Raw genomic sequence first — 87593 nt, 5'->3', positions numbered from 1 at the left:
GCGCATCCGGGCGCCGGCCTCGTCGATCAGGTCGATCGCCTTGTCCGGCAGGAAGCGGTCGGAGATGTACCGGTCGGCCAGCGTGGCCGCCGCGACCAGGGCCGCGTCGGTGATGCTGATCCGGTGGTGCGCCTCGTAGCGGTCACGCAGACCCTTGAGGATCTCGATGGTGTGCGCCAGCGACGGCTCGCCGACCTGGATGGGCTGGAAGCGGCGCTCGAGAGCGGCATCCTTCTCCAGGTGCTTGCGGTATTCATCCAGGGTGGTCGCGCCGATGGTCTGCAGCTCGCCGCGGGCCAGCATCGGCTTGAGGATGCTTGCCGCGTCGATCGCGCCCTCGGCGGCACCCGCACCCACCAGGGTGTGGATCTCGTCGATGAACAGGATGATGTCGCCGCGCGTGCGGATCTCCTTGAGCACCTTCTTCAGGCGCTCCTCGAAGTCACCGCGGTAGCGGGAACCGGCGACCAGCGCGCCCAGGTCGAGCGTGTAGAGCTGCTTGTCCTTGAGGGTCTCGGGCACCTCGCCCTTGACGATCGACTGGGACAGGCCCTCGACGACGGCGGTCTTGCCGACGCCGGGCTCGCCGATGAGCACCGGGTTGTTCTTGGTGCGGCGGGAGAGCACCTGCATGACCCGCTCGATTTCCTTTTCCCGGCCGATGACCGGGTCGAGCTTGCCCTCGCGGGCGGCCTGGGTCAGGTTGCGTCCGAACTGGTCGAGCACCAGGCTCGTCGACGGCGCAGCCTCGCCCGCCGCCGCGCCGGCCGCGGCCGGCTCCTTGCCCTGGTAGCCCGAGAGCAGCTGGATGACCTGCTGGCGGACCCGGTTGAGGTCGGCGCCGAGCTTGACCAGCACCTGGGCGGCGACGCCCTCGCCCTCACGGATCAGCCCGAGCAGGATGTGCTCCGTGCCGATGTAGTTGTGCCCGAGCTGCAGCGCCTCGCGCAGCGACAGCTCCAGCACCTTCTTGGCCCGCGGCGTGAACGGGATGTGCCCGCTCGGCGCCTGCTGACCCTGGCCGATGATCTCCTCGACCTGCTGCCGGACCCCTTCGAGCGAGATGCCCAGGCTCTCCAGAGCCTTGGCGGCAACACCCTCGCCCTCGTGGATCAGGCCGAGCAGAATGTGCTCGGTCCCGATGTAGTTGTGGTTGAGCATCCGGGCCTCTTCTTGGGCCAGGACGACAACCCGTCGCGCTCGGTCGGTGAACCGCTCGAACATGCCCTCGTGCTCCTCACGTGCCGTGCGCCAATAACTGGCGGGGCCAGCGCACCGGCATCGGTGATGCCGGTGCTGTCACTACTCTATCGCCGCCGGGTGGTCTTGCTGAGCCCTCGTGGCTCCTCGAAACCGTCTGCAACGTTGATTTAGCCAACTTCGCACGCCCAACCGCTGTTCCCCCACCCGAACGAGTACGCGGACAGCGAAATCGCGCCCGAACACACGTCCACAGCCTGTGGACAACCCGCTCCAACCCTGTGGATAACTCTACGTCCCGAATGTGAAGATCAAGTCAAAAGCAAGAGGGCCCGTCGCGCATCAAGCGCGACGGGCCCTGCACGGTACGCGTACCTCAGGCCCGACCCGGGCCCTTCGAGTGGAACTCGTCCACGATCTCCTGCGGGATGCGACCCCGGTCGGAGATGTCCTTGCCGGCCTTCTTGGCCCACTCCCGGATCGCCTTGTTCTGCTCCCGGTCGGCGGTCGCGCCACCGCGACCACGCGCGGCCCGGCCGCCGACGACCACACCGCCGCGGGCCACCTTGGAACCGGAGCCGACGTACGGAGCGAAGACGTCCCGCAATTTAGCCGCGTTCTTCTCCGAGAGGTCGATCTCGTACTGAATGCCGTCGAGCGCAAACTTGACGGTCTCCTCGGCGTCACCGCCGTCGAGGTCATCGACCAGCTTGTGAATGATCTGCTTGGCCACGCGCCGCTATCCTCCCGAACACAGGTTCTCCCGCAACGCACAAGACAATAACGCCAGAGCGGCGGTATACGTCAATGGCGGGTCGAATATTACTCGGGCCGGACGAGCGGGAACAGGATGGTTTCGCGAATGCCGAGCCCGGTGAGGGCCATCAACAGCCGGTCGATTCCCATTCCCATCCCACCGGTCGGCGGCATTCCGTACTCCATCGCGCGGAGGAAATCTTCGTCCAGCTGCATCGCCTCGGGATCGCCGCCGGCGGCCAGCAACGACTGCGACACGAGCCGTTCGCGCTGCACCACCGGGTCGACCAACTCGGAATAGGCGGTGGCCAGCTCAAAACCGGATACGTACAGATCCCACTTCTCGGTCAGACCGGGAGTTTCCCGGTGAGCCCGGGTAAGCGGGGCGGTCTCTTCGGGATAATCCCGTACAAATGTCGGCCCCTGCAGAGACGGCACGACCAGGTGCTCGAACAGCTCCTCGGCCAGCTTGCCGTTGCTCCACTTCGGGTCGACGGATAGGTCGTGCTTTTCCGCATAGCCTGCAAGTTGCGCGCGATCGGTGGTGACCGTGACTTCTTCACCGAGGGCGTCGGAGAGCGAACCGAACAGCGTGACAGCCGGCCACTGGCCGCCCAGATCCAACTCGGAGCCGTCGAAGTGGGTCACTACGTGTGAGCCGGCGACCGCGAAGGCGGCTTCCTGAATCCACTCCTGAACCTGCTGCTGCATCACGTTGTAGTCGGCGTACGCCTGGTACGCCTCCAGCATCGCGAACTCGGGCGAGTGACTCGAGTCCATGCCCTCATTGCGGAAGTTCCGGTTGATCTCGAAGACGCGCTCGATGCCGCCGACGACGGCGCGCTTCAAAAACAGTTCCGGCGCGATCCGGAGATAGAGATCAGTGTCGAGTGCGTTGCTGTGCGTCACAAACGGACGGGCCGCCGCACCGCCGTGCAGCAACTGCAACATTGGTGTTTCGACCTCGAGGAAATTGCGACGGAACAGCGACTCGCGCAGGCTTCGCACGACGGTGGCCCGGGCCCGCACGGTCTCCCGCGCCTGCGGCCGCACGATCAGGTCGACGTAGCGCTGCCGGATCCGGGTCTCCTCGGACAGTGGCTTGTGGGCCACCGGCAGCGGGCGCAGCGCCTTGGCGCTCATCGCCCACGAGTCGGCCAGCACGGACAGCTCGCCGCGCCGGCTGGTGATCACCTCGCCCGCGATGCCGACCAGGTCACCGAGGTCGACCAGGTGCTTCCAGTCGGCCAGCGCCTGCTCGCCGACCTTGTCGAGGGAGAGCATGACCTGCAGCTCGGTGCCGTCGCCGTCGCGCAGGGTCGCGAAACACAGCTTGCCGCCGTTCCGGATGAAGATCAGCCGGCCGGTGACCGCGACCTGGTCGCCGGTCGCGTGGTCGATCGGCAGTTCCGGGTACTTCTCCCGCAGTTCCTTGAGCGAGTCGGTGCGGGCCAGGTTTACCGGGTAGGGCGGGACGCCCTCGGCCAGCAGCCGCTCCCGCTTCGACCGGCGGACCCGCATCTGCTCGGGAAGGTCCTCGGAGGGGTCAGTTGCGGGCACAATCTGCTCGGTCACGGCACTGCTCTCTGTGGGAACTCGTTCAACGACGCAGAAAGCCTACTAAGCGGCCCTCAGACGTTCCGCTCATATACCATCCGCAGCCCGATCAGCGTGATCATCGGCTCGTGCGCGGTGATGGTGCGGCACTCGTCCTTGACCAGCCAGGCCAGCCCGCCGGTGGCGATCACCGCCGACACACTGCCGCCCAGTTCCTCGGTCATCTGCTCGACGATCCGGTCGACCTGGCCGGCGAAGCCGTAATACATGCCGGACTGCAGGCACTCGACGGTGTTCTTGCCGATCACCGAGCGCGGCTTGGCCGGCTCGACCTTGCGCAGCTGGGCCGCGCGGGCGGCGAGCGCGTCGAAGGAGATCTCGATGCCCGGCGCGAACGCACCACCGAGGAACTCGCCCTTCGCGCTGATCACGTCGAAGTTGGTGGTGGTGCCGAAGTCGACGACGATCGACGGTCCGCCGTAGAGGGCGTGCGCGGCCAGGGTGTTGACCACCCGGTCGGCGCCGACCTCCTTGGGGTTGTCGATGGCCAGCTGTACGCCGGTCTTCACGCCCGGCTCGACGATCACGTTGGGCAGCTCGCCGTAGTACCGGCTCAGCATCGTGCGCAGGGTGCGCAGCGCGGCCGGCACGGTGGAGCAGGCGGCCACCCCGGTGATCTCCACGGCGTCCCCGGCGAGCAGCCCGCGGAACATCAGGCCCAGCTCGTCGGCGGTGGACCGGGAATCGGTCTTGATCCGCCAGTTGTGCACCAGCTTGTCGCCGTCGAAGGTGGCGAGAACGGTGTTGGTGTTACCGATGTCGATACAGAGCAGCATCAGGGCCTCAGGTCCAGAGCGATGTCCAGGATCGGCGACGAGTGTGTCAATCCGCCCACCGACAGATAGTCCACACCGGTCGCGGCGTAGGCCTCAACCGTCTCCAGTGTGAGATTTCCGGTGGCCTCCAGCTCGACCCGGTCACCGACCGCCTCGACGACGGTGCGCAACAGCGTCGGTGTCATGTTGTCGCAGAGCAGGAAATCGGCGCCGGCCTCGACCGCTTCCTGAGCCTCCGCCAGCGTGGTCACCTCGACCTGCACCGGGACCTCGGGGAACTTTTCGCGAACCAGAAGATAAGCCGCGGTGATGCTGCCCGCCGCCAGCTTGTGGTTGTCCTTGATCATGGCGACGTCGTACAGGCCCATCCGCTTGTTCGTGCCGCCGCCGGCCCGCACCGCGTACTTCTCCAGCGCGCGCAGCCCCGGGGTGGTCTTGCGAGTGTCCAGCACGGTCGCCTTGGTGCCGGCCAGGATGTCGGCCCACCGACGGGTGTGGGTGGCCACCCCGGACATCCGGCAGAGCAGGTTCAACGCCGTACGCTCCGCGGTCAGCAGTGCCCGGGTCGGCCCGGTGATCACCGCGAGCACGTCGCCACGGCGTACCCGATCGCCGTCCTTGATCTTTGCTTCGAAGGTGGCTGTGCCACCGGAGGTGGCGGCGAAGACCTCGGCCGCCACGCCCAGCCCGGCCACCACGCCGTCCGCCCGGGCGACCAGTTCGGCGGTGTCGACCTGCCCGGCCGGAATGGTCGCCTCGCTCGTCACGTCGCGTGGCGGGTCGCCCAGGTCCTCACCGAGGGCGGTGAAAACGATCCGCTGCACCTCGAAAGGATCGAGAGTCACGCCATCTCCTCGAAGGTCTGGGTGAGCTTGCCCTTGGGGCTCAGTCCGTTCAGCAGGTGGCCGCGCCACTCGTCCTCGGCCACCGGGAAGTCCTCCCGCCAGTGGCAGCCGCGCGTCTCGCGCCGGGTCTGCGCCGACGCCACCAGCGCGGACGCCACGGTCAGCAGGTTGGTCGCCTCCCAGGCCGCGTTGTGCGGGGTGGTGCGCTGCTCGGCCAGCCGGCTCAGTTCCTTGGCGGTGCCGGCCAGCGAGTCGGCCGACCGCAGCACGCCGGCGCCGCGGGTCATCGCCCGCTGCACCTCGGCCCGGACCGCCGGGTCGGCCACCCAGGCCGGGCCCTGCTTGGCGAACGAGGGCTCGGCCTGCGGGGGCAGATCGCGGGCGATGTCGTCGGCGATCCGCCGGGCGAAGACCAGGCCCTCCAGCAGGGAGTTGCTGGCCAGCCGGTTGGCACCGTGCACGCCGGTGCAGGCCACCTCGCCGCAGGCGTAGAGCCCCGGGATGCTGGTGCGGCCGTGCAGGTCGGTGCGCACGCCGCCGGAGGCGTAGTGCGCGGCCGGCGCGACCGGGATCAGCTCGGTGGCCGGGTCGACGCCGGCTGCCCGGGTGGACGCCACGATGGTCGGGAACCGGTGCTCGAGGAACTCCCGGCCGAGGTGCCGGGCGTCCAGGTAGACGTGGTCGGCGCCGGTGGCCCGCAGCACCCGGTGGATGCCCTTGGCCACCACGTCGCGCGGCGCCAGCTCGGCCAGCTCGTGCTGACCCACCATGAACCGCTTGCCGCTCTCGTCGACCAGGTGGGCGCCCTCGCCGCGGAGTGCCTCGGAGATCAGCGGCCGCTGCACCGAGGTGACCGCCGCGCTGACGAACGAGGTCGGGTGGAACTGCACGAACTCCACATCGGTGACGACCGCGCCGGCCCGCAGCGCGAGGGCCACCCCGTCGCCGGTGGAGACCGACGGGTTGGTGGTGGACGAGTAGATCTGCCCCATCCCGCCGGTGGCCAGCACCACGGCCCGGGCCAGGATCGCGCCCACGCCGTCGGCCGAGCCCTCGCCCAGCACGTGCAGGGTGAGCCCGCAGGCCCGGCCGTCGGCCCCGCGCAGCAGGTCGAGGACCAGGGCGTGCTCGACCAGCCGGATCCACGGGTCGCGGCGCACCGCCTCGTGCAGCGCCCGCTGCACCTCGGCCCCGGTGGCGTCGCCGCCGGCGTGCACGATCCGGTCGGCCCGGTGCCCGCCCTCGCGGGTGAGCATCAGCGAGCCGTCCTCGTGCCGGTCGAACTCGGCGCCGATCCGCATCAACTCGCGGACCCGGGCCGGGCCCTCCTCGACGAGCACCCGCACCGCGGCCGGGTCGCACAGGCCGACGCCGGCGATCTCGGTGTCGTTGGCGTGCGCGGCCGGAGTGTCCAGCGGATCGAGCACCGCGGCGATCCCGCCCTGGGCCCATCGGGTGGAACCGTCGTCGATGTTCACCTTGGTGACCACCGTGACGTGCAGGCCCTGTTCGCGCAGGTGCAGGGCGGCGGTCAGGCCGGCCACGCCGGAGCCGACGACGAGCACGTCGGTGGTCTCGGTCCAACCCGGTTCGGCGGCGGCGAGCCGGCGCGGCAGCTCCGGAAGGTCGGCGAGAAGTGACATCTGCTCAGTACACCCCGCCGGTGCCTGGAGCCCGCCGCGGGGGCGGGCTCAGTGGTGGGCATTACTTGTACTGGATGGGGAGGCTCTTGGCCCCTTTGCCCTTGAGAGTCGAGGTCAGCTCGGTGCCGTCCAGCCAGAGATAGCAGCGTACGCCGAAATCACCGAGCGCCCACACGTCCGCGTTGCCCGGCAACGACACCACGCCGGTGCGGAACTGAAGGTCGGTGTCGTTGGGCACGCCCACATAGGTGGCGATCAGCCCGCGGCAGCCGTCGTGGAACTTGGCCCAGGTGGCATCGTCCTTGGGGAAGGACAGATCCTTCGCGTACCAGACGCCGACGTACTCGGCGTTGTGCTTGGCGTCGCAGGCGACACCGGGCATGCCGGCGATCGCCCCGGAGCTGTCCTGGGCCACCGCGTAGCAGGTGAGCATCAGCTCGGAGGTGCCGTCGGCGAGCACGCTGCGCAGGCTGCCGATCCGCTGCACCAGCCCGCCGTCGTCCTCCACCGTGCTGAGTTCGACCGCCTCGCACCGGAACCAGCGCGATCCGCCGGTCCAGGCGGCGGCGGTCGGGTGGGTGACCCCGATCCAGAGGCGAGCGTTGCGCCAGGGCCCACCGACGTAGGTGGTGGTCTTCTCGTCGCAGACCTTGTAGGCGGTCGCCGCCCCGGCCGAGCCCTCGGCGGGCGGCGACTCGGCATCGGCGGCTGGCGACTCGTAGGTGCCGACGTAGACCGTCTCGGTGCGGTGCCGCAGCTGGCAGTCGAGCTCGTCGTAGGTGGACCGGGCCCCGATCGCGTTGAAGGTGGCTCCATGGCAGGTTCCCGCCGACGGCTCGAACGCGGTGGCCGCCGCCATCACGGCCCACCCGTTGGTGAGATCGCCGTCGACTCCGCCCGGCGCGGCACATCCAGCGACCACCATCATCAGGGCAGCCGACAAACCCAGCCGGATACCCAGGTATCGCATAGTCCGTGAACCCCCGTCGTTTTCGCCCGGAATTCCGATGATAAGGCGATTTCAACGACGAAAGGCGAAAACCCCGTTTGCCGTACGGGATGAGCCCCTACCGCCGCTCCAGGTTCACCGCGACGTTGTCGATCAGACGGGTGGTACCGACCTTCGCCGCCACCAGCAGGCGGGCCGGCCCCTCGGCCGGTGCCGGGCCCAGGAGCAGGTCGGTCAGCGCGAGATAGTCGACCCGGACCGACGGCTCCTCGTCGAGGATCTTGGTAGCCGTCGCCAGGGCCGCCTCGGCGTCGGTCTGCTCGGCGCCCAGTTGCAGCGCCCGGGACAGGGTCAGGGCGGCCCGGCGCTGGTCGGGGGTCAGGAAGCGGTTGCGGCTCGACATGGCCAGACCGTCCGGCTCGCGGACCGTGGGCACGCCGACGATCTCGACGCCCAGCTCCAGGTCGTGCACCATCCGCCGGATCAGGGCCAGCTGCTGGAAGTCCTTCTCACCGAAGTACGCCACGTCGGCCCGGGTCAGCATCAGCAGCTTCTCGACCACGGTGAGCATGCCGGCGAAGTGGCCCGGCCGGCTCGCGCCCTCGAGGAGCTCGCCGATCGAACCGGCGTTCATCGTGATCTGCGGGGCGCCACCCGGGTAGACCTCGTCCCGGCTCGGCGCGAACACCACCGACACGCCCTCGGCCCGGCACGCCTCGACGTCCGCCTCGAGCGTGCGCGGGTACTTCGCGAAGTCCTCATTCGGGCCGAACTGCAGCGGGTTCACGAAGATGGTGACCAGCACGAACGCCGACCGCTCGCGCGCGGTCCGGATCAGCGTGCGGTGTCCCTCGTGCAGGGCGCCCATGGTCATCACCACGGCGACCTCGGGCGCTCCGGCCACCGCGGCGGCCAGCTCGGCCCGGGTGTGGATGACGGCGGTCATCGGGTGCTCCCGACCGTGGCCCGGGACAGGACGTCCATCAGCCGGGCCGCGTCCTGCGGGCGCAACCGGCCGGAGGCGATCGCCCGGCCCGCGGTGCGGCGGGCCAGCGCCAGGTAGGTGCCGACCGCGTCGGCCGGCATCCGGTCGAGGTGTTTGGCCACGGTGCCGGCGTCGCCCCGGGAGACCGGGCCGGTCAGGGCCGCGTCGCCGAGATGCAGCGCGTTGTCGAGGGCGGCCCGCAGCAGCGGCCCGAGCACCCGTTCGGTGTCCTCGACGCCGGCCGCGCGCAACAGGTCGGCGGCCTCGTTGACCAGCGTGACCAGGTGGTTCGCGCCGTGCGCGAGGGCCGCGTGGTAGAGCGGGCGGCTCTCTTCGGCGATCCACTCGGGGATGCCGCCTAGGTCGGCCACCAGTCGGGTGGCGAACGCGCGGTCCGCAGCGGTGACGCCCCAGGCGATGCCGGGCAGCCGGTCGAGGTCGGCGTCGGCGCCCGTGAAGGTCATCGCGGGATGCAGGGCCATGCCTTGTACATCGCCCAGAACGGCGAGTCCATGAGCACCCGAGGTGTGCGCCACGATCTGACCGGGCCGCAGCGCGCCGGTGACGGCCAGGCCGGCGACCACGCCACCCAGGGCGTCGTCCGGCACCGCCAGCAACAGGAGATCGTCGGCGGCCCGGGCCACCTCGTCGGCGGGCAGGATCGCCGCCTCCGGCAGGAGCCGGGCGGCGCGATCACGGGAGGCCGCCGAAACGGCCGCCGCGGCCACGACCCGGTGGCCGGCCGCGTTGAGGGCGGCGCCCACCACGGCGCCTACCCGTCCGGCGCCGACGACACCGACGGTGAGGGTGCGTGTCATATGCGGATCCAGTCCTCGAGAGGGGTACCGGTCGGAGGCAATTGTGCGCACCCGTAACACGCTCGTGACAACAACGTGTGGTCAACTGCACGGCCCGTTTGAGGCCTAGGGTGACGGTGTGACGGGATGGCGTGCGGCGATGGCCGCCGGGCTGTATGGGCCGGCGGGCTTCTTCACGCGCGGCACGACCGGTCCGGCCCAGCATTTCCGGACCAGTGTGCACGCGTCGCCGCTGTTCGCCGGGGCTCTGCTGCGGCTGGTCGAGCGGGTCGACGCGGCCCTCGGGCACCCGAAGGTGTTCGACCTGGTCGATGTCGGCGCCGGTCGGGGCGAGCTGCTCGCCACGCTGCGGCAACTGCTGCCGGACCGGGTCCGGCTGACCGCCGTCGAGGTGGCGCCCCGGCCGGACGGGCTCGATCCGGCGATCGCCTGGCGGCCGGACATTCCCGGCGACATCACCGGACTGCTGCTGGCCACCGAGTGGCTGGACAACGTGCCGCTCGACGTGAACGACGTCGATGACCACGGGCGGCGGCGGAAGGTGCTTGTCGACCCGGCCACCGGCACCGAGTCGCTGGGCGGTCCGATCGACGCGGCCGATCTGTTCTGGCTCAGCCGGTGGTGGCCGCACCCCGGGCGGGCCGAGATCGGCTGGACCCGCGACGCGGCCTGGGCGGACGCGGTCGGGCAGGTGCGGCGGGGGTGCGCGCTCGCGGTCGACTACGGGCACCTGCGGGCGCACCGGCCGGTCGACGGCACGCTGACCGGATTCCGGAGCGGACGACAGGTGGTGCCGGTGCCGGACGGGACCTGCGACGTCACCGCACACGTAGCGATGGACGCGGTGGCCATCGCTACGGGATGCCCGTACGAAATGATCACCCAGCGGGAAGCGCTGAAAGCGCTGGGGATCGACGGCGCCCGGCCACCGATTGATCTTGCACGCAGTGATCCGGCCGGATATGTGCGGGCCTTGGCCGCGGCCGGCGCCGCCGCCGAGCTGATCGAACCGGCCGGGCTCGGCAGCCATTGGTGGCTGCTGCACACGGTTGGCCTCGATGCACATGGGAGCATGCTTCCGTGACGGATGCGCTGCGGGAACTGACCGTCGGGACCGGTGCCGGGCTCGACACGGCCGACATGGTGTTGAACATCGGGCCGCAGCACCCGTCCACTCACGGCGTGCTGCGGCTCAAGCTCACCCTCGACGGGGAGCGGGTGGTGACCTGCGAGCCGATCGTCGGCTACATGCACCGCGGCGCCGAGAAGCTGTTCGAGGTGCGCGACTACCGGCAGATCATCATGCTGGCCAACCGGCACGACTGGCTGTCCGCGTTCGCCAACGAGCTCGGCGTCGCCCTCGCCGTCGAACGGCTGATGGGCATCGAGGTGCCGGACCGGGCGATCTGGCTGCGCACCGCCATGGCCGAGCTGAACCGGGTGCTCAACCACCTGATGTTCCTCGGGTCCTACCCGCTGGAGATCGGCGCAATCACGCCGATGTTCTACGCGTTCCGCGAGCGGGAAACCCTGCAGGCGGTGATGGAAGAGGCCACCGGCGGCCGGATGCACTACATGTTCAACCGGGTCGGCGGCCTCAAGGAAGAGGTGCCGGCCGGCTGGACCACCCGGGCCCGGCAGGCGATCAAGACCGTCCGCAAGCGACTGCCCGACCTCGACCACGTCATTCGCAAGAACGACATCTTCCTGGCCCGCACCGTCGGGGTCGGCGTGCTCACCGAGGCCCAGGCCGCCGCCTTCGGCGCGTCCGGACCGGTCGCGCGGGCCTCCGGGCTCGACTTCGACCTGCGCCGGGATGAGCCCTATTTGGCGTACGACCAGCTCAGCGTGCCCGTGGTGACGAAGAAGAGCGGTGACTGTCACGCCCGGTTCGAGGTGTTGCTCGACCAGGCCTACGTGTCGCTCGACCTCGCCGAGGAGTGCCTGGACCGGGTCGACAAGATCTCCGGGCCGGTGAACGTACGCCTGCCGAAGGTGGTCAAGGCACCGGAGGGCCACACCTACGCCTGGACCGAGAACCCGCTCGGCATCAACGGGTATTACCTGGTGTCCCGGGGCGAGAAGACGCCGTGGCGGCTGAAGATGCGCACCGCGTCCTACGCGAACGTGCAGGCGCTGGCCACGCTGATCCCCGGCTGCCTGGTCCCCGACCTGATCGCCATCCTCGGCTCGATGTTCTTCGTGGTCGGCGACATCGACAAGTAGGTCCTACCGGCGGCCGTAATCCTGCACGTAGCGCTCGTCGGGCTGCCAGCCGTCGTACTCGGCGAAGTCGGCGAGGGAGCCGATGTTGGTGTCGTTGGCCGACGGCCGGTGCCGGCGGGCCCGGTAGTTGGGGTCCCCGGTGGTGTGCGGCCCGTCGTAGCCGCCGTCCATGCCGTAGCCGTCCGAGTCGAGCTCCCCCTGGGACGGCCCGTAGCCGCCGTCCCCCGGCCCGTAGCCGTAGTCGGGTTGGCCGTAGCCGTCCCCGGCCGGTTCATAGGCGTTGTTGGGCGGTTCATAGCCGTTGTTGGTCGGTTCGTAGGCGGTGTTCGCCGGCCCGAAGCCGGTGGCGCCCGACCCGTAGCCGGTGGCGCCCGGAGCCTGCCCGTTGACGCCCGGAGCGTGCCCGTTGACACCTGGGCCGTATCCGTTGGCGCCCGCGGCCGGGGCCTGCCCGTCGGCGTTCTGGGCGTAGCCGTTCGGTCCGTAGCCGTTCTGGGCGTAGCCGTTGGCCGGCGGGCCGAAACCGTTGCCGGCCGGGCCGTAGGCGTAGTCCTCGCCGGCCGGGCCGAAGCCATTCGCACCGGCGTAGCCGTAGTCGGTGCCGTAGGCGTCGTAGCTTTCCCCGGCCTGGCCGCCGTAGCTGTCGTCAGTGGCCTGGTAGCCGTAGCCGTTGGCCTGGGGCGGGCCGTAGGGACCGCTCGGCGGGGCCGGGTAGCCGGTGGGCCCGGCGGCCACATCGGCGTAGCCGTTGCTGGCGCCGAAGTCGCCGTCGAGGGACTCCGCGCGGCCGTACTGGACGCCGCCGGGCCGGACCGCGGCCCCGGCGGCGCTGCTGGGCCGGACCGCGGCCGCGGCGCGCGGCGGGGCCGGCGAGGAGGGCGGCACCGGCACCGAGGCGGCACCCCGCTGGCGCGGAATGTCGGCGGCCGGGTGGCTGCCGCTCGTCGTGCCGGGCTCGCGGCGGTCGCCGGTGGACATGCCCGGCTGAGCGCGGTCGCCCGCCGACATACCCGGCTGAGCGCGGTCGCCGGTGGACATGCCCGGCGCGCGGCGCCCGTTCGGCCCGGGCCCCGAAGCGCCGGGGCCAGAGCTGCCCGGGCCGTTGGGACCAGGACCGCCGGGGCCGTTGGGACCGGGACGGCCAGGGGCGAAACCGGCGGGGCCGGGCCGGCCGGGACCAAAGCCATTGGCGGCGGGACCGCCAGGGCCAAAGCCGTTCGGGCCTGGACCGCCGGCGTCGGGTCCGAAGCCGTTCTGGCCGGGACCGGCGGCGCCGGGATTGCCGGAAACATAACCGTTTGAGCCGGGGCCGCCAGGGCCGAAACCATTCGGGCCTGGGCCGCCAGGAACGCCATGGCCGAAGCCGTTCGGACCCGGGCCGGTGACGCCGGAGCCGGGGCCGGGGCCGGGGCCGTTCGGGCCGGGGCCGGCGGGGCCGTTGGGGCCGGGCGGGGTGGGGCGGGCTGTGGCTACGGCGGCGGCGGGGGCCGGGACGCTGGCTCGGCCGCCGCTGGCGAAGCCGGGGTCCGGCTGGGGGCGGCGGGCGGGTGGGCCGGCCGGGAACGGGTCGGCTTCCGGCGCCATCGGGGCGTCCTGGAAGAAGCCGGAGCGTTCGGGGGCCGGGGCGGCGACGGACGGGGCGGCGGCCGGAGCGCGGCCGAACTCGGCTCGCAGCTGGGCGCGCAGGACCTTGACCTCTTCGGCCACACGTTCCTCGACGTGGCCCTCGTGCAGCACCGGGTCGCTGCGGATCAGCACCGACGAACCGACAAGAACGACGCTTACCGCGATCAGCAGCACGGCGAAGCGCACCGAGTTCGAGCTTTGACCGAGCAGCACGACGACCGCGGCCAGTGGCGCGAGCAGTACGCCCGCCCAGATGAGGCCGCGGAGCAGTCGTGAGCTGTGCCCAGCCCCAGGGTCCCTCTCCGGCATGGGCGCCCATGCTACCGAGAGTGCGCCCGGGACGAAATGGGCGAACGCCGGGTTTCAATGCCTCGAAACCCGGCGTTCTCCTGACAAATGTCAGCCGGCTGCCAGCGCGCCATCCGAGCTGAACACCAGGCCGACGCTGATCGTGCCCTGCTTCAGCGCGGTCTTGGTGAGCGGACCGCCCGCGTCCAGAGTGGAGAACTTTCCAGCCTGGAAGCTGTAGACGTCGACGAGGCCCTGCTGGCACTTCGGCCGCTGTGGGCACTCGGCCGGGCCGCCGAGCACGGTCGCCGCGCCGGAGCACTTGGCGGCCAGGTCGGAGAGCGTCTTCACCGAATATTTATCGGAGAAGGCGGTGGTGGTGGCGAAGGCGTTCTGGTCCTGCGCCTGCGAGGCGGCCCCGAAGACCAGGCCGACCTTGGCGCCGAGCGCCGTGAGGTTGGTGACCGTGGTGGTGAGGTCGGTCGAGGACGGGTCCTTCGCGTTCTTGTCGATCTTGCCGGACAGGAACGTGGCCAGGGTAGCGGCGTACTCCGGGACGACGTCGATGTCGCCCTTCTCCAGCGCCGGCTCGTACAGCTCGCGGTTGCCGATCTGCTGGACCTTGACCTTGTAGCCGGCCGCGGTCAGCGCCAGGCCGTAGATCTCGCCGAGGGTGGCGTTCTCACTGAAGTTGGCCGCGCCGACCGTGATGTCGCCGCCAGGGCCCTTGGCCAGGCCGGTGGTGATGTCGTTGGTCGTCACGAATTCCTGGGCGGCCGCCTTGGAGGACTTGCGGTCGATGTCGACCGCCTTGTTGAGCGCGATGAGCTTGGTCGTGTCGAGGGCTGCGGACACCTTGTCGAGGGCCGCGATCAGCTGCGGCGAGGACGCCTTCTGGTTGATCGCGGGGATGACGTTGTCGGTGTTCTGCAGCTTCTTGTCGTCGGTCAGCACGACCAGCGAGTCGCCGGCGACCGGAGCGCAACCAGCGCCGGCGGCCGACGAGGCGGGCGCTTCGGTGCCGGAGGAGCCGGCGTCGCCGCAGCCGGTGAGGGTGACGACGGCCGCCGTCGCCGTGGCGGCCATCAGGAGCAGGTGTCGACGCATACCGCCGCCTTCTGTGTCCCGGCGTGGCCAGGGTGGCCGCGCCGCGTGTCCGACGGGCAGCCGGAGTGCGTGCCCGTACACCCTGCTAGGTCTACCCGCTGGGTATGACATCTTTTCCGAAAGATGCTGGTCCGTTACGTGGAGGTAACCGGACGAGCGACCCGGCGGCGCCGCACCGTCCGCAACGGACGGGGCGTGACCAGGCGTTCTACGCCAGCGAAGACCGCCTCGACGAGAAGTGCGAGGAGCACCACAGCGATGCCACCGGCCACGATCTGGTCGCCGCCGACGTTGATGCCGAGCCCGAATCCGGCCGTGATGATCTGCCCGAGCCCGCCGCCGTTGACGAAGGTCGCGAGTGTCGCGGTGGCCACCACCTGCACGGCGGCGGTCCGCAGGCCGCCCGCGAGGTAGGGCACGGCCAGCGGCAGCTCGACCCGGCGCAGCAGCTGCCCGCCGGACAGGCCCATGCCGATCGCCGCGTCCTTGGTCTCCGGGTCGACCGAGCGCAGCCCGGTGTACGCGTTCGCGAGCAGTGGCGGCACCGCGAAGACGGCCAGCGCCAGGATCACCGGGAGCTTGCCGAAGCCGATCGGGGTGAGCGGCAGGATGGTGAGCAGCGCGAGGGTGGGCACGGCCCGAGTGAGATTGGCGACCGTGATCACCGCGCCGCCGCCCCGGCCCCGGTGCCCGAGCCAGATGCCGAGCGGCAGGCCGATCGCGCAGCCGAGCAGCACCGCCCAGAAAGTGATCACCAGGTGCTCCTGGAGCCGGTCGAACAAGCCGCCCGGGTTGGTCCAGTTGAGCGGGTCGTTGAGCCAGATCAGCCCATCTTTGAAGTAGTTCACGCGACCCTCCTGCGGCTCCACGGGGTGAGCAGCCGGCCCAGGCCGACCAGGGCCAGGTCGAGGATCAGGGCCAGGCCCACGCAGAGCACGGTGCCGGTGGTGATCTCGGCACGGTAGAAGTTGTTCCAGAAGCCGCCCATGATCAGGTCACCGAGGCCACCCTGTCCGATGATCGCGCCGATCGTGACCAGCGCCACCGTGGAGACCGTGGCCAGCCGCAGGCCGGTGATGATGCCGGGCAGCGCGAGCGGCAGCTCGACGTGCCAGAGTCGCCCGAACCGGCCGTAACCCATCCCGGCGGCCGCGTCCCGCACCTCGCTGGGCACCTGGGTGAGGCCGGTCAGGGCGTTACGAATCAGGAGCAGTAGGGCGTAAAGCACCAGAGCGATCAACACCGTCGCCCGGTTCGTCGCGCCGAGCAGCGGGGCCAGCAACGCGAGCAGCGCCAGCGACGGAATCGTGTAGAGAACGCCGGAGAGTGCGAGAATCGGCCCGGTCAGCGGTCTGATCCAGTAGGCGACGACGGCGAGCGGCACGGCCACCAGCAGCGCGATGACCACGGTTTCCAGGGTGATCCCGACGTGGAAACCGAGCTTGGTCAGGATGGTGCCGGCGTTGTCGGTGACGTACTGCCAGGAGAACCACGGGTTTCCCGGCCCGTCATCGGCGGGTGCGGCGAGCGGCGTGGAGGCCGCCGGCACCCACGACAGGAAGGACATACGTGGACGCTACCGCGATCAACGAGCCCGGGCCCGCCCGGAGCGCGGCCTCGATCACGCTGGAGAACATCGGCAAGACCTACCCGGACGGTACGGTCGCGGTCGGCGACTTCAGCCTCGAGGTGGGCGCCGGTGACCTGGCCGTACTGATCGGCCCGTCCGGCTGCGGCAAGTCCACCATCCTTCGCATGATCAACCGGCTGATCGAACCGACCAGCGGCCGCATCCTGATCGACGGCCAGAACATCCTCGACCGGAATCCGGTCGAGCTGCGCCGGCACATCGGGTACGTGATCCAGAACGTCGGGCTGTTCCCGCACCAGAACATCCGCACCAACATCGGCACCGTCCCGCGCCTGCTCGGCTGGGACAAGAAAAAGATCAACGAACGCGCCGACGAACTGTTGGAGCTGGTCGGACTCGACCCCTCGCGGTACGCGAAGCGCTACCCGCACGAGCTCTCCGGCGGCCAGCGGCAGCGGGTCGGGGTGGCCCGGGCGCTCGCCGCCGACCCGCTGGTGCTGCTGATGGACGAGCCGTTCTCGGCGGTCGACCCGATCGCCCGCGGCCGGCTGCAGGAGGAATTCCTCAAGCTGCAGGCCACCGTGCGTAAGACGATCGTGCTGGTCACCCACGACATCGACGAGGCGGTCCGGCTCGGCGACCGGATCGCGGTGCTGGCCGAGGGCGGCCGGCTGCTGCAGTACGCGCCGCCGGCCGAGTTGCTCAGCCGGCCGGACTCGGTGGCGGTGGGCGACTTCGTCGGCGCCGACCGGGGCATCCGGCGGCTGGCGGTGACCCCGCTACGGCCGGCTCTGCGCCCGGTCGAGGAGGGCGCGGCGACCGACGGCCGGCCGGTCGTGGAGGCCGACGGCACGCTCTACGACGCGCTCGCGGCGATGCTCGCGGCCGACGCGACCGAGGTGCTGGCGGTCGAGGACGGTAGGCCCGTCGGCCTGGTGTCCCGGGCGGCACTCTTCGACGTACCGAAGGCTTTCGACGTACCCACGAATGAAGCGGAAGCGGCGGTCTGAGCGTTGGGGCCGGGGTTTTGATCGCCCCGGCCCGCACCGCTACTTCGTGCCGCGGTAACCGCCGAGCGTGGCCAGGCCGATGATCCAGCCGACGAACAGGCCGTAGGCGGCGCCGTTGCCGGCCGCGTTGAACGCGCCCAGCAGCGACGGGTTGGCCAGGAACAGCGTGGTGAGCAGGGCGGCAAAGCCGCCGGCGAAGATGTACGACGCCCAGCCCGCGAAGAACTGGCTGATCGTGCCGCGGGCCCGGGCCAGCTGCGAGCCGGGCAGCAGGTAGAGGAAGAGCGCGGTCAGGATGACCAGCAGGATCGCCTTGAGGTCGCCGACGATGATCTCGCGCAGCGAGTCGTTGGAGTTGAAGGTCCAGTGCGGCCAGGCGAGCAGGCGCAGCCACCAGCCGCCGGCCGTGTTGGCGTTGGTGTTGTCGACGACCCAGTCCGAGTACCACGGGCTGCCGAAGACGAGGACCAGTATGAGTGCGGCAAGCGTGCCCGCACCAGGCGCAGACTTGTATCGGTTACCGAGAGCCATGGCCGGATATTTCCCAGCGGGCAGGCTCTTTCAAACGACCGTGGTAAATGTCCTTGATCAGTGGTTTTGCAGATAATCGATGAAGGCCGCGCGCAGCAGCGGCTCCTGCTCGCCGTAGCCGTGCTCCTCGTAACCGCCCTTGCCGGTCAGTTCCCGCCAGAGCGCTACATATTCGTCGATGGTCGGGCCGATCGAGTTCGGCGCACCGTCCAGCTCGGCGGCGTCGTCGGCGTCGGGCAGGTGCTTGATGACCGACCAGATGAACTTGACGTCGTGGTGCTTACGGGCCAGGCCGAAGGCGCGCTCCCGCAGCTCCTCGGTGGTCAGGGCGTCCAGTTCGGCGAAGCTCGGAGAGGTCATGTCGGCAAGCATAGGGCCGGCGTCGGAGTCACCGACTTGATCCCCATGGTCCGTCGTCCCAGCGGTCGGTGCGGCCGGTCGCGGTGGCCGGCGTCCAGTTCTCCAGGTCGGGTGTCCAGTTGGTCGCGGCGGTGGTCGGTGCCGCGTTCCAGTCGGCGGCGGCCGGGGCCAGCGGCCGCCCGAACGACTCAACCAGCCGGGTCACGATCAGGCCGCCGCCGAGCACGCACGCCGCGGTCGCGAACAGGGCGATGTCCAGGCTCTTCCGGTTGGACCAGTCGAGGTAGAGGGTGAACGCGGCGACCGCGAAGAGGGTGCCGAACACCCCGCCGCGCCGCCCGTAGGCGCTGGTGCCGGCCAGCATAGCCAGGCCGAGCGCGATGCCGGTCCACTCGAGGCCGGTGCCGGGCACGATCGGGGCGGCCGACTGGGCGGCGAAGAGGAAGCCGGCGGCAACCGCGAAGACCGAGGACAGCAGCAGCGAACCGATCACCGGCAGCGCCACCGCGACGCCACGCCGGCGGGCCGGGTCGTCGGTCGGGCGCAGGCCGCCCAACCACCGGCGCACCGGGGTCACCGTGCCCAGCGCCCCGCCCAGCACGGCCAGCAGCGCGAACCCGCCGAACAGGAAGAACGCCTGGTCGGTCGGGTCGTACCGGCCCTGCACGACCTCGGGCGCGACCCGCAGCTGGTCGTAGACGATCACGCCGAGCGAGGCGGCCAGGGTGGCCGCCCAGCCGGGCACGTGCAGCACCACGATCAGCAGGCCGACGACGATCGCACCGGCCGCCGCGATGATCAGCGCCGGGACCGCGGCCTTCACCAGGCCGAGGTCGCCCTGCTCGGCGTAGTGCAGGGAGGCGGCGAGCGCGATCGGGCCGATCGCCAGGTTGGGCACGCCGGCCCGCAGGGTCAGCCCGGCGCCGAGGGTGAGCAGCCCGATGGTGGCGCCGGTGATGAGCAGGGCGTCCAGCGCGGGGCGCTGGAACGCGTTCTTGTCGAGCTGCCAGAGCAGGAAACCGAAGGCGCCCGCCGCGAGCAGCAGGACCACCTCCCAGCCGAGGTGGATGCCGAGCCGGTCCCGGCCGTCGTCGCGGCGCAGGGCGTCCGTCGTGTCGGCGGCGTCCAGCTCCTCCGTCCGGCGCCGTTGCTCGGTCGCGGCCAGGGTATTCGCGCGGTACGCGGCCGGATCAGTCGCCTGGTCGTCAGTGCGACGGAACGTCGTCTCGTCGTACGCCATCGCGCGCCTCCTCGTGTGCGTCTAACCGTGCGGCCCAGACGCACGCCGAAAACCGCCGGGCACTTGCCCCGCGTGCAGAGCATACGGATACGAGTCGGTCTCAGTTCAAGGCCGAATTTGTGCCGGATCCGCTGCGGTCAGCGACGCGGTTCGAGGTCGTCCTCGTCCTCGGTGTCCGGCTGCTCCGGGATGCGGCAGGAACGCTCCAGCCAGAGCGCCGTGCCGATCAGGGCGGCCGCGGCCACCAGGCCGGCGCCGGCGGCCGGTAGATCGTTGTGCGCGGCCTCGGTGGGCTCCATCGCGAGCCAGGCCAGCAGGCCCGCCGAGAAGCCGGCCGAGAGCGAGCCGACCAGCGAGGACGCCTTGGCCAGTGCGACGTAGCGGGCCACCGCGAGCGGGTCGACCGGGAGCGTGCCGGGCTTGCGCTGGATGCGGACGCTGGTGTTCTGAGCGAGCAGGCCCTCGGCGATGGACAGCACGAACAGCACGATCACCGGCGACCAGGGCAGCTCCGGCAGCGACTGGTAGGTGAAGCTGAGCAGCAGCCAGCCGAGCGCGGCCGCGCCGAGGCACGCGACGATCAGCACCGAGATGCTCGTCGGCCGCAGCGACGGGTCCGACTTGGGCGCCTGTGGGTTGCTGCTCACACCGACGACTCTAACGGGAGATCGGCACGCGGGGTCATCGCGGCAAGGTCATCGGCGAGTGCCGTGTCGTTCAGCAGGTCGGTGAGCCAGCCGTGCCCGGGGAGCTGCCCGTACGGCTGGATGTCGATCCACGGGCGCAGCACGAACGCCCGCTGATGGGCCCGCGGATGCGGCAGGGTCAGCTCCTCGTCGTCGCTGAGCACCGGCTGGTCATCATCGTCCCAGACCGCGATCACGTCGACGTCGAGCGTGCGCGGGCCGAACCGGCGCTCCGGGTCACGGACCCGGTTCGCTGCGGCCTCGCAGGCCCGGGCCCGATCCAGCCAGTCGCGCGGCGTGGCGTCCGGGTCGACCGCGACCAGTACGGCGTTCAGATAAGCCGGCTGGTCGGCGTCGCCCCAGGGTGGGGTCTCGTAGATCCCGGAGACCACCGCCACGCTGCGGCCGAGCGCCCGGACCGCCTCCTGGAGGTGCCGGTGACGGTCACCGAGGTTGCTGCCGAGAGAAAGCACCGCCCGGGTCATCAACGGCTCCTTCGCAGCGTGACTGCCACGTCGGTGAAGTCGTGCGGGATCGGTGCCTGCGGCTTGTGGACGGTGACCTCGGCCGCGTCCACCCGCGGGTCGGCCAGGCAGACGTCGAGCAGGCGACCGGCCAGGGTCTCGATCAGGTTGACCGGCTCGCCGGTGAGCACGGCGACCAGCGCGGTGGCCAGCTCGCCGTAGTGGACGGTGTCGGCGACGTCGTCGGTCTTGGTGGCCTTCTCCAGGTCGAGCTCGAGCACGACGTCGACCACGAAGTCCTGGCCCTCGGCGCGCTCGAAGTCGTAGACGCCGTGGTGGCCCTTGGCGCGCAGGCCACTGAGCTTGATCATCTCTGCTGCTCCAGTCTCGGACTGCCGGAGGCCCGCCAGACGGCGAGCGCGTCGGCCGTGTCGCGTACGTCGTGGACGCGTACGCCCCAGGCCCCGGCGGCGACCGCGAGCACCGAGGTGGCCAGCGTGGCCGCCTCGCGCTGGTCAACCGCGCGCGGCGTGCCGTCCGCGGCCGCCAGCAGGCGGCCCAGATAGGTCTTACGGCTGGCCGCGAAGAGAACCGGGAAGCCCAGCTCGACGATCGCGCCCAGATGACGGGTCAGCTGCCAGTTGTGTTCGGCGGTCTTGGCGAAGCCGAGGCCAGGGTCGAGAATGAGCTGGCCGGGGTCGACGCCGGCGGCGGTCGCCGCGTCCACCCGCTCCCGCAGCTCGGCCCGCACCTCGGCGACCACATCGTCATAGACGGCCAGCTTGGTCATCTCGCGGGAGTGGCCGCGCCAGTGCATGAGGATCCACGGGCAGCCGGCGTCCCGGGCCACGGCGGCCATGCCGGGGTCGGCCAGGCCCCCCGAGACGTCGTTGATGACGGTGGCACCGGCCTCGAGCGCGGCGGCGGCGACCGCGGCCCGGGTGGTGTCGATGCTCAGTGGCACACCGGCCGCGACAAGTCCTGTGATTACCGGAACTACGCGCTTGATTTCTGTCGCGGCGTCCACTCGCTCGGCGCCGGGACGAGTCGACTCGCCCCCGATGTCCACGATGTCCGCGCCATCGTTCATCAATGCCGTGCCATGTTCGACGGCCGCCTCGACGCCGTTGTACCGGCCGCCGTCCGAGAAGGAGTCCGGCGTGACGTTGAGGATCCCCATCACGACCGGGTGATCTCTGCGGATTCCGTGCACGCCCGTGAGCAGCGCATCCCTCGGCTCAGTCGACACAGAGCAAGGGTAGGCCGGGCGGTTTGTCGCACGTGTGTACGATGCCTGGTGACTCATTTTCACGCACGCGCTCACCTTGAGTAACGTTTCAGGCGCTTGTAGACAAGAAGTACGGGCCGTACGCTTCGGGTCTGGGCATCATGAACGAACCGAAGAGAGCAGACGAGCATGGCAGTGCCCGAATGGCTCACTCGACTCGGTGAGCTGGAAGTAGCACGATATGGGCGTCGCCGTGCGGCTTCACAACTGCAGCGTGTCCGGATCCCCCAAACCGGACGCGGGGAGGTTTATCAATGATCGCCACAGAGCTCGCCAGGCACGTCGCGACGCTGGCCGCTGAACCCAAGGGCATCAACACCCAAGGGATCGTCACTTTCTTCGCCAGCAACATCGCACCCATCCTGCTGGCGGTCCTCGGTGTGATCTTCATCGGACGGGCCAGCCGCGGCGAGATATCCAAGGTGCTCACGAGTTCGGCCATCGCCATCGTCGGCCTGGCCTTCATCGCGGGTGCGGCCACATTGTTCTTCGTCGGCGACGCGCTGATCAAGCTGATCTTCAACTGAGATGCGGCTCCGTACCGACGACGACATCTACCGGGCGCGCTTGGTCTATCTGGGTCCGCCCGGATACACGCTGCCCATCCACCTGCCATACGCGCAGTACGGCATGTTCGTACTGCTCGTTCCGGTCTTCATGTTCTTCCACTACCTGCTCACGTTCGACTTCGACCCGTTCCCGGCGTGGGAGATCGCCCTCGCCATGGTCAGTACGTCCTACGTGTTCCGGCATGTAGACCCGGACCGGCCGGCTCGGCTGGTCATCAAAACCGCGCTCACCGACTGGCGCCGCACCCGCGAACCGGCCGTCGAGCAGCGCGATCCGAGACTTGTCGCCACTCGCATCCGGGTTCGGGAGGAGCTGGTATGACCAGTTTTGCCGTACGCCTCGTCGAGGTTGGCGCATGAACGGATCCCCACCGCACGGGCAGCCCCGCGCGGATGCCAACACGCCGAGCAGGCAGAGTAACGGTATGCGTTCGGATCGCTACGCAGCGCCCGATTCGGCGGACGCGGACCCGGAAGAGTTCGCCTCGCCGGGCCACGGCGCGGTCGGCGTCTTCCAGGCGCCCCAGCCGGTCCGGCCGCGCGGCGGCGCCGTCGACAGCACCCTGGACATCGATTCGCCGTTCCTGGATCTCTTCGGCGGGACGGCACCGCCGATCTCCGCCGCCCCGGCGCAGGCCGCTCCCCCGGAAGCCGCCGATCCCGACTTCGACTTCGATTTCGACTCCCCGACGCCACCGGTCTCGCAGGCGATGCCGACCGTGCCGGCGCCCGCGCCGGTGCCGCCGATCTCCGCGCCCCCGATCCCGGTGCCCCCGGTCCCGGTGCCGCCCGTCGACAACGGGCCCTACAACCGGGCGCCGGCCGGGCCGAAGGCCGATTTCTATCAGGGCAGCGAAGGCGCCTGGCCCGACCTCGACGAGTGGCCGGCACCCTCCCTGGAGCCCGCGCCGCCGACACCCCTGTGGCAGACCGTCGGCACTCGCGGAGCGGACGTCCAGCCGTACGCCCTGCAGGCCGAACCGGAGACGGCATTGCCCGTACCGGCCGAAGCAGCGCCAGCACCCGCCAAGCGCAAGGAAAAGGCGGCTTCGCCGGCGAAGCCGAAGAAGCAGAAGGAAGTCAAGGCCGCGCCGCTGCGGCCCAACAAGATCAAGTTCGGCGACCGCGATCCGGCGATGGAGCTCGCGATCAGCGAGATCGCCGGGCATCTGACCTTCACCCAGAGCACGGTGACGGCCTGGTATTCGCTGCCCGAGGTGCGCTGGGCCTTCCGGCCCGACGCCGAGCGCGAGGCGTTGCTGTCGGCGATCTCCGAGCAGTACGCCGGTCTGGCCGGCTTCCGGCTGCACCTGCGCCGCACCAACCGGCCTTTCCCGGCCGACGAGTGGGCCCGCACGGTCGACTCGTTCACCGCGAAACCGCTGCCCGACGTGCGCGGCGGCACCTCGTGGTCCGACCACCTCGTCGCCGCCCAGCGACACCTGCTCTCGGTCAACCACGCCGAAGGCCAGACCTACCTCGGGGTGACGTTCGCGCGGCGGTCCCTCGGCGACACGTTCGCCGAGCGGATCATGCGGGTCTTCGGACGCGGCACCACCGACGGGGAACGCCGCAAGCTCGGGCGCACCGTCGAGCAGTTCGACGAGGTGCTCAGCGCGTTCGGCATGCGCGGGCGCCGGATCACGCCGGCCGAGCTGGAATGGCTGCTCTACCGCTCGGTGGCGCTCGGCATGGCGCCGCCCACGATGCTCTCGCCGATCACCAACGGGCAGTGGGAGACCGGCGACCTGCTCGCCCTCACCGAACAGATCGAGCGCTACCGGACGCCGTACGGCTCCACGGTCAAGCTGGTCAACCGGATGACCGGCGAGGAACGGCACGTCGCCGTCCTGTCCGTCGGCCGGATGGAACCCCTGGAGATCCCCGAGAAGCACGAGCCCTGGCTGCACTTCCACGAGCGACTGCCCTGGCCGATGGAGATCTCCTCGCGGATCGACATCCTCGGCTCCGGCAGCTCGTTCAAGAACCTCGAGCACCGGCTCCGGATGATCCGTTCGCAGCAGCTCGACTACGCCGAGCACGGCATCGACGCGCCGCCCGAACTGGAACGCCTGGCCAAGCGCGCCCTGGTCATCGGCGACGAGATGACCACCGGCCTACCGGTCGAGTCGGCCCGCGCACACGGCTGGCACCGCATCGCGGTCAGCGGCGCCAACCGCGAGGAATGCCTCGAACGTGCCCGCCGACTCATCCAGCTCTACTCCCGGGAACTGCGGATCTCGCTGCAGCACCCGAAGAACCAGGACCAGCTGGCCCGCGAATTCATCCCCGGCGAACCCATCGCCAACACCGGCTACGTGCGCCGGATGCCGGTCAAACTGCTGGCCGCGGCGGTGCCCCAGGCCGCATCGACGGTCGGCGACCGCCGGGGAGACCTCATCGGGCGTACGTCCGGGACCTGCCGTCGTCCGGTCTTCCTCGACCTGCACTTCCCGATGGAGGTACGCGAACGCTCCGGTCTCGGGGTTTTCGTGGCCGAGCCCGGCGGTGGCAAGTCGACACTGATGGGTGCGCTCGGCTACCTGAACGCCCGGCGTGGTGTCCAGGTCACCCTGCTCGACCCGTCCGGGCCGCTCGCCCGGCTGTGCTCCATGCCGGAGTTGAAGCCGTACTCGCGGGTGCTCAACCTGACCGGTTCGGAACAGGGCACGCTGGCGCCGTACGCGTTGATCCCCACGCCCGTCCGCTCCGAGTTCCCGACCGGCCCCGGCGGCGACCGCGAGTTCGAGATCGCGGTCTCCAACGCCCGCGCCGAACGCCGCATGCTGGTCCAGGACATCTGCTCGATGCTGGTGCCACCGCAGGTCGCCAAGGAAGCCTCCACCGCGACCCTGCTGCGGCACGCCGTCCGGCAGGTGCCGGCCGAGGAGACGTCCACCCTCGACGACGTGGTTCGCACCCTCCAGGGCCTCGACGACGACGGCAAGGAACTGGCCAACCTGCTCCTCGACACCGCCGAGATGCCGCTGGCGCTGCTCTTCTTCGGCTCGCCACCCCCGCACCTGCTCGGCGCCGACGCGGCCCTCACGGTCATCACCATGGCCGGCCTCCGGCTGCCCGACCTGAAGATCGAACGCGAGTACTGGTCGGCCGAGGAATCGCTGGCGCTGCCGATGCTGCACACCGCACACCGGCTGGCGGTGCGGCGCTGCTACGGCGGCTCGATGGGCTCCCGCAAGATGGTCGGCCTCGACGAGGCGCACTTCATGGAGGGCTGGCGCTCCGGCCGGTCCTTCCTGGTGCGCCTCGCCCGGGACTCCCGGAAGTGGAACCTGGCGGCGCTGGTCGCCTCCCAGAACCCGCGCGACATCCTCGGCCTGGACGTGCAGAACCTGGTCTCCACCGTCTTCGTCGGCCGGATCGCCGAAGACCAGGAAATCGCCTCGGAAGCCCTACGGCTCCTACGGGTGCCGGTCCACGACGGGTACGAGGCGACGCTGGCTTCCCTCTCCCAGGTAGACACCTCGTCGTCGAGCCGCCTCGGTTTCCGCGAGTTCGTGATGCGAGACGTCGATGGACGCGTCCAGAAAGTACGTGTCGACGTGTCGTACGTTGAAGGTCTGCTGGAGCACCTGGATACGACGCCCGTGGCGGCCAAGGCGGCGCCCTCGGCGATTCCGATGTTGCCGTCCGACCTGGAGGCTTGAGATGGTGCGGCGGGTGTTGGCGCTGGCCATGACGATGTTCGTCACGGTGGTGGCGTCGATCGTTTGGGCCGTGGCGGCACCCGCGCCAGCGGGGGCAGCCGTCGGCGGGATCGAAAGAGCTCCGGGTGGGCTCTGCAGCACGGAGGAGTGGCAAGCTGACTTCAAGGCTTGCGTGAGCAGACTGGCCGACGTAAGCGCCGATCGCGCCCAATGCGTCATGCCGCCAACGCCCAGCACACCCGACTCAGGACTAGCCGGCTGGTTCGCGGAACGTCCAGCCTCGGCTGACGGGCTCGGATACGACGGCCTCTACAGCAAATATGGATATGCCGGATATAGCTACACTACCTATGACCTCGATAGCGGATGCGCATCAACGTTAGTTGATCCTGACTACAAGTTCGAAACCACAGTCGCCAACGGCGAATTTATGATTGGCACTGCGGTGATTGGCGCATCAAACGCCCTACGCGAACGCGCGTGGGACCCCCAGACGCTGTGGGGTTGGGCTGACCCCCTTGTCGACGAGGCAACGAAGGCTGTATACGAGAAGGTTTTCAGTGTTTTCGGCGTCATAACCCTTGCCGTCGTTGGCCTTTATCTTCTTTGGCGTTCGCGACAAGCAGACATGGGTGCAGCAACAACCACCGCGGGCTGGGCGATTCTTGTAATGGTTGCCGTTACAGCAATCGCCGCCTGGCCGGTGCGATCGGCAAATCTGGCAGATCAGACGTTGATCACCAGTCTAGGCGTCGTTCACGACGCGGTTGGACCTCGCGCCCACAACACTCCTGCCGCACAGTGCGATGATCCCACCCCCGGCGCCTGCGATGACGATCGCCCTCCTGCTGTTCGCGCAAGTGACACCGCGACAGAGACGATCCTCTACCGCAATTACCTGCGGGGCCTTCTCGGTTCGGCCGACAGCGAGACGGCAAAGAAGTATGGCCTAGCTCTTTATGATGCACGCTCCATCTCTTGGCAGGAGGCCGAAAAGCTTCGCGCAAATCCGGAGACTCGAGATGCACTGATCAAACAGAAGAACACCCAGTGGGAAAAAGTTGCCGATCAGATCAAAAAAGAAGATCCTGAGGCTTACGAATACCTACAGGGAATCAATGGAATGGACCGGATAGGCGCCGGCTTCATTTCGATGTTGGCGGCCTTCATGTTCGCCATGTTCGACCTCACAGCCTCCATTCTGGTCCTGCTCGGATTCCTAATATTTCGCTGGGCCGTCATCGCGGCACCGATTCTCGGCACTGTCGGTCTACTGCGGCCAGCCAGCGCTGGCATTCGACGACTTGGTAACGCAGTAGTGGCCGCAATATTCAATATTGCGATCTTTGGCACTGGGGCTGCAATTTACTTGTTCGCAGTTGATCTGATCATGAATACCGCAAGCCTCCCTGGCTGGCTGCAGGTGGTCCTGGTCTGGCTTTGCGGAATTGTCGGGTGGCTTCTACTTCGTCCATATCGACGGATCACTCAACTGGGCGGTAAAGACGGCACCCGAGCCATCGTGTCTGCCGGGTCCTGGCACCGCCGGTTCTTCCGGGACATGCGGGAGGCCGCAAAGCTCGATATCGCCGACGCCGGGGGCACCCGCGAACCGACTATGGGTAGAAACGGCCGGACCGTCTACGCCGACCAGAGCAATCTGCGTCCTGAGGCACGCCTCGAAGATCCTGCGCATGCGGCCAATCGCAGGGAACTAGAACCGTCGCGCACCGGTGGTCGAGAAGCGCTTCCAGCACATATCCGACCGGACGGCATCGAGTCAGTACGCGAAGAAATCCCGACAGCAACCGGCGACGTGCCGCGCCAAAAGCCAACCGGACCCGCCGGCCCTCGACGCGCAGCCTCCTGGAGCGAGCCCGACGTGACCGAGCAGCCCGCGTCGTACGCGATCTATCGGCCTGAGACCGGGAACACCACCCGAGAACCGGCTACTCCCCGGGTGCGCACCGAGGCTAAGTGATCGGCATGCCCCGGACACTCGAACTAGGCCTTAACCGCATATTCCGTTCTCGCTGGGGCGTCGCTCTGGTGATCGTCGCGATCATTGCGGCTGTAATCGGCATCGGCCGATTGTTCGCCGACGGCGTACCGACCAGACCGTCATTGGGCAACTCCTCGCCAGCCCCGGCTATCAGTGCCGATCCAAGCGAGGACGACAGCGTCATCGACTCGGACCCACCACCGAGTCCGTCCACAAGTCCAGGTCGCGCCCAGCCGGAGACGGTGGCCTACGCATTCGCCTCGGCATGGTCCAACCATAAGGGCGTTACACCGAAGGCCTGGCGTGACCGGCTGTTGCCCAACTCAACCAAGAACCTCGCGAACGAATTGGACGGAGTAGATCCCGCTGGCGTACCTGCCGACCGAGTGGTCGGCAAGCCCAGCCTCGTGCCGATCGGCGCAACAGTCGTGAACGCGGTCGTCACAATGGACTCCGGCGAGCTGAACCTACGCCTAGTCGCGCCCGACGGTCATTGGCTCGTCGACGGTATCGACTGGAATGGATCATGAGTCTCCCGCGACCGCGGAAGGTGGTCCTGCTCGTCGCACTGGTCGCGACGTTGACCCTGCTGTGCTGCGGTGGCGGCGTGACCGCCGTCCTGCTCGGCGGGCTCACTGACGAGGGTTCCAACAAGGTCAACGCTTCCCTCGGCTGCGGCAAAGGCGGGCCCGTGGATCCGGACTCCAAGCTGCCACGAATACGCTCTTACGGCGCTGCGCAGATACGCAACGCGGCCATCATTATTAATGTTGGAACTGACCTAAAGATGCCGCCGCGGGCGTGGGTAATCGCGGTGGCGACCGCAATGCAGGAGTCCCGGCTCACTAATCTCGGCGATCTGGGTTCGCGTAACGATCATGACTCGCTTGGCCTCTTCCAACAACGGCCCAGCGCTGGCTGGGGCACGCCCGCACAGGTTATGGATCCGGTCTATGCGAGCACGAAGTTTTACGACAAGCTTCAGACGGTCAAGGGATGGGAGACCATGTCGCTGACCGAGGCCGCCCAGCGCGTTCAAATCAGCGCCTATCCCGACGCCTACGCCAAGCACGAGCCGGTGGCAACCCAAATCGTGAACATGCTGGCGGACGGTGCGGCAGCCGCGGTCGGCAGTTCGGTCAGCATGGTGTGCGCCGCCGCCGGAGAGATCGCCGCGTCTGGTTGGACTCTTCCGGTTAAGGCGGGGGTCGGCTCCGGCTTCCGCACGGCCAGCCGACCCAACCACCAAGGCGTCGACCTCATTGCAGGGCGATACACGCCGATCCACGCCGCCGCGAGTGGCATTGTCTCGAAGGTGAAGTGCGACGAGGACCACAGCGGCCGACAGACCTGCAACGTAGATGGCTATCCGGGTAAGGGTGGCTGCGGATGGATGGTTGAAATCCAGCACGCCGGTAACATCATGACGCGGTATTGCCACATGGTGCAGCGGCCATTCGTGAAGGAAGGCCAGAAGGTTACAGCTGGTGAAGTTCTCGGCCGGGTCGGGACGAGCGGAAACTCCTCCGGGCCACACCTGCACTTCGAGGTACATCTCAACAACGACCGGTCCAGCGCCGGCGCCATCGACCCGGTGCCGTTCATGCGGGAACAGGGCGCACCACTAGGAGGTCAGGGATGACGGGCGAATCTATGCCCGACCCCTTTTCCGGCCACCCCGACTGGGCGTTGGATCCGCCGAGGCCAGTTGTCCCCACCCCGGCCACCATGGTCGGCCAGCTGCGCGGCAGGCGTGCGATCATTGGTATGCCCGGTCTGGGCTGGCGGTCAGACATGCGCACCGATGAGAAAGTCGTTCAGGGTAGTCGGACTTACGTGCCGGTCATGCCTGAGAGTGAGTGGTATCGAGCTGAGGCCGAACAGACTGAAGTCTTTGCGCCGCTTGTGCCAGTCGAGCGCGTTTGGATCGAGGAACTAGGTGTAACTGGAGCATCCGCTCCAGCCTCCGATCTGATGTCGCGTCTGGTGTCGCTCGACGAACCGCCACGTCGCATTCCTGTTGCCGCGCTCGACGCGGGCGCATTGACCGGGCGGAGATTTATCCGTCTACTCGAAGACGGCGGCGAGCAACGCGATCTCCGCGCAGTGACGGAGCTTCATACGAACAATGAAGGCGAAGTTTGTGCTCGGGTTTCAAGGGAACTCGATTGGTACCGCTGGGGCTGGAGCGGGCACGCACCTAAGACGCTTGAAGTCTCCGTTCATCTTTTGTGGGTCGAGTAAAATCTAACTTTCTTTGTTGGCACCGCAAACGCGCCAACTTCCATTCTCCTCGACGACACTAAAGAGCCAATCCTCGTTGCGACTACTGCTTACCTGCCCATTCGACGATCCAGAAATCGTAAGTCGAGTGGTAACGTCTTCCTTGCCTTCGGCAACCGCAACGCGGCTGAGCGCACCCCAGCTAACTGAGACCGCGACGCTGAACTGATTTTCGCGGGCGATGAGCTGATCTCGAAGGGCCTTTATATTCGCAAGGTCCGGCGAATCGCACGTGAATAATCGGGCAGCCTTGTCGTCCCGGTTGACAAGATAGGCAATTAGAAAGCTGTCGGCGACCGTGTCTGGCTGACTGCGATCGATCTTGGTTGCATCGTCGTAGAGCGAAACGGCCACGCCTACCCCGCCCAGGCACAGCAGCCCGATCATCCCGGCGACCATTGCCAGGATCAGGCGGCCGCGCCGGCTTGGCTTCTTCACCGGCGCCGGGGCGGCCGGGGGCAAGCCCGCTCCGGCCCCCGAGACCGGCATCGGCCCCCGCGCCTGTGGCGGCTGCGGCGGCTGCGATGCGGGTCCGGTTACGGGCTCCTGCGGCTGCACACATACGACAGTAGTGCCTCCCGTCACCCGAACCGTCGCACACCACCCAAGACCGTGAATGACCGCGCCGCGCAACCTGCTACGCGATACCAGCCCCACTCTGGGATAGGTTTTATCCGCACACAGGAGGTGAGGGCGGTGGCGGATTCGAGTTTGCGGGTCCAGCAGGCTGCTGCCCTGCACCGGCAGGCGGTTGCCACCACAGAGGCGGCAGCGGCCGCGCTGGAGTCGGAGGCAGCCCCGGCGGCTGACCCGCTGGAGCAGCATTCGCTGGCCGAGCAGTTGCGGGCGGCCGCGGCCGTGCTGGCGCCGGGCTGGTTGGGGTCGCCGCTGGATGCCCAGTCGGCCAACACGCCGCTGGGTGGGGTCTACCCGCCGCAGTTTGTCCGGCTGGGGGTGGCGCAGCCGCTTGACGATGCGCGTTTCCCGGCGATCATCCCGTTGCTGGGCACGGGGCATCTGACGATCGATGCGAGTGCGACCGACTCGCGGGTGTTCGGGTTGCTGCGTTGTCTGCTGCTGCGGCTGCTGGCGGCCGCGCCGCCGGGGTCGTTGCTGGTCCGGGCCGTGGACGGGGTGGGTGGCGGGGCGGTGTTCGCGCCGTTCGCCGATCTGGCCGACGCGGGTCTGATCGAGCCGCCGGCCACCGACCGGCAGGGGCTGCGGGACGTGCTGGCCGAGGCCGACAAGTGGCTGCGGCCGGGGCGCGGTGCGCAGCCGCGGCGCAGCCGGCGGGACCGGATGATGCTTGTCGTCATCGCGAGTCTGCCGGAGATGACCGAGGGTGAGGAGTTGCGCCGGATCGCGGCGTTGGCTCAGCAGGGGCCCGATTCGGGTCTGCACCTGATTGTGGCGGGCTGGCCGCCGCCGCCGTTGACGGCCGAGACGACGCAGCCGCCGCTGCCGCGCACCACGATGGTGTCGGTCCGTAATCCGTACGCGGTGATCGGTGACCCCCCGGGCGCGACGTTCGGTTCGGCGCCGGCGGCGCAGTGGCTCAACGCTCGGGTGTTCCTCGACGACGACCCGCCGGCGCATCTGGTCGACGCGGTCTGCCGGGAGTTGGCCGCGCATTCGGCCGCGGCCACCCAGGTGAGCCTGTCCGATCTGCTGCCGGAGGCCGACGAGATCGCGACCGGCGACGCGGCCGACGGTTTGGGCACGGTGGTGGGCCACGACGGGGACACGCCGCTGGTGCTGCGCTTCAACGACTTGACCCCGCACTGGCTGGTGGGCGGCCGGTCGGGTGCCGGTAAGACGGCGTTCCTGATCAACGTGCTCTACGGGCTGGGTGCCCGCTACAGCCCGGCCGAGATGGCGCTCTATCTCCTGGACTTCAAGGAAGGCGTCTCGTTCGCCGAGTTCGTGCCGACCCGCCGGGACCGCACCTGGCTGCCGCATGCCCGCGCGGTGGGCGTCGAGTCCGACCGGGAGTACGGCTTGGCCGTGCTCCGCGAACTGGACTCGGAGATGACCCGCCGCTCGGTGGCCTACAAGAGGGCGGGGGTGACCCGGTTCGCCGACCTGCGGCAGGTGGCGGCCGACGAGGGGCAGCAGCGCCCGATGCCGCGGATCCTCTGTGTCATCGACGAGTTCCAGGTGCTGCTGACCGGCAACGATCCGATCGCCACCGAGGCGGTGGGTCTGCTGGAGTCACTGGCACGCAAGGGTCGGTCGTACGGCATTCATTTGATTTTGGCCAGTCAGACCGTGCTGGGCGTCGAGGCCCTCTACGCGAAGCGTGATTCGATCTTCGGTCAGTTCCCGGTGCGCATCGCGTTGCCGGGCGGTGGCGACGTGCTGGAGCCGACAAACGATGCCGCGGCGGGGCTGCCGTTGGGCACCGCGGTGGTCAATACGGCGGGCGGCCTGGGCGGCCCGCGTGGCGCGACCCGGGGCCACGAGCGGGTGGTTCGTTTCCCCGATCCGCACGCCGACCGCGAGGTGCTCAGCAAGCTGCGGCACAAGCTGTGGGGTGCCCGCGACCCGGAAGCGGTGCCGCCGCGCATCTTCGCCGGTTACGCGCATCAGCATCTGGCCGACGACCCCACCTACCGCGCGGCGCTGGCCGGCCGGGCGGCTCGCCCGGCGGCGCTGGTCGGCCGGGTGATCGACGTGAACCTGTCGACGGCCGCGTTCCCGCTGGATTCCTCGCCGGGCCGGCACCTGGCGATCTTCGGTTCGCAGGCGTCGGGTTCCGAGGTGCTCGACGCGGCGGCGCGCAGTGTGGCCGCGTTCCATCCGCCCCGGACGACCCGGTTCGTGATCGCGTCGCTGGTGGCCGAGGGTGATCAGTTGGCCGAGCGGCTGGCTGCCGAGATCGGGCCCCGGCAGGACGTGACGCTTGTCGACGCGGCCGGCCTGGCCGCCGAGCTCGACCTGGAGCGCCCCGGCTACCGGGTGGTCTTCGGCATGGACGCGGCGAGCCCGGGCAGCCTGCCGGGTCTGCGGCAACTGCTGCGCGAGGGTCCGGGCCGCGGGGTGCACCTGTTGTCCTGGTGGCGGGGCCTGCGCCGGTTCACCGAGGAGACCGGCGGCAGCGCCGGTCGGGAGGACGTGGCGGGTCTGCTGTTCCTGAACGTGCCGCAGTCCGATGTGGCTCTGATGCTGGGCCGCCCGATCGACTGGCATCCGCGGCCGAACCGCGCGCTGCTGCACGACCGCCACGCCGACCGCACCGTCACGGTGGTGCCGTTCTTGCAGCCAGAGAGCGACGAGCTATGACGAAGCAGCCGGAGAGCGACGAGCTATGACGGACCAGCAGCAGGCCACCGACGGGATCCCCCTGCAGAGCACTCAAGCGCCAGGCCCCTGGGACGACTACCTGGCCGCGGCCCAACGCCTGGATGCGGTCCGCCGGGCCGCGAGCGCGGCCGCGGGCGAGCAGCAGGCAGCGGCCACGGCCGCAAGACAGGAGCTTTCCACCGTACGGGCACGGCTAGCCCCCCAGCACGCGCGGATGATCCGCGATTTCGGCGTGCCGGAGAGTGAGCTGATTCCACGGCCGGCCGAGCTGGAGGCGGCGACCCAGTCCCTGGCCGGGGGCCCGACCGCGGTGCTCGCGGCGCTGCAGCAGGCCCGGCTGACGGCCGACGCCGCGGACGCCACCATCATCGGTCCGGGTCCGGCGGGCCCGCTCCGCCCGTGGGTTCGCAATCTGCTGATCTACGGCCCGTTCGCGGCCGCCGTGCTGATCGTGCAGATCGTTCTTTACCTGGTGGCGCCGCAGGGTTCGGTGCCGACCTACGCCCTGCTGTGCGGGCTGAGCATGCCGGTGCTGGCGTTCGGCCTGGGCTGGGTGACGATCGGCTTCGTCTACGGCGGCGGCCAGCAGCCGGTCGACCGCACCCCGATCCTGGGCGCGGTCACCTGCCTCACGCCGGTCCTGCTGACCTGCATGGGCGTGGGCCTGCTGGCCTTCTTCCGATAAGGGAGCACCCGATGGCGAATGTCGAAGAGGTCAAGGCGCACGTGGCCGCGTCGGTCGATGGCGCGGGCCGGGCCGCGAACAGCATTCAGCAGGTGAACGACCAGCTGGAGGACGCACTGTCGCTGCTGCGGATGACCGCGGTGGGTTCGTTCCACCCGTCGGTGGCGTCGGCGATCGCCCAGCTGGAGCAGGCCCGCCTGCGCCTGGACGAGGCGACCCAGCTGACCCGAGCCGCGATGCACGACGCAGACACCTTCCGCACGATCATTTAGAGCCGAGCCGAGCCGGACCGAGCCGGACCGAGCCGCACCGCGCCGGGCACGCGAGAGCTAGTCCGGCAGTGCAGCGGTCAGGTCGATCTCGACGAGCTGCCCACCGTAACCGAGCGCAGTCACCCCGAGCAGCGTGCTGGCGCTGGTAAAGGCAGGCGCAAGCGCCGATGCGTTGATCCGATCCCAGACCGCGGCGAGCACCCCACTGTCCGAGCTGACCACGTAGATGATCGAGCGAACCACATCGCCAGGTGCTGCGCCGGCGGCGGCGAGGACGGCCAGGCAGTTGGCGACGACCTGGTCGGTCTGCGCGTCGTAATCGCCGGACGCACCGACGACGGCACCGTCGAGGTCGAGCGGGCACTGCCCGGCAAGGTGAGCGAGCCGGCCCGCAGCCGAGATCGTCACGTGGCTGTAGCCGGCCGGGTCATGCACCCCGGGCGGGTTGAATTTGTGCAGCACCGCCGCAGTATCACCCGAACCACCCGGGCACATCGACCGGATATCCGGCGGCCGGGATGACGGTTCGCAGGGACGACTCCAACGACCGCACCCGCTCGGCGCCGAGCTGCACGACCCAGTCGGCCCGCAGAGCCTCGAAAATCTCCGCCGCCAGCCGCAGCGAGTCAAGCCCGCGCGGGGTGAGCCGAACCAGCTTGCTGCGAGCGTCCCGCGGATCGTCGACCCGTTCCACATAGCCGAGCGCGGCCAGCCGGTCGACGGTCTTCCCAGCGGCCTGCTTGGAGACGCCGAGCCGCCGACCGACCTCGCTGATGCTGGCCCCGTGCACCCCGATCGCCTGCATGGCGAACCCGTGCACCGGCCGCACGTCCGGGTGCCCGTGCGCGGCCAGCGACTCGTGCAGTTGGTCGATGAGGGTCCGGAAGCCGGCGAACAGCAGCAGCGGCAGTTCCCACCCCGGCGGGTCGACGTCAGGCATTGGCAAACTCGACAACCTGGTTTACGGTTTGGACAACCACGTTGTCGATCCTAACGGAGTGAACCATGGAGCGCGTCATCGCCCTGCTGTCCGAGTCACCCGAGATGCTCAACGGTTTCCTGCAGGCCAGCAAGCTCTTCGAGAGCAGCACGCTGGACCCGCTCAGCCGAGAGGTGGTGGTCATGACGATCGCCGTCCGCAACGACTGCCGGGTCTGCATCGCCATGCACACCGGCCGCCTCCGCGAGATCCCCGATGGCACCGAGATGATCCTGCCGCTGCGAAACAAGGAAGCCCTACCGGACGAAAGGCGGGAGGCCCTGCGGCAATTCACGCTACGAGTCATCGCCACCGCCGGCGAGGTCCCCGAGGAGGAGATCGAGGAGTTCAAGACGGCCGGCTACACCGACCGTAACGCCCTGGAGGTCGTGCTCGGCATCGGCACTTACACGATGTCGACCCTGGCCAACCGCCTGGTTCGCGCGTAAAGAAGATCAGCGGGCGTTTATCAAAGCCATCGCCTCGGCGCGCACCTTGCCGTCGGTCTGGAAGGCGCCGCGGACCGCGCTGGTCACCGTGCGCGCCCCGACCTTGCGGATGCCGCGCATCTCCATGCAGAGATGCTCGCACTCCAGCACGGCGATCACCCCACGCGCTTCCAATCGATCAAGCAACAAATCGGCTATCTGCGAGGTGAGCCGCTCCTGCACCTGCGGGCGGCGGGCATAGACCTCGACGAGCCGGGCCAGCTTCGACAGCCCGGTGATCCGGCCGTGCGTGCCGGGGATGTAGCCGACGTGCGCGACACCCTTGAACGGCAACAGGTGGTGTTCGCACATGCTCATCACCTCGATGTCGCGGACCAGCACGAATTCCTCGTGGTCGGCCTCGAACGTGGTGGTGAGGACCTTCGCCGGGTCGACCCGCAGGCCGGCGAAGAGCTCGGCGTAGGCGCGGGCGACCCGGGCCGGGGTGCGCTGGAGACCGTCACGGTCCGGGTCCTCACCGATCGCGATGAGGATTTCCCGGACCGCTTTCTCGATCCGAGCCAGGTCGACGGCCTGCTCCACCGGGGATCCGGTGAGCTTGCCGTCGACCAGGCGTGCGGCGAGATAGTCGAGCTCGTCGTCGTCGGAAATCAGTTGCTGCCTTCCACCGTGCCGTTCGGGTTCGGGCCGACCGCGATCTGCCCGTCCGCCTCGGCCTGCGCCTTCAGCTTCTCCCGTTCGGCCGGGGTGACGACCGGCGGTGCCTCGGAGGGCAGCCGCTTGCCGAACCCACTGAACGGCGACATCGGCGGGCGCTTGACCACGCGCTCGCAGATCCGGTCCATGTCCTCGCGGGTGATGGTTTCCTTCTCCATCAGCTCGAGGACCATGCTGTCGAGCACGTCGCGGTACTCGACCAGGATCTCCCACGCCTCGTCGTGCGCCAGCTCGATGAGCGCGCGCACCTCGGCGTCGATGTCGGCGGCCACCGAGTCGGAGTAGTCCCGCTCGTGACCCATGTTGCGGCCCATGAACGGCTCGTCACCGCTGGTGCCGTACTTGACGGCACCGAGCTTGGAGCTCATGCCGTACTGCGTGACCATGGCCCGGGCCAGGCCGGACGCCTTCTCGATGTCGTTGCCGGCGCCGGTGGTGGGCTCGTGGAAGACGAGTTCCTCGGCGGCCCGGCCACCCAGGGCGTACGCCAGGGTGTCGATCATCTCGGCCCGGGTCTGGGTGTACTTGTCCTCGGTCGGCAGCACCAGCGTGTGCCCGAGCGAGCGGCCCCGCGGAAGGATGGTCACCTTGTGCACCGGTGCCGAGTGCGGCAGCGCGTACGCCACCAGGGCGTGGCCGCCCTCGTGGTAAGCGGTGATCTTCTTCTCGTTGTCGCTCATCGCCCGGGTGCGCCGCTCGGGGCCGGCGATGACCCGGTCGATCGACTCCTCGAGGAAGTAGTTCGAGATGGCCCGCTTCTCGTTACGCGCGGTCAGCAGCGCCGCCTCGTTGATCACGTTGGCCAGGTCGGCACCGGAGAAGCCCGGCGTCCGGCGAGCGACCGCGTCGAGGTCGACATCCGGCGTGAACGGCTTGCCCTTGGCGTGCACCCGCAGGATGGCCTTGCGACCCTCCATGTCCGGGTTGTCCACCGGGATCTGCCGGTCGAAGCGGCCCGGGCGCAGCAGCGCCGGGTCGAGGATGTCGGGCCGGTTGGTGGCCGCGATCAGGATCACGCCACCCTTGGTGTCGAAGCCGTCCATCTCGACGAGCAGCTGGTTGAGCGTCTGCTCGCGCTCGTCGTGACCGCCACCCATGCCGGCACCGCGGTGCCGGCCGACCGCGTCGATCTCGTCGACGAAGACGATCGCCGGAGCGTTCGACTTGGCCTGCTCGAAGAGGTCGCGAACCCGGCTCGCACCGACACCGACGAACATCTCGACGAAGTCGGAACCGGAGATCGAATAGAACGGCACCCCGGCCTCACCGGCGACGGCCCGAGCCAGCAGCGTCTTACCCGTACCGGGCGAGCCGAACAGCAGCACACCCTTCGGGATCTTGGCGCCGAGAGCCTGGTACTTCGCGGGGTTCTGCAGGAAGTCCTTGATCTCGTAGAGCTCCTGGACCGCCTCGTCGGCGCCGGCCACGTCGGCGAACGTCGTCTTCGGGGTGTCCTTGGTGATCATCTTCGCTTTGGACTTGCCGAAGTTGAGCACCCGCGAGCCGCCACCCTGCATCTGCGACATGAACAGCAGCAGCAGGATCACCAGAATGGCGATCGGAAGCAGGTTGATCAGCAGGCTGAAGAGGATGTTGTCGCCGGACACGGTGGCGTTGTACTTGCCCGTGATGCGACCGGCCGCTCCCGCCTGCTCGACGGCCTCCCAGACCTGGTCAGTGACCTGGTAGGGGTACTGAGTATCGATCTTGTCGGTGGACTTGCCGTCGAACTTCTCGGGACTGGCGAGATCGATCTGGAGCGTCTGCTCCTTGTCCTTCAGGACGACCTTCTCGATACCCGGTTGGTTCAGGCGCGCGAGCGCCACCGAGGTCTCAACACGCGTGTAGCTCGGACCACTGGTGAAGAACGAGCTCAGCGCAATAACGCCGATGATCACCAGAATGATCCAGACCACCGGGCGGCGGAAGAAACGCGTACGCTCCATGCTGTTGTCGGGCGGCGAGCGCCCGGACCCTCCTGATCGGCGTCTGGTCACCTCAACGTCGCCGCCCTGCGGCGGCCCCTCCGACGCCTAGTGACACTGCGCCATCGGTCACTCGACCGTACACCGTGGGTGCCGCCTACGAACCCGTGAGCCCGGTGGCCGGACACCCGGAAGCACCCGTCCGTTCAGCGTGCTTTCCTGCCAAATCCACCCATAAAGACGAATTCTGAGAAGACGCTGAGAAAGTGGTTCAGCTACGGGCGTAGACCTCAGGCTTCAAGACCCCGACGTACGGCAGCTCACGGTAGCGCTCGGCGAAATCCAGACCGTAGCCGACCACGAACTCGTTCGGGATGTCGAAGCCCACGTACTTCACCGGGACCTGCACCTTTACCGCGTCCGGCTTGCGGAACAGCGCCACCACCTCGACGCTCGCCGGCTGGCGCGACTGCAGGTACTTCATCAGCCAGGACAGGGTCAGACCGGAATCGACGATGTCCTCGACGATCACCACGTGCCGGCCGGTGATGTCGCGATCCAGGTCCTTGAGGATGCGCACCACGCCGGACGAGGTCGTCCCCTGCCCGTAGGAGGAGACCGCCATGAACTCCATCTCGATGGACGGTCCGTGGTTGCCGAGCGCCCGGGCGAAATCGGCCATGAACATGACCGCGCCCTTCAGCACGCAGACCAGAAGGATGCCCCCATCGACGTCGGCATGGTCGGCGGAGACCTGCTTCGCCAGCTCGGCGGTCTTTTCCCGGATCTGCTCCTCGGAAATGATCACGTGATCGATGTCGGCGTCGTACCAGGAGCCGTCAGCCATGGGGCTAAGACTGCCGCATCAAGGTTGCCGACCGTCGAACGGGGCGGTGGTCGGATGGGGGAAATCCCGAGGAAAAGTGCCCGTTCCACCCCTCTTGACCGGTGAATCGGACACCGTGAGTGACAGTTCTCACAAGTCAGTCGGGCACTCGAACGAGTTGTCCGCGCACCCGAGCCACCCGAATCCCCCCGGGAAGGTGTACTTCGCCCTGCCCATGCCATCCGGTGACGAGCGCGTCGAGCGCCGCGACGTGCCGATGCGACAGGGCCGCCCCCGACGCACCGAGCGCTTTGGCCCAGGCGTGCAGAACCCGGGTGCGGATCGCCGCCACCATTCCGGACAAATCCGAAACATCCAACCCAGACCCAGGACCCGAGGCGTACGCCTGAAGCAGTGCCGCCGCGGCCAGGGCATCAAGCGCCGAACTGTCCGAAGCGATCTGTTCCGCCGACCGGGCCAGGTTGGCCACCACGGCCGGCCCGAGCGCCTCCACCAGCGCCGGCAGTGCCGCTCCCCGCACCCGGGACCGGGCAAAGGCCGGATCGGTGTTGTGCGGGTCGTCCCAGGGCACCAGCCCGAGCGCCGCGCAGGCCTTGCGAGTGTCGGCCCGCCCCACGTCCAGCAGCGGCCGCAGAAAGATCCCCTTCTGCCGTGGCATCCCGGACAGCCCGCGCGGCCCGGCTCCGCGCGCGAGCGCCAGCAGGACTGTCTCGGCCTGGTCGTCCCGGGTGTGCCCGAGCAACACCGCGGACGCCCCGACCCGCGCCGCAACAGAAGACAGCGCCGCATAGCGAGCCGACCGCGCCGCCGCTTCCGGCCCGCCGCCCAGCCCGGCCACCGACACGGTCGCGACCTCGACCGGCGCAAAACCAAAATCCCGGGCCCACCCGGAGACGTCCAGAGCCCGCCGATCCGACCCCTCCTGCAGCCCGTGATCAACGGTCACCAGCCCGACCGCTGAGCCGACGAATCGCGCCGCCGCGGCCAGGGCCAGCGAATCCGCCCCGCCCGAGCAGGCAACGAGCACCAGGCCCGGCGGAAGAGCCCGCCGGACGGCCTGCCGCACCGCCGCCACCGACGGCGGGATGCGGGCCACCTACCCGCCGATCGCCGGCTGGGGGCCGTGCACCCGGGCCACCCAGGCGTCCGGGTCACCGAGCTCGTCGAGGCGCGGCAGGGTCAGCGGCGAGTCGAAGACCTTGTTGAAGCCCTCCATCCCGACCCGCTCGACGACCCCGTGCACGAACTTGCGGCCCTCGGCGTACTGCCGCATCTTGACCTCGATGCCGAGCAGGCGCCGGATGGCCTTCTCCAGCGGGTTTCCGCTCTCGCGGCGGCGGTTGAACTTGGACCGGATCGACTCGACCGAGGGGATCACCTCGGGCCCGACGCCGTCCATCACGAACTCGGCGTGCCCTTCGAGCAGCGTCATCAGCGCGGTGAGGCGGTCGAGCACCGCTTTCTGCGCGGGGGTCTGCACGATGTCGATGACCGAGGCCCGGCTCTCCGGGTCGCGCAGCGCGTCGGACATGGTGGCCACGCCGCGGCGCAGCCGCTCGAGGATGTGCTCGCCACCGCTCTGCGACGCGTCGACGAAGGCCTGCACCTCGCCGAGGAAGTAGCCCCGCATCCACGGCACCGCGGTGAACTGGACCCGGTGGGTGACCTCGTGCAGGCAGACCCACAGCCGGAAGTCGCGCGGGTCGGCGCCGAGCTTGCGCTCCACCTCGACGATGTTGGGCGCGTTGAGCAGCAGCTGGCCGGGGTTGCCGGAGAACACCTCGTATTGCCCGAGGACCCGGCCGGACAGGTAGGCCAGGATCGTGCCGGCCTGCACCCCGGTCACCCGGGAACCGATCGCGTCGGCCAGCCCACCCGGCTGCTTGTCGCCGGAGAGGCGGCTGACCAGCGGAATGATCACCTGTTTGAGCCCGCCGATGTTGACGGCGGCCCAGTCCTTACGGTCCACCACGCGCACCGGCGGCACCTCGACCTGCGGCGCGAGACCGGTGTAGGCGGTCACGTGACCGGCCGCCTCATCGGTGAGCGCGCGCAGCTCGGACACCACCTGCATCGCGTCGTCGTAGGAGACCGCGGGGCCGGATTTAGACAGCGCGCCTGCGGTAGCAGCGGCCAGATCCCAATCAACGAACTGCGCCATGCACCCACCGTACCCGCGGAAATCCACCTCGAACTCCGACGTCCTCCGCCCCGCCCACCACCCTTGATCGGACTAAAGGCTTGCCACGTTGACTCAGCAACCGCAGGTCACAAGCCTCGCGGGCACCTTGTCCAGGGCCGCCTTGGCGCTGGTAGCGCCGCTCGCCATGATCGCGAAGACCAGCAGTCGCCCGTCCGCGGTGGTCAACAGTCCGGCCATGGTGTTGACCCCGCTGAGCGTGCCGGTCTTGGCCCGGACGACCCCGCGCGCAACCCGGTTGGCCTCGGGCGTGGCGAACCGGTTGTCCAGCGTCCCCGACCAGCCCGCCACCGGCAGCCCGCTGAAGATCCCGCCGAGGGCCGGCTGACTCCCGCTCGCGGCCAGCGTCAGCAGCCCGGTGAGCAGGGCCGGACTGATCCCGTTGTGCCGGGACAACCCACTCCCGTCGTACAGGTCGGCCTCGTCGCCCGGCAGCCCCCACTCCTTGAGCTTCGCGATGATCGCGTCGGTGGCCCCCGCGAAGCTGCCCGGCCGGCCGGCGGCCAGGGCGACCTGCCGCGCCACGACCTCGGCCAGGGTGTTGTCGCTCTCCGACAGCATCCAGTCGGTGATCTGCTGCAGCGGCGGCGACTGCACCTCGCCCAGCGCGGCGGCGCCGGCCGGCGCCTTCCCCCGCTTGACGGTGGCGGTCGGGACGCCGAGCAGCTTCGCGAACGACTGACCGGTAGCGATCGCCGGATCCGGATAGCGCGGGTCGCCCCCGTGCTCGTTGTCCACCGGCTTGATCCGCCCGCCGTTGGTCATCAGCGGCTGAATCCGGGACACCTGCCCGAGCGAGATGTCGTCGGACGCCCATCCGGTCGCCGTCTCCGGCCCGCTGAACAGCGATGTATCCACCGTGACCTTGGTCGGCTTCACCCCACCGAGCGCCTTCTTCACCTGCGTCGCCAGCTCGTCGAGCCGAGCCGCCCCCGGGAACAACGCCTTGGCGTTCACCGACAGCGTCGGATCCCCGCCGCCCACCAGCACCACCTCACCCGAGGCACTCCCGGCCACCGCGGTGGTGCTGATCCGATAGGCCGGCCCGCGGGCCGCCAGCGCGGTAGCCGCGGTCAGCAGCTTGGTGGTGGAGGCCGGCGTGGCCGGAACGTCAGCCAGCTGCGCATAGAGCGCGGTCGAAGTGGCCGCATCAACCACCGACACATGCACCTCAGTACCCAGCGCCGCCGACCTGACCAGCGGATCCAGCGCCGCCTTGACCTTGGCCGCATCCGGCGCCGTGCCAATCGCGGTAGCCGCCGCCAGCACCGCCGTCGGCGTCGGATCGGCCGTGACGGTCGAGGTAACCGTGGCCGTCCCACCCAGCACCTTCGCGACCGGCCCCGGCTTGACCACCACCAAAAACACCAGACCGAAGAGCAAAACCAGGCCGGCCGAGACCAGCGAGATCAGCTTCCGCCCTTTTTTGGTACGGGCATCGACAGCGCCCGCCTGCTCAGGGCGGCCTTCGTCGCCGGTTACGGCCGTTGCGCCCGCACGGCCCGGCCCGGCATCCCGAACCGCCGGCTCCGCCGGAGCGGAGCCAACCACATCATCCGGCGCCACCGGCGGCTTCGGCTCGACCGGCGGTGGCGTCCAGTCAGGTACCGGCCCGCCGTCGGGGCGCTGCAATCCCCACGGCGTCTGCACACCATCGGCCGCAGGCACGTTCGGCACGTTCGCTACGCCGGGCGCGCTACCCGCATCCAGCGCGGTCTCGCCGCCGGGCTTCCGCAGCCCCCAGGGCGTCTGCACCCCCTGAGGCACCGGCCCACCCCCGCGCACCTGACCGCTACCGGCGATCCGAGCCAGCCCGGCCGCCTGGCCACCCTCGGCCCGATTCCCACCGGCTGGACCACCCGGCCCCGACGGCTGTCCGGTTTCCGACCCGCCTCGCTCCGGCGCTCGATCATCGCCCGACGGCCCTCGGCCGCCCTGCCCCGGACGCTGTGCCTGCGGGTCCGGCCGGTCGCCGTCGCCGTCATTCTGGGGATGCACCTGTCGATCTTCCGCCCGTTTCGCACCATCGCGTGGTTCTTGCGAGGAATCCATCCAGCTCACCGCCGCCGATGCCCTCGCGTCCACCGGATAGGCCGGGCGTCCAAAGATCCGGAAGCATCGCTCCGGCGGCAAGCGACTGGGTTACCGTTGCCGGAGGCATGATGCGGCTCGGGAGCGCCGAAGCGAGCGGGCCCGTTGTGTGAATCTTGCCTCCCCACGCGCCCCTCCTCTACCGCTGCGCAAGACTTAGGGGAGACTAGCGACATCCGGCACATCGTTGCGCGCGGATCCGGTGGGATTGATATTTCCGCCATGGTTCCCGCGATCGTGACCGGCATTTTTCGGTGGGCGAGTCAAGGGAGCTAACTATGGATTTCGACGTTCTGGTTGAGATCCCCAAGGGCCAGCGAAACAAGTACGAGGTCGACCACAAGACCGGCCGGATCCGGCTCGACCGGACCCTCTTCACGGCGACTCAATACCCGGCGGACTACGGCTTCATCGAGGGCACCCTCGGTCAGGACGGTGACCCGCTGGACGCCCTGGTCCTGGTGCAGGAGCCGACGTTCCCGGGCTGCCTGATCCGGGCCCGGGCGATCGGCATGTTCCGGATGAGTGACGAGAAGGGCCGGGACGACAAGGTCCTCTGCGTGCCTTACGAGGACCCCCGTCAGGAGCACCTGCGGGACATCCACCACCTGGGTGAGTTCGACCGGATGGAGATCCAGCACTTCTTCACGGTCTACAAGGACCTGGAGCCGGGCAAGTCGGTCGAGGGCGCGACCTGGACCGGCCGGGTCGAGGCCGAGGAAGAGATCCGGGCGTCGTTCAAGCGTGCCGAGGACGCCGAAGAGCACGGCGAGCACTGATTCGATCGGTCCGCTCCCGGACCCGCCGATCCAACCTAATACGAAACGCGGGCGGCCACGGCCGCCCGCGTTTCTTTGCGCTCTTGATCGGAAACGCACACAACCGCGCGAGATCGAAAAGCACCGAAAGGATCTCGTCGGCAAATCGGCGCGAAATTCCGACTGAAATGAGGATCATTCAGGACGGTGGCGGCCAAGCCGCTGACCTGCAGCCCGCTGCACTCGAGGTAGGTCCTGAATAACCCTCATTGGCCGATGTAGACGATCGCGGTCAGAGGCTGATGTTGCTGACCGCGTCGTAGAGGCCGACAACCGCGCACGCCACCGGGATCACCGACACCACGACAATGGTGTCCAACAGGTCGGCGGCCCGCCCGAGGTAGGGCGACGGCGGCTTGCGGGAGTAGGTAGCGCCGGCCGCGACGGTGACCATCGCCAGCACCAGGGCGCCGCCGACGACCGCGAGCAGGACCGTGCCGTCCGCGCGCAGCAGCAGGTCGACGCCGAGGCAGAACATCCCGATCAGGCCGCCGACCACCAGCGGCACCCGCTGTCGCAGCGTGACGAAGAGCCGGGACCGCAGCAGCAGCGACGCGGCCGAGACCGCGGCCAGGATGCGCGCCGACAGCGAGCCGGACGTGGCCAGCACCAGGAACGCGGCGGCGGCCAGCACGGTGTGCCCGAGCAGCATGCCGGCCAGCAGTTCCTCGGTGCGGGTGACGGCCGCGAAGACGGTGGCCCGGTCCGGGCGTTCGCGGGCGGCGTCCAGCGAGTTGCCGGCCCCGGTGAAACCGGCCGACGCGTCGGTGCCGGTGGGCAGGGTGACCGGCGGGGTGGGCATCTTGCCGAACCGGATGGCCAGCAGCGGCAGCGCGCCGATCCCGCAGACCAGCGCGGCCAGCAGCACCGCCGCCGCCCCGGCCGCCGTGGTCAGCATGCTGACCAGGGCGGTCACCGCGCCGAGTAGGCCGACCACCGCCCCGGCCGTGAACAACCGCAGCGACGCCGCCACGCCGACCCCGCCGAGCGCGGCCACCACCAGCAACGCCACCGAGCCGGCCAGCACCTCGGAGTCGCCGAGCCAGGGCAGCAGCGCGACCACGCCGACCCGGTCGGTGGTGCCGACCAGGACGGATGCGCCGGCGAACGCGTAGGGCATGGCGTACGCCCCGAGGGCCGCACCGGCGCGGGAATCCCCGTACGCCCGGGACGCGGTCACGCCGGCCAGCGCGAGGATCACCGCGACGCCGAGCCCGGTGAAGGCCCCGGCGTTCCACGCCGGACCGGCGAGCAGCACCGCGATCAGGCCGAGCAGGAGCAGCACCCCGGCACCGGCCAGAGTGGCCGTGCGGGTGGACGCGGGAGTCCACACGCTGCCGCGGCGACGGGCGCCCTCGGCGATGGCCTCGACGACATCGTCGTACTCCAGCTCGGGCCACTCGTTGTGAGCCGGGACGAGATGAAGGACCTCCCCATCCCGTACGCCCTGGGGGAAAAGACCTTGGGAAGTGGCCAGCGCGACGCCGTCCATCCGCCGCAGCACCCACCCGCCGTGTTTCTCGCCGTCGTCGGCGAGTCCTTCGCCGGCATGGCGAAGCACTTCGGGCAGCAGCTCGGCCAGCGGGACATGTTCGGGAAGCGCGACGTCGACCCGGCGGTGCGGCGCACTGATCGTGACCCGCGCGAGGCCGACTGTCATGACTCTTCTTCCCATCGATGGTGACGAGGCTGCGGAACAAGCCGCACTTTACCTACGATGGGCCCTACGCGATGGCCCGCGTACGGGGAGGCTAACTCCCCATTGTGGACAAGGGGGACATTTCCGGCATGAGCACGGTGGTGATCAAACGGTCGGCGCGGCGTCCGTCGCCGGAAATTCCGACCGGCGAGATCGCCGTCGAGCCGCCGCCGGAGATTCCGCAGGCCGCGGGCGGTCGCTGGCAGCAGGCGATGATGGCGCTGCCGATGCTGGGCGGCTCGGTCGCGATGGCGATGATGATGGGCCGGGGCAGCAGCGGACCGTTCTCCTATGTGATCGGTGGCCTGTTCGGCGTCTCCTCGATCGCCATGCTCACCACCAGCTTCGGCTCCGGTGCCCCGAAGAAGGCCGAGATGATGGCGGCCCGCCGGGAATACCTCCGGCACCTGTCCGGCCTGCGCCGCCGGGTCCGGGAGACCGCCGACAAGCAGCGGTTCGGCCTGCTCTACCGGCATCCCGAGCCCACCCAGCTGTGGTCGACGGCCGGCAGCCACCGGGTGTGGGAACGGCGTCCGGCCGACCCCGACTTCGGCGTGGTGCGGCTCGCGGTCGGGCCGCAGACCCTGGCCACCCCGCTGATCCCGCCGGTGACCCGGCCGCTCGACGAGCTCGAGCCGATGACCGCGGGCGCCCTGCGCCGCTTCCTGGACGCCTACTCGGTGGTGCCCGACCTGCCGGTCGCGGCCTCGCTGCGCGGCTTCGCGCGGGTCTTCCTGCGCGGCTCCGGCCCCGGCGGTGAGGCCGACGCGCGGGCTCTGACCCGGGCCGTGATCTGCCAGATCGCCACCTTCCACGCGCCCGACGACATGATCGTCGCGATCTGCGCCGGGCCGGACCGCCGGGCCGAGTGGGAGTGGGTGAAATGGCTTCCGCACAACCTGCACCCCTCTCGCACCGACGCCCTCGGGCACGTGCGGCTGGTCGCCAGCACCGGCGCCGACCTGGAAAAACTCCTGGAAGACGTGATCGGCAACCGGCCGCGGTTCAACCCGGCCGGGGTCAGCTCCGGCTCACCGCACGTGGTGATCGTGCTGGACGGCATCAACCTCAAGGGCGCCACCCAGCTCGACGACGGCATCGACGGCGTGACCGTGCTCGACCTCGACGAACAGCCGCCGCGCCTGCTGGACCGGTCGCTGCTGGTGCTCGAGGTGCAGCACGCCGGCGGCCGGCGGGCGCTGAACACCTACGCGATGGACCACGAGGCCGAGGTCGGCATCCCCGACCGGCTCAGCGTCGAGCAGGCCGAGGCGGTCGCCCGCCGGCTGTCCCCGCTGCGGCTGGGCGCGATGTCCAAGTCGTCGGACACCCCGCTGGCCACCGCGACCGGCCTGGCCGACCTGCTCGGGCTGGGTGACCCGGAGACGTTCAGCGTCACCCAGAGCTGGATGCCCCGGCCCAACCGCGACAAGCTGCGGGTGCCGATCGGGGTCGGCGCCGACGGCAGCCCGATCGAGCTCGACCTCAAGGAGTCCGCCCAGGACGGCATGGGCCCGCACGGCCTGCTCATCGGCGCCACCGGTTCCGGCAAGTCGGAACTGCTGCGCACGCTGGTGATGGCGCTGGCCGCGACGCACTCCTCCGAGACACTCAACTTCGTCCTGATCGACTTCAAGGGTGGCGCCACCTTCTCCTCGCTCGACCGGTTGCCGCACACCGCCGCCGTGATCACCAACCTGGCCGACGAGCTGGTGCTCGTCGACCGGATGGTGGACGCGATCGACGGCGAGCTGATCCGCCGGCAGGAGGCGCTGCGCAAGGCCGGCAACTACGCCTCGCTGCGCGACTACGAGAAGGCCCGGGCCGGTGGCGCGGCCCTGCCGCCGCTGCCGTCGCTGCTGGTGATCTGTGACGAGTTCTCCGAGCTGCTGTCGGCCAAGCCCGACTTCATCGACCTGTTCGTCCAGATCGGACGGCTCGGCCGGTCGCTCGGCGTGCACCTGTTGCTGGCCAGCCAGCGGCTCGAGGAGGGCCGGCTGCGCGGCCTCGACACCCACCTGTCCTACCGGGTCGGCCTGCGGACCTTCTCGGCGCTGGAGTCGCGGGCCGTGCTCGGCGTGCCGGACGCCTACGAACTGCCGCGCTCGCCCGGCCACGGTTACCTGAAGTTCGGCACCGAGCCGCTGCTGCGGTTCAAGGCGGCCTACGTGTCCGGCCCGATGCCCAAGGCCGGTGCCCGGGCCGCGGCGGGCGGGGCCGGCGCGGTGCCGCAGGTCCTGGAATATTCGACCCGCTATGTCCCGGCGCCGAAACCGGTCAAGCCGGTGCAGCCCAAGCCCGAGGAGCTGGCGGCCGGCGAGAGCGTGCTCGACGTGATGGTCGACCGGCTCAACGGCCAGGGCCCGCCCGCACACCAGGTGTGGTTGCCGCCGCTGAACCAGTCGCCGGCCCTCGACGAGCTGCTCGGCCCGGTGCTCGTCGACCCGGTCCGCGGCCTGGCCTTCGCCAACCCGGAACTGCACGGTGCCCTGCAGGTGCCGATCGCCATGGTCGACCGGCCGCGCGAGCAGCTGCGCGACGTGATGTGGCTGCAGCTGGGCGGTCCGGCCGGGCACGTGGCCGTGGTCGGGTCCACCCTGTCCGGTAAGTCGACCGCACTGCGCTCGATGGTCGCCGGGCTGGCGCTCACCCACACCCCGGCCGAGGTGCAGGTCTACTGCCTCGACTTCGGTGGCGGCTCGCTCGGCACGCTGCGCGACCTCCCGCACGTCGGCGGCGTCTCCGGCCGGCTCGACACGGTGGGCGTACGCCGTACGGTCGGCGAGATCTCGACCCTGCTCACCGAGCGCGAGTCGCGCTTCGGAGCGATGGGCATCGACTCGATGGCGTCCTACCGGCGGCGCCGGGCCAACGCGGTCGACAAGGGCGGCAACGCGGCCGACGGCGACCCGTTCGGCGACGTGTTCCTGGTGATCGACGGCTGGTCGACGCTGCGCAAGGAATACGAGGAGCTCGAACCGGTCATCACCGACATCGCCACCCGCGGCCTGTCCTACGGCATCCACGTGGTCGCCGCGACCTCGCGCTGGATGGACTTCCGCCCGGCGATCCGCGACCTGTTCGGCTCCAAACTGGAGCTGCGACTGGGCGACCCGAGCGACTCGACGGTCAACCGGCGGGCCGCGATGACGGTGCCGGAAAAGGCCGGCCGCGGCATCATCGAACACCCGACGGACAAGAACAAATTCCTGCACATCCTGACCGTACGACCCGAGCTGAGCACGATGGCCGACACGAACGCGCTGGTCAAGGCGGTGGCCACCAACTGGCATGGCCCGCTCGCGCCGCGGGTGCGGATGCTGCCCTCCTCGGTCCCGTACTCCGACATGGACCTGGACCGCTCCACCGGCCTGCGGCTGCCGATCGGCATCTCCGAGGCCGACCTCCAGCCGGTCGAGATCGACTTCGCGACCGACCCGCACTTCCTGCTCTTCGGCGACTCCGAATGCGGCAAGAGCTCGTTCCTGCGGGCCCTCGCCACCTCGGTGATCCGGCGGTTCTCGCCGGAGGAGGCCCGGCTCATCCTGGTCGACTACCGCCGCAGCCTGATGGACCTGCCCGAATCGGAACACCGCATCGGGTACGGCATCCAGGCCCAGAAGACGCTCGAGCTGATGCAGTCGGTGGCCGGCTACATGGAACGCCGCCTGCCCGGTCCCGACGTCACCGCCCAGCAACTGCGCGACCGCTCGTGGTGGACCGGACCGGAGTTGTTCGTCCTGGTCGACGACTACGACCTGGTGGTGGCCGGCCCGACCAACCCGCTCACCCCGATCCTGGAATACCTCCCGCAGGCCCGGGACGTCGGCCTGCACCTGGTGCTCACCCGGCGGGCCGGCGGGGCCAGCCGGGCCCTCTACGAGCCGGTGATCCAGCGGCTGCGCGAGTTGTCGGCGCCGGGCATGGTGATGTCCGGTCCGTCCGATGAGGGCGCTCTGATCGGTGCGGTGCGACCGACCCTGATGCCACCCGGCCGTGGCCGCTTGCTCACCCGGCGTGAGGGAGTTCGGCTCGTGCAGTTGGCCCATCTACCGCCGTACGCGTAAAAGCGACCGATTTAACAGACAGCCGGTGCGATATGCATCGACCGACCCCACCAATAAACCGCGGTTTCGGAGTAATCTGCATCGACCGTCCGGGATTGGATGACGATGCGACTTGGTTCTGCGAGCGTGAGTCCCCGCATGTTCCGCGGTGGTGCCCGTTGGTGAGTCCACGTCGCCTGGTCGCGGCCGCTCTGGCCGGTTTCATCGGCCTGGCCGCCCCGGCCGCACCGGCCCTCGCTACGCCCGCCCCGGTCGCCGAACCGACCAACCCGCTCGTCGGCGACCAGGTCCGCGACGACCAGTGGTATTTGAAGAAGCTGGATGTGCCCGACGCCTGGACGTACGCGAACGGCACCGGCGTCACCGTCGCGGTCATCGACTCCGGGGTCGACGCCACCCACGCCGACCTGGTCGGCCAGGTGCTGCCCGGCCTCGACCTGGTGGACAACAAGGGCGACGGCGACACCGACCTGGTCGGGCACGGCACCACGGTCTCGGCGATCATCGCGGGCCGCGGCGACGACACCACCGGCGTGATCGGCATCGCGCCCAAGGCCAAGATCCTCCCGGTCCGGGTGCTGGACGAGGAAAACCGCTACAGCGACGCGATCATCGTGGCCAAGGGCGTCCGCTGGGCGGTCGACCACGGCGCCAAGGTGATCAACCTGTCGCTCGGCGGCAACGGCAGCAGCGCCACCCTGGCCGCGGCCATCGACTACGCCTTCGCCAAGGACGTCGTGGTGGTCGCCTGCACCGGCAACACGAGCGCGTCCTCGGACACCGACGTGTGGTACCCGGCTCGCGAGCCCGGCGTGCTCGCGGTGGCCGGCATGGAGAAAGACAGCAACGCCCTCTGGTCCGGTTCGATCACCGGTAAGGAAACCGTGGTGACCGCACCGGCCACCCAGCTGGTCGGCGCCCGCACCGGCGGGGAGTACTGGAAGGTGCAGGGAACCAGCTTCGCCTCGCCGATGGTGGCCGGCACCGCCGCGCTGATCCGTTCCCGCTGGCCGGACATGCCGGCCGGCGAGGTGATCAACCGGATCATCCGCACCGCCACCGACCTCGGCGCCCCCGGCCGGGACGCCACGTTCGGGTTCGGCATGGTCAACCCGACCGGTGCGCTGACCGCCGAGGTGCCGGCCGTCTTCGAGAACCCGCTGGACACCTCGCCGTCGCCGGGCATCGCCCGGTTCGGCAGCGCCCCGGTGGGCGGCCAGGCCCAGTCGGCACCGGACGGCTGGTCCGATCCGGCCCCGCGCGCCGCCGACGCCGGTCAGGCCGCGTCGCCGGCCACCACCGCGCCGCCGTCGCAGCACCGGGCCTGGTGGCTGGCGGGCGTGCTGTTCCTGATGTCGGCGATCGCGGCGACGCTGACCGTCCGCCGCTTCGCCCACACCACCTAAGCGCAGTCGTCGGTCGAGACGGCTCGGGTGCGGTTGAGACCGGCCTGGGCGACCGGGGCCGCCTCGTCGGCGGTCAGGGCGAAGCCGGTGTACTTGTCGTCGGCCGCCGCCGCGAAGATCACGCCGAGCACCTGACCGGTCGGGGTGATCAGCGGGCCACCCGAGTTGCCGCTGCGCACCAGCGCGTAGATCGTGTAGATCTCCCGGGTCACGTCGCCGGAGTCGTAGATGTCCGGGCCGGTGATGTTGCCGACGTCCCGGACCCGGGCGGACTGCGCGTCGTACGGCCCGTCCTGGGGATAGCCCAGGACGATCGCGCCGGCGCCGGTCGCGGCCTCCTTGGCGACGAACGGCATGACCGGGGCGCGCAGGCCGGCCACGTAGATCACCGCGAGGTCGCGCTCCGGGTCGTACACCACGACCTTGCCCTCGAGGGTGTCGCCGTTGGCCTCGACCTTCACCGTGCTGGTGCCGGCCACCACGTGCGCGTTGGTCATCACCCGCTCGTTGGCGTAGACGAAGCCGGACCCCTCGATGCGCCGCGAGCAGCTCGGCGCGGTGCCCAGCACCTTGATCACCGAGCTCTTCGACTTCTGCACGATCTGCGAGCCCTTGAGCTTGGGGTCGGGCGCCGCGACCTCCTTGACGTTGGTCGGCGCGAGACCGCCGAACACGTCCGGGAAGCCGCTGGTGTCGAGGGTGTTGCGCAGCGCCTTGGACAGCGCCTGCGCTTCCTGCGGCATGACGCCGTTGATGCCGGAGAGGATCGAGCTGTTGCGCACCGCCGAGTTGAGCCCCTGGAACGGGGTGGAGCCGAGCGGCACCGCGATCAACCAGGCCACCAGCAGCACGGCCACCAGCGAGATGACGGCCCCGCCGGCATCGTCGAGCCGCTGCACCGGCTTGCTGGAGATCGCCCGGCGCAGGTGGGTGCCGAGCCAGCCGGCCAGCGTCTGGCCGAGCACGGCCAGCGCGAAGATGCACCCGAGCGACACCACGAGGCGGGCGGTCGGGTCGGTGAACTGGTTGGCGATCAGGGGCCCGATCTGCAAGCCGATGAGCACACCGCTGAAGAAGCCACCGAACGACAGCGCGCCGATGACGAAACCTTGGCGGTAACCGCTGATCGCGAAGACCAGCATGAGCAGGATCAGGATGCCATCGACCACGGACACTCACTCAGCGTAGAGGCGGCGGGCCAGTGCACGATCATGGCAGAACCTCGTCGGGTGCGCCGCCCCTGGCGGCCGACACCGGAGCGGACGCGTCCGGCAACTCCACTATGCGACCCGGTTGCCACGTCCGCGACCAGCCACCCATGTCGAGCAATGCCGAGATCACCCCTGCCGTGAAGCCCCAGACCAGCAAACCGCGAACCTGGAACGCCGGTCCGATCCAGCCGCTGGGATGTCGCACCCGGATACGGTTCTCCGGGTCGACCAGTTCACTGATGGGGAGCCGCGCCACATGCGCGACCTCGGCCGGCTGCCGCGGGCTCACCGGGTGCGGGTGACGCCACCAGGCCAGCACCGGGGTCACCACGAACGAGCTGACCGGGATGTAAAGGTCGGGCAGCAGGGCCAGCACCTCGGCGCTGGCCGGGTCGAGACCGACCTCCTCCTGGGCCTCACGCAGCGCGGTGGCGACCGCGTCGGCGTCCTCCGGGTCGGTGCCGCCGCCCGGGAAGGCGGGCTGACCGGCGTGGTTGCGCATGGTGGCGGCCCGCTGGAGCACCAGCAGGTCGGGCCCGTCCGCGCCCTCGCCCAGCAGGACCAGGACCGCGCTGGGCCGGCCCCCGCCGACCGGCGTGCGCAGCGGCGTGAAGTCTTCGGTGCGGCAGGTGCTCACCCGGTCGAGCAGAGGGTCGAGCCAGGACGGCAGGTCGTCGGGGCTGTTCAACACGCGTCCGGTGCTCACAGGGTCACCGCCACGCCGGTGTGTTCCTTGATCATCGCGGTGAGTTTGGCGGCGTCGAGCGGGAGCAGGTTCACATATGTCTTTCCGGTCGCGTCCAGGAAAACGGTGACCGGCAGGTTGATGCCGCCGACCGCGTTGACCAGCTTGCGATCCTCGTCGAACAGCGTGGGGAAGGTGACGCTCTTGTCGGCGGCGAATGACGCGCCCGCCTCGCGGCTGTCGCCGGTGTCGACACCGAGCACGGTGAGCCGGTCGCCGGCCGTGTCGGCCAGCTGCTGCATGATCGGCAGTTCCTTGCGGCACGGCTGGCACCAGGACGCCCAGATGTTGACGACCGCGGGCCCGCGCAGCGAGCGCAGCGAGACCTGCTCCTGGCCGGTGAAGCAGGGCAGTTTCAGATCGGGCAGCGAGTTGGCCGTGGGCGTGGAGGGCAGCGCGGTGCAGGCGGCGAACGGTGAATCGGCGGCTTCGGCATCGGCAGCGCAGGCCCCCAGAAAGAGGGGCAGGCAGGCCAGCAGACCGGTAACCGCTCTCACTGAGCCACCTTTGCTCGCAAAAGCGGCTCACTCGCGCTCACGGGGCCTCCGGCGCGATCACCGCGGCCGCCGGGACGAGATCGGGGTCGATGCCGGCCGCGATCGCCAGCTCGCGGGCGCGCGGGCCCTTGAGCAGCTTGGCCGCGGCGGCCGCCTCGGTCGGGCCGGTGCCGTAGGACGGGCACATGGCGGCGAGCGTGCAGGCACCACAGGCCGGCTTGCGGGCGTGGCAGACCCGCCGGCCGTGGAAGATCACCCGGTGCGACAGCATGGTCCAGTCGCGCTTCTCGATCAGCTCGGCGACCTGGAACTCGATCTTTACCGGGTCTTCCTCCTGCACCCAGCCGAAGCGGTTGGTCAGCCGGCGGAAGTGGGTGTCGACGGTGATGCCGGGAACGTCGAACGCGTTGCCGAGGATGACGTTGGCCGTCTTGCGCCCGATGCCCGGCAGGGCGACCAGTTGGTCGAGCGTGGCCGGCAGCACGCCGTCGTATTTCTCGACCAGAACCTGACCCAGCTTCATCAGCGAGTCGGTCTTGGCCCGGAAGAAGCCGGTCGGCCGGAGCAGCTCTTCCATCTCGGCCCGGTCGGCCCCGGCGTAGTCGGCCGCCGACAGGTAGCGCTTGAACAGCGTCGGGGTCACCAGGTTGACCCGCACGTCGGTGGTCTGCGCCGACAGGATGGTGGCGACCGCCAGCTCCAGCGGGGTGGTGAAGTCAAGCTCGCAGTGCGCGTCGGGATGCGTCTCGGCGAGGACCTTGGCCATCTTGCGGGCCCGTCGCTTGCGGCCGATCGGTGTCTCGCCCGCGAACCGCTTGGCCGACCGCCCCACCAGAGTCACCGGTAAAGAGTACGTCGCGGGTACGACAGGTTTTCGTTACGCCGACGCCCGGATCGACCCGTCCTTGCCGATCACCGCCGCGGTGTCGCCGAAGTCCTCCGTGCTGAGCTGCGACACCAGCTTGCGGCCCTGCTCCTGGGCGGTGTCCCGGGTCGGGAGGCCGACAGAGTTCATGTACGTCGAAAGGAACTGCCCACCGCTGTACGTCCCGTCGGCCGCGAGCGAGACCCGCAGGATGCCGCCGTACTTCAGCACGCCCGAGCTGGAGAGCGTCTTCCCGCCGCCGGCGAAGTTACCGAGGCTGTAGGCGATCAGCTTGCCCCGGTAGAACTCCATGCCGCGCAGCACGTGCGGGCTGTGCCCGACGACCAGGTCGGCCCCGGCGTCGATGACCGCGTGGCTGAACTTGATCGGGTCACCCCGGTTCTCGCCGTGGAACAGCTCGCTGCCCGGTTTCACGTGCTGCATGCCGGCCCCCTCGGCCCCCATGTGCACCTGCACGACGACCAGGTCGGCCTGCTCCTTGGCCTGCTTGATCACGGCACGCGAGTGGTCGAGGTCGTTGAGGTTGTTGGCTCCCGCGTACCCGGAGAAGCCGACCACCGCGACCTTGATCCCCTTGACCTCCACGACGGTGATCTCGTCCTGGTTGCCGGTGTATTTGATGCCGGCCTCGTCGAGCGCGGCGCGGGTGTTGCGCGCGCCGGCCGGGCCGAAGTCCTTGGTGTGGTTGTTGGCCAGGTTCATCAGCTGGAACCCGGCCTCCTTCAGGTGCGCGGAGTAGGACGGCGGCGACCGGAAGGCGAAGCAGTTCGGGGTGGGCGGCGAGCCGCACTTGGAGGAGCCGGTCTCCACGGTGAGCGGCTGTTCGAGATTGCCCATCACGAGGTCGGACTTCAGGCCCTCTTTCACCGAGTCGAAGAAACCGTCACCGTCGTCGGGCGGCATCTTGCTCGGCGCGTTACTCATCATGATGTCGCCGGTGGCGGACAACGTGATCGTTTCGACCGCGGCCGATTCCGTTTTAGCCGGTTTAGCGGAAGTCGCGGCTTTTGTCGGAGCAGCGGCCGCGGACTGCCATTGCGACTTCGGAGTCGCCCCTCTATTCGCAAAAGCGACACTTCCGGCACCAATCCCCGCCAGCGCGGCCAGGACAATGGTGACAGTAAGGACAGGGCGTCCAAAAAGGCCGGGGCGGGGCGGGGAAGGCTGGGAATTCATCGACGGCGACGATACCTTCAGGTGGCAACGCGGACGACCCGACAAAAGGCCTGTCGTCGCTCACCGAGAGCGTCGAAAAATACGGCCCGTCACGGTCGGATTAGTTACCCTGCGGTATCTGGATCAAGGGGTGCCTGCCCGATTCCCGCCCGCGTGCGCCTAGACTGATCGAGCGCAGGCGTTGCGCGTGTTCGGAGGTGCGGCAGATGGATGAGGTGCTGGCGCGGAGCGGGATCTTCCAGGGCGTGGACCCGGAAGCCGCCGAGGCGCTCGCCAAGGAGATGGACACGGTCGAGGTCCGCAAGGGCGACGTCCTGTTCAACGAGGGCGAGGCCGGTGACAGCCTGTACATCGTGCTGTCCGGCAAGATCAAGCTCGGCCGCCGGGCCGCGGACGGCCGGCAGAACCTGGTTTCGATCATGGGCCCGTCCGACATGGTCGGCGAGCTCTCGCTGTTCGACCCGGGCCCGCGCACGGCCACCGCGACCGCGGTGACCGATGCCCGGCTGGCCCGGCTGAAGAAGACGTCGCTGCGCCCGTGGCTGAACAACCGGCCGGAGATCGCCGAGCAGCTTCTTCGCGTGCTCGCGCGCCGGCTGCGTCGCACCAACGACGCGCTGGCCGACCTGATCTTCACCGACGTGCCCGGCCGGGTCGCGAAAAACCTGCTGCAGATGGCCGGTCGCTTCGGCACCCGCGACGGCGGCGTGCTGCGCGTCACCCACGACCTCACCCAGGAAGAGCTGGCCCAGTTGGTCGGCGCCTCGCGTGAGACGGTCAACAAGGCGCTCGCCGACTTCGCCTCCCGCGCATGGCTGCGGCTGGACGGCAAGAGCGTGATCATCCTCGACCCCGAGCGACTCGCTCGCCGCGCTCGAGTCTGATCTTCTAAGGGCGCTTGCTGGGACAACCCGGCAAGCGCCCTTATTTCGCCCGAAAAGGGTATAAAGCCGCCGCATTCAGATCCGTGTCGCACCCGCTTGGCCGCTCGTTACGGAGGTGGTCGAGAGGCACCGGCGAACACGAGAGGGCGCGGCTTTGAACACAGGGGGCGTACAGCGCTGCGGGGTCCCGTCGTGACCGTGCTCGACACGGCGATCGACCCGCGCACCCCCGCCTACCTGGAGAGCCGCGGCGTCGCCCTGGAACGACTCGGCAAGCTCGAGGCGGCGCTCGACGAGGTGCGGGCCGGTGGCGGCGAGAAGGCCGTGACCCGGCACCACGCCCGCGGCAAGCTGCTGCCCCGGGAGCGCGTCGAGATGCTGCTCGACCGGGACAGCCCCTTCCTCGAGCTGTCCCCGGTGGCAGCCTGGGGCACCGAGTTCGCGGTCGGCGCCGGCGTGGTCACCGGGATCGGCGTGGTCGAGGGCGTCGAATGCCTGATCATCGCGACCGACCCCACCCTGGTGCGCAACGTCGTCGACCCGTACCCGGTCGAGAAGATCCGCCGGGCCGCCCGGATCGCCGCGGCCAACCGCCTGCCCCTGATCAACCTGGTCGAGTCGGCCGCCGAGGCCGCCCCGGGCGGGCCGCCGCCCGGCGGTGGCCTGGCCCGCGACCTGGGCCGACTTGCCGCCGACCGGGTGCCCACCTTCTGCGTGGTCTTCGGGCCGATCAACGGCGAGGCCGCCTACCTGCCCGAACTCTCCGACTACACGATCATGGTGCGTGGGCACGCCAAGACGCTCACCATCCAGCCACCGCCGGTGGTCAACGGCAGCGGGCCGACCCCGGCCCCGATCGACCAGTTGGCCGACGACGAGCGGGACGGCCTGCGCCTCGCCCGCCAGTGCGTTCGCCGGCTCAACTGGCGCAAGCGCGGCCCACTGCCGCGCACCTTTCCCCCGGCACCGCCCAAGTACGACCCCGAGGACCTGCTCGCCATCGCCGGTGCGGAGAAGAAGGCCGACCAGGACCCCCGCGAGATCCTCGCCCGGGTGCTGGACGGCAGCGACTTCGACGAGTTCAAGCCGGCCCTGGGCACCGCCCTGATCGCCGGCTGGGGTGAGCTGCACGGTTACCCCATCGGCGTGCTGGCCGGGACCGGTGCGCCGCACTCCCCGGCCGAGACCCAGAAGGCCGTGCACTTCATTCAACTCGCCAACGCCACCGACACCGCCCTGGTGTTCCTCACCGCCCAGTTCGGCCCGGCCGAGATCGAGGCGCTGGCCTACTCAACAGTGCCGCACCTCGCGCTCGACACCGGCCGGGCCGGCGACCCCCGATTCGTATTCAGCTGGCCGGCCGATGAGCCGGCCGGGGGCGATGACGACGGTGTCATCGACCCCCGCGACACCCGTACCGTCCTCGGTCTTTGCCTGTCCGCCGTGCACAGCGCGGTCGTCGAAGGCGCCGGGCACGTCGGTGTGTTCCGATCCGGAAAGGTTGACCAGTGATCCGACGTCTCTTGGTGGCAGACCGTGGGGAGATCGCCCGCCGGGTATTCGCCACGTGCCGCCTGGTCGGCATCGAGACGGTCGCCGTCTACTCCGACGCCGATTCCGACGCGCCGCACGTCAGCGAGGCGGACTACGCGGTCCGGCTGGACGGCGGCACCCCCGCCGCCGCGTACCTGCGCGGCGACCTGATCATCACGGCCGCGCAGCGGACCGGTGCGAACGCCATCCATCCGGGTAACGGCCTGCTGGCCGAGGATCCCGACTTCGCGGCCGCGGTCGTCGAGGCCGGGATGATCTGGGTGGGCGCGCCGGCCAAGACGCTCGGCGTGCTGCGCAGCAAGAGCGAGACCAAGTCGATTGTCGCCGCGGCCCGGGTGCCGGTGCTGCCGACCTTCACCGACCCGGCCAAGGTGTCCGACTTCCCGGTCCTGATCAAGCCGGACGCCGGGATCGGCGGGGCCGGCATGCGGGTGGTCCGGGATGCCAGCACGCTGGCCGAGGCGGTCGCCTCGACCCGGCGCGAGGTCGGCTGCGACGTCTACTGCGAGCCGTACCTCGAGAACGTGCGGCACATCGAGATCCCGATCCTGGCCGACGAGCACGGCTCGATCGTGCCGTTCGGCGAGCGGGAATGCTCGGTGCAGCGGCACTACCAGCAGATCATCGAGGAGACCCCGTCCCCCGCGGTCGACCCGGGGCTGCGCGAGGAGCTGTGCCGGGCGGCGATCGTCGCGGTCCGGGCGATCGAGTACGTCGGCGCCGGCGCGGTCGAGTTCCTGCTCGACTCCGAGGGCGACTTCTGGTTCCTCGAGCTCACCCCGACCCTGCAGGCCGAGCACGCGGTCACCGAGTGCGTCTCCGGGTACGACCTGGTCCGGCTGCAACTGCTGGTGGCCGAGGGCGGGGTGCTGCCGATGCCGGGGCCGCCGCCGATCCGGGGCCACGCCATAGAGGTACGCATCTGCGCCGAGGACCCGGCGTACGCCTGGCTACCTGCCTCCGGCACCCTGCACCGGTTCGCCGTGCCCGACGTGGCCGGGGTGTTCCGTCCGCTCCCCCAGCCCGGCCTGCGGCTGGACGCCGGGGTCGTGGACGGCTCGATGGTCGGCGTACACCCCGATCCGACCCTGGCCAAGCTGATCGCCTGGGCCCCGACCCGGCAGGAGGCGGCCCGGATGCTGGCCTCCGCGCTGACCCGCACCCAGTTGCACGGCGTGGCCACCAACCGGGACCTGCTGGTGCGGGTGCTGCGGCACCACTCGTTCCGGGCCGGCGAACTGGACACCAACTTCCTCGACCGGCGACCCGAGGTGTTCGCGCCGCTGTTGTCGGCGGTCGACGCCGTACGCATCTCGTGCCTGGCCGCCGCCCTGGCCGGCGCCGCCGGACGGCGTGCCGCGGCCGCCGTGCTCGGGTCTCTTCCGTCCGGCTGGCGCAACGTGCCGTCCGGCTCGCAGACCTCGGTGTACGACGGCCCGGCCGGCCCGGTCGAGGTCGGCTACCGGATGAACCGGCACGGCGAGCTGGCCGCCTGGTGGGTGCGCGCGGTCGACCCCGAGGAGCTGGACCTGGCCGGGCTGGGCCAGGCCCCGGTGTCCGACGACCATCCGCGGACCAGGGTGGTGCAGGCCGACAACGAGCGGGTGGTGCTGGACGTCAACGGCATCCGGCTGACCTTCAACGTGCACCGGGTCGGGGTGGTGTCGTACGTGGACAGCCCGGAGGGCTCGGTCGCGCTGCGTGAGCTGTCCCGCTTCCCGCTGCCGGCCCCGGAGGCGGCCGAGGGCTCGCTGATCGCCCCGCTGCCGGGTGCGGTCCGCCGGGTGCTTGTGGTGCCCGGCCAGCGGGTGCGAGCCGGCGAGCTGCTGCTCACCCTGGAGGCGATGAAGCTCGAGCACCCGGTGCACGCGCCGAGTGCGGGCGTGGTGGCCTCGCTGCCGGTGCATCCGGGCGCCGAGGTCGACACCGGGGAGCTGTTAGCGGTTCTGGATCCCGAGTAGGCCGAGGAACCACCGCTTCTTCGACTGCTTGAGCTGGTGGCGGACGGTAGGGGTGTCGTCGCTCGCCCCGTAGCGGGGCGGCGGCACCTGTGGCCGGGACGGGCCGCCGTCCAGGTCGACCTTGGTGAGCAGGTCGCACAGCTGCTCGGCGGTGGGCCGGGAGGCCGGGTCGTTGTCCATGCCGTAACGCAGCACCTGGGTCAGTTCCGGCGGCACCCCCGGCAGCTCGGGGATCGGCCGGTGGAAGAGCTCCATCAGGGTGATCAGGCTGGGGCTGCGGTCGGCGTCCCAGCGCGGCGGCGCGCCGCGCATCACCGCGTAGAGCGTGGCGCACAGCGCGTAGACGTCGACCGCGCCGGACGGGCTGTCGTGCCGGAACGACTCGGGCGGCGCGTAGGCCGGGGTGAGCACCTCGAGGTTGACCGAGGAGTCGCGCATCTCGCCCAGCACGGCCAGGCCGAAGTCGGCCAGGACCGCCGAGTTGAAGTGCGAGTAGAGGATGTTGGCCGGTTTCACGTCGCGGTGCAGCACGCCGTTGGCGTGCGAGTGCACCAGCGCGTCGGCGATCTTCATGCCCAGGTCGCGGGCCTCGGCCGGGCCCAGCGGGGAGATGCGCATGCGATCCAGGTACGACCCGTCGCACAGCTCCATGATCAAGTAAGGGTGCTGGTCGACGGTGACCCCGACGTCGAACAGGTCGACCACGTGCGGATGCGACGACATCTTGCCGGCCGCCCGGGCCTCGCGCAGAAAGCGAGCCTGGTCACGATTGCTCTCCAGGCGCCGGTTTTCCATCTTGATGGCGACCTCGCGGCCGACCGAATCCTGGGTGGCGCGGTAGACCGTGGCGTGTCCACCCCGCGCCATGACCGACAAACCAGACATCCCTGGCACGTAGGGGGTCGGCACCGGTCCTGGCGGGGTTCCCGTCATGTCACAGAACTTACGCGCTCATCATCCGGGCACGTCGGACGCGTAGGCGACAGTTTCCGGTTCGATCCCGGCGGACGCCAAAGTCGCCCGCAACTCCTCGGCCGCGACCCGTTCGCTGGCCTGCTCGGTCGAGTAGGCCAGCAGCACGGCCTCCTCGGCCGCCTCGGCCGCTTCCTCGCACCGGTCGGCGGCGGCCAGCACCCGGGCGCGCACCATCGCGGCCAGCACCCCGCTGCGGACGTCTTCCGACTCGGCCGCGCGGGCCCGCTCGATCCAGTTCAGCGCCTCGTCGACGCGACCGTCGGCGAGCAGGGCCGACGCGTACGCGGTGAGGGCGTGCCGCCGGGAGAAGAGCAGCGACGGCGCACCGGTGTCGCTGGCGATCGGCGCGAGCAGCCCGATCGCGGTGGCCGCGTCGCCCGACCGGGTGCGCGCCTCGGCCAGCAGCACCCGCGGCCCGACCTGGGCCGGCGCGAGCGGGTTGTGCGGTTCGACCGCGGCGATCACCCGGCGCGCGTCTTCCTCGGCCAGCGCCAGGTCGCCACGGTGCATCGAGACGAAGCCGCGCAGCGTGCCGGCCATCCCGAGCAGCAGCGGGTGCCCGGTCCGGTCGGCGTACCCCACCGCGTCGGTGAGCAGGTCGAAGGCGTGGTCGAACTCGCCCAGCCCGCGGGCTATCGCGCCGCGCACCACAAGCGCGAGCCCGCGGCCCCAGTCGTCGCTGACCGCGTTGAAGTCGCGGTAGGCCCGCCGAGCCTCGCCGTCCGCCTCGCCCAGCTCGCCGAGCTCACTGGACGCGTACGCCTCGACGGCGCGCAGCGTGCCCACCGCCCAGGCCTCGCCGACCCGGTCGCCGAAGGGCAGGAAGACCCGGGCCAGCCGGCGGGATTCCTCCAGGCGCCCGGCCAGCAGCCGGGCGAACGCCGTGGTGCCGCGCAGCCAGGACCGGCCGACCGGGTCGCCGAGCTCGGCGAAGAGCCGGGCCGCCCGGCCGAGCACCGCGTCGGTGCCGGCGAAGTCCCCGCGGGTGGTGGTCACCCAGGCCAGATTTTGCAGCGCCCAGGCCTGGCCGTGCCGGTCACCGGCGGCCAGGGTCACCTGGTAGGCCGCCGCGAACCGGCTGCTGGCCTGGCTGAGCCGGCCGGCCAGGAAGTCGGCCATGCCGAGCCGGCGCATCGCGTTGGCCCGCTCCGGCAGCAACTCGGCCTCGGTGGCCACGTCGAGCGCTTCCTGCCAGGCCGTCACGGCCTGACCGGTGTCACCCAGCGCCTCCTGCGCGCGGCCCACCACCAGCAGCGCCTCGGCCCGGCAGACCGGTTCCTCGCTGGAGTTCTCGGCGATCTTCTCGCCGTACGCCAGGGCTTCCTCGGCGCGGCCCAGGCGCAGCAGCGCCCGGGCGTGCACCAGTTGGTCGGCCAGCGGCAGGTCTTCCTTGGCCAGGACCGCGGCGCGTTCCGCGTATTCGATCGAGGCGGCCGGTTCGATGTTGGCCAGCGCCCGCCGGGCCAGCCGGCCGAGCGCCGCGACGCCGAGCGGGGCCACGTCGCGCACCGCGGCCTCGGGCCGCAGCCGCACCTGGTCGGCCAGCTCGACCGCGCACTCGGCGTGGGTGGCGACGAACGCGTCCCGTTCGTTCTCGGTGAGGCTCAGGCGGCTCGCGCCGTCGTAACCGAGCCGCTCGATGGTCTCGGGGGCGGCCCAGTTGGCCAGGTATGCATGCCGGTCGGCGAGGTCGGCCTTGCCGATGCCGGAATAGGCGGCCTCCCGCATCAGCGGGGTGGTGAACGCGTAGCCGCCGCGGGCCCGGTGCAGCATGCGGCGCTGCAGCAACTCGTCGATCGAGCGTTCCAGCTCGACCGCGGCCACCGCGCCGGGCCGCGCGTCGCTGGCCGCCCGCCGCTCGCGCAGCGCCTCGATCACGCCGGTCGGCACGGTGTCGCCGACCACGGCCGCGTCGCGCAGCACCGCGCGCGGCTCGGCCGGCAGCGCGTCGATCCGGGCCGCCAGCACCGCGGCCAGGTCGCGGGAGAGCAACTGGCTGCCGAGCGAACCGGCCGCCAGCTGCCACTTGCCGGCCGCGTTGGCCCCGATCGCCGGGGTGAGCGCGCCGCGCTCCATCAGCAGCGTGACCATCTCGGCCAGGTAGAACGGGTTGCCCTGGGCGGTGGCCAGCAGCCGGTCGTTGTCCGGCTGGGGCAGCTTGCCGCCGTTGAGATAGGAGGTGAGCAGCCGGGACGCGTCGGCACCGCGCAGCGGCGGCAGCGAGTGCACCTCGGCGTCGGCGAGCCGGGTCAGCGCGCCGGCCGTGCGCACCAGCTCGGGCCGGCCCAGCAGGAGCACCACCACCGGGCCCTCGAGCAGCGAGAGGGTGCGGCCGAGAGCGTCCACCGTCGACGCGGTCGCGTCGTGCAGGTCGTCCACGATGACCACCAGCGGCGTTTCGGCGGCCAGCGCGGTGAGCAGCTCGGCCACCGCCCCGGAGACCGCGTCGGCGTCGAGCCGCTTGGCCGAGGGCTGCCAGTCGGCCGGAGCGGCCGGCCCGACCGGGTTGGCCGGTGCCTCGCCGTAACCGAGCAGGGCCAGCAGCCGGTCGATGTCGAGCGTGACCGGCCCCAGCCGGTTGGCCAGCTTGCGCAGCCGCTCCTCGACCACCACCCGGCCGACCGTGGACACCACGTCCTTGGGCAGGCCGACGGACTTGCGGACCAGGTCGGCCAGCGGTGCGTAGCGGCGGCGCTCGCCGAACGCGCGGCACCGCACCCGCAGCACCCGGGCACCGGTGTGCGCCGCGTACCGTCCGCCGGCGCCCACGTCGTAGCCGGCGGCGAGCCGCTTGACCTCGCCCGCGAACCGGGATTTGCCGATGCCGGCCTCGGCCGTCATCACCATGACCCGCGACGTGCCGGAGTCGATCGCCTCGGCGAGCCGGCCGGACACCCGGCCCAGCTCGGTCTCCCGGCCCACGAACGGTGCCTCGTCGCCGAGACCCGACCGGGTGCCGGGGGCGTCGTGCAGGCCGAGCAGCTCGAACGCCGGCACCGGCTCCCGCTTGCCCTTGAGCCGCAGCGGGCGCAGCTGCCGCCAGGAGGCGACGTGCCGGGTGCCACCGCTGGTGCGCGAGCCGGCGTAGACCGCGCCGACCGCGGCCGCGTCGGCGAACCGGGCGGCGGTGTTCACGGTGTCGCCGATGACCGTGTATTCGATGCCGGCCTGGATGCCGGCCACCACGTCGCCGGTGTTCACGCCGATCCGCAGACCGAGCGGGGCGCCGCCGCCCCGCTCGTCGTCCAGCACGCGGCGGACCGCACGCTGCATGCTCAAGGCCGCGCGCACCGCCCGCTCGGCGTCGTCCTCATGGGCCACCGGGGCGCCGAAGACCGCCATGATCCCGTCGCCGGTCAGCTTGTCGACATGCCCGCCGAAGGTCTTCACCGCACCGGCCAGGGCGGCCAGCACCCGGTCGGTCACCGCGCCGACCCGTTCCGGGTCGAGGTCTTCGGACCACGAGGTGAAGTCGGACAGGTCACCGAAGAGCACGGTGACGATGCGCCGCTCGGCGGCGGGCAGGCTGGCCGCGGCCGGAAGGGCGGCGCCGCAGTTGTGGCAGAAGCGGGCGCCGGGCACGGCGACGGTTCCACACACTGGGCAGGTCACAGCCCATCCAACCCGTCGGCCCTTGTTCCTGATTCCCGATTTCTGTGACGGAGGTAATCGAGCTGCGCTTTGGCCGAGAAGATCGCCGCAAACCGGATGGCTGGCTCGATGTCCGGATAAACGAGATCAACAACCTGTTCCGGGGTCTCCGCGCCGGCCGCAATGGCCGCCTCGACCTGGGCAAGCCGCTCTCGCCGATGATCGAGATAACCCCGCGCAAGAACGGCCACGTCGTCCTGCGCCGGGCCATGACCAGGCAACATCAAAACATGTGGGTACGCCGTGAGCGTCTCGAGACTCGACAGGTACGAGCCCAGATCGCCGTCCGGGGCCGCCACTACGGTCGAGCCACGGCCGAGAATCGTATCTCCGGTGAACATCGCCCGGGTATTCCCGTGTTCGATCAGAAAACACACGGAATCAGCAGTGTGTCCGGGAGTGTCGATTTTCTGCAGATGGAGGCCATCGCTGACGTCGAGGTGCCCATCGAAGGGCTCGCCATGCTCGGCATCGGCCGCCAGCACCGGGGTTCCACCGAGCAGGCCGGACAGCCGGGCCGCGCCCTCGACATGGTCATAGTGACCGTGCGTAATCAGAATGGAGCGAAAGGGGCCGTATTCGGCGATCCTGGCCAGGTGCGACTCGTCCAGCGGACCGGGGTCGATCACCACGCCGAAGGTCTCGCCGGGCGCGCGCAGCACCCACGTGTTGGTGCCGTCAAGCGTCATCGGTCCGGGGTTCGGGGCGCGCAGCAGCGTCACCCAGCCCGGCAGGCCGTCGTCCGCAGCACCCCCCATGCACGAAATCGTACGTCGTGCATGGGGGTTGAGCCGAGGACCGGATGTGCGATCTCAGCCGCCGCTCAGGTCACGCTGAGCAACCTTTCTACTGAACCTCGGCGATGACCTCGACCTCGACCGGCGCATTCAGCGGAAGTTCAGCCACGCCGACCGCGCTGCGCGCGTGCGTGCCCTGCTCACCGAGAACGTCGCCGAACAGGTTGGAGGCCCCGTTGATCACGACCGGCTGACCGGTGAAACCGGGAGCCGACGCCACGAACCCGGTCACCTTGACGATCTTCACGAGCCGGCCGAGGCCGACCAGCGACTCGATCGCGGCCAGCGCGTTCAGGGCACAGATCCGAGCCAGGTCGGCACCCTGCTCGGCGGTCACCTCGGCGCCCACCTTGCCGGTCGCGGCGAGCTTGCCCTCGACCATCGGGAGCTGCCCCGAGACGTACACGTAATTGCCGGATTGAACCGCCGGCAGATAGGCCGCCACCGGCGGAACCACCGGCGGCAGCGTCAGGCCGAGCTCGGCCAGCCGCTCGTACGCGTCGACGCCGCCCTCGCCCGCAAGCGGCGTGGTCACGACTTCGGCCGCTTCATATATGCGATCAGTTGCTCCGGGTTCGGTCCGGGAACGACCTGGACCAGCTCCCAGCCGTCCTCGCCCCAGTTGTCGAGGATCTGCTTGGTCGCGTGGACCAGCAGGGGCACGGTCACGTACTCCCACTTCTGCATCGCCTGCATACTCCCTAATCGTCGGGTACCGGGCCAGCTTAGGGCCCGCGCGAGGGTCCGCTTGGTTAGGCTGATACCTACCGAAAGAGATCACGGAGGGCGACATGACGCACGCGCAGGGCGGCTACCCGGGTAACCCGGAGCCCGCACCCGTGCCGTCGCCCGGCGCCGACTTCATCGACGCCCCGCCGGAGGCGTCCCCCGGCGCGTGGCCGCCCCCGGGCGCATACCCCGACGAGGCGCCCACCGCGAGCATGCCGGTGGTCCCGGCCGAGCACACCCCGGACGAGTACACCCAGGTGATCGCGCCGGCCGCGCCGTGGCACGCCCAGCACGAGGCGCCCGGCCAGTGGCAGACCCAGCCGCCGGAAAATGCGGGCTGGCATCAGCCGCAGCCCGAGCCGATCTGGCACACGCCGCCCACCCCGCTCCCGGCCGAGGAGAAGAAAGGCCGCCGAGGCGCGGTCTGGGTGTCCCTGGCGCTCGCCGCCACCCTGCTGCTCTGCGCCGGCGGTGCGGTGTCCGCCTATTTCCTGCTGCGCGACGCCGACAACCCGGGATCGCCCGACCCGGCCACCGCGGTCAACCGCTTCCTGACCGCCGTCTACACCCAGCAGGACGCGTCCGCCGCCGACGATCTGGTCTGCCGGGAGGCCCGCGACCAGACGAAACTCGCCGACCGGGTGGCCGAGATCAAAAGCTATTCGGACGGCTACACCGACCCGGTCTACCGGTGGGAGGAGCCGACCGTGTCCAGCTCCGGGGAAGACCGCGCCCTGGTGTCGGTGCAGCTCACCCTGTCTACCGCCGACGAGAAGACCGCCAAACAAGACCTCGAGTTCACGGTGATCCGCAAGACCGGCTGGCTGGTCTGCGAAGTGGCCGGCTGACCCCTGGTCGTACCGTGGATGTCATGGGCGAGCACGTCAACAACAAATGGCCGGCACGGCTGCACGTCGTCACCGGCAAGGGTGGCACCGGCAAGACCACGGTGGCCGCCGCGCTCGCGCTCGGCCTGGCCGCGGGCGGGCGCCGCACGCTGCTCGTCGAGGTCGAGGGCCGGCAGGGCATCGCCCAGCTCTTCGAGGTCGAGCCGTTGCCCTACAAGGAGTTGCGGATCGCCCAGGTGGCCGGCGGTGGTGACGTGCGTGCGCTGGCCGTGGACCCGGAGGAAGCCCTCCTCGAATATCTGGACATGTTCTACCACCTGGGCGCGGCCGGCCGGGCGCTGCGCAAGGTGGGCGCCATCGACTTCGCCACCACCATCGCGCCGGGCCTGCGCGACGTGCTGCTCACCGGCAAGGTCAAGGAGGCGACCACCCGCTCCCAGGACGGCAGGCGCATCTACGACGCCGTGGTGCTGGACGCGCCGCCCACCGGCCGGATCGGCCGCTTCCTGAACGTCACGGCCGAGACCGCGAAGCTCGCCAAGATGGGCCCGATCAAGACGCAGAGCGACGGCGTGGCCTCCCTGTTGCGCTCGCCGATCACCTCGGTGCACGTGGTCACCCTGCTCGAGGAGATGCCGGTGCAGGAGACCTTGGACGCCATCGCCGAGCTGCAGGCGCTGAACATCTCGGTCGGCCGGATCATCGTGAACAACGCCCGCCCGGCGCTGCTCGCCACCGGCAAGGTGACCAAGGCCGAGCTCAAACGGGGTCTGGCCGAGGCCGGGCTGCCGACCGACGCGACCACCGTCAACGGGCTGGCGGCCGAGGCGAAGGCCTATCTCACCCGGCGTGAGCTGGAGGAGTCGCTGCGCGCCGAGCTGGCCGAGGCCGGCCGGCCGGTGATCGAATTGCCGCTGCTCCCGGGTGGCATCGACCGTGACGCACTGGACGAGCTTGCTTCGTCACTCATGCAGGCGTGACCGGTTACGCCTCAGTACGCTCGAATGGTGCCCCTACCGCAAGACACCCCTCGCCTCGACGTGGACGGTCTGCTCGCTGACCCGTCCACCCGGATCATCGTGTGCTGCGGCGCGGGTGGGGTCGGCAAGACGACCACCGCGGCCGCTCTCGGCGTGCGGGCGGCCGAGGTGCACGGGCGCCGCACGGTGGTGCTGACCATCGACCCGGCCCGCCGGCTGGCCCAGTCGATGGGGCTCAGCGAGCTCGACAACACTCCCCGCCAGGTCAAGGGCATCGACGCCGAGAACGGCGGCGAGCTGCACGCGATGATGCTCGACATGAAGCGCACCTTCGACGAGGTGGTGCAGCAGCACACCACGCCGCAGCGCGCCGCCGAGATCTTCGCGAACCCGTTCTACCAGGCCATGAGCTCGACCTTCGCCGGCACCCAGGAATACATGGCGATGGAGAAACTGGGTCAGCTGCGGGCCACCGACGAGTGGGACCTGATCGTGGTGGACACCCCGCCGTCCCGGTCGGCGCTCGACTTCCTGGACGCGCCGGCCCGCCTGTCCCGCTTCCTGGACGGCCGGATGCTGCGCCTGCTGCTGGCCCCGGCGCGCTCCGGCAAGAGCATGTTCAGCCTGGTCACCGCCTCGTTCGGGCTGTTCTCCCGGGCCGTGCAAAAGGTCCTGGGCGCCCAGCTGCTGACCGACCTGTCGGGCTTCGTGGCGGCGCTCGACTCGATGTTCGGCGGCTTCCGGCATCGCGCCGACGAGACGTACCGCATCCTGCAGGACCCGCAGACCTCGTTCCTGCTGGTCGCGGCCCCGGAACGGGACGCGGTCCGGGAGGTGGCCTACTTCGCGGAACGCCTGGTGGCGGAGAAGATGCCGCTCGGCGGGCTGGTGCTCAACCGGATGCACGATTCGGCCGCCTCGTCACTGTCCGTGCAACGCAGCGAGGAGGCCGCGGACGTTCTCGCGGCGATCGGCGACCAGCAGATGACCTCGGACGCGCTCCGGGTGCATGCCGCGCTGATGCGGCAGACCGAACGGGAAGTGCGAGTGGCCGCCAATTTCACCGACGAGTTCCCGTCGGTCCCGTCGGTGGCGGTCACTGCGCAGCCCGCCGACGTTCATGACGTCGACGGGCTGCGGACGATCGGCGCATTGCTCGCCGGCCATACCGGCTGAGTTCAGCGGGTCGGAACGAGCACCTTGTCGGCGTTCTTCTCGCGCAGCGCGGCCTCGAACATCTTCCGCCAGCTCGCCACGTGCGGGTGGCGGCGCAGCAGGGCTCGCCGCTCCCGTTCCGTCATACCGCCCCAGACGCCGAACTCGATCCGGTTGTCCAGGGCATCGGCGAGGCACTCGTAGCGGACCGGGCAGCTGCGGCAGATCCTCTTCGCCACGTTCTGCTCGGCGCCCTGCACGAACAGCGCGTCAGGGTCGCCACTCTGACATGCCGCCATGCTCGGCCAGTCGCTGATCATCCCCATCTGTACACGTCCCCCCTTGCGTTCACCCCCTGACGCCTGCTGGCTTATGTCCCCCCAAGCACTGCAGACGTCCCGCGATAGCTCGCCGCACCATCATGCTCTGTAGTCGGGCGATTACGCAACGTTGTCCCTCAAATACTCACAGGCCGGGACTATCGGATCTACCTGGGCAAAGGCCTCGACTCAGTTGTCGCAAACATCGGCCGAAGCGGTCTTTAACGGGGCACAATGATTCGGGGTTCTCCACGGGTGACCTCGCACGCTCTTCGCGTACCCTGCTCAGGTGACCTCCTGGATGCGCAGACGCGATCACAACATCTTCGCCAATGCGACGTCGTTGCTGATCTGCGGATTACTCGCCGGCGTCGTCGTCGCGGCCGCCGCTTTCCCCGCCGCCGCGATGTCCGGGCTGGCCGCGAAAGCCGGCGGCCAGACGTTCGCCGACCTGCCCAGTGAGCTCAAGGACTTCAGCTCCCCGCAGATCACGCGCATCTATGCGTCCGACAACAAGACCCAGGTGGCGCAGTTCTACGACGAGTTCCGCAGCGACGTACCGCTGAAGGACATGTCGAAGTACATGCCGGCGGCGATCATCGCGGCCGAGGACCGAGAGTTTTACCACCACAACGGCGTCGACCTCAAGGGCGTCGCCCGCGCGATGGTCAGCAACAACAACGGCAAGTCCAAGCAGGGCGCCTCGACCATCACCATGCAGTGGGTGCGCATGTCGCTGGCCTACTCCGCGACCAACCCGCAAGAGGTGGTCGACGCGACCAAGGACACGCCGAAGCGCAAGATCACCGAGATGAAGTACGCGCTTCAGGTCGAGAAGGAACTCTCCAAGGACCAGATCGTCGAGCGCTACCTGAACATCGCGCCGTTCGGCAACCAGGCGTACGGCGTTTTCGCCGCCAGCCAGATCTACTTCAACAAGAAGCCGAAGGACCTGACGATCGGCCAGGCCGCGATGCTGGCCGGCATGGTCAAGGCGCCGACCAGCTTCAACCCCACCAGCCAGGAGGGGTACGACCAGATCCTCCAGCGCCGCAACAACTACGTCATCCCCGGCATGGTCGAGATGGGCGTCATCACCCAGGCCGAGGCCGACAAGGCGATGAAGGAAGCCATCCCGCGCCAGGTCAAGCCGGTGGGCAACGGCTGTGTCTCGGTCGCCAAGAACGCCTGGGGCTTCTTCTGCGACTACTTCTACCGCTGGTGGATGGGCCGCGAGGAGTTCGGCGAGACGGTGTACGACCGGGAGCGTCGCCTAAAGAGCGGCGGCTACCGCATCACCACGACGATGGACATCAAGGCGCAGGACGCGGCCCGCAAGAACATCAACGACAAGATCTCCGACAAGGACAAGGACGCCCTACTGGTGGCCGCGGTCGAGCCCGGCGACGGCAAGGTGCGCGCGCTGGCGGCCAACCGCCGCTACAAGCTGGACGACCCGTCCAACCCGCAGAACAAGCTGTCGTCCGACCCGAAGAAAGCAGCCAAGGGCGTCCGGGGCACCTACCCCAACACGACGAACCCGCTGCTGAGCGGCGGCGGCGACATCACCGGTTACCAGGCCGGCTCGGTGTTCAAGATGTTCACCATGGTCGCCGCCCTGGAAAAGGGCTATCCCCTCGGCTACACGATCAACGCTCCGAAGCAGTACAAGTCGGGCTACATCATCGACTCGAGCAACCCATCGGCCTGCAACGGCACCCACTTCTGGTGCCCCGGCAACGCGGGCGAGGGCGAAGCCGGCGTCTACAACATGTGGACCGGCTTCGGTAACTCGGTGAACACGTTCTTCGTGCCCCTGGAGGAGCGGGTAGGAGCCGAGAACGTGGTCGCGGTGGCCAAACGCTTCGGCGTCCAGTTCCGCGTCTCCTACCCCGACGCCCAGTTCGCGAACGACCCGGTGTCGGCCAACCAGTGGGGCGCCTTCACCCTGGGCGTCTCGGCCTCAACCCCGCTGGACATGGCCAACGCGTACGCCACCCTGGCCGGTGACGGCATGTATTGCGAGCCCACCCCCATCGAGCAGATCGCCAGCCAGAACGGCGAAAAGCTGGACGTAGGCAAGTCCCACTGCATCCGAGCCACCAGCAAGGACGTCGCGCGTGCGGCCCTGGACGCGGCCCGCTGCCCCGTAGGCGACTCGGCCCAGCTGGGCCAGTGCCACGGCACCACGGCCGGCCAGACCCGAGGCGAGGTAAAGCACCCAGTCTTCGGCAAGACCGGCACCACCGACCACGACAAGACGGCCGCCCTGATCGCCGGCACCACGTCCCTGGTGGTGGCGGGCTACTTGGTAAACCCGGATTACCAGGACCACCCCGACCGCATGTCCCACGGCATCGTGAACCCGGCGGTCTGGAACACCCTTGGCGACTTCATGGAAGGCAAGCCCAAGGTCCAGTTCAAGACCCCAGAAAACAAGAAGATCGCGGTAGGCGACCAGCGCTCGATCCCGGATGTCACTTGCGACTCGATCGACAGCGCCAGAAGCCGCCTGGAGGGCGCAGGCTTCGACGTAACGGTAGGCGGCGAAACGGACTCTTCCTGCCCCGCCGGAACCGCAGCCGGCACGAACCCGAGCGGCCGCACCATCAAGGGCGGCGTCGTGGTGATCGAGAAGAGCAACGGCAAGACCAACAAGCCGGAGGAGCCCGCAACCCCCGGCTTGCCCACCGTCACTCCAACCAGACCAAGACGCTAACCAGCGAAAATTAGGAAAGGGCGAGGCCGTTGGCCTCGCCCTTTTGCTGTGCCGTCGTGGTCAGTTCGACTTGAGCGCGTTGAGACGCATCCAGCCGACGCCATCGGCGGCCAAGTCGGTGCCCACCTTGACGTAGGTTTCATCCTCGGCCGCGTTGTAGTGGGTCTCGCAGTACGGGCCCACGACCGTCCCGTTTCGTTCGGACCTCAGGGCGTCCTCGGTCCGGGTCGGGTTGTCGTAGATGCCGGCACTGGGCCACTTCACCTTCCATCGGCAGGTCGCGGTTGAGGCTGTGCCCGTCGCATCCGCTTTCTCGACGGTTCTGAGGTTCCATGTGATGCCGGCCGCGCTGCCGATGAGCGTCACCGCCGCGGCCGCCAACCACCAACGTCGGCGCGGCGCCACCTGGACCGGTTCGGGGCCTGGCTGGCCAGCAAGGTCCGCGCTCGGCCGCGCCGATTTGCGCGCCTGGGCAGCGGCCAGCCGGGCGGCGGCCAACATTTCGTGCCATTCATGATCCGGATGCTTGCCCAGAGCCCGAAGTATCTGTCCGCCGACTTCGTTGGACGGAACCTTGTGACCCTTCAATATTTCAGAAACGTACGACTTCCCACATCCGGCAGATCGCGCAATCGTGTCCAGAGTCGGATTTCCCGCCTCAACACGAATGGAATTCAGGTATTTGGCCGGCCGTAATGCCGTGTCGTCGTCGACCGGCTGATTGTCTGATCGCATGGCTGCTGAGCTGCCCTTTCGTTGTTCGCTATTGAATCCGGACGGGTCCTCGCGAACCGTGCGAACGGTCGCGCGAACAATAGCGAACTCGCGCCACCGCCGTCGCATTGTGGATCATGCATCGGGTCGACCACGGTGTAACTGCCATTGCGAGTTCCGAAAAGGAGATCAGCTACATGCGTAACCGGACCTTACAATTTCCCGCCTTAGCCGGACCTGTCCGAGTCGGGGCGGTTCTGGCGCTTTTCATCGGCTTGTTGTGGGTCATCGCTCCGTCGGCGGAAGCGTCGACCGTCGGCGACAACACGGTGCGTCCGATCAGCCCGGCCCGCTACGACCGGCTCAAGCCGAGCAAGAAGAGGGAGCCGGCCGGCTTCGGCATCAACTGGATCGGAATCAGCTACAAGGCCAACGGCCCGCATGTCGGTTACCTGTTCCCCGGTGATCACTTCGACGTCGAGGTGTTCCGGCCCAACACCGGTAAGAATGCCGCGGTCGACCGCTGGCCGTACGGGTACGCCGGTGGAGGCTTCGGCGGTTGCGCCTTCGCCTACGGCACGCGCCACCTCGCCGCCAAGAAGACGACACGCGCGAAAGGCCGGTGCCCCAAACTGCCGATCAAGACATCGAGCGGCGGCAAGCGGTTCACGTCGAACAAATACGCCGAAGACCGTGACCTGTTCTGCACCGACCACGCCCGCGATCCCCTGTGCACTCCGGCCGGCACCTGGTTCAAGGACCGAAAGGACTCGAAGGCCTGTGAGTCGAGCCCGAAAAGTGCCAGTTGCCGTGCGAGTCAGATCAGAAGAGGGGACCGGGAGGTCCACGCAACGGTCAGTACCAAATGCACCGCATTCGCGAACATCGGCGCCGAAGCTATCTACCGCGCCGGCCGGGCCCGGCCGACCCCCGCGACCGGAGTCGGCACCGTCGGAGCAGGGACGAAGGTCAACGTCCGCTACGTGACCAAGAGCCGCATCGATGCGTACGTCCTGGTAAACCCGCCCGACAAAGTCGTCATCACGCTGGGCCGGCCGGTCATCCGGTGGGTCTTCGTCAAGCGCGACTGCCTCAACCCGGCACCGACCACCCGGACCGCGCCGACCACCGCAGCGGTCCCGACGCAAACGGCCGAAGCCAAGCCCGCGTCCCCCTGCCACTGGAAGGTCGTCTGGCCCAGCGCCGGAGTGTACGAACTCCCCACCCGAGGCAAGCCGCCGCTGAAGACGAAGCACAGCGGCGACGTGGTCGGCCCGTACTGCAACACCCAGCACAACGCCACCGAGAACGAGGCCTACGTCATGGTGAGCACGAAGGCCGCCACCGACGGCATCGGCTGGATGCGCCGAGCCGCCCTGACCCCGGCCGAATCCCACCGATAGCGACAAAGAGGCCCGACCAGCAAAACTGCTGGTCGGGCCCCTTTACTTGGTCGGGGTAGCCGGATTTGAACCGACGGCCTCTTCGTCCCGAACGAAGCGCGCTACCAAGCTGCGCCATACCCCGAGCTGCCAGGAAATACTATCCGACGCCTTCGCGATCCCGAAATCGGTATCCCCCTTCGCAGCAAAACCGCAGGTCAGCGCGGTATCAACGTCAGCACCGAGGCCTCGGGGCGGCAGGCGAAGCGGATGGGGGCGGTGGGGTGGGTGCCCAGGCCGGCTGAGACGTGCAGCCAGGCGTCCGAGCCGGGCCAGCGGTGTAGGCCCTTGGCCATCGACTGCGGGAGGTCGCAGTTGGTGGTCAGGGCGCCGTAGAACGGCACGCAGACCTGGCCGCCGTGGGTGTGGCCGGCCAGCAGCAGGGCGAAGCCGTCTGCGGCCATGGCGTTCAACACCCGCGAGGCCGGGGTGTGCGTCACCCCGATGTGCAGGTCGGCTCCGCCGGAGATCGGGCCCGCCACCGAGTCGTAGTCGTCGAGCTCCACGTGCGGGTCGTCGACGCCGACCAGCTCGATCGAACGGCCGCCGGCCTTCAGGACCGTGCGCGCGTTGTTCAGGTCGGCCCAACCCGCGTCCACGAAGCCGGCGCGCAGGTCCTCGGTGGGCAGGTCTACGCCCTGCACATATTCGCGTTCGCCGGGCAGAACGTAGCGCAGCGGGTTCTTCAACACCGGGCCGCGATAGTCGTTCGAGCCGAAGACGAAAGCGCCGGGAACCGACAGGAACGGGTCCAGCGCGCGCAGTACGCCGGGCACCGCATCAGGGTCGGAAAGGTTGTCGCCGGTCACCACTACCAAGTCTGGATCGGTGCCGCCCAGGGACGCCACCCAATCCTGTTTGCGTTGCTGGCCGGGCATCATGTGCAGGTCGGAGATGTGCAGGATGCGCAGCGGTTCGGCGTCCGGTTCCAGCACCGGCACATCGAAGCGGCGCAGCGTGAACATGTTCCGCTCGATCAGCGAGGAATAGGCGAAGGTGGCGGCTCCGGCGGCGATTACACCGGCGGCCAGGCCGATAAAGGGGCGCTTACGCATGACGGCAAGAGTAGTTTCTCCGTCCATGGGAACGCTGAAAGACCGCCTGAACGATGACCTGCACACCGCGATGAAGGCTCGCGACGAGTTGACCACGGCGACGCTGCGGATGACGCTGGCCGCGGTTCGGAACGCCGAGGTGGCCGGCAGCTCGGCCCGCGCGCTCACCGATGACGAGGTGCTGGCGGTGCTCGGCAAGGAGGCCAAGAAGCGGCGCGAGGCGGCGACCGCCTTCGCTGACGCGGGGCGCGGCGAGCAGGCGGCCAAGGAGCGGTCCGAGGGCGAGATCATCGACCGCTACCTGCCGAAACAGCTCAGCGACGAAGAGATCACGGAGCTGGTCGCGGGGGCGCTCTCGGCGGGCGGTTTCAGCGGGAAGGCCCAGATGGGGCCGGCCATGAAGGCCGCACAGGCGGCCGTCGCGGGGCGCGCGGAGGGCGGTCGGGTGGCGGCTGAGGTGCGGCGACAGCTGGGCGTCTGAATCGTACGGGCGAGGGCCATCCCCAACCGCAACAGCGGGGCTGGATGGCTCTCGGGCGAAAAGCACCCCGTCCCTCAACTCGGCCCAGTGCCAACCGATGTGCAACCCATGAACTGCACCAATTGTGGTTCGGCCCTCGTCGCGCCGACCGGCTACTGCGGCACCTGTGGCCGGCCGGTGTCGGCGCCGCCCGCGGTCGACACTGACGTGACCACTCAGTTCTCGGCCATCCGGTCGCACGCCGAGCCGTACGCCCCGCCGGCCCCGACGTACTCCCCGCAGCAGCCCGCGTTCGGCCCACCGCCGCCCAGCGGGCTCCCGTTCGGTGCCGCGCCGACCTCACCGGCTTACGGCGCACCACCGCCGCAGCCGTTCCCGGTCCCGCCCGGCCAGCCGATCGGTGGCGCTTTCCCACCGTCCCCCTATGCCGACCAGCAAACTCAGCAGTTCGCCGCGATCCCCGGCCAGGCCTATAGCCCACCGCCCGGATACGGCCCGCCACCGGGATACGGCCCACCGCAGGCATACGGTCCGCCGCAGGGATACGGCCCACCACCCGCGTACGGCCCGCCGCCGAAGAAGGCCGCCCCCTGGCTCAGCATCCTGGCGTTCGTGATGGCCGTGATGGCGGTCGTCGCTTCCCCGCTGATCTTCGGCCTTATCTCGATCGCGCTCGGCCTGGCTGCTCGCCGGAACGGTGAACGAATCGCCCAGTGGGCCATCACGGCCGGCGTTCTGGGCTGTTGCCTGGGCTGGGGCCTCCGATTCCTGCTACTGATATTCATCAACTGACCGCTGGAAAACAAACAGACCCGGGGGCCGGCTTCACGCCGTACCCTCCGGGTCGTTGTTTTTGGGCTTTAAAGCGCGAGCTGCGGTCGCACCGGAACCGATGCCACCGACGGCCCGACCGTCCGGCCGGGCAGCTGCTGTTGCGGCACCGCGTAGGGGCCGAGCATGGTCTCGACGGCGGGGGCGATGGCCGGGCGGCCGTTGAGCTGGATCAGGCGGGCGGCGCGGGCGAGGGAGCCGGTCTCGCCGTCGCGGAAGCCTTCGCGGTAACCCTTCTCGTAGCGTTCGCCGCGGCCGAGAGCCCGGCCGAGAGCGAAGCAGGACGAACCGGCGAGGGCGATGAGGAAGAACAATGCGAAGGGTGTCACGGAAATGTTCCTTCCGAGTAATTAGCACCAATTAGGCGAAAAGTACCCCAAAAGGATCTCGCATGTAGTAGCCCTGAGATCAAGTACGCGGATGGGTGATCATCGGTACTCGACGAGCTGTGTGAGCAGGCGCGACGGCAGCTCCTCGGCGTCGGTCGGCCGGCACAGGTGATAGCCCTGGCCGTAGCCGCAACCCAGCCGGCGTAGCGCTTCCAACTGCGCCGCGTTCTCGATTCCCTCGGCCACCGTGCGCAGTCCGAGAATCTGCGCGAGTTCGACGATCGTGCGCACCAGCGCCAGGTCCTCGCCGGTCAGCTCGGCCCGGGCGATGAAGGCCCGGTCGATCTTCAGCTCGTCCACCGGCAGCTCGCGCAGGTAGGCCAGCGACGAATAACCGGTGCCGAAGTCGTCGATGGACAGCTGCACGCCCAGTCCGCGCAACGTGCCCAGCGCCGCCTTGCCCAGGTCGGGCTCGCTCATCAGCACCGACTCGGTCAGCTCCAGGGTCACCGCGCTGGACGGCAGTCCGGCGATGGCCAGCGCCCGCAGCACGGTGTCGGAGAACCGCGGATGCATCAGCTGATGCCCGGACACGTTGACGTTGAGTCCCAGGTCGGGGAACTCGCGCCGCCAGCGGGCCACCTGCAGCGCGCTGGTCTCCAGCACCCACTGGCCGATGTCGACGATCAGCCCGAACTCCTCGGCGATCGGGATGAAGTCGACCGGCGAGACGAACCCGCGGGTCGGGCTGTGCCAGCGGATCAGCGCCTCGACCCCGGTCGGCATGCCGTCGCCCAGCCGGATCAACGGTTGGTACTGCAACCGGAACTCGCCCTCGCGCAACGCCCGCTGCAGGTCGCCGCGAAGGCTCAGGTGATCGAGCGCCTCGACGTGCATGTACGGCTCGTAGACCAGGACCCGGCCCGGCCCGTCCTTCTTGGCCCGGTACATCGCCACGTCGGCGTTGTGCAGCAGGGTCTCGGACTTCTCGGCGTCCTCCCGGGAGATGGCGATGCCGACGCTGGCGCCGATGAAGATCTCCCGGCCGGCCACCCGGAACGGTTCCTTGATCGCCGAGACGACCCGCTCGCCGACGATGGTGGCGGCCTCCATCGGAGAGTCGTGCAGGAGCGCCGCGAACTCGTCGCCACCCAAGCGGGCGGTGGTGTCGCTGGCCCGTACGCAACCGCGCAGCCGCCGCGCGACAAGGGCGAGCAGTTGATCGCCGGCCTCGTGGCCGAGGCTGTCGTTGACCGCCTTGAACCGGTCCAGGTCGATGAAGAGCACGCTGGTCGGGTCGGCCGAGGTGCCCCGGGAGGACAGCACCCGGTTGAGGATCTTGAGGAAGAGCGCCCGGTTCGGCAGGCCGGTGACCGGGTCGTGGTGCGCCTCGCGGACCGCCTCGACGGTCTTCGCGTCGGTCAGTGCCAGGCTCACCTGCTGCGCGAACGCGTCCATCTGGTCGCGCTGCTCGGTGTACTGATCAACGCTGCCGGACAGGTGGGCCACCAGGCAGCCGGCCATCTCGCCGGTCACCCGCACCGGGGCGGCGATCACCGTACCGGTCGCATCCGGCCGGATCACCACCGTGCCGGACGCCATCGCGGCCCGCGCCGCGCCTTCCGGCTGGGGTTCGCCGTCGGTTCCGCCGGAGGTCGATGCCACGCTCAGCCGGCGGTCCGGACCGCCCTCGGCCAGCAGCAACGCCACCTTGACCCCGTCCAGCAGCTCGCACGCGCCGCTGGTCACCGCATCCAGGATCTCCGGCAGCGGCCGCCGCGCCGAGATCGCCCGCTGGATGGTCAGCAACGACTCGACCAGCCGCTGCCGGGTCTGCGCGGAGGTCGCCTGCTGTTCCTTCTCGGCGCGCAGGTGCCGTTCGGCGGCCAGCACCCGGATGCTGCGCAGGGCCAGGCCGAGCACCTGGGCCATGCCCTGCAGCATCTGCCGTTCCTCGGGGCCGAACGGCTCGTTCAGCCGGGCCACGATCAACGCGTCCGCCTGCTCGCCGCCCAGCGGGTTGGGCGCGGCGTGCAGCTCGCCCAGGCCGGCCACCTCGAGCAGGCAGTCGCCGGTCGCCACCGCGAGCAGCCCGGCCTCCGGGACGGCCGGCCCGAAGCCGTACGCGCCGAGGACCTTGCCCTCCCGCACGACCGCGCCGACCTCGGCCTCGACCATCTCGGTGGCACGTTCGACCGCGTTGCTGATCGCGGTTTGCTCGTCCTCGGCCGCGTTGACCGCGGTGAAGAACTCGGTGAGCAGGTGAGTTGACCAGTTCATCATGCCGTCATGCCAGGGCGAGGGTGACCAGGGTGAGGTGGTGCACTCCGCTCGCGCCGCGTACCCGCGCGATCTCGCCGGAGGTGTAGAAACCGGCGAACGGCGCGCCGTGCAGGGCATCCCGCATGACCGCGACCTCCTCGTCCACGCCACCCTCCATCAGCCCGACCCGCCGGCCGGCGCAGTCGAACGCGAGCACGCCCAGCGGGGCCAGCCCGTCCAGCCGGGCCAGCGCCTCGGTGCACGACCAGGTGGCGCCGTCGAGCAGCGCCTGCCGGTCCGCCTCCATCAGCCAGACCAGCGCGCCCTGCGGGATGTCGGCGGTGCCCCAGACCGAGCGCGATTCGTCGTCCCCGGCGTGCAGCACCCGGATGTCCTCGCCGTTGCGCCGGGAGAGTCCGAGCGGCTGCAACTGCCGGCCCTGGTGGAAGAACTCGTCGGCGGTTCCCTCGAAGTTGTTGCGGCGCAGCAGGACGTCCAGGGCCGGCTCGTCGTCGAGCAGGAAGATGTGCGCGCCCTGGCTCTTCGTGACGATCATCGGCGGTTCGATCCGGCGCCAGCCGTGCGCGACGCCGATGCCGATCGGCCCGTCCGAGCCGAGCGCGAGCCCGACCACCGAGTTGGTGAGCACCTCGTCGCCGTAGAACTGGTAGGTCCGCTCGAAGCGCCGATCGTCCGCGCCGAACCCGCCGACCAGCGGAACGGTAGCGCCGACGCTGGAGTACGCGCCCCGGACGATGTCGTGCGGATGCCCGGTGAGCCCGTCGCAGAACAGGACCAGCACCTTGTGGTCGTCGTGCAGCCCGCGCAGCGACTCGGCGGCCGCCGCCCCGGCCGCGCGCGGATCGGACTCGTGGATGTGCGCGGCCCGGGTGTGCACCGTGAAGCCGTCGCCGCCGAGCGCGGCCACCGCGACCCCGCCGACGGTCAGCCCGCCGTTGCCGAGCTCGCCCATGGTGGTGCTGCCGACGATCGCGGCGTCCGGGCCGACCTCCGCCCGCACCCCGGAGATCAGGGCCGGCAGATCGTGCGCCACCGACGCGAAGACGACCACGGCCTTGGGCACGCGGCCACCGATCGCTTCCGCTGCGGCCTCGGCACCGGCCTTGGCGGAGTCCGCGGCGCTGCTCTGCCCAGCGCCGAACCACCGATGCGGATTGCTCAGCATGATCTTCTGATCGGCACGGTTTGTCGGTTGCTGAGTGGTTGCGTCTGGGGTGCTGTCATCCGTCCCGGGGCGGCCTGGGAGGCTAGACCCTTGTGACCTCCTCTGAAGATCTGGCCCGGCGGGTCCGCGACGTGAGCCGGCTGACCGGCGAGTTCGTTCTCCGTTCCGGCCGCACCGCGACTGAATATTTCGACAAGTACCAGTTCGAGGCCGACCCGGAGCTGCTCGATCAGCTGGCCGAGCGGATGGCGGTGCTGATCCCCGAGGGCACCGAGGTGCTGGCGGGCTTGGAGATGGGCGGCATCGCGGTGGTGACCGCGCTGGCCCGGCACGCCAAGCTGCCGACCGCGTTCGTCCGCAAGCAGGCCAAGCAGTACGGCACGTCCCGGCTGTCCGAGGGCGCCGAGGTGGCCGGCCGCCGGGTGCTGGTGGTCGAGGACGTCGTCACCTCGGGCGGCCAGGTGGTCATCTCCACCGGCGAGCTGCGCAAGCTGGGCGCGCACGTGGACCACGCGCTGTGCGTGATCGACCGCCAGGAGGGTGGCGCGGCCGCCCTGGCCGCCGATGGCATCACCCTGCGAGCCCTGCTGACCAGGGAAGACCTCAGCTAACGCACACTTCGTCTCGGCGGCGATCAGCTCCATGCGGAGTTATGAAGAGTTTCTACTTGGCACATGCGGGATGTTGCAATAGCTTCATAACCCGTCATACTCTTCGTGTGATCGACGTGCACGCTCGATATGAAGCGACAGAGTTCGCCGAGCTGATCGCCCGCGAGACCGACGAAGTCGAGCTCAAGACCGGCACCAGCGCCGACAGACTGCAAGAGGCGATCGTCGCGTTCAGCAACACCGACGGCGGCGTCATCTTCATCGGTGTAACCGACAAGCGCGAAGTGGTCGGTAGAAGGCTGGATCAGGGGACCGACGACAAGATTCACCAAGCCGCGCTCGCCGCCCATGATGCCGGCCGCTATGACATCCGCGAAGTAGAGGTGGATGGAAAGCCCATCGTCGCCGTTCGCGTGCGACGACGCGAGGAAGGGTTCGCGCAGACCAGCGACGGCCGCATCCTGGTCCGGCGCGGAGGTCGCAACATCCCGCTTTTCGGCGCGGAGGCGTGGAGCTTCATGAGCAGCAGAACGCTTCGCCGGTTCGAGCGCTCATTGACACACATATCCGTACAGGCGGCTGACCACGCCGCGTTGATCGACCTGTGTCTTACCTATGGATGGGATCCGACCGACCCACAGTTGGGAAACCGGCTGTCGGAGCGAGGCTTGGCGACCGACGGCGAGCTCACGGTCGCCGGCGCGCTCTTTCTTACCCATCCCTCGGATTCGCTCGACCTGAAGAAAGCCGTCATCGAGGTACGCCGCTATCCCGCAGAGGGGCCGAACTACGATCGGCGCGTCGTGTTCGACGGGACGCTGCCCCAACAGGTCAGAGAAGCCACCGGGTTCATCATCGGCGAGCTGGGCAGCGACATCGTCGTATCGGGACTTTATCGATACGAGATGCCCCGAATTCCAGATGTGGTGATCCGGGAAGCTATCGCGAACGCAGTGGCACATCGCACCTACGAGATCAACCGAACCGCAGTCGTCGTGGAGCTTCGCCCTGACGCGGTCACGGTGCGCTCACCCGGCCCACTGCCTGAGCCGGTCACCATCGAGACCATCCGGCAAGCGCAAGCGGCGCGAAACCCGGACCTCATCGACGTGCTGCGGCGATTCAGCCTGGCGGAGGACGCCGGACGCGGCATCGACGTCATGCAGGACGAGATGGAAGACGCGCTGCTCGACCCGCCGATGTTCGAGGATGACGGATCTTTCGTCACCGTCACCTTGCCGCTCCGGGGAGCGATCACACCACGCGAGCGAGTCTGGGTTGCCGAGCTTGAACGGCGCGGAGAGATCTCCTCGTCCGACAAACTGCTTCTCGTTTACGCAGCACGAGGGAACGAACTCACGAACAGTTCCGCTCGTGCGGTATTGAAGACAGATGATCCGGGTGTCGCCCGGAAGGCATTGAAGCGGCTTTGCGAAGCGAACCTCCTTGAGCAGCGTGGCGAGCGGCGTGGCTCCGTGTATTACTTGAACGAGTCAGTATCACCGCCCGCAGCGTTCAGATTGTCGCCGAAGCAGCTATCCGACATGATCTTGGAAGCAGCTGCGACCGAGGATGAAATCTCCAATGAGAGAGTGCGCGAGCTAACCGGCCTCGACCGCCAACAGGCGATTTCGGTGCTCAGGGCCCTAGTTCGAGATGGCCGGCTCGTGCAGACCGGCGAACGACGCGGAACGCGATACATCCTGCCGCCTGGGGACAACGACCAACTCTTCTGAGCGCGGTCTTGGGCCGGGTCCGCCCGCAGCGGGCGCGCGGAGGGTGATTTTCGCTGAGCGAAACCGAGTGCCACGGGACCGAACTGGCGCGTACGGAATTGAAGACGCAAGAAACACAACAAGCTCAGCCAGCGGGGGCTATTTCTTCTCGGCGGCGATCAGCTCGGCGATCTGGAGAGTGTTGAGCGCGGCGCCCTTGCGCATGTTGTCCCCGGTGACGAACAGGTCAAGGGCCCGCGGGTCGTCCATCGCCCGGCGGATGCGGCCCACCCAGCTCGGGTCGGTGCCGACCGCGTCGATCGGCATCGGGAACTCGCCGGCCTCGGGGTCGTCGACCAGGATCACCCCGGGTGCGCCGCGCAGCGCCTGACGCGCGCCGTCCGCGGTGACCTCGGAGCCGAAGACCGCGTGCACGGCGATCGAGTGGCCGGTCACCACCGGCACGCGCACGCAGGTCGCCGAGACCTTCAGCGCCTGCAACTCGAGGATCTTGCGGGACTCGTTGCGCAGCTTGAGCTCCTCGGACGACCAGCCGAGCGGCTCGAGCGCGCCCGACCAGGGCACCACGTTGAGCGCGAGCGGCGCCGGGAACGGACCCAGGTCGTCGCCGACCGCCTGCCGCACGTTGCCCGGCCGGGAACCCAGCGAACGGTCGCCGGCCACCTTGCTGAGCTGATCGTGCAGGGTGTCCACGCCGACCTGCCCGGCGCCCGAGGCGGCCTGGTAGGAGGCCAGCACCAGCTCGCGCAGGCCGTATTCACGGTGCAGCGGCGCGATCGCCATCATCATCGCCATCACCGTGCAGTTGGCGTTGGCGACGATGTTGCGCGGCCGGTCGCGCAGCGCGTCCTTGTTGACCTCGGGCACGACCAGCGGCACGTCCGGTTCCATCCGGAACGCGGCCGAGTTGTCGACCACGGTGACGCCGCGGGCGGTCGCGATCGGCGCCCACTCCCGGGACACGTCGTCGGGCACGTCGAACATGGCCACGTCGACGCCGTCGAACGCCTCGGGAGTCAGCTCCCGCACGGTCAGCTGCTCGCCGCGGCAGCTCAGTTGCTTACCGGCCGACCGGGCGGTGGCCAGCAGCCGGATCTCCCCCCAGACGTTGCGCCGGGAGGAGAGCAATTCGAGCATGACTGTCCCGACGGAGCCGGTGGCTCCGACGACGGCGAGCGTGGGCTGCGCCATCTGCGCTCTTACCGACCCGTCCCGCCATAAACCACGGCCTGCTCGCTGCCGCCGAGCTCGAACTGGTCGTGCACGGCGCGGACGGCGGTGTCGAGGTCGGTGTCGCGGCAGACCACGGAGACCCGGATCTCGGAGGTCGAGATCATCTCGATGTTGACCCCGGCCTCACCGATGCAGGCGAAGAAGGAGGCGGCCACGCCCGGGTGCGAGCGCATGCCCGCGCCGATCAGCGACACCTTGCCGACGTGGTCGTCGAAGAGCAGGCCCTTGAACTTGATCTTTTCCTTGATCTTGTCGAGGGCGGTCATCGCGGTGGGACCGTCGGCCTTCGGCAGGGTGAAGGAGATGTCGGTGCGGCCGGTGCCCTCGGTCGAGATGTTCTGCACGATCATGTCGATGTTGATCTCGGCCTGGGCCACCGTGTTGAAGATGTGGCCGGCCGCGCCGGGCTCGTCGGGCACGCCGACGATCGTGATCTTGGCCTCGCTCCGCTCGTGGGCGACCCCGGTGATCAGCGCTTGTTCCACAGAAGGGTCCTCCATCGATCCGGTAACCAGGGTGCCGGGCTTGTTGGAATACGAAGAGCGTACGTGGATCGGCACCTTGAAGCGGCGGGCGTACTCGACGCATCGCAACATCAGCACCTTCGCCCCACCGGCGGCGAGCTCGAGCATCTCCTCGTAGGTGATCTGCTTGATGTGCTGCGCGTCGGGAACGATCCGCGGGTCGGCGGTGAACACGCCGTCGACGTCGGTGTAGATCTCGCAGACGTCGGCGTGCAGGGCCGCCGCCAGCGCCACCGCCGTGGTGTCCGAGCCACCGCGGCCCAGCGTGGTGATGTCCTTGGTGTCCTGCGAGACGCCCTGGAAGCCGGCCACGATGCAGATCGCGCCCTCGTCCAGCGCCGACCGCAGCCGGCCCGGGGTGACATCGATGATCCGGGCCTTGCCGTGCGTCGAGGTGGTCAGCACGCCGGCCTGCGATCCGGTGTACGACCGGGCCTCGTAGCCCAGGTTGTGGATCGCCATCGCGAGCAGCGCCATCGAGATGCGCTCGCCCGCGGTCAGCAGCATGTCGAGCTCCCGGCCGGGCGGCAGCGGGCTCACCTGGTTGGCCAGGTCGAGCAGCTCGTCGGTGGTGTCGCCCATCGCGGACACCACGACCACCACGTCATCGCCGGCCTTGCGGGCGGCCACGATGCGCTCCGCCACCCGCTTGATGCGCTCGGCGGTCGCGACGGACGAGCCACCGTACTTCTGCACCACCAGTGCCACGGGGTAACCATTCCTTCGACGTCAAAGGCCAGGACAATCGCAACCACCCTAGCTGCGACTCGGCCCGACTCCGACAGCCGATCCCAGGATTCGCGACACGCCAGCCTTCCGACACCGGGTGGTTCGCCCCGCGGAGGCGAGAATGTCTCGGTGCGCCCACACCTGCTGCCCCTGTCCGTCGCCGCCCTTTTGGTGGGCTGCGTCGCGGCCTGCGGCGGCACCCCCGAGGCGTCGCCCACGCCGTCCGCCTCCGCGCCGACCGGCGGCAACACCGCCCCGGACGCCCGCGCCGAACTCGCCGCCACCGCCGCGCTGGCCGCCGACAAGGCGTACGCGGCGCTCTACACGCTCGACGACGACGGCAGTGGCCGGCAGCACAACGTGGTGGCCACCATCGCCGCCGACGGCACCTGGCGGGTCGATGTGAGCGACGCCATGCTGGGCGGCACCACCGACGTCTCGATCGTCTCCACCGCGGCCGGCGTCTATCAGTGCACGGTCTCCTCGCCGAGCAACCCGGTCACCCCCACCTGCGTCAAGGTGGCGCCGGCCGGCAAGCGGGTGGCCAAGGACAACTCGCCGCAGGTCGAGCGGCTGTTCCGGCTGTGGCTGCCGGTCTTCCGGGACCGGCAGGCGGCCCTGTCGGTGGCCGAGGTGCAGCCGCTGTCCGGCGCCCAGGGCGCCTGTTACTCGATCGACTCGATCGCGGCCTCGATCAAGGCGCCGGTCGACATCGGCATCTACTGCTACTCGGCCGACGGCGTGCTGACCGCGGCCCGGGTCGGCTTCGGCGTGCTCAAGCTGGTCAGCCAGGTGGTCGGCCCGGCGACCGTGGCGCTGCCCGGCGCCGAGGTGCCCGGCCCGGCGATGGGCCAGGACGCGCTGCCGCCGCCGGCGGTCGACCCGACCCCGTCCGACCTGGTCCCGTCCGCCTGAGCCTGGCGTTCCCAGCATCCGGGCGTAGAGTTAGCTACGTCCGAGTTGATCACGTAGGGTGATTTTCGACATGTGGCAGACGCTCCTCCTTCGCTGCCGCGACGAGGCCCCATCTCAGGCCGGCACCTCGTCGCGGAGTTGACGCGCGCCCGCCTCCCAGGTCTCGCCTTTCAGGAGCATCCACATGTCCAACCCCTTTGACACTCAGCGCCCCAGTGCCATGCCGTTCGAGCGCTACCTGCCGTACCAGAAGCAGTTCGCCGTTGATCTGCCCGACCGGCAGTGGCCGACGAAGGTAACCGACACCGCCCCGCGCTGGTGCGCGGTCGACCTGCGGGACGGCAACCAAGCGCTGATCGACCCGATGTCCCCCGAGCGCAAGAAGCGCATGTTCATGCTGCTGGTGCAGATGGGCTATAAGGAGATCGAGGTCGGCTTCCCGGCTGCGTCGCAGACCGACTACGACTTCAT

General features: G+C 69.5%; 79 protein-coding genes and 1 tRNA gene (1 of these 80 only partly in view). 31 read left to right on the top strand and 49 right to left on the bottom strand.

Annotated elements, in window-relative coordinates; translation table 11 throughout:
• The 9 genes from Ate02nite_RS39925 to Ate02nite_RS39885 all read right to left on the bottom strand — a co-directional run.
• The coding region (locus Ate02nite_RS39925) for a Clp protease N-terminal domain-containing protein (protein ID WP_203813079.1) at nucleotides 1–1224 on the bottom strand (1224 nt) is incomplete at its 3' end.
• A 352-nt stretch (nucleotides 1225–1576) separates the two neighbouring features.
• On the bottom strand, nucleotides 1577–1933 hold the full coding sequence (locus tag Ate02nite_RS39920; RefSeq protein ID WP_203813078.1) for a histone-like nucleoid-structuring protein Lsr2: 357 nt from the start codon (nucleotides 1931–1933) through the stop codon (nucleotides 1577–1579).
• Between the two features lie 89 nt (nucleotides 1934–2022).
• Complete coding sequence (gene lysS, locus Ate02nite_RS39915; protein WP_203813126.1) at nucleotides 2023–3477, bottom strand: lysine--tRNA ligase; 1455 nt, start codon at nucleotides 3475–3477, stop codon at nucleotides 2023–2025.
• Nucleotides 3478–3587: 110 nt separating this feature from the next.
• Complete coding sequence (locus Ate02nite_RS39910; RefSeq protein ID WP_203813077.1) at nucleotides 3588–4349, bottom strand: type III pantothenate kinase; 762 nt, start codon at nucleotides 4347–4349, stop codon at nucleotides 3588–3590.
• A complete protein-coding gene (gene nadC, locus Ate02nite_RS39905) occupies nucleotides 4349–5194 on the bottom strand; it encodes a carboxylating nicotinate-nucleotide diphosphorylase (RefSeq protein ID WP_203813076.1) in 846 nt (281 codons plus the stop codon). Before nadC ends, Ate02nite_RS39910 begins: the two co-directional genes overlap by 1 nt.
• The gene (locus tag Ate02nite_RS39900) at nucleotides 5191–6837 is read right to left on the bottom strand and encodes an L-aspartate oxidase (RefSeq protein WP_203813075.1); all 1647 of its coding nucleotides are present in this window, start codon (nucleotides 6835–6837) and stop codon (nucleotides 5191–5193) included. Before Ate02nite_RS39900 ends, nadC begins: the two co-directional genes overlap by 4 nt.
• A gap of 61 nt (nucleotides 6838–6898) precedes the next feature.
• A complete protein-coding gene (locus tag Ate02nite_RS39895) occupies nucleotides 6899–7807 on the bottom strand; it encodes a septum formation family protein (RefSeq protein ID WP_203813074.1) in 909 nt (302 codons plus the stop codon).
• A gap of 97 nt (nucleotides 7808–7904) precedes the next feature.
• Complete coding sequence (panC, locus tag Ate02nite_RS39890; protein WP_203813073.1) at nucleotides 7905–8732, bottom strand: pantoate--beta-alanine ligase; 828 nt, start codon at nucleotides 8730–8732, stop codon at nucleotides 7905–7907.
• Nucleotides 8729–9589, bottom strand: a complete 861-nt coding sequence (locus tag Ate02nite_RS39885; RefSeq protein WP_203813072.1) for a Rossmann-like and DUF2520 domain-containing protein — start codon at nucleotides 9587–9589, stop codon at nucleotides 8729–8731. Before Ate02nite_RS39885 ends, panC begins: the two co-directional genes overlap by 4 nt.
• Before the next feature lie 139 nt (nucleotides 9590–9728).
• Here Ate02nite_RS39885 and Ate02nite_RS39880 point away from each other — a divergent pair, with 139 nt between their 5' ends.
• The gene (locus Ate02nite_RS39880; RefSeq protein WP_203813125.1) at nucleotides 9729–10673 is read left to right on the top strand and encodes an SAM-dependent methyltransferase; all 945 of its coding nucleotides are present in this window, start codon (nucleotides 9729–9731) and stop codon (nucleotides 10671–10673) included.
• Between the two features lie 56 nt (nucleotides 10674–10729).
• A complete protein-coding gene (locus Ate02nite_RS39875; protein WP_239148059.1) occupies nucleotides 10730–11815 on the top strand; it encodes an NADH-quinone oxidoreductase subunit D in 1086 nt (361 codons plus the stop codon).
• A gap of 3 nt (nucleotides 11816–11818) precedes the next feature.
• Here Ate02nite_RS39875 and Ate02nite_RS39870 read toward each other — a convergent pair whose 3' ends face one another.
• The 4 genes from Ate02nite_RS39870 to Ate02nite_RS39855 all read right to left on the bottom strand — a co-directional run bounded on the left by Ate02nite_RS39870 (nucleotide 11819) and on the right by Ate02nite_RS39855 (nucleotide 16403).
• Nucleotides 11819–13750, bottom strand: a complete 1932-nt coding sequence (locus Ate02nite_RS39870; protein ID WP_203813070.1) for a hypothetical protein — start codon at nucleotides 13748–13750, stop codon at nucleotides 11819–11821.
• A gap of 90 nt (nucleotides 13751–13840) precedes the next feature.
• Nucleotides 13841–14836 carry a glycine betaine ABC transporter substrate-binding protein gene (locus Ate02nite_RS39865; protein ID WP_239148052.1) on the bottom strand — a complete coding sequence of 332 codons (996 nt, stop codon included), beginning with the start codon at nucleotides 14834–14836 and terminating at the stop codon, nucleotides 13841–13843.
• Between the two features lie 134 nt (nucleotides 14837–14970).
• A complete protein-coding gene (locus Ate02nite_RS39860) occupies nucleotides 14971–15684 on the bottom strand; it encodes an ABC transporter permease (protein WP_203813069.1) in 714 nt (237 codons plus the stop codon).
• Entirely contained in the window at nucleotides 15681–16403 is a 723-nt protein-coding gene (locus Ate02nite_RS39855; RefSeq protein ID WP_203813068.1) for an ABC transporter permease, read from the bottom strand. Before Ate02nite_RS39855 ends, Ate02nite_RS39860 begins: the two co-directional genes overlap by 4 nt.
• A 2-nt stretch (nucleotides 16404–16405) precedes the next feature.
• Here Ate02nite_RS39855 and Ate02nite_RS39850 point away from each other — a divergent pair, with 2 nt between their 5' ends.
• Complete coding sequence (locus tag Ate02nite_RS39850) at nucleotides 16406–17437, top strand: ABC transporter ATP-binding protein (RefSeq protein WP_203813067.1); 1032 nt, start codon at nucleotides 16406–16408, stop codon at nucleotides 17435–17437.
• Between the two features lie 39 nt (nucleotides 17438–17476).
• Here the strand turns inward: Ate02nite_RS39850 and Ate02nite_RS39845 are convergent, their stop codons facing one another.
• The 7 genes from Ate02nite_RS39845 to folP form a co-directional block, all read right to left on the bottom strand.
• A complete protein-coding gene (locus tag Ate02nite_RS39845) occupies nucleotides 17477–17968 on the bottom strand; it encodes a hypothetical protein (protein ID WP_203813066.1) in 492 nt (163 codons plus the stop codon).
• Nucleotides 17969–18025: 57 nt separating this feature from the next.
• A complete protein-coding gene (locus Ate02nite_RS39840; protein WP_239148051.1) occupies nucleotides 18026–18328 on the bottom strand; it encodes a hypothetical protein in 303 nt (100 codons plus the stop codon).
• Between the two features lie 28 nt (nucleotides 18329–18356).
• Nucleotides 18357–19568, bottom strand: coding sequence for an ABC transporter permease (locus Ate02nite_RS39835; protein WP_203813064.1), 1212 nt, complete (start codon nucleotides 19566–19568; stop codon nucleotides 18357–18359).
• Nucleotides 19569–19705: 137 nt separating this feature from the next.
• A complete protein-coding gene (locus tag Ate02nite_RS39830; protein ID WP_203813063.1) occupies nucleotides 19706–20215 on the bottom strand; it encodes a DUF3180 domain-containing protein in 510 nt (169 codons plus the stop codon).
• Nucleotides 20212–20739 carry a 2-amino-4-hydroxy-6-hydroxymethyldihydropteridine diphosphokinase gene (folK, locus tag Ate02nite_RS39825; protein WP_203813062.1) on the bottom strand — a complete coding sequence of 176 codons (528 nt, stop codon included), beginning with the start codon at nucleotides 20737–20739 and terminating at the stop codon, nucleotides 20212–20214. The genes Ate02nite_RS39830 and folK overlap by 4 nt, the downstream gene beginning before the upstream one ends.
• Nucleotides 20739–21089, bottom strand: a complete 351-nt coding sequence (gene folB, locus Ate02nite_RS39820) for a dihydroneopterin aldolase (RefSeq protein ID WP_203813061.1) — start codon at nucleotides 21087–21089, stop codon at nucleotides 20739–20741. The genes folK and folB overlap by 1 nt, the downstream gene beginning before the upstream one ends.
• On the bottom strand, nucleotides 21086–21898 hold the full coding sequence (gene folP / locus Ate02nite_RS39815) for a dihydropteroate synthase (RefSeq protein WP_203813123.1): 813 nt from the start codon (nucleotides 21896–21898) through the stop codon (nucleotides 21086–21088). Before folP ends, folB begins: the two co-directional genes overlap by 4 nt.
• A gap of 362 nt (nucleotides 21899–22260) precedes the next feature.
• Between folP and Ate02nite_RS39810 the strand changes: the two genes are divergently transcribed.
• The 7 genes from Ate02nite_RS39810 to Ate02nite_RS39780 all read left to right on the top strand — a co-directional run bounded on the left by Ate02nite_RS39810 (nucleotide 22261) and on the right by Ate02nite_RS39780 (nucleotide 30489).
• Entirely contained in the window at nucleotides 22261–22533 is a 273-nt protein-coding gene (locus tag Ate02nite_RS39810) for a hypothetical protein (RefSeq protein WP_203813060.1), read from the top strand.
• 1 nt (nucleotide 22534) lies between these two features.
• Nucleotides 22535–22897: a hypothetical protein gene (locus Ate02nite_RS39805; RefSeq protein ID WP_203813059.1), complete on the top strand. Its 363-nt coding sequence runs from the start codon at nucleotides 22535–22537 to the stop codon at nucleotides 22895–22897.
• A gap of 103 nt (nucleotides 22898–23000) precedes the next feature.
• A complete protein-coding gene (locus tag Ate02nite_RS39800) occupies nucleotides 23001–26243 on the top strand; it encodes an ATP-binding protein (protein WP_239148050.1) in 3243 nt (1080 codons plus the stop codon).
• Between the two features lies 1 nt (nucleotide 26244).
• On the top strand, nucleotides 26245–28224 hold the full coding sequence (locus tag Ate02nite_RS39795) for an MFS transporter (protein WP_203813057.1): 1980 nt from the start codon (nucleotides 26245–26247) through the stop codon (nucleotides 28222–28224).
• A 68-nt stretch (nucleotides 28225–28292) separates the two neighbouring features.
• Nucleotides 28293–28775, top strand: a complete 483-nt coding sequence (locus Ate02nite_RS39790) for a hypothetical protein (RefSeq protein ID WP_239148049.1) — start codon at nucleotides 28293–28295, stop codon at nucleotides 28773–28775.
• Nucleotides 28772–29887, top strand: a complete 1116-nt coding sequence (locus tag Ate02nite_RS39785) for a M23 family metallopeptidase (RefSeq protein WP_203813056.1) — start codon at nucleotides 28772–28774, stop codon at nucleotides 29885–29887. Before Ate02nite_RS39790 ends, Ate02nite_RS39785 begins: the two co-directional genes overlap by 4 nt.
• A complete protein-coding gene (locus Ate02nite_RS39780) occupies nucleotides 29884–30489 on the top strand; it encodes a hypothetical protein (protein WP_203813055.1) in 606 nt (201 codons plus the stop codon). Before Ate02nite_RS39785 ends, Ate02nite_RS39780 begins: the two co-directional genes overlap by 4 nt.
• Nucleotides 30490–30492: 3 nt before the next feature.
• Here Ate02nite_RS39780 and Ate02nite_RS39775 read toward each other — a convergent pair whose 3' ends face one another.
• A complete protein-coding gene (locus tag Ate02nite_RS39775) occupies nucleotides 30493–30915 on the bottom strand; it encodes a hypothetical protein (RefSeq protein ID WP_239148048.1) in 423 nt (140 codons plus the stop codon).
• Between the two features lie 309 nt (nucleotides 30916–31224).
• Between Ate02nite_RS39775 and Ate02nite_RS39770 the strand changes: the two genes are divergently transcribed.
• Genes Ate02nite_RS39770 through Ate02nite_RS39760 form a run of 3 tightly spaced genes read left to right on the top strand, consistent with a single transcriptional unit; the run spans nucleotide 31225 to nucleotide 34788 of the window.
• Nucleotides 31225–33810, top strand: coding sequence for an FtsK/SpoIIIE domain-containing protein (locus tag Ate02nite_RS39770; protein ID WP_438871320.1), 2586 nt, complete (start codon nucleotides 31225–31227; stop codon nucleotides 33808–33810).
• 25 nt (nucleotides 33811–33835) lie between these two features.
• On the top strand, nucleotides 33836–34516 hold the full coding sequence (locus Ate02nite_RS39765) for a hypothetical protein (protein WP_203813054.1): 681 nt from the start codon (nucleotides 33836–33838) through the stop codon (nucleotides 34514–34516).
• Nucleotides 34517–34527: 11 nt separating this feature from the next.
• The gene (locus tag Ate02nite_RS39760) at nucleotides 34528–34788 is read left to right on the top strand and encodes a hypothetical protein (protein WP_203813053.1); all 261 of its coding nucleotides are present in this window, start codon (nucleotides 34528–34530) and stop codon (nucleotides 34786–34788) included.
• A 57-nt stretch (nucleotides 34789–34845) separates the two neighbouring features.
• Here the strand turns inward: Ate02nite_RS39760 and Ate02nite_RS39755 are convergent, their stop codons facing one another.
• Complete coding sequence (locus Ate02nite_RS39755) at nucleotides 34846–35250, bottom strand: RidA family protein (RefSeq protein WP_203813052.1); 405 nt, start codon at nucleotides 35248–35250, stop codon at nucleotides 34846–34848.
• A 10-nt stretch (nucleotides 35251–35260) separates the two neighbouring features.
• On the bottom strand, nucleotides 35261–35728 hold the full coding sequence (locus Ate02nite_RS39750) for a MarR family winged helix-turn-helix transcriptional regulator (protein ID WP_203813051.1): 468 nt from the start codon (nucleotides 35726–35728) through the stop codon (nucleotides 35261–35263).
• Between the two features lie 65 nt (nucleotides 35729–35793).
• Between Ate02nite_RS39750 and Ate02nite_RS39745 the strand changes: the two genes are divergently transcribed.
• Nucleotides 35794–36216 (top strand): carboxymuconolactone decarboxylase family protein, encoded by a 423-nt coding sequence (locus tag Ate02nite_RS39745; RefSeq protein WP_203813050.1) that lies wholly within the window; start codon nucleotides 35794–35796, stop codon nucleotides 36214–36216.
• A 6-nt stretch (nucleotides 36217–36222) separates the two neighbouring features.
• On the opposite strand, the gene folE is transcribed toward Ate02nite_RS39745, so the two are convergent.
• The 6 genes from folE to dacB all read right to left on the bottom strand — a co-directional run bounded on the left by folE (nucleotide 36223) and on the right by dacB (nucleotide 43672).
• Nucleotides 36223–36870: a GTP cyclohydrolase I FolE gene (gene folE, locus Ate02nite_RS39740; protein ID WP_203813119.1), complete on the bottom strand. Its 648-nt coding sequence runs from the start codon at nucleotides 36868–36870 to the stop codon at nucleotides 36223–36225.
• Nucleotides 36867–38879, bottom strand: a complete 2013-nt coding sequence (gene ftsH / locus Ate02nite_RS39735) for an ATP-dependent zinc metalloprotease FtsH (protein WP_203813049.1) — start codon at nucleotides 38877–38879, stop codon at nucleotides 36867–36869. Before ftsH ends, folE begins: the two co-directional genes overlap by 4 nt.
• A 250-nt stretch (nucleotides 38880–39129) precedes the next feature.
• Entirely contained in the window at nucleotides 39130–39705 is a 576-nt protein-coding gene (gene hpt, locus Ate02nite_RS39730; protein WP_203813048.1) for a hypoxanthine phosphoribosyltransferase, read from the bottom strand.
• A gap of 136 nt (nucleotides 39706–39841) precedes the next feature.
• The gene (gene tilS, locus Ate02nite_RS39725; protein ID WP_203813047.1) at nucleotides 39842–40801 is read right to left on the bottom strand and encodes a tRNA lysidine(34) synthetase TilS; all 960 of its coding nucleotides are present in this window, start codon (nucleotides 40799–40801) and stop codon (nucleotides 39842–39844) included.
• Nucleotides 40802–41866, bottom strand: a complete 1065-nt coding sequence (locus Ate02nite_RS39720) for a zinc-dependent metalloprotease (RefSeq protein WP_203813046.1) — start codon at nucleotides 41864–41866, stop codon at nucleotides 40802–40804.
• A 93-nt stretch (nucleotides 41867–41959) separates the two neighbouring features.
• Entirely contained in the window at nucleotides 41960–43672 is a 1713-nt protein-coding gene (dacB, locus tag Ate02nite_RS39715) for a D-alanyl-D-alanine carboxypeptidase/D-alanyl-D-alanine endopeptidase (RefSeq protein WP_239148046.1), read from the bottom strand.
• Nucleotides 43673–44274: 602 nt separating this feature from the next.
• Between dacB and Ate02nite_RS39710 the strand changes: the two genes are divergently transcribed.
• The gene (locus Ate02nite_RS39710; protein ID WP_203813045.1) at nucleotides 44275–44775 is read left to right on the top strand and encodes an inorganic diphosphatase; all 501 of its coding nucleotides are present in this window, start codon (nucleotides 44275–44277) and stop codon (nucleotides 44773–44775) included.
• Nucleotides 44776–45046: 271 nt separating this feature from the next.
• On the opposite strand, the gene eccD is transcribed toward Ate02nite_RS39710, so the two are convergent.
• Nucleotides 45047–46474: a type VII secretion integral membrane protein EccD gene (eccD, locus tag Ate02nite_RS39705; protein WP_203813044.1), complete on the bottom strand. Its 1428-nt coding sequence runs from the start codon at nucleotides 46472–46474 to the stop codon at nucleotides 45047–45049.
• A gap of 128 nt (nucleotides 46475–46602) precedes the next feature.
• On the opposite strand from eccD, the gene eccCa reads away from it, so the two are divergent.
• Nucleotides 46603–50580 carry a type VII secretion protein EccCa gene (gene eccCa / locus Ate02nite_RS39700; RefSeq protein ID WP_203813043.1) on the top strand — a complete coding sequence of 1326 codons (3978 nt, stop codon included), beginning with the start codon at nucleotides 46603–46605 and terminating at the stop codon, nucleotides 50578–50580.
• A 158-nt stretch (nucleotides 50581–50738) separates the two neighbouring features.
• Entirely contained in the window at nucleotides 50739–51986 is a 1248-nt protein-coding gene (gene mycP, locus Ate02nite_RS39695; RefSeq protein WP_239148045.1) for a type VII secretion-associated serine protease mycosin, read from the top strand.
• Here the strand turns inward: mycP and Ate02nite_RS39690 are convergent.
• From Ate02nite_RS39690 to Ate02nite_RS39670, 5 genes are read right to left on the bottom strand one after another with little or no spacing between them, the layout of a single operon-like run.
• Entirely contained in the window at nucleotides 51983–53161 is a 1179-nt protein-coding gene (locus Ate02nite_RS39690) for a MarP family serine protease (protein WP_203813041.1), read from the bottom strand. The two genes, mycP and Ate02nite_RS39690, sit on opposite strands and share 4 nt — an antisense overlap.
• Nucleotides 53162–53195: 34 nt before the next feature.
• The gene (locus tag Ate02nite_RS39685; RefSeq protein WP_203813040.1) at nucleotides 53196–53903 is read right to left on the bottom strand and encodes an NUDIX hydrolase; all 708 of its coding nucleotides are present in this window, start codon (nucleotides 53901–53903) and stop codon (nucleotides 53196–53198) included.
• The gene (locus tag Ate02nite_RS39680) at nucleotides 53900–54439 is read right to left on the bottom strand and encodes a TlpA family protein disulfide reductase (protein WP_203813039.1); all 540 of its coding nucleotides are present in this window, start codon (nucleotides 54437–54439) and stop codon (nucleotides 53900–53902) included. The genes Ate02nite_RS39685 and Ate02nite_RS39680 overlap by 4 nt, the downstream gene beginning before the upstream one ends.
• A gap of 37 nt (nucleotides 54440–54476) precedes the next feature.
• Complete coding sequence (gene nth / locus Ate02nite_RS39675) at nucleotides 54477–55274, bottom strand: endonuclease III (RefSeq protein ID WP_275422993.1); 798 nt, start codon at nucleotides 55272–55274, stop codon at nucleotides 54477–54479.
• Nucleotides 55275–55316: 42 nt separating this feature from the next.
• Nucleotides 55317–56501: a CapA family protein gene (locus Ate02nite_RS39670; protein ID WP_203813038.1), complete on the bottom strand. Its 1185-nt coding sequence runs from the start codon at nucleotides 56499–56501 to the stop codon at nucleotides 55317–55319.
• Between the two features lie 206 nt (nucleotides 56502–56707).
• On the opposite strand from Ate02nite_RS39670, the gene Ate02nite_RS39665 reads away from it, so the two are divergent.
• From Ate02nite_RS39665 to Ate02nite_RS39655, 3 genes are all read left to right on the top strand, one after another.
• On the top strand, nucleotides 56708–57385 hold the full coding sequence (locus tag Ate02nite_RS39665) for a Crp/Fnr family transcriptional regulator (protein WP_020515203.1): 678 nt from the start codon (nucleotides 56708–56710) through the stop codon (nucleotides 57383–57385).
• 192 nt (nucleotides 57386–57577) lie between these two features.
• Nucleotides 57578–58897 (top strand): carboxyl transferase domain-containing protein, encoded by a 1320-nt coding sequence (locus tag Ate02nite_RS39660; RefSeq protein WP_203813037.1) that lies wholly within the window; start codon nucleotides 57578–57580, stop codon nucleotides 58895–58897.
• A complete protein-coding gene (locus Ate02nite_RS39655) occupies nucleotides 58894–60900 on the top strand; it encodes an ATP-binding protein (protein ID WP_203813036.1) in 2007 nt (668 codons plus the stop codon). The genes Ate02nite_RS39660 and Ate02nite_RS39655 overlap by 4 nt, the downstream gene beginning before the upstream one ends.
• Here the strand turns inward: Ate02nite_RS39655 and Ate02nite_RS39650 are convergent.
• From Ate02nite_RS39650 to sp36, 5 genes are all read right to left on the bottom strand, one after another.
• The gene (locus Ate02nite_RS39650) at nucleotides 60877–61833 is read right to left on the bottom strand and encodes a serine/threonine-protein kinase (RefSeq protein WP_203813035.1); all 957 of its coding nucleotides are present in this window, start codon (nucleotides 61831–61833) and stop codon (nucleotides 60877–60879) included. The two genes, Ate02nite_RS39655 and Ate02nite_RS39650, sit on opposite strands and share 24 nt — an antisense overlap.
• 21 nt (nucleotides 61834–61854) lie before the next feature.
• Entirely contained in the window at nucleotides 61855–65487 is a 3633-nt protein-coding gene (locus Ate02nite_RS39645; RefSeq protein WP_203813034.1) for an adenylate/guanylate cyclase domain-containing protein, read from the bottom strand.
• Nucleotides 65484–66284 (bottom strand): MBL fold metallo-hydrolase, encoded by an 801-nt coding sequence (locus Ate02nite_RS39640; protein WP_239148043.1) that lies wholly within the window; start codon nucleotides 66282–66284, stop codon nucleotides 65484–65486. Before Ate02nite_RS39640 ends, Ate02nite_RS39645 begins: the two co-directional genes overlap by 4 nt.
• Nucleotides 66285–66372: 88 nt before the next feature.
• On the bottom strand, nucleotides 66373–66858 hold the full coding sequence (locus tag Ate02nite_RS39635) for a RidA family protein (protein ID WP_203813033.1): 486 nt from the start codon (nucleotides 66856–66858) through the stop codon (nucleotides 66373–66375).
• Nucleotides 66855–67010 carry a Sp36 family protein gene (gene sp36, locus Ate02nite_RS39630; RefSeq protein WP_157437327.1) on the bottom strand — a complete coding sequence of 52 codons (156 nt, stop codon included), beginning with the start codon at nucleotides 67008–67010 and terminating at the stop codon, nucleotides 66855–66857. The genes Ate02nite_RS39635 and sp36 overlap by 4 nt, the downstream gene beginning before the upstream one ends.
• Nucleotides 67011–67114: 104 nt before the next feature.
• Between sp36 and Ate02nite_RS39625 the strand changes: the two genes are divergently transcribed.
• Genes Ate02nite_RS39625 through bagB form a run of 3 tightly spaced genes read left to right on the top strand, consistent with a single transcriptional unit; the run spans nucleotide 67115 to nucleotide 70056 of the window.
• Nucleotides 67115–67900 (top strand): Rv0361 family membrane protein, encoded by a 786-nt coding sequence (locus Ate02nite_RS39625; protein WP_203813032.1) that lies wholly within the window; start codon nucleotides 67115–67117, stop codon nucleotides 67898–67900.
• Nucleotides 67901–67923: 23 nt separating this feature from the next.
• Complete coding sequence (gene bagA / locus Ate02nite_RS39620; RefSeq protein ID WP_203813031.1) at nucleotides 67924–68880, top strand: ATPase BagA; 957 nt, start codon at nucleotides 67924–67926, stop codon at nucleotides 68878–68880.
• Between the two features lie 24 nt (nucleotides 68881–68904).
• Nucleotides 68905–70056, top strand: coding sequence for an ArsA family ATPase (gene bagB, locus Ate02nite_RS39615; RefSeq protein ID WP_203813030.1), 1152 nt, complete (start codon nucleotides 68905–68907; stop codon nucleotides 70054–70056).
• Between the two features lie 2 nt (nucleotides 70057–70058).
• Here bagB and Ate02nite_RS39610 read toward each other — a convergent pair whose 3' ends face one another.
• Nucleotides 70059–70361: a WhiB family transcriptional regulator gene (locus Ate02nite_RS39610; protein ID WP_203733764.1), complete on the bottom strand. Its 303-nt coding sequence runs from the start codon at nucleotides 70359–70361 to the stop codon at nucleotides 70059–70061.
• A gap of 295 nt (nucleotides 70362–70656) precedes the next feature.
• Between Ate02nite_RS39610 and Ate02nite_RS39605 the strand changes: the two genes are divergently transcribed.
• On the top strand, nucleotides 70657–73074 hold the full coding sequence (locus tag Ate02nite_RS39605) for a transglycosylase domain-containing protein (protein ID WP_203813029.1): 2418 nt from the start codon (nucleotides 70657–70659) through the stop codon (nucleotides 73072–73074).
• A 60-nt stretch (nucleotides 73075–73134) separates the two neighbouring features.
• On the opposite strand, the gene Ate02nite_RS39600 is transcribed toward Ate02nite_RS39605, so the two are convergent.
• A complete protein-coding gene (locus Ate02nite_RS39600) occupies nucleotides 73135–73917 on the bottom strand; it encodes a helix-turn-helix domain-containing protein (RefSeq protein ID WP_203813028.1) in 783 nt (260 codons plus the stop codon).
• Between the two features lie 8 nt (nucleotides 73918–73925).
• On the opposite strand from Ate02nite_RS39600, the gene Ate02nite_RS39595 reads away from it, so the two are divergent.
• Complete coding sequence (locus tag Ate02nite_RS39595; RefSeq protein ID WP_203813027.1) at nucleotides 73926–75191, top strand: hypothetical protein; 1266 nt, start codon at nucleotides 73926–73928, stop codon at nucleotides 75189–75191.
• A 47-nt stretch (nucleotides 75192–75238) separates the two neighbouring features.
• Here the strand turns inward: Ate02nite_RS39595 and Ate02nite_RS39590 are convergent.
• Together Ate02nite_RS39590 and Ate02nite_RS39585 are read right to left on the bottom strand one after the other, a co-directional pair.
• Nucleotides 75239–75315 (bottom strand) — tRNA-Pro (locus Ate02nite_RS39590).
• Nucleotides 75316–75388: 73 nt separating this feature from the next.
• Nucleotides 75389–76285, bottom strand: a complete 897-nt coding sequence (locus Ate02nite_RS39585) for a metallophosphoesterase (RefSeq protein WP_203813026.1) — start codon at nucleotides 76283–76285, stop codon at nucleotides 75389–75391.
• Between the two features lie 25 nt (nucleotides 76286–76310).
• Between Ate02nite_RS39585 and Ate02nite_RS39580 the strand changes: the two genes are divergently transcribed.
• Entirely contained in the window at nucleotides 76311–76766 is a 456-nt protein-coding gene (locus tag Ate02nite_RS39580) for a GatB/YqeY domain-containing protein (protein ID WP_203813025.1), read from the top strand.
• Between the two features lie 108 nt (nucleotides 76767–76874).
• On the top strand, nucleotides 76875–77558 hold the full coding sequence (locus Ate02nite_RS39575; RefSeq protein WP_203813127.1) for a hypothetical protein: 684 nt from the start codon (nucleotides 76875–76877) through the stop codon (nucleotides 77556–77558).
• A 68-nt stretch (nucleotides 77559–77626) separates the two neighbouring features.
• Here the strand turns inward: Ate02nite_RS39575 and Ate02nite_RS39570 are convergent, their stop codons facing one another.
• The 3 genes from Ate02nite_RS39570 to Ate02nite_RS39560 all read right to left on the bottom strand — a co-directional run bounded on the left by Ate02nite_RS39570 (nucleotide 77627) and on the right by Ate02nite_RS39560 (nucleotide 81374).
• On the bottom strand, nucleotides 77627–77926 hold the full coding sequence (locus Ate02nite_RS39570) for a hypothetical protein (protein WP_203813024.1): 300 nt from the start codon (nucleotides 77924–77926) through the stop codon (nucleotides 77627–77629).
• Nucleotides 77927–78025: 99 nt separating this feature from the next.
• Entirely contained in the window at nucleotides 78026–80209 is a 2184-nt protein-coding gene (locus tag Ate02nite_RS39565; RefSeq protein ID WP_203813023.1) for a putative bifunctional diguanylate cyclase/phosphodiesterase, read from the bottom strand.
• A gap of 4 nt (nucleotides 80210–80213) precedes the next feature.
• Nucleotides 80214–81374, bottom strand: a complete 1161-nt coding sequence (locus tag Ate02nite_RS39560) for an FIST signal transduction protein (RefSeq protein ID WP_203813022.1) — start codon at nucleotides 81372–81374, stop codon at nucleotides 80214–80216.
• A gap of 92 nt (nucleotides 81375–81466) precedes the next feature.
• On the opposite strand from Ate02nite_RS39560, the gene pyrE reads away from it, so the two are divergent.
• Entirely contained in the window at nucleotides 81467–81985 is a 519-nt protein-coding gene (gene pyrE, locus Ate02nite_RS39555) for an orotate phosphoribosyltransferase (protein WP_203813021.1), read from the top strand.
• A 107-nt stretch (nucleotides 81986–82092) separates the two neighbouring features.
• On the top strand, nucleotides 82093–83721 hold the full coding sequence (locus tag Ate02nite_RS39550) for an ATP-binding protein (RefSeq protein ID WP_203813020.1): 1629 nt from the start codon (nucleotides 82093–82095) through the stop codon (nucleotides 83719–83721).
• A gap of 138 nt (nucleotides 83722–83859) precedes the next feature.
• Here the strand turns inward: Ate02nite_RS39550 and Ate02nite_RS39545 are convergent, their stop codons facing one another.
• Together Ate02nite_RS39545 and Ate02nite_RS39540 are read right to left on the bottom strand one after the other, a co-directional pair.
• Nucleotides 83860–84912, bottom strand: coding sequence for an aspartate-semialdehyde dehydrogenase (locus tag Ate02nite_RS39545; RefSeq protein WP_203813019.1), 1053 nt, complete (start codon nucleotides 84910–84912; stop codon nucleotides 83860–83862).
• 8 nt (nucleotides 84913–84920) lie between these two features.
• Entirely contained in the window at nucleotides 84921–86186 is a 1266-nt protein-coding gene (locus Ate02nite_RS39540) for an aspartate kinase (protein WP_203813018.1), read from the bottom strand.
• A gap of 150 nt (nucleotides 86187–86336) precedes the next feature.
• Between Ate02nite_RS39540 and Ate02nite_RS39535 the strand changes: the two genes are divergently transcribed.
• Entirely contained in the window at nucleotides 86337–87122 is a 786-nt protein-coding gene (locus Ate02nite_RS39535) for a hypothetical protein (RefSeq protein WP_239148042.1), read from the top strand.
• Nucleotides 87123–87306: 184 nt separating this feature from the next.
• Nucleotides 87307–87593, top strand: partial view of a 2-isopropylmalate synthase gene (gene leuA, locus Ate02nite_RS39530; protein ID WP_203813017.1) — the start only. 1438 nt of this gene lie beyond the right edge of the window; 287 of the gene's 1725 nt are visible here — the first part of the coding sequence; its start codon is at nucleotides 87307–87309; the stop codon falls past the right edge of the window.

Origin of the sequence: Paractinoplanes tereljensis, from assembly GCF_016862435.1 — a bacterium.
GTDB classification, from domain to species: Bacteria; Actinomycetota; Actinomycetes; order Mycobacteriales; family Micromonosporaceae; genus Actinoplanes; species Actinoplanes tereljensis.
Note: the sequence above shows the minus strand (reverse complement) of the source record. Positions and strands in the feature narration are given on the sequence as shown.

What these genes read in the sequence shown, in the direction of transcription:
- lysS (WP_203813126.1), bottom strand. Translation starts at nt 3,477, where the DNA reads ATGCGGGTCCGCCGGTCGAAGCGGGAGCGGCTGCTGGCCGAGGGCGTC.
- Ate02nite_RS39910 (WP_203813077.1), bottom strand. Translation starts at nt 4,349, where the DNA reads ATGCTGCTCTGTATCGACATCGGTAACACCAACACCGTTCTCGCCACC.
- Ate02nite_RS39900 (WP_203813075.1), bottom strand. Translation starts at nt 6,837, where the DNA reads ATGTCACTTCTCGCCGACCTTCCGGAGCTGCCGCGCCGGCTCGCCGCC.
- Ate02nite_RS39895 (WP_203813074.1), bottom strand. Translation starts at nt 7,807, where the DNA reads ATGCGATACCTGGGTATCCGGCTGGGTTTGTCGGCTGCCCTGATGATG.
- panC (WP_203813073.1), bottom strand. Translation starts at nt 8,732, where the DNA reads ATGACCGCCGTCATCCACACCCGGGCCGAGCTGGCCGCCGCGGTGGCC.
- Ate02nite_RS39885 (WP_203813072.1), bottom strand. Translation starts at nt 9,589, where the DNA reads ATGACACGCACCCTCACCGTCGGTGTCGTCGGCGCCGGACGGGTAGGC.
- Ate02nite_RS39880 (WP_203813125.1), top strand. Translation starts at nt 9,729, where the DNA reads ATGGCCGCCGGGCTGTATGGGCCGGCGGGCTTCTTCACGCGCGGCACG.
- Ate02nite_RS39875 (WP_239148059.1), top strand. Translation starts at nt 10,730, where the DNA reads ATGGTGTTGAACATCGGGCCGCAGCACCCGTCCACTCACGGCGTGCTG.
- Ate02nite_RS39870 (WP_203813070.1), bottom strand. Translation starts at nt 13,750, where the DNA reads ATGCCGGAGAGGGACCCTGGGGCTGGGCACAGCTCACGACTGCTCCGC.
- Ate02nite_RS39865 (WP_239148052.1), bottom strand. Translation starts at nt 14,836, where the DNA reads ATGCGTCGACACCTGCTCCTGATGGCCGCCACGGCGACGGCGGCCGTC.
- Ate02nite_RS39855 (WP_203813068.1), bottom strand. Translation starts at nt 16,403, where the DNA reads ATGTCCTTCCTGTCGTGGGTGCCGGCGGCCTCCACGCCGCTCGCCGCA.
- Ate02nite_RS39845 (WP_203813066.1), bottom strand. Translation starts at nt 17,968, where the DNA reads ATGGCTCTCGGTAACCGATACAAGTCTGCGCCTGGTGCGGGCACGCTT.
- Ate02nite_RS39840 (WP_239148051.1), bottom strand. Translation starts at nt 18,328, where the DNA reads ATGACCTCTCCGAGCTTCGCCGAACTGGACGCCCTGACCACCGAGGAG.
- Ate02nite_RS39835 (WP_203813064.1), bottom strand. Translation starts at nt 19,568, where the DNA reads ATGGCGTACGACGAGACGACGTTCCGTCGCACTGACGACCAGGCGACT.
- folK (WP_203813062.1), bottom strand. Translation starts at nt 20,739, where the DNA reads ATGACCCGGGCGGTGCTTTCTCTCGGCAGCAACCTCGGTGACCGTCAC.
- folB (WP_203813061.1), bottom strand. Translation starts at nt 21,089, where the DNA reads ATGATCAAGCTCAGTGGCCTGCGCGCCAAGGGCCACCACGGCGTCTAC.
- folP (WP_203813123.1), bottom strand. Translation starts at nt 21,898, where the DNA reads ATGGGGATCCTCAACGTCACGCCGGACTCCTTCTCGGACGGCGGCCGG.
- Ate02nite_RS39810 (WP_203813060.1), top strand. Translation starts at nt 22,261, where the DNA reads ATGATCGCCACAGAGCTCGCCAGGCACGTCGCGACGCTGGCCGCTGAA.
- Ate02nite_RS39805 (WP_203813059.1), top strand. Translation starts at nt 22,535, where the DNA reads ATGCGGCTCCGTACCGACGACGACATCTACCGGGCGCGCTTGGTCTAT.
- Ate02nite_RS39800 (WP_239148050.1), top strand. Translation starts at nt 23,001, where the DNA reads ATGCGTTCGGATCGCTACGCAGCGCCCGATTCGGCGGACGCGGACCCG.
- Ate02nite_RS39795 (WP_203813057.1), top strand. Translation starts at nt 26,245, where the DNA reads ATGGTGCGGCGGGTGTTGGCGCTGGCCATGACGATGTTCGTCACGGTG.
- Ate02nite_RS39785 (WP_203813056.1), top strand. Translation starts at nt 28,772, where the DNA reads ATGAGTCTCCCGCGACCGCGGAAGGTGGTCCTGCTCGTCGCACTGGTC.
- Ate02nite_RS39780 (WP_203813055.1), top strand. Translation starts at nt 29,884, where the DNA reads ATGACGGGCGAATCTATGCCCGACCCCTTTTCCGGCCACCCCGACTGG.
- Ate02nite_RS39775 (WP_239148048.1), bottom strand. Translation starts at nt 30,915, where the DNA reads ATGATCGGGCTGCTGTGCCTGGGCGGGGTAGGCGTGGCCGTTTCGCTC.
- Ate02nite_RS39765 (WP_203813054.1), top strand. Translation starts at nt 33,836, where the DNA reads ATGACGGACCAGCAGCAGGCCACCGACGGGATCCCCCTGCAGAGCACT.
- Ate02nite_RS39760 (WP_203813053.1), top strand. Translation starts at nt 34,528, where the DNA reads ATGGCGAATGTCGAAGAGGTCAAGGCGCACGTGGCCGCGTCGGTCGAT.
- Ate02nite_RS39750 (WP_203813051.1), bottom strand. Translation starts at nt 35,728, where the DNA reads ATGCCTGACGTCGACCCGCCGGGGTGGGAACTGCCGCTGCTGCTGTTC.
- Ate02nite_RS39745 (WP_203813050.1), top strand. Translation starts at nt 35,794, where the DNA reads ATGGAGCGCGTCATCGCCCTGCTGTCCGAGTCACCCGAGATGCTCAAC.
- ftsH (WP_203813049.1), bottom strand. Translation starts at nt 38,879, where the DNA reads ATGGAGCGTACGCGTTTCTTCCGCCGCCCGGTGGTCTGGATCATTCTG.
- hpt (WP_203813048.1), bottom strand. Translation starts at nt 39,705, where the DNA reads ATGGCTGACGGCTCCTGGTACGACGCCGACATCGATCACGTGATCATT.
- Ate02nite_RS39720 (WP_203813046.1), bottom strand. Translation starts at nt 41,866, where the DNA reads ATGGCGCAGTTCGTTGATTGGGATCTGGCCGCTGCTACCGCAGGCGCG.
- Ate02nite_RS39710 (WP_203813045.1), top strand. Translation starts at nt 44,275, where the DNA reads ATGGATTTCGACGTTCTGGTTGAGATCCCCAAGGGCCAGCGAAACAAG.
- eccD (WP_203813044.1), bottom strand. Translation starts at nt 46,474, where the DNA reads ATGACAGTCGGCCTCGCGCGGGTCACGATCAGTGCGCCGCACCGCCGG.
- eccCa (WP_203813043.1), top strand. Translation starts at nt 46,603, where the DNA reads ATGAGCACGGTGGTGATCAAACGGTCGGCGCGGCGTCCGTCGCCGGAA.
- Ate02nite_RS39670 (WP_203813038.1), bottom strand. Translation starts at nt 56,501, where the DNA reads ATGAATTCCCAGCCTTCCCCGCCCCGCCCCGGCCTTTTTGGACGCCCT.
- Ate02nite_RS39665 (WP_020515203.1), top strand. Translation starts at nt 56,708, where the DNA reads ATGGATGAGGTGCTGGCGCGGAGCGGGATCTTCCAGGGCGTGGACCCG.
- Ate02nite_RS39650 (WP_203813035.1), bottom strand. Translation starts at nt 61,833, where the DNA reads ATGACGGGAACCCCGCCAGGACCGGTGCCGACCCCCTACGTGCCAGGG.
- Ate02nite_RS39640 (WP_239148043.1), bottom strand. Translation starts at nt 66,284, where the DNA reads ATGGGGGGTGCTGCGGACGACGGCCTGCCGGGCTGGGTGACGCTGCTG.
- sp36 (WP_157437327.1), bottom strand. Translation starts at nt 67,010, where the DNA reads ATGCAGAAGTGGGAGTACGTGACCGTGCCCCTGCTGGTCCACGCGACC.
- Ate02nite_RS39625 (WP_203813032.1), top strand. Translation starts at nt 67,115, where the DNA reads ATGACGCACGCGCAGGGCGGCTACCCGGGTAACCCGGAGCCCGCACCC.
- bagA (WP_203813031.1), top strand. Translation starts at nt 67,924, where the DNA reads ATGGGCGAGCACGTCAACAACAAATGGCCGGCACGGCTGCACGTCGTC.
- bagB (WP_203813030.1), top strand. Translation starts at nt 68,905, where the DNA reads ATGGTGCCCCTACCGCAAGACACCCCTCGCCTCGACGTGGACGGTCTG.
- Ate02nite_RS39610 (WP_203733764.1), bottom strand. Translation starts at nt 70,361, where the DNA reads ATGGGGATGATCAGCGACTGGCCGAGCATGGCGGCATGTCAGAGTGGC.
- Ate02nite_RS39605 (WP_203813029.1), top strand. Translation starts at nt 70,657, where the DNA reads ATGCGCAGACGCGATCACAACATCTTCGCCAATGCGACGTCGTTGCTG.
- Ate02nite_RS39600 (WP_203813028.1), bottom strand. Translation starts at nt 73,917, where the DNA reads ATGCGACGGCGGTGGCGCGAGTTCGCTATTGTTCGCGCGACCGTTCGC.
- Ate02nite_RS39595 (WP_203813027.1), top strand. Translation starts at nt 73,926, where the DNA reads ATGCATCGGGTCGACCACGGTGTAACTGCCATTGCGAGTTCCGAAAAG.
- Ate02nite_RS39585 (WP_203813026.1), bottom strand. Translation starts at nt 76,285, where the DNA reads ATGCGTAAGCGCCCCTTTATCGGCCTGGCCGCCGGTGTAATCGCCGCC.
- Ate02nite_RS39580 (WP_203813025.1), top strand. Translation starts at nt 76,311, where the DNA reads ATGGGAACGCTGAAAGACCGCCTGAACGATGACCTGCACACCGCGATG.
- Ate02nite_RS39575 (WP_203813127.1), top strand. Translation starts at nt 76,875, where the DNA reads ATGAACTGCACCAATTGTGGTTCGGCCCTCGTCGCGCCGACCGGCTAC.
- Ate02nite_RS39565 (WP_203813023.1), bottom strand. Translation starts at nt 80,209, where the DNA reads ATGATGAACTGGTCAACTCACCTGCTCACCGAGTTCTTCACCGCGGTC.
- Ate02nite_RS39560 (WP_203813022.1), bottom strand. Translation starts at nt 81,374, where the DNA reads ATGCTGAGCAATCCGCATCGGTGGTTCGGCGCTGGGCAGAGCAGCGCC.
- Ate02nite_RS39545 (WP_203813019.1), bottom strand. Translation starts at nt 84,912, where the DNA reads ATGGCGCAGCCCACGCTCGCCGTCGTCGGAGCCACCGGCTCCGTCGGG.